Source organism: Consotaella aegiceratis, assembly GCF_036541425.1.
Taxonomy (GTDB): Bacteria; Pseudomonadota; Alphaproteobacteria; order Rhizobiales; family Rhizobiaceae; genus Consotaella; species Consotaella aegiceratis.
Map to the genome: position 1 here is coordinate 1 of NZ_JAZHFT010000008.1, position 111,275 is coordinate 111,275.

Sequence of the window (111,275 nt, forward strand, 5' to 3'; positions counted from 1 at the left end):
GCTCAGCCGGACATATCGCTCGTCAACATCCCAGAACCCCGGCTGCCCGCGCATCTATGCCTCCTGATCCCGTCGAGACCGATGGAATCATGAAACGCCCAGCCACGCGAGGTTTTTCGAGGTGTCCAACTTCCTGGCGCTCGACCCGGACGGCCACCGGCTGCGCGTCTATGCCGTTTCCAATGGCTGAGAGGCCGCACGCCTGGATCGCCGTGGCCTCGGCGGAGCACGTGCGCCGAGGCCGCCAGGACGGCTTCATGCAGGTCAACCACGGCAAGGCCGCGCCGTTGAAGCGCATCCGGCCGGGCGACACGGTGATCTACTATTCGTCAACGACCCGACTGGGCGAGGCCGACGGCCTGCAATCCTTCACGGCGATCGGGACGGTGCGCGACGGCGAACCCTATCAAGGCGTCATGGGCCCGGGGTTCACGCCCTGGCGCCGCGACGTCGACTGGCAGGACGCCCGCGAAGTGCCGATCCGGCCCCTGCTCGCGACGTTGCATTTCACCGCGGGGCGGACGAACTGGGGTTACCAGCTGCGCTTCGGCCTGTTCGAAATCGGCAAGGACGACGCCCGGATCATTCGGACCGCCATGACGGTAGCATGAGTGGCGTATGAACGGCAGCCGGCGGAGGGGAATTTCCTAATTCGCCGGCTTGCCGGGCGCGGCCTTCAGTACCGTGTCGAGCGCCGGCTCCAGTCCGTCTCGAAGCGCGTCGGGGCTGAAGGGGCCGGTCTGCTTCCACGCGATGGTGCCGTCGGGCGTGACCAGGAAGGTCTCCGGCACGCCGTAGACGCCCCAGTCGATGGTCGTGGCGCCCTTCTCGTCGACGCCGATCGCGCTGTAGGGATTGCCGAGATCCTGGAGGAAGCCGCGCGCGTTCTCGGGCTTGTCCTTGTAGTTGATGCCGACCAGCGTGAAACGGTCGTCGCGCGCCAGCTGCAGAAGGAGCGGATGCTCGATGCGGCAGGGCACGCACCAGGACGCGAAGACGTTGACCAGCACCGGCTTGCCTTCGGCGAGCAGGGCCGGAAGATCCAGCCCCTTCACCGGCCCGCCATCCGGCGAGACGATGCCGGTCAAGGCCGGCAGCACGGTTTCCGGCGCCGGCTTGCCGATCAGCACCGAGGGCACCTCGCGCGGGTCGCGCCCCGCTACCAGCTGGTAGAAGAACACGACGCACAGCGCCGCGAAGACGATCAGCGGCAGCGCCACCCAGATGCGGGAGCGGCGCGGCCGGGTCTCGTCCGTCTCGGGCGCCTCGTCGGTGGCAGCCTCGCTCACGCCGGCCGCCCCTGCTTGGTGTGACGATCCGAGCGGCGGCGGATGCCGCGCGCCTCCAGCGCCTTCAGTTCGGAACGCCGGGCGCGCGCGTCGAGCGCGATCCACAGGCCGAGCCCCAGAAGCGACAGGGCCGAGATGGCGTAGGCCGCGGTGATGAAGGCGAAATATTCGTTCTGCATGTCGATCACCCGGCTCGCGTCATGCGCCGCTGCGGGCCGACAGGCGCGACAGCGCCCTCACCCGCCGACGCAGGATTTCCGTGCGCATCGCCGTCAGATGCAGGGCGAAGAAGAGCAGCGTAAAGCCCACCGCGCAGACCAGCAGCGGCACCAGGAAGGCGGCCGGCATGGCCGGGCCGTCCAGCCGCATGACGCTGGCGGGCTGATGCAGCGTGTTCCACCAGTCGACGGAAAACTTGATGATGGGAATATTGACGAAGCCGACCAGCACGAGCACGGCGGCCGCCCGCGCCGAACGGCCGGGATCTTCCAACGCCCGGGTCAGCGCGATCAGCCCGAGATACATCAAGAACAGCAGGAAGACCGAGGTCAGCCGGGCATCCCACACCCACCAGGTGCCCCACATCGGCCGGCCCCAGATCGATCCGGTCAGCAGGCACAGGAAGGTGAAGACGGCGCCGATCGGCGCGGCCGCCTTGACCGAAACGTCGGCGAGCGGATGGCGCCAGACCAGCGTGCCGAGCGCCGAAATGCTCATGATCGTCCAGGTCATCATGGCGATCCACGCGAACGGCACGTGGATGAACATGATCTTGACCGTAGTGCCCTGCTGATAGTCGGCCGGCGCGGTCAGGCCGAGAGCGAGGCCGACCACCAGGACGAGCGCGGCCGTGCCGTAGATCCAGGGCTGGATCGCCCCGGACAGCTGCAGGAACCGCGTCGGATTGGCAAGCGCCGCGAAACGCGACTGAGAGGAGGAGGCAGCAATTTCGCTCATGCCGGCCACACTAGAATTGTTCTCAAGCGACGGCAAACCCCTCTCATGATTTGAGGGGCCGGGCCTTGTTCCATGTCAACGAGGCCGTGCCGTCAAGTGTCGCGGGTCTTTGCGACGATGAAGAGGCGGGGAAAGGCCAAAAGCACGCTGTCGTCGGCGCGCACGCCATAGGCCTCGGCGAGCCGGGCCTGATAGGCGGCCAGAAAATCGAGCGTCTCGTCGCCCGACAACGGCTCCAGGAAGGGCCGAAGCCCCGTCGCCTTGAGCCAGGAGACGATGGCCGCCGGCCCGTCCATGCGGTGCTGGTAGGTGGTCTGCCAGATGTCGACGCTCTCGGCGCGCGGGATCAAAAGATCGTAATAGGCGCCCGCCGAAAGCAGGCGCGTGCGGCTTGCCGCCGCCTGCGCCAGCTTGTCCGCCCACGGGCCGTCGGCGGCCGTCTCGCGCATCAGGGCGTGCGACGGTTCGTCCAGATTGTTCGGCATCTGCACCGCCAGCACGCCGCCCGGCGCGAGGCGCTCCATCAGGCGCGGAAACAAGGTTTCGTGATCGGGCAGCCATTGCAGGACGGCATTGGCGAACAGGAGATCGGGCGGCGTCTCCGGCTCGAAGCTCGCGACGTCGCCCTCGACGAAACGACAGGCAGGCAGCCGCTCGCGCGCCGCCTCCAGCATCGCCGGCGAGGTGTCGACGCCGGTAATCTCGGCGCCGGCAAACCGCTCGGCGATCAGCTCCGTCGAATTCCCCGGCCCGCAGCCGAGATCGACCGCCGTGCGGCAATCGGCCAGCGGCACGCGGGCGAGCAGTTCGCGCGCCGGGCGCGTCCGCTCGTCGGCAAAGCGGAGGTAGAGATCGGCGTTCCAGTCGGGCATGGGGGTTCTTCCTGGTAGATGATAATGCGTCGTTCGCGGAACCCCTCCGAATTGAAGACAAGCAATTCTTTCAAAATCGGTCACTAGACTTGCCGAAAAGATCGAAAGAGCCTTGCGGATGCGCACGCTCTTACACCTATAGCCCGTATGCCCACTGGACGAGTTCACGAATGCGAAGCTTGCCAAAAAAAAAAATTCTATCTAAAATTGTTTTACCTACATGAATCAAACTCATATACAACTCTAGATATAAGGTCGGCGTCGATGAAAAAGATCACGAGATTGGTCTCGTTGGCTATAGGCTCGGTTGTACTTGCTGACCCGCTTGCGGCGTGGGCGCAAGTGTCAGTTCCCTATCGAGGTGTAAATGGAACCGTCGCCTGTCAAGCAGACACGAACGCGGTCCGCCTAGATGCCGGGGAGCCCTTGGACGACAAAAACAGCTGGCCGACCGACTGCGTGAACTGCATCAGTCATGCGCTCATGGTCACAGACCCAAGCGTCGTTGGCGAAATGATCCAGGGCAAAGAGCCCGAACCTCCCGCAGATGCTGCTTGGTCACTTCGTCATCTCCTCACGCCTATTGGCGGATTTCGTGGTCCTGGTTCGGCAATTGCCGACATCCTCGGCAGCATGGTTGTCGATCAGAAAATTCACGGGGATACCGTTGAACGTCGTCCCGAGATTGAGAATCAGATTATCGACCCCTGGCTTGCCGCGGTAGGCGTTGATAAATTTCCTTCTCTTGTCGAGATTCTAAATTCTACCGGCGACCATGCGGATTCGGCATGGAACTCAGCACCGTTTAAGCTAATCGCAATCGGCTACCGACCAGATCTTGTACTTCGCGATTTTCTTCAGAATAATGTTCTTTCTGGTGGAGAGGGACGATTCATATTCCAAGCAATCAGCACAGAATTTACATTTCTTCCTTTCACAATAATACTTGAATATCATCTTCCTGCCTCGAACATCGACGGTGTAACGAAGTGGGCGACTAGCTACGAAGAGCTTCGCTTAATGAACTTCGGCGCAAACTACAATCAGGCGCTTGCCTCCATAACGCGCGACTTCACTGACCGCGACGTCGACCACGGGACTCCTAACAATGTCTCGATTGGCCAGATACGAACGAACGAGCTTCTCGCACCACCTAGCTCGGACCATCAGTGGGAACTTAGGGAGTTTCGCCTCTCCCATGACGGAACTCTGATTCCATCTACCGTCAAGATGACGCCACCGCTGGAGCTCAACGATCCGGCGCAGCAGGAAGAGCTAATCTCGTTCTTGAGAAGTGATGAATTCCGTCGCTCGTTTCCGAGCACTACAATCCCGTGGGTTTTGAATGGAAAGCCATTCCTAGCAGGCAGCGCGATTGTGCCAGGGGCCTTCGTTACTCCCGCTGGGCAGAAAGTGAACACGTGGCTCTCAGATGCCGATATAGAAGAAGAACTGCGCCACCGTTTCGCTGCTAGCACCTGCAATGGATGTCATGGGGGTGACTCGATTCGCACGATCGAGCCAGTAGAGGTGCTGAACCCTAATGGCTTCTATCAAGTTGGTTTCACCCATATTGATGCGCGCCCAGACCGGCCCTTTAATGTGTCGGGTGCAATGTTCTCAGAGTTTCTTTGTAAGGCGGACCTAGTCGCTCGCGTACAGGCAATGACGGTGTTCAAGTCGCCCACAAGCACCAAGGCACTCTTTGCAGCGCTTCCAGCGCGGCGTCTTTCAAGCGAAACGTTCGCCGAGGTCAAGAGCCAAACGTCACTTGCTGCCGAACAAGCGATGGCTCTTGCTGAATTGATGGCGGGTCGCCTGACCGACAGAAGCATCGCATTGCCCCAGACGTTCGGCGCCTCCCCAGAAACTAGTTCAACAGTTTCGCCGAGCATTGTAGACGACGGCATTACGGTGTTGCTGCGCAACATCAACCGTGCTCACTGACTCGCCACATACGCGGGCGGTTCAAACCATACACCGAGCGACCGCCCTCAATCCCCACTCGCCCTGAGCGCCGCCGCTGCAGCGATTGGGCCTAGCGCTCCGAAGAACAGCGTCAGGGCGACGAGGATCATGAAGGGGGGGAGGAAGGGGTCGGGGTCGTTGACCGCGCCGTAGGTCGCCGAGACGCCGAAGATCAGGACGGGGATCGCGAGCGGCAGCACCAGCACGGAAACGAGCAGGCCGCCGCGCGGCAGGGCGACGGCGACGGCGGCGCCGACCGCGCCGATCAGCGTGATCGCCGGCGTGCCGACGACGAGCGTCGCCATCACCGCACCGATAGCGGTGGGATCGAGCGCCAGGAACAGGCCGAGCAGCGGCGCGGCGACCACCAGCGGCAGGCCGCTCGCCACCCAGTGGGCGGCGCATTTCGCCAGAATCACCAGAGGCAGCGGCGTCGGGCCCATCAGCAGGAGGTCGAGCGTGCCGTCCTCGCGATCGGCCTGAAACAGCCGGTCGAGGGTGAGCAGCGCGGCGAGCAGCGCGCCGATCCACAGAATCGCCGGGCCGATACGCGCCAACAGGTTGAGATCGGGGCCGATGCCGAAGGGAATGGTGGCGACGACGGCGAGAAAGAAGATGACGCCGGTCATGGCGCCGGAGGAAAAGGCGAGCTTCAGGTCGCGGGCAAAGGTCGCGATCACCCCCAGCCCTCCGCCGCCGCGAGGTCCGCTTCCGAAAAGGCCTCGGAGAGGGGCTCGTCCTCGCGCTCCAGGTGAAGCGTCCGGGCGCCCTCCAGGCCAAGCGCATGGTGCGTGGCGGCGATCACCAGGCCGCCGGCCGCCCGATGCGCGGTGACGAGGTCGGCGAAGCGGGCCTGCGAGGCGACGTCGAGCGCCGAGGTCGGCTCGTCGAGGATCCACAAGGGCCGCTCGACCGCGATCAGCCGCGCCATCGCGGCCCGGCGCTGCTGGCCGGCTGACAGATAGGCGAACGGAATGTCGACCACATGGCCGAGATCGACCGCCGCCAGCGCCTCGTCCACCGGCCGCGTAACGCCGCCAAAGAAGCGCTGCCAGAAGGCGAGATTGGCCCCGACCGACATCGTCGCCTTCATGGCGTTGCGATGGCCCAGATAGTGGGCGATGTCGGCCACGCGCTCGGCCGGCTCGCCGTCGGCGGCGCGCGCGCCATCGACGAAGACGCGGCCGCCCATGGCGGGCAGCAGCCCGGCGATGGTGCGCAGGAGCGTGGATTTTCCGACGCCGTTCGGGCCGGTGATGACCAGCGCCTCGCCGGACCGAAGCACGAAATCCTGAGGGGGCACGATGGTCTCGCCGCCCCGGCCGGCCGACAGTCCGGCCGCGGTCACGGTGATCAAAAAGCCAATCTCCTCAGGCTGCGGTGGGGAAATTTGGGGTTCGCATCCGTGGCGTTTGCCAATCTTTATCCGGAACCTCAAGGGTGGGCTTTATAGCGATTACAAACTTACCTATAACCACCGCAACCACACCAGCGACCGGCGTGGGCACTCAGCGCCGATCTTGTGACGCCTGCCTTGATCCATGTCATCAGTGGGGACGGGGCGGTCGTCAGGGCGGACAGGCGGAAATGGTCGTACCCGCTTTCCTTGCGCGCCATCCGGTGCAGCAGGCGTTCGCCCTTCGGACTAAACCTGGTTCGGGAAGGAACGAAACCGCGTGGCACAGAAACTCGATACATTCAAAAGCCGCAAAACGCTGTCCGTGAATGGCAAGGACTACGTCTATTACGACCTGAAGGAAGCCGAAAAGAACGGGCTGGAAGGGGCCTCGCGCCTGCCCTTCTCGATGAAGGTGCTTCTGGAGAACCTGCTTCGCAACGAAGACGACCGCACCGTCAAGGCCGACGACATCCGCGCCGTGGCCGGATGGCTGAACGACAAGGGTTCGGCGGGCTACGAGATCGCCTACCGGCCGGCCCGCGTCCTGATGCAGGACTTCACCGGCGTGCCGGCGGTCGTCGATCTCGCGGCCATGCGCGATGCCACGAGCGCGCTCGGCGCCGATCCCAAGCGCGTCAATCCGCTGGTGCCGGTCGATCTCGTCATCGACCACTCGGTGATGGTCGACTATTTCGGCCAGAAGGACTCATTTTCCAAGAACGTCGACGCCGAATACGGCCGCAACGGCGAGCGCTACACCTTCCTGCGCTGGGGCCAGGAGGCCTTCGAAAACTTCCGGGTCGTGCCCCCCGGGACTGGCATCTGCCATCAGGTGAACCTGGAATATCTGGCCCAGACGGTGTGGACCAGGGACGAGGGCGGCGAGACGATCGCCTATCCCGACACGCTGGTGGGCACCGATTCGCACACCACCATGGTCAACGGCCTGTCGGTGCTCGGCTGGGGCGTCGGCGGCATCGAAGCCGAAGCCGCGATGCTCGGCCAGCCGATCTCCATGCTGATTCCCGAGGTGATCGGCTTCCGCCTGGACGGCAAGCTGCCCGAGGGCACGACGGCGACCGACCTGGTGCTCACCGTCACCCAGATGCTGCGCAAGAAGGGCGTCGTCGGCAAGTTCGTCGAGTTCTTCGGCCCCGGCCTCTCCAACCTCAGCCTCGAAGACCAGGCGACGATCGCCAACATGGCGCCGGAATATGGCGCGACCTGCGGCTTCTTCCCGATCGACAAGGACACCATCGCCTATCTGGAGGCGACCGGCCGCGACAAGGACCGCATCGCGCTGGTGGAGGCCTATGCTAAGGCGCAGGGCATGTTCCGCGAGGACGGCACGCCCGATCCGGTGTTCACCGACACGCTGGAACTCGACCTGGCGACCGTCGTCCCCTCGCTCGCCGGCCCGAAGCGGCCGCAGGACCGCGTGGCGCTGACCGATGCCGCCAGCGCCTTCAAGACCGCCATCGGCGAGATCGTCGGCCCCGCCAAGAAGGAAGCGGTGGACGCGGCCGTCGCGGCCAAGACGCGCGTTCCCGTCGAAGGAGCGGACCACGGCCTCGCCCATGGCGACGTAGTGATCGCCGCGATCACCTCGTGCACCAACACCTCTAACCCGAACGTGCTGGTGGCTGCCGGCCTGCTCGCCCGCAAGGCGCATGAGAAGGGTCTCAAGGTGAAGCCCTGGGTGAAGACCTCGCTGGCGCCCGGAAGCCAGGTGGTGACGGAGTATCTCGAGAAGGCGGGCCTGCAGCCCGATCTCGACGCGCTCGGCTTCAACCTCGTCGGCTACGGCTGCACCACCTGCATCGGCAATTCGGGGCCGTTGCCCGAGCCGATCTCGGAAGCCGTCAACGAGAACGATCTCGTCGTCTGCTCGGTGCTCTCGGGCAACCGCAACTTCGAGGGCCGCGTCAATCCGGACGTGCGGGCGAACTATCTCGCCTCCCCGCCCCTGGTCGTCGCGTACGCGCTCGCCGGCTCGATGTTCAAGGACATCACGACCGAGCCGCTCGGCCAGGACCAGGCCGGCAACGACGTCTATCTGAAGGACATCTGGCCGACGACCAAGGAGGTCGCCGACATCGTGCGTGCCACGGTCACCCGCGACATGTTCGAGAGCCGCTACGGCGACGTCTTCAAGGGCGACGAGAACTGGCAGCAGATCCAGGTCTCCGGCGGGCTCACCTACGACTGGGACGACCGCTCGACCTACGTGCAGAACCCGCCCTATTTCGAGGGCATGGGACAGGAGCCGGAGCCGATCACCGACATCAAGGGCGCGCGCATCCTGGGCCTGTTCCTCGACTCGATCACCACCGACCACATCTCGCCCGCCGGATCGATCAAGGCGGCGAGCCCGGCCGGCGAATATCTGGTCAGCCATCAGGTGCGGCCGGTGGACTTCAACTCCTACGGCTCGCGGCGCGGCAACCATCAGGTGATGATGCGCGGCACCTTCGCCAACATCCGCATCAAGAACCAGATGGTGCCGGGCATCGAGGGCGGCGTCACCGTGCACCAGCCGAGCGGCGTCGAGATGCCGATCTACGACGCGGCGATGAAGTACAAGGAAGAGGGCGTGCCGCTGGTGATCTTCGCCGGCAAGGAATACGGCACCGGCTCCTCGCGCGACTGGGCGGCCAAAGGCACCGTGCTCCTGGGCGTCAAGGCGGTGATCGCCGAATCCTTCGAGCGCATCCACCGCTCCAACCTCGTCGGCATGGGCGTCGTCCCCTTCCTCTTCGCCGAAAAGGGCACGACCTGGCAGAGCCTCGGGCTGAAGGGCGACGAGATCGTCACCATCGAGGGCCTGGCCGACATCCAGCCGCGCCAGACCCTGGACGCGAAGATCGAGAAGTCGGACGGCACGGTGCTCACCGTTCCGCTCTACTGCCGGATCGATACGCTGGACGAGCTCGAATACTACAAGAACGGCGGCATCCTGCACTACGTGCTGCGGCGTCTTGCCGCCTAAGGCTCATGCAATGCCGGTCTTTCGGCCGGCCTCGCAACGGCGCCGCGGGCAACCTGCTCGCGGCGCCGTCGCGCGATTGTCATCCGATGGCGGGGCCGTCTCACCCGCAATTGACTCGCTCGTAAGATCCGCCGTGCTATGGGTGCTGCCAGAATAATTCGTCTGGCAAAGCTGTTGAGCGAAGTGCCAGCCCGCCGTCCGGACATTAAGCCGGAGCGGAGGACCCACCGGAGGACTTCACGTGCGAGTCATCGCCGCCTTCCTGATGACGGCCACCGTGCTTTTGTCCCTTCCCCGCATCGCTGAGGCACAGGCTGGCTCGGACAGCAGCGAGATCACCGGCGTCGTCGAACTCTTCACCAGCCAGGGCTGCTCGTCCTGTCCGCCGGCCGAAGCCGTTCTCACCGAACTGGCCCGGCAACCGAACCTGGTGACGCTCGCCTATCACGTGGACTACTGGGATTATATCGGCTGGCGCGACACCTTCGGTTCGCCGCAGGCCACGGAGCGCCAGCGGGACTATGCCAAGGCGTTCGGCGGCGGCACGGTCTATACGCCGCAGGCCGTGGTCAACGGCCGCCGCCAGGTGGTCGGGTCGCGGCGGCATCAGATCGATGCGGCGCTGGCCGCGACAGGGCTCCAGTCCGATGCGATCGACGCCCAGATCCGGCTTCAGAGGATCGACGGCCACCTTCACATCCGTGCCGACGCCGACCCCTCGCTTCGGGGCCAGACCACGGTGCTGATCCTCGCCACCTACGACGAGCAGAAGCAGATCGCCGTCCGGCACGGCGAGAACGCCGGCCGCACGCTGATCAACACGCATCCCGTACGGGATTGGCAGGTGGTCGGCATGTGGGCGGGCAAGCCGCTGGAGGTGGATATTCCGATCGCCTCGCTGACCGACGAGCCGGAGGGCCGCACCGGCTGCGCTGCGCTTCTTCAAGTGGTGACCGACAAAGGCGCCCCGGGCGCCATCCTGGCTGCCGCCACATTGACGCTCGAATAGCGGCTAGACTGTCGGAAACCAGCGGTGCGCATAAACGTCGCGGCAGCCTTCCGTAAAGCTTTTGCGACAAACTTTCTTTCGTGCGACCATGCGCCCAGGATGGAAACATAAAGAAGGAAACGGACCGGTGGACGATTTCTGGCCAGAGCGCGAGCGCACCAGCGCGGTTGTCGAATTCCCGCTGGTGCGCGCTTCTCCTCCGGTGCCGCTGGTGTCGTTCGATCGACGCGAATTGTCCGAAATATTGCGGGTCTACGGCCAGATGGTCGCTGCCGGCGAATGGCGCGACTACGCCATCGACACGCTGAAGGACCGCGCGGTCTTCTCGATCTTCCGCCGGACCAGCGAGATGCCGCTCTATCGGATCGAGAAGAATCCGAAGCTCGCCCGCAAGCAGGGCGCCTTCTCGGTGATTGCGGCGAGCGGCCAGATCCTCAAGCGCGGCCATGATCTGAAAGCCGTGCTTGGCGTCTTCGACCGGCATCTGAAGGTGGTGGAGTCGAACTGAGCGAATTCGGACGCGCGGGTGGATGACGCCGTCTGGAATGGCTCCCGGCTCAAGGCCGGGAGGGCGGCGTGGAGTTTTCACTGCCGCACCAAGGCCTGTCCTTGTACGGTCTGCCAATGGCTTTGCGTCTTCCCTCAGCCCTTGAATAGCGTTCCGGGATAGACGCTCTCGTCCGGATCGGTCGTCGCGCCCGGCCCGAGCGCCAGCTGCATCAGCACCGTGTCGAGCCAACGCCCATGCTTGAACCCGGATGCCTTGAAGACGCCGATGTGCTCGAAACCGGCCCGCTCGTGCAGGCGGATGGACGGAAAGTGGTCGGAGCCCCCGATGACCGCGATCATCTGGCGAAACCCGTTCTCCCGACAGAGCTCGAGCAGACGGTCGAGCAGCAGCCCGCCGAGCCCGCGGCCCTGCGCCGCAGGCGCGAGATAGACGGAATCTTCGACCGACCAGCGATAGGCCGGCCGCGTGCGAAACGGCCCGGCATAGGCATAGCCCAGCACGCCCCCCTCGGCGTCGACGGCGACGATATAGGGATAACCGTCGGCGATGAGGCCCTCGAAGCGGCGCCGCATTTCCGCTTCGTCGGGCGGCGTCAGTTCGTAGGATGCCGTGCCATGGAGGACGGCCTCGCGGTAGATCGCAGTGATGGCGGGAATGTCGGCCGGCGAGGCGGGGCGAAGGGTGGCGGCGGTCATTGGGTTCGGTCTGACGAAAAGATGACGATCGATCCTGCTTGCCAAACCGCGAACCAAAAGAAAAGGGCGGCCCGAAGACCGCCCTGAAATGACCCCGTTCAATGTGAGCCCTAGTTCCGGTTGCCGAAGAGCTGCAGCAGGAACATGAACATGTTGATGAAGTCGAGGTAGAGCCTGAGCGCGCCCATGATGGCCTTGCGGCCCATCACAGCCGATCCGTCGCCCTCGTAATACATTTCCTTGATCTGCTGGGTGTCGTAGGCGGTGAGGCCGGCGAACACCAGAACGCCGATCACCGAGATGGCGAAGGCGATGGCGCCCGAGCCGATGAAGATGTTGATGATCGAGGCGATAATGATGCCGATCACGCCCATGAACAGGAACGAGCCCATGCCCGACAGATCTCGGCGCGTCGTATAGCCGTAGAGCGAAAGAGCGCCGAAGCCGGCAGCCGTGGCAAAGAACGTCTGGACGATGGAGTCGGGCGTAAAGATGATGAAGATCGTCGACAACGACAATCCAACCAGCGCGGCGTAGGCCCAGAACGTGGTGCGGGCTGCCGAAACGCTCATCTTGTGGACGCGGAACGACAGGAAGAAAACGACGGCCAACGGCGCCAGCATCAGAACCCACTGCAGCGGCGAACCGTAAACGGCGGCACCGACGGAGGTCAGATAGGTGTTCTTGATTTGAGCCACGGCCTGACTCGGGTCGCTCGTCGTCGCCACCGAGAATAGGCCATAGGCCGCCACACCGGTGATCGCCAGACCGGCGGCCATCAGGTTGTAGACCTTGAGCATGTAGGAACGGAGGCCCTGGTCGATCGAGGCATCCGCCCTGGCACCGGCAGCGGGCACGCTGCGCGCGCCGTAATTCCGATAGTCAGCCATCTTTGAACACTTCCCTTTCTGCGTGTCCCGTCGGGTGTCGGCCTGCCGAACGCAAGATGCGTCGAGCGGGGCCGAGGCGCCGCTGGCGGGACGCCCAGCTAGCCTGCCAGCAATATGCGGATTTCGGCGTTCCGTTACAAGTGCGTGGTCATGCCGCAAAGGGCTGAAAACCGGGCGATCTCGGTTAAATCTTCGTCATTAACCATGGTGGTCGTAGGCTGCCTCACGTTCGAGCGCGCCTTGTCAGGACGGCTTACAATTCGCGCAGCACGGGCGCGGCCTTCTGTCCGAGCACCCGCCATGTGCCGGCCAGACCGAAGCCGACGGTGAGCACCAGCGAAATCACCAGCGTCGTCAGCGCCACCGTCCAGTCAAAGCGATAGGGAAGCTGCATGATCTGCGCGACGACGAACCACGCCGACAGCGCGCCGGCGGCAATCGCGAAGACGGCGGTGGCGGCGCCCAGCAGCATATACTCCGTCGTATAGGCCCGGATCAGCGTCATGCGCGTGGCGCCGAGCGTCTTCAGGACCACGGCATCGTGGATGCGTCCCCGTGTTCCCGCAGCCAGGGCGCCGGACAGCACCAGTACCGATGCGACCAGAGCGACGGCTGCCGCCGCCCGGATGGCCAGCGCCAGCTGCGCGATCAGCCCGTTGACGGCATCGAGCGCGTCCTTCACCCGAACCGTGGTCACGGCTGGAAAGGCGTTGGTGATGCCGTTCAAGATCGCCTTTTCGTCGGTCGCCGAGCCGTCGGGCAGGCTGAGCGTCGCGAGCCATGCATGCGGCGCGCCGGCAAAGGTGTTGGGCGAGAACACCATGACGAAGTTGATCGACAGGCTTTCCCATTCCACCGCCCGGAAATTGGCAATCCGCGTCGTCACCTCGCGCCCGAGAACGTTGACGCTGACCGTGTCGCCGACCTTCAGACCGAGCGCCCTGCCCTCCTCGTCGGAAAACGAGACCAGCGGTTCGCCGGAATAGTCCTCCGGCCACCATTCGCCTGCCGTCAGCGTCGAATTTTCGGGGACCGTCGCGGAGTATGTGACGCCGCGATCGCCGCGCAACACCCAGGCCCCTTCGGGAGGCACCTCCATGGTGGCGACGTCTTCGCCGTTGAGCTTGGTGATGCGGCCGCGCAGCATCGGCACGGCGTCGAGATCGCCATCCGGGGCCAATTGGGCGACCTCGTTCTCGAAGGCGTCGACCTCGCTGCCCTGGATGTCGACGAAGAAGAAGTTGGGCGCGCGCGCGGCGATCGACGTGCCGATCTCGTGGCGCAGATCGTAATCGATGATGGCGATGGTCACCAAGAGCGTCAGCCCGAGGCCGAGCGACAGCACGATCGACGACGTCAGCGCGCCGGGGCGATGGATGTTGCCGATCGCCAGACGCAGCGGCGTCGAAGCGACGTGCGGCGCCCGACGCGCCAGCGCCTGGATGCCCCATGCGACCACTCGCAGGATCAGGAAGGCGGCAGCCGTCGCGGCGAGGAAGATCAAGGCGACCCGGCGGTCGCTGGCGATCGTCAAGGCCAGCGCGGCGACCACCAGCGCCAGGCCGAGCCCGGCAGCGAGGTAGCCCCAGCGCATACGATAGCCGCCTGAGGTGCCGGTCTCCCGAAACAGGGCCGTGGCGGCGACGTCGCGCGTGCGACCCAGCGGCAGCAGCGCGAAGGCGAGCGCCGTCAGCAGACCGAAGAGGGCCGCGAGTGCCAAAGCACCGGGATAGACGGTCGCCTCCGCCGCGACGGGAATGACGCTTTCGAGGAAACGCGCCGTGCCGAAGGGAGCCACCGCCGCAAGCACCAGGCCGATCGCGATGCCGATGGCTGCCAGAACCATAACCTGGAGGAGGTAGACGCCGACGACGAACGATCCGCCCGCGCCCAGGCTCTTGAAGGTCGCAATCACCATGCGCTTGGAATCGAGATAGGCGTTGACGGCGTTGGCGATGCCGACGCCCCCGACGATCAGAGCCGTCAGGCCGACCAGGGTCAGGAACTGCGAGAACCGCTCGATATTGCGCTGAAGCGACGGCGCGGCGCGCTCATAGCTGCGCACGCTCCAACCGGCCTCGGGAAATCGCTCGCCCGCGATCTCGGCGATGCGATCGGCATCGCCGCCCGCCCGCAGCCGGACCTTGTAGGCGTATTCCACCAGACTGCCGGGCTGGACGAGACCGCTGGCCTGCAATGCCTCGCTGGAGATCATCAGGCGCGGTGCGAAGTTGAAGCCGCCGGACAACACGTCGGGCTCGCGTTCCAGAACGCCGCGCAGTTCCAGCTCGATGCTGCCCAGCCGCACCACCGCACCCGGCTTCAGTCCCAGGCGCTCGTAGAGCTCCTCCGCCGCGACCGCGCCGAAGCGCCCATTCCGTTCGGCAAGATGATCGCCGAGCGGGCGATCGGAATCGAGATCGAGCGTCCCATAGAGGGGATAGGCGCCGTCCACCGCCTTCACCTCGGCGAGCGACTGGTCGCTGCCGTCGGCCAGCCGCACCATGGAGCGCAGCTCGACGACCTCCGTCACGTCGCCCAGCCCGTCGAGATAGGCGCGCTCCTCGGCGGATGCGGGACGCTGCTCCAGTTCGAAGCGCAGATCGCCGCCGAGTATCGCCCGGCCCTCGCGCTCGATGCCGTCGTTCATCATCGCCGAAACGGAGTTCACGGCGCCGATGGCGCCGACGCCCAGCGCAATGCAGGCCAGGAAGATGTAGAATCCCTTGAGGCCGCCGCGCATCTCGCGGATGGCGAAGCGCAACGCCAGACGCCAACGGTTCAAGCCCACCGGCCGGCCCACATGCGTGCCCGGCGCCGCCGCCGCTTCTCCGACCGCGCTCATGCAGACTGGTCCGCCAGTTCGCGGGCTGACGGCGGCGTCGGAACGGAGACGATCCGACCGGAGCGCACGGCCACTTCGCGACCGCAGCGCGACGCCAGCGAGGGATCATGGGTGACCAGAACGAGCGTCATATGGCGACGGCCCTGCTCGGCAAACAGAAGGTTGGCGACCTGCCGGCCGGTCTCCTGATCGAGATTGCCGGTGGGCTCGTCGGCGATGAGGATCGCCGGCTCCGGCGCGAGCGCTCTTGCGATCGCCACGCGCTGCTGCTCGCCGCCCGACAGCTCGCCCGGATAGTGATGGACGCGATCCTTCAGCCCGACGCTGGCCAGTTCCTGTTCGGCCCGCGCAAAGGCGTCGCCCGCGCCGGCCAGTTCGAGCGGCACGGCGACGTTTTCCAGCGCCGTCATGTTGGGGATGAGATGGAACGACTGGAAGACGATCCCCACATTGCGGCCGCGAAAGGCGGCCAATCGGTCCTCGCTCAACCCGGCAAGCGACTGGCCAGCGATCGACACCACGCCGCTGTCGGCCCGCTCCAACCCCGCGAGCACCATCAGCAACGTCGATTTGCCCGATCCGGAAGGGCCGACGATGCCGACGGATTCGCCGGCCGCCACGGTCAGGCCGATCCCCTTGAGCACGTGCACGGCGTTTCGTCCGCTGCCGAGGGTCAGATGAACGTCTTCGAGAACGATCGCCGGTTCCGACAAGGTCGAGCCTTCCTATATCGGTGAAACACGAGAGCCTTATCGGAAAGGCCGTCCGCTATATGGGTTTGCCATGCATCGCTTCCAACAGAGTCTGAGCCGCCTCGCTGTCTTGCTATTGCTGATCGCGGCGCCTTCCCTCGCTCATGCCGCCTCGTCCGACGGCGAGGCCGATACTGCCGTGCAGGTGGTAGCCTTCGGCGACAGCCTGTCGGCGGGCTATGGCGTCGGCCCGGGCGAGTCCTTTCCGGAGCAGCTCCAGGCCGCGCTCAGGCAGAACGGCTATGACGTGAACGTGATCAACGCCGGCGTATCGGGCGACACCACCAGCGGCGGCCTCGCCCGTCTCGACTGGTCGGTGCCCGAAAATACCGATCTCGTCATCCTCGAACTCGGAGCCAACGATGCGCTGCGCGGCGTCGCGCCGAAGATCGCAGAGACCAATCTCGACCAGATCCTGAATCGGCTCGGCGAGCGGCAGATTCCGGTGCTTTTGACCGGCATGATGGCGCCGCCCAACATGGGCGAGGACTATGCCAAATCGTTCGACGCCATCTTTCCGCGCCTCGCCGAAGACCACGACGTCGCCTTTTATCCGTTCTTCCTCGACGGCGTCGCGGCGGACCCGGCGCTCAATCAGGCCGACCACATGCACCCGAACCCCGCCGGCGTGAAGATCATCGTCGAGCGCATCCTGCCCGCGGTGACCAAGCAGCTCGACGAAATCATCGCCGCCGCCGCCGGGTGAGCGGCGCCCATTCCATCTCCGGCCAAACTTTCCTGTGTATTGTTCACCAGACGGATCGAGGCGTTTACCTTTTGCAGGCGTTCATCCTTGAACCAACGCTCGCCAGATGGAACTCTCGACGCTGCACGTGATTCGAAGCGGAAGGAGCCTCCAATGCCGCGACTTTTCACCGCTGTCGAAATACCGCGCGACGCCGCGCTTTCGCTCTCCTTCCTGCGCGGCGGCCTGCCCTCGGCCCGATGGATCGAGCCCGAAAACTACCACCTGACTCTTCGCTTCATCGGCGACATCGAGGCCAGGCTGGCCGACGAGGTGGTCGCGGCCCTCGATCGGGTCGAACGCCCGTCCTTCACCCTGGCCTTGCGGGGCGTGGAGGTGTTCGGTTCGAAGAAGCCGCATTCGCTCTATGCCGGCGTCGAGCCCTCACCTGCGCTCGATGCCCTGCAGGCCGATATCGACCGCACGCTGCGCCGCCTCGGTGTCGCGTCCGATCAGCGCAAGTTCACGCCGCACGTCACCATTGCGCGGCTCAAGCAGCCGAAGCCGGAAGAGCTCGCGCGCTATCTGGCCGGGCGCGGAAACTTCCGCACGGCGCCTTTCACGGTCACCCGGTTCGGGCTGTTCTCGTCGAAGGATTCGGTCGGCGGCGGCCCCTACATCCTGGAAGAGGCCTATCCTCTGACAGCGGCGCGAGCAGCCGAGACCTGGCCGGTTGACAGCGACGAAGTGCCATTCGCCAGCGCCGGATACGGCCGTTAGACGGCGACAGGAGTTGCGGGCGTCCGGGCTTGCCGAAGGTGGGCGCGGCAACCATCTTCTCGTCCGAGAGCACGAGGAGAACAGGCGATGGACAGCACGAAGCTGGGCGAAATTCTGGTGCCGGGCTCGCCGGAAGAGCAGGAACGGCAGGAAAGCCGCATCCGCTCGTCCTTCTTCGACACCGTCCGGCGTGCCCTGCGCTATATCCCGTTCATGGAGGACGTGGTCGCCGCCTATTATTGCGCGATCGATTCGGAAACGCCGACGGCGACCCGCGGCATCCTTCTCGCCGCCCTCGCCTATTTCGTCCTGCCGGTTGACATCGTTCCCGATTTCCTGTTCGGCCTCGGCTTCACCGATGACCTCGCGGTGCTATGGGCGGCCTTCAACGCCGTGCGACAGAACATCCGGCCGGAGCATTACGAGCGGGCTCGCGAGGCGCTCGGCGACCTTCGCCGGTCGGCTTGAAACCCCACCCAAGCTGGATTCGGTCTGGATATCGCCTCGGCATCGTCAAATTCTCGCCAAGTTGTTTCGTTCACTCCGCAAACGTGGGACGAGGGTGTTCGACGCCGTCCCGCCGGGCTTTGCATGCTATTGCGACCGATCCTGAAAGGGTGCACGAGCGTGCAGCCGAATTCGGTTTCCGTTAACCTTGGATCAATAGAGTTAATGGAAAATTCGCGAGGCTGCGCCGTCCAGCGGGCGACGACTGACAGCATCCAGACGAGCGAAAAGCAAACGAGCGGGGAGCCATGTCCTTGAAGAAAATCGTGACGGCAACGGCGGCTATACTCACTCTGTCGAGCGTCGCGACCGCAGCGCAGACGCCGACACGGATGAACCAGTTCAATTACTGGGGCAGCTATTCCTACGAGAACAACGGCGAGAAGATCTGCTACATCCTGTCGACGCCGACCAAGATGGAACCGGCGAGCGTCGACCACGGCGACATCTTCTTTCTGGTTTCGCAGAAGCCCGGACAGGGCATTTCCTATGAGCCGCAGGTGGTGATGGGCTATCCGTTGCGCGAAGGCTCCAAGGTGACCCTCGACGTGGACGGCAAGAAGTACTCCATGTTCACCAAGGGCGAGTCCGCCTGGATGGAGAACGCGGCGGAGGAACCGCAGCTCGTCACGGCGCTGAAGGCCGGCAGCACGCTGCAGGTGGACGCGACCTCCCAGCGCGGCACGAACACGCACTACACCTATTCGCTGTCCGGCGTGACGGCGGCGCTCGACTCGATCCAGAGCTGCAAATAATCACGAGCGGCCCGGCCGCGACGATCCGGCGCCGGGTATCCCGGCGCCGCGATTTTTTTGTGCGGTCCACCCTGTCGAATCCGGTCGTTCGCCCCGCGTCCCGCCGGGACGTGGGTGGTGCCCTCTTGCCTCTTGGGCTGGAAACGCTCATTTGAACGCGCAATAGCCGTTCAACGTTCATCCGCGCCTTGCAAGAGAATCCATGGCCGTATCCATCGATCTCGCCACGCCCGATACCCGTCCGCAGCCGCCGCATGCGGCTTTGCCAACGCGCGCGCCGGAGAAGCCGTCGCTGATCGGCCTGGATCGGATGGGACTGGCACAGGCGCTGCGCGACATCGGCGTGCCGGAAAAGCAGGTGCGCATGCGTGTCGCCCAGCTCTGGCACTGGCTCTATGTGCGCGGCGTCGCCGAGTTCGGCCAGATGGCGAACATCGCCAAGGACCTGCGCCAGAAGCTCGACGACCACTATTCGATCGCACGGCCCGAGATCGTCGAGGAAAAGATTTCGACCGACGGCACGCGCAAATGGCTGTTCCGCTTTCCCTCCCGCGGCGCCGGCCGGCCGGTCGAAATCGAGACGGTCTACATTCCCGAGGAAGGCCGGGGCACGCTTTGCGTCTCCAGCCAGGTCGGCTGTACGCTGACCTGCACCTTCTGCCACACCGGCACGCAGAAGCTGGTGCGCAACCTTTTGCCCGACGAGATCGTCGGCCAGGTGCTGATGGCGCGCGAGCGGATTGGCGACTTCCCCGATCAGGACACGCCCGCCGGCGCGATCGTGCCGAGCGAGGGCCGACTCGTCTCCAATGTCGTGATGATGGGCATGGGCGAACCGCTCTACAATTTCGACAACGTCAAGCAGGCCCTGGCCGTGGTGTCGGACGGCGAGGGCCTGTCCCTGTCGAAGCGCCGCATCACGCTGTCGACCTCGGGCGTGGTCCCGATGATCGGCCGCGCCGGTGACGAGATGGGCGTGATGCTCGCCATCTCGCTCCATGCCGTCAACGACGAACTGCGCAACGAACTGGTACCGATCAATCGGAAATACCCGCTCGAGCAGCTACTTTCGGCCTGCCGCGCCTATCCGGGCCTGTCGAACGCCAAGCGCATCACCTTCGAGTACGTCATGTTGAAGGGCATCAACGACTCCATGGCGGACGCCAAGGAGCTGGTGCGGCTGCTCAAGGGCATTCCGGCCAAGATCAATCTGATCCCGTTCAACCCGTGGCCGGGAAGCCCCTACGAGTGTTCCGACTGGGACCAGATCGAGCTGTTCGCCGACTATGTGAACCAGGCCGGCTACGCCTCGCCGATCCGCACGCCGCGCGGCCGCGACATCTTTGCCGCATGCGGCCAGCTGAAGTCGGAATCGGAGCGGCTGAAGAAGACCGAGCGCGTCGCACTCGAAGGCATCGCGATGCCCGCCGACTGGGGACATGAGCACGCCCGGTAAGTTCCTCGCGGAGATGCCGGCCGGCCTGATTCTCAAACGCATCGGGCTGGTGCTCGGCGGCTTTGTGCTGGCCTATTGGCTCGCGGCCGGGCTCTACGGCGTCGAGATGCTGGCCGATCGCTTGCTAAACGACGAGCGTCGGGTTGACGTGTTGAAGGGGCTGGCCTCCGCCTTCGGCTTCATCCCGATCGTCAGCTTTGGGCTGCCGTTCGTCCTGCCGCTCCTGGCGACCTGTATCGTGCTGGAGGCGACGTCTTATCGCTCCATGATCGGGCATGTGGCACTGGCGGTGATAGTCGGGTCGGACCTCATGCTCTGGTCCAACTTCTTTCTGTTCAACACCCTCCGCGGTCACGGCGGCCCCTTCCTGTGGGAGTCTGTCGCCGAAGCCGCTCCGATCGCTCTCGTCGCGGCGCCCGCCGGCTGGATCTACTGGCGCATTGCCGGGCGCCATGCCTGCGGCTTCGGTCTCAGAACCACATCCCACACATCAACGGCGTCGGAAAAACCCATGGTCGAGGATCGATGACGACCGTCCTGCGCTTCCTGTTCGTCGTTCTGCTCGGCTTCGTGGCCGCCTGTCTGGCGGCGGCCTTCGCGCTGCTCTGGCCGTTCTTCAACGCCGATGCGGCGGCCGGTGCCGGTCCGATCTTCTGGATCGAGGCAGGGGCCACGTTCTTCGCCCAAACCATGATGGTGGGCTCGACGGCTTTCATTCCCTGGGCGATCTTCATGGTCGCGACCGAGTTGCTGGGGGTGCGCTCGCTGCTCCTGCATGCCGCGGCCGGCGCACTGGGCGCCTTTGCCTTCGCGCGGCTGTCCTATGGCGACATGCCGGCCGCGAGCGTGACGATGGCCCTGGTGGTCGCCGGCCTCGTCTTTGCCATGGTCTACTGGCTTGTCGCCGGTCGGGCGGCCGGGCGTTGGCGCGCCGAACAGCCCGACACGGCGGATCGATCCGAACCCGCCTGACCCATTCGTTTCCGGAGGAACCCCCGATGCCCCGCCGCCCGACCGATGCCCGCTCCGCCGCCGAAGCCGCCTTCAAGGCCGCCACCACCAAGCGCGATCGCGCGCCGGAACGCGCGGCCATTCCAAGGGCCAAGGAGATGGTGTCGCTGAGAATCGACCAGGACGTGCTGGAGCACTTCCAGGCGGACGGTCCAGGCTGGCAGGATCGACTCAACGCGGCGCTGCGCGAGGCGGCGGGACTGGAACCGTGATCACCGTCCATCATCTGGAGAACTCACGCTCGCAACGTGTGCTCTGGCTCCTCGAAGAGCTGGAGACGGCGGCGCAGCGGATCGACCTGTCGAAGCGGCCCAATCTTCGCGATTTCCTGGCGCGCATCCATGCGCGTCCCGCCTATGGCCGGGCGCTGGAGCGGGGCGGCCCCTACGCCTACGCCTGAAGCGGCGGTGGTCAGGCCCTGGCGAGGAAGATGTTGATGGCGAAGGCCGAAAACACCGAGGCGAACAGCCAGTCGATGCCACGCATGATCTTCGGCCGGCGCTTCAGCGCCGACGCCAGCCGATCCGCCCCGAGGATCATCAGGCCGGTGACCGGCACCGCCAAAGTGATGAAGTAGATCCCCAGAAAGAACAGCTTGCCCTGCGCGTGCGGATCGCCGGCCGAGACGAATTGCGGCAGGAACGTCACGAAGAACAGGATGATCTTCGGGTTCAACAGGTTGATGCCGACGCCGGTCAGCCAGTTCGACAGCAGCGAATGCCTGCGGCTCGCCTCGGCGTGCAGGTTCAAGGCCGAGCCATGGCGGATCGCCTGCACGGCGAGCCAGACGAGATAGAGGCCGCCGGCCAGCTTCAGCACGAAAAACGCCTGCGGCGAGGCCGCAATCAGCGCCGACAGACCGAAGGCGGCGAGCGAGGTGTGGACGACGACCCCGCAGGCCGCGCCGAGCATGGCGGCAAAGCCCGCAGCCCGACCCTCGGACAGCGTACGGCCGAGGAACAAAGTCATGTCCGGCCCGGGCGTGATGGTCAGCACGAAGGCGGCGAGCGAAAACATGCCGAGCGTGGCGAGATCGGGAAGAAAGGTCACTGGAGCGGCCTACCTCGGCTGATGAGCGACAATGAAGCAAGGGTCTTAGGCCGCCGCGGGTCGTCATGCCACCCGTTTTTCACCGCCCCCGCGCCCACACGCGATAGGCCACCAGCACGGCGCCCGCCGCGATCAGCGCGACGCCCAGCCAGTTCGGCAGACTGAGGCGCTCGCCCAGGAAGACGACGCCGAAAATCGCGACCAGGACGACGCTCATCTTGTCGATCGGCTGGACACGGGCGGCGTCGCCGAGCTTCAGGGCACGGAAATAGCAGATCCAGGACGCTCCGGTCGCCAGGCCGGACAGGACGAGAAACAGCCCGCTCTTCGGCGCGATGTTGGAGAGGCTTTCCCAGCCGCCCGTGGCGCTGAGGATCAGCGCCAGTGCGCACAAAATGACCACGGTGCGAATGAAGGTGGCGAAGTCGGAGCCGACGCCGGCCACTCCCACCTTGGCGAAGATCGCCGTCAGCGCCGCGAAGACGGCCGACAGCAGGGCCCAGAACGGCCAACTGGCCAGAAGAGTTTTCATGTGACCTCGGGCCGCCTTCAGCCGACCGATCCCGCCGACGAATCCGGCACCGGACTATAGGCCGCTCCGTGGTCCCGCTGTCAAAGACCGAATCTGGCCAGTTTGCCGGATCGCGAGCCTTTAGTCGCCGCCGGTCTGGCCGAACCAGACGCCGATCAGCGCCGCTAGCGCGACGACGATGAGGAAGCCGTTGACGGCGAGCAGCAGGAAAGGCGGGATGCGCTGGGTATCCGGCGAGGGTGGCGGCGCACCGGGATAGAGCTGCCGGAAGACGGCGGCGCCGAAGCAGAAGGCGCTGAACAGCACCAGGATCGACCCGGTGGAGATGATCATCCAGTCCGGAACGACGCCTTCGAGCAGCTTCTTGGCGCCGATGCCGCTCGCCATGGCGGCGAGCCCGGTGCGGACCCAGGCGGCATAGGTCCGCTCCGCGGCAAACACCGTGCGATCCGCCGCGAGCTCCGTGCGCCGGTCGGGACCATCCGAGACGTCGGCCATGGAACCTCTCCCTGCTTGTCTCCATGGAAGGCCCCATGGCGCAATCCGTTCCGCCACGGCCGCATATTGTGCTCACCAGCCGTCGGCTCGGCTTTTCATTCTCCCGTTTCCTGGTGTAGGAGCGGAGGGAACCAATCTTGCCGAAAGACATCACACCATGGCTGCCAAGCGCGACGTCAAGAAGGTCGTCCTTGCCTATTCGGGCGGGCTCGACACCTCGATCATCCTGAAGTGGCTGCAGACCGAGTACGGAGCGGAGGTCGTCACCTTCACCGCCGATCTCGGCCAGGGCGAAGAGCTGGAACCGGCCCGGCGAAAGGCCGAGCAGCTCGGCATCAAGGAGATCTATATCGACGACGTGCGCGAGGAGTTCTGCCGCGACTTCGTGTTTCCGATGTTCCGGGCCAACGCGCTTTACGAGGGCCAGTACCTGCTTGGTACCTCGATCGCCCGGCCGCTGATCTCCAAGCGGCTGATCGAGATCGCCCACGAGACCGGCGCCGACGCCATCGCGCATGGCGCGACCGGCAAGGGCAACGACCAGGTGCGCTTCGAGCTGGCGGCTTATGCGCTCGATCCCGACATCAAGGTGATCGCGCCGTGGCGCGAATGGGACTTCAAGTCGCGCACCGCGCTGCTCGACTTCGCCGAGAAGAACCAGATCCAGGTCACCAAGGACAAGGTCGGCGAGGCTCCCTTCTCGGTCGACGCCAACCTTCTGCACTCGTCGTCCGAGGGCAAGGTGCTGGAAGACCCCGCCGAGGAGGCCCCTCCTTATGTCTATCAGCGCACGATCAGCCCCGAGGAGGCACCGGACAAGGCAACGGTCATCGAGATCGGCTTCAAGCAGGGCGACCCGATTTCGCTGAACGGCAAGGCGCTGAAGCCGCACGAACTGCTCGCCGCGCTCAACGATCTCGGCCGCGACAACGGCATCGGCCGCATCGACTTGGTGGAGAACCGCTTCGTCGGAATGAAGTCGCGCGGCGTCTACGAGACGCCCGGCGGCACGATCCTCATCCAGGCACACCGGGCAATCGAGTCGATCACGCTCGACCGCGGCATGGCGCATCTGAAGGACGAGCTGATGCCGCGCTACGCGGAGCTCATCTACAACGGCTTCTGGTTCGCGCCCGAGCGGCTGATGCTGCAGGCGGCGATCGACAAGAGCCAGGAGAACGTCGAAGGCACGGTGCGGCTCAAGCTCTACAAGGGCAACGTCATGGTCGTCGGGCGCGAAAGCCCCAAGTCGCTCTATTCAGAGGCGCTCGTCACCTTCGAGGACGACCACGGCGCCTACGACCAGAAGGACGCCGCCGGCTTCATCCGCCTCAATGCGCTGCGGCTGCGCACGCTCGCCAAGCGCGACAAACAGTAGGGTCGGCCGGCTCGACCGAGCCCCGCTTTCAAACCTGACCGAGGGGCTCGGCAGCTGGTTCCGCGCCGGCCGATGCCATGTTGAGGCGATATTCCTGTTCGACGGCGGAGAGCGACCTCGGACTTCCGGCCGGTTCTCCGTCGGAGCTGCCCGCGCGCATCTCGTTGAGGATCGTCAGGTCCGTCTGGACAGACCCTAAGCCATCGGGTGGGAGAGCTTGAGGCGCGGCGGAGGCTGCAGCGTCGCTTCTGGACGACGTTTGCTGGGTGGCCCCTCCAGCGGCGGTGATCTGCTGTTGAAGGCTGGCGACCAGCGCCTGCTGCTTGGCAACCTCCGCCGTATCGCCGCTCGCCTGCGCCGCCGCCAAAGCCGCCTGGGCCTGCGCGAGCTCGCCTTGAAGAGCTCCCGCACTCGTTTGAGAACTGGCTGCGCTGGTGGATATCAGGCTGGAGGATAGTCCAGTCGTGCTCGATCCGATGGTGCTGACCGACATCGTGGGTGTCTCTCTTGCGGACATGAAACGCCGTGGACGTCGGCTCAGAACGGTATTACGCCGGCGTCGATGGCTACCATCGAATGGTCATGGTTAACGAAAGCCTGCCTTCAGCCCAGTGAATTGTTGCAAAATGTAATCGCTTGACTGGGATGCGTGCTCGTCTTGGCACTGGCGCCTGCAGTCGCCACATTAGACCGAGCACTTACGTCGAGGCTCGCGATGATCCCCTTTTCCGTACTCGACCTTGCGCCGATCCCCGAAGGCGCGGATGCGGCGACCGCGCTTCGGAATACGCTCGACCTTGCGCGCCACACGGAAGCGTGGGGCTACAACCGCTTCTGGCTTGCCGAACATCACAACATGCCGGGCATCGCCAGCGCGGCGACTTCGGTCGTGATCGGTGCCGTGGCGGCCGCGACCCGAACGATCCGCGTCGGCGCCGGCGGCGTCATGCTGCCCAATCACGCACCCTTGGTGATCGCCGAGCAGTTCGGCACGCTGGCGACGCTCTATCCCGACCGGATCGACCTCGGGCTGGGGCGCGCGCCAGGCACCGACATGGCGACAGCCCGGGCGCTGCGCCGCAATCTCGAAGCCGCCGATTCGTTTCCGCAAGACGTCGTCGAGCTGATGACCTATTTCGACGATCCCCAGTCAGGGCAGCGGATCCATGCCGTGCCGGGCAGCGGCACGCACGTGCCCGTCTGGATCCTCGGCTCCAGCCTCTATGGCGCGCAACTCGCCGCCCACCTCGGATTGCCTTACGCCTTCGCCTCGCACTTCGCCCCGGCCGCGCTCGACCATGCGCTGGAAATCTATCGGGAGACCTTCCGGCCGTCCGCCTACGGCCAGCGCCCGACCTTCATGCTGGCGATGAATGTCTTTGCCGCCGACACCGACGGCGAGGGCAAGCGGCTGCAATCGTCGATGCAGCAGGCCTTCGCCTATCTGAGGCGCGGCGGGCCGGGTCCCCTGCCCCGGCCCGTGGACGATATTCAATCGGTGCTGTCGGCGGAGGAACTGGCTCGCGTCTCGGACGCGTTGTCGTGTTCGGCAGCCGGCTCGCCGGAGACGGTGCGCCGCGAGATCACCGCCCTGATCGACCGGTATCGGCCCGACGAAGTCATCATCACGGGGCAGATTCACGATCACCAGGCCCGGCTGAGGTCCTTCGAGATCGCGGCCGACATTTTGCGTTCATTCGGACTAGATAAGGAGGAGGCGGCAGAGTAGCCGCCCCTCACGGGAGAAACGTGCGTCATGCCATGGTCGCTCAGCATCGGAAGGCTGTTCGGATCGGAAATTCGTATCCACATCACCTTCCTGATCCTGCTGGTCTGGGTCGGGGTCTCGGCCTACGACGCCGGCGGCCGGTCTGCGGCGATCGAAAGCGTCGCCTTCATCATCGCCATCTTCGCCTGCGTCGTCGCGCACGAGTTCGGGCATGCGCTGGCGGCCAAGCGATACGGGATCGCGACGCCGGACATCACGCTCCTGCCGATCGGTGGCATGGCGCGCCTGGAAAGGATGCCCGAGCGGCCGCGGGAGGAAATCATCGTCGCGATCGCCGGGCCGCTGGTCAATGTCGTCATCGCCGCGGTGCTGATCCTGGCGCTCGGCGTGCGGTTCGATGCCGAGACGCTGGCTTCGCTCGATAATTCGGCGGCGGGCTTCCTCGGTCGCCTGGCCTCGCTCAACATCTTCCTGGTCCTGTTCAATCTCATCCCGGCGTTTCCGATGGATGGCGGTCGGATCCTGCGCGCCTTGCTGGCGCTCAAGTTCCCACGCGCAGAGGCGACGCGCTATGCCGCGCGGGCCGGCCAGGCCCTGGCTTTCGTCTTCGGTTTCTGGGGGCTGGCGAGCGGCAACGTGCTGCTCGTCTTCATCGCCGTCTTCGTCTACATGGCCGCGGCCAGCGAAAGCTATCAGGTCGGCGTCGAGGACGCCTCACGCTCCGTCTGCGTCCGGGACGTGATGATCACCCAGTTCGAGGCACTGGGGACCGGCGCGACGCTGGCGAGCGCCGCCGAGGCCTTGCTGCGCACCACCCAGCATGAATTTCCCGTGGTCGACGGTGCCGGCCAGCTGCGCGGCATGCTGACGCGCAAAGGGATGGTCAACGCCCTGGCGCGCACCGGCAAGGATACCCCGGTCATCGAGACGATGGAGACCGACATCCCGCTGGTCCGCGGCCATCTTGCGCTGTCGGAAGCGATGAAGACGATGCAGACGGCCGGCAAACCGGCCCTGGGCGTCGTCGACGCCAACGGCCTGTTCAAGGGCTATGTGACGCCCGAAAACCTCGGGGAATTCGTCATGCTGGCCCAGACGGGCGCCATTTCGACGGCTCCGGCCCGCACCGAGGCAGGCCCGTTTTGACCGATTGGCGAGACAGGGAAGCGACTGTCGCCCGAGGACCGTCAGTTGGCCTCCGCCTGCGGAATGGCCGCGTGGCTCTCGCCGGCCCACGGCTGCCGCAACACCGGATCGCTGGACAGATTGAGCCGCATGGTAGCGAGCGCCGAGAGCATCATCTTGCAGGTTTCCTCGTCGAGCCCCGTGGTGGTCTGCTCGTAGACGGCGGTGGCCAGGGGGCGGATGCGCTCGAACACGTCCACGGCCTTGTCCGTCAGGGTGACGATCTTGGCGCGGCGATCGGTCGGGTCGACTTCGCGATGGATGAGTTCGCGCGTCTCGAGCCGGTCCAGATAGGCCGACAGGGTCATCGGCTCGACGCCCATCCGCTCGGCGATCGCCGTCTGCCGCGAGTTCGGAGCACGCGCCACGTGAGCCAGCGCCCGCACCTCTCCCGGAGTCAGATCAAGTCCAGCTTCCATGATCGATTTTTCGAAAGCCTGTCGGAATAGCCGCGAAACGTCCGTCAGCAGAAAACCAAAGGCATTGTTATTGAGGATGAACTCGTTCATGTTTCCTCTTATCTTTGCTTGGGCACAACCGGCCTTTAGTATTAAGTACTACTGCAGATTGCGCCGGGAAAGCCCTTATAATTAACTCGGACAAAACATATCCCAGCCGCGATTTCATAAACCGACGTTAACGCGGTTTAGTATTTGGAAAGCCTAGGAACAAAATGAACATGAGCCTGATCCCGTCACTTTTGCGTGACGATCGCTTCGGCCTTCCCGTCTTCTCGGCGATCGAGGCGGAGGATTTCGAACCCGGGCTGCGCACGGCGATGGACCTCAATCTGGAGGAGATCGCCCGCATCTCGGAAAATCCGGAGCAGCCGACCTTCTCCAACACCGTCGCCGCCATGGAGCGGGCAGGCCGCGACCTGACGCGCGTCGCCCGGATCTTCTTCACGCTGGCGAGCGCCCACAGCAACGATGCCATCCGCGCCACCGAACGCGTGATCTCGCCGCTGTTGGCCCAGCACGGGTCAGCCATCACCCTCAATGCCGCCCTGTTCGCCCGGCTCGACCGGCTTCATCAAGACCGCGACCGCCTGGGTCTCAGCGACGAGGATCGCCGCCTGCTGGAGCGCACCCACACCCATTTCGTGCGTGGCGGCGCCCGCCTCGTGGGCGACGAGCGCCAGCGCCTGGCCGACATCAACGCCCGGCTTGCCGAACTCGGAACTCGCTTTTCGCAGAACGTGCTGGCCGACGAGCGCGACTTCGTGCTTCAGCTCGACGATGCCGATCTGGCCGGCCTGCCCGCCTTCGTCCGCTCGGCCATGGCGACCGCGGCGAGCGAGCGCGGTCTGGACGGCTACGCGCTGACCCTGTCGCGCTCGATCATCGTTCCCTTCCTCAGCTTCTCGTCGCGCCGCGATCTGCGCGAAAAGGCCTTCAAGGCGTGGGTGGCGCGAGGCGAAAACGAGGGCGCGTCGGACAACCGGCCGATCATGGCCGAGATCCTGGCGCTACGCGCCGAGAAGGCCCGGCTGCTCGGCTACCCGTCCTTTGCCGCCTACAAGCTCGACGACGAAATGGCCAAGACACCGCAAGCGGTGCGCGCGCTCCTGGAAGAGGTCTGGGTGAAGGCGAAGGAGCGCGCGGCAAGCGACGCCGCAGCCCTTTCCGCCCTGGCGGCGACGGCGGGGGACAACGCGCCGCTGGCGCCCTGGGACTGGCGCTATTACGCCGAAAAGCGCCGGGCGGCCGAATTCGCCATCGACGAAAGCGAGGTCAAGCCGTACTTTCAGTTGGAACGGATGATCGAGGCGGCCTTCGACGTCGCCGGCCGGCTGTTCGGTCTCTCCTTCGAGCTGCTGGACGGCGCCAGCGCCTGGCATCCCGACGTACGCGCTTGGCGGGTGAGCGGTGCCGACGGGCGCGAACGGGGCCTCTTCCTCGGCGATTATTTCGCCAGGCCCGAGAAGCGCTCGGGCGCCTGGATGAGCGCGCTGCGCGGCCAGTACAAGATGGACGGCGGCCAGACCCCGATCATCTACAATGTGATGAACTTCGCCAAACCGGGAGCGGACGAGCCGGCGCTGTTGTCGCTCGACGATGCCCGCACGCTGTTCCATGAATTCGGACACGCGTTGCACGGCCTCTTGTCCGACGTGACTTGGCCATCGCTCTCCGGGACCGCCGTGTCGCGCGATTTCGTCGAATTGCCGTCGCAGCTCTACGAGCATTGGCTGACGGTGCCCGCCGTCCTGACGCGTCATGCGCGCCACGCGGTCACCGGCGAACCGATCCCGGCCGCTCTCCTGGACCGGCTGATCGCCGCCCGCAATTTCGATGCCGGCTTCGACACCGTCGAATATACGGCGTCGGCGCTGGTCGATCTCGGTCTGCACGAGTCCGACGAGGCGCCGACCGATCCTCTGGCCCGGGAACTGGACCTGCTGACCGGGATCGGCATGCCGGCCGAGATCGCCATGCGCCATCGCTCGCCGCACTTCCTGCATATCTTCTCCGGCGACGGCTACTCCTCCGGCTACTATTCCTACCTCTGGTCGGAAGTGCTCGACGCAGACGCCTTCGAAGCCTTCTCGGAGGTCGAGGACCCGTTCCACGCGCAGACGGCCGCGAACCTGCTGCGCTACATCTATTCGGCCGGCAACTCGCGCGACGCGGCGGAGCTCTATACCGCCTTCCGCGGCCGCATGCCGTCGACGGCAGCGCTTTTGAAGAAGCGCGGCCTCGTCGCCTAACAATACGCGGCGCCGGCGACCCCATTTGGCCGGCGCCCGATCGCCCGCGCCGCCGACAGACCCGACCGCCAAGACGATGCGAGACCGAGGATGACCATCGAAAGACGTTTCGGGTCCATCGTCGTGCTGAACGGCGCGCCGCGGTCCGGCAAGACGAGCATCGCCCAGGCCATGCAGCGCCAATTGGACGAGATCTGGATCAATCTTGGCGTCGATCTTTTCGCGCAGGCCATTCCCGAACGGTGTCGGCCGGGGATCGGCCTGCGGCCCGGCGGCGAACGGCCGGACCTCGAGCCACTGGTCGCCACGCTCTATGCGGCCCTCTACGAATCCGTCGCCGCCCATTCCCGCCTGGGGTTGAACGTCGTCGTCGACGTCGGGCACCATAACGACTATGCCGCGCCACGGTCGATCCTGGCCGATTGCGCGCGGCGTCTTACGGGCCTGCCGGCGCTTTTCGTCGGCGTGCGCTGTGCCTTGGACACCATCCTGGAGCGGCGGTCGCGGAGCCAGCCCGGACGGGAGGGCCTTTATCTTTCGGCCGCCCCCGATGCGCCTGTGCCGTCACCGATCCTCGCGTGGCAAAGAGAAGTCCACGTCCCCGGCATCTATGATATGGAATTGGACACCGACAAGCGGACGCCGGAAGACTGCGCCCGCGCAATCGCCTGCAGGCTTATAACCCCGTCGGCCGGCCCATCGGCCTTCGAACGGCTGGCGGAAATGGGGATCTGAAGTCTAAATTGGCGAAAGCCAGTGCGATTTGCCGCATGGAAAACATCGTCGCGACCGCGCTTGATAAGGCTTCGAGACGTCCGCCCCTTGACCGCCGAACGAGCCGCGAACGATGACGCGCCTTCAGCCAATCGATGAGGACATCTGGCTCTGCGAAGGGCCGGTGGTCGCCTTCTACACGCTTCCCTATCCGACGCGCATGGTGGTCGTCCGCCTGGACGACGGTTCGCTCTGGATCTGGTCGCCGATCGCCCTCGACGACGAACTGAAGACCGAAATCGAGGGGCTCGGTTCGCCCGCTCACCTCGTTTCGCCGAACAAGCTGCATCATCTGGCCATGGGCGAATGGGCGGCGGCCTTTCCGGGCGTCCGTCTCTGGGCACTGCCGGCTCTGATGAAGAAGCGGCGCGATCTCCACTTCGAGACGCTCGGCGACGAGGCGCCGGAGGCGTGGCGCGGAGAGATCGACCAGGTCGTCTTTCGCGGCAGCCCGATGATGGAGGAGACGGTGTTCTTTCACCGCCGCTCCAGGACGGCCATTTTCGCCGACCTCATCGAAAACTTCTCGGACGAGTTCCTCGCCAGCCAGAAAGGCTGGCACGGCTGGCGAACCCGCCTCGCCCACCTCTGCAAGATCACCGAGCCGGACGGCATGGCGCCGCTCGAATGGCGTTTCAGCTGGCTCGACCGCGACTTGGGGCGGCAGGCTCTCGCGACGGTGATGAGCTGGGCCCCGGAAAAGGTGGTGATCGCTCATGGAACCTGGGCCGATCACGACGGCCAGGTCTTCATCGCCCGCGGCTTTCGCTGGTTGCGCCAGGTCGCGCTGTCGGAGGGCGTCGGCCCCTGCTGTTCGCGGCCGTTTTGAGCGGTACCAAAGACAGAGTTTTCGGCATCCCGGCGTGCGCATGGCCCGACAATCCGATGCGGCGCCTTGAGGCCGTGAAGGACCGTCGAGCCTTCCGAGCCCTGGATATCGGTCCGGCCGCACGCGCGATACGGCCAATCGAGCGCCGGCTTCGGGAAATCTTTACCTAGTCCGCAATACTGAAGGTTATGGCACGTTACGCAGGGAAGGAATCGGAATGACTGCGCCCGTCGAGACTCTGGTGATCGGCGCCGGGCCCGCTGGCTTGACGACAGCCTATTCCCTGGCCAAAGCCGGACGTAGCGTTTGCGTTCTGGAACAAGACGCCACCTACGTCGGTGGCATCAGCAGGACCGTCGAGCACAACGGCTTTCTTTTCGACATCGGTGGGCACCGCTTCTTTTCGAAGTCGAAGGAGATCGTCGACCTCTGGAACGAGATTCTGCCCGACGACTTCATCGAACGGCCGCGTTTGTCGCGCATCTACTATCGCGGCAAGTTCTTCGCCTACCCGCTGAAGGCCTTCGAGGCGTTCCGCAAGCTCGGCCCCCTGGAGAGCGCGGCCTGCGTCGCCTCCTACGTGCGGGCGCGTCTGACTCCGGTCGAGACTCCGCGAACCTTCCACGAGTGGGTGCGCAACCAGTTCGGCGAGCGGCTGTTTTCGATCTTCTTCAAAACATACACCGAAAAGGTGTGGGGCATGTCGTGCGACGAGATTTCGGCCGACTGGGCAGCCCAGCGGATCAAGGGGCTCGACTTGGCCTCGGCGCTGCTCGATGCCTGCCGGCGCTCGCTCGGCCGCTCATCGAGCCAGGGGCCGGCAGCCAAGACGCTGATCGAATCGTTCCGCTATCCCCGGCGCGGTCCCGGCATGATGTGGGAGGCCGCAGCCCGCAAGATCGAGTCACTCGGCGGCTCGCTGCTCATGGACCGCAAGGTCGAACGGCTGCGGTGGGACGAGGCGGCAAAGGTCTGGGCCGTCGAGGCCGTGCGCGGCAACGGAACGCGCGAGGTTTTCGCAGCTCGCCACGTGGTGTCGTCAGCCGCGGTCTGCGATCTGATGAATGCCCTCTCGCCAAGGCCTCTGAGCCTGTTTCATGCACGCTCCCTGCGCTATCGCGACTTCCTGACCGTCGTGCTGATCGGCGAATCTGACATCGAACTCCACGATAACTGGGTCTACATTCACGATCCCGACGTCAGGGTCGGACGCGTCCAGAACTTCCGCTCGTGGTCGCCGGAAATGGTGCCCGACACCACCTCGACCTGCCTGGGATTGGAATATTTCTGCTTCGAGGGCGACGGACTTTGGTCGGCATCCGACGCGGAGCTGGCGGAGCTCGCCAAGCGGGAGATCGGCAAGATCGGCCTAATGCGGCCGGAAGACGTGCGCGACGCCTGCGTGGTGCGCCAACCCAAGGCCTATCCCGTCTATGACGATGCCTATGCCGACAACGTGGCGGCGATCCGACGCGACATCGAAGCCAACTTTTCGACGCTGCATCTGGTGGGCCGCAACGGCATGCACAAGTACAACAACCAGGACCATGCCATGATGACCGGCCTACTTACGGCTCTCAACATCCAGGCTGGACGCACGGTCTATGATGTCTGGGAGGTCAACGAGGACGCCGAATACGGCGAAGCAGGCCTGTCGGGCGCGACCGAAGCGCTGAAGAGCGTGCGGGCGGTGCCACAGCGGGCGGCCTGACAATGTTGTCGGACGGCGCCGGCCACGTATCCGACCTACGGCTCTCAGCACTGGAGGGCCCGCAGGGATCGGCGCGAAACATTGCGGAGTTCCTGCGCTACGGCTTCAGCAGTGCCGCTGCCCTGGCTCTCGACTACGGACTTCTGATCGGGCTGACGGAATGGGCCCACCTGCCGGTCGGCGTCTCAGCCGCCATCGGTTTCAGCGCGGGTTTAGCGTTGGTCTATGCGATGAGCGTTGGCTTCGTCTTCAGCGCCCGGCGCCTCCGCAATCCCTGGATGGAATTCGTCGCCTTCGCCGCGATCGGCCTGGCCGGACTGGTTATCACCGAAGTCCTCCTCCTGGCGCTGACGGACTTTCTGGCCGTGCCCTACACGCTCGCCAAGATTCCGACGGCGGTGGTGGTTTTCCTATGCAACTTCGCAGCCCGCCGGGCCCTCCTGTTCTCGCCGCCTGCACGATGATGGCTGCCCCCCTCAGCCAGGTCCTCACAACGCCGGCGGCGGTCTTCCGCCGGCCTGCAGCATGGCGCTGGATTGTCTCGTGCGGCCTTCCCGCCCTCGGCCTGGTCGCACTGTGGCTGTTCTTCCGGCCCTACGTGGGCATCGTCCACGACGCGCGGATCTATATCGCCCATACGCTGGCGGATCATGCGCCCAAGGGGCTGGGCCGGGATCTCATGTTCGCCAAGGACGGGCAGTTCGGCTTTACTCTGTTTCCCGTCGTCATTGCGGCCGCGACCGACCTGTTCGGCGTCGCGCGCGGCGCCATGTTGATCGCGCTGGCCGGCCTGCTGCTCTGGTTTGCCGCCTTCGCCGCGCTCGCCTGCCAGCTGGTGCGGGGCCCGGCTCGCTGGGCTATGCTGCTCTTCGTCGTCGTGCTGCCACCGCAATATGGCGATTTCGGCATATTTTCCTATGGCGAGCCGTTTGCCACCTCGCGGCCATTCGCAGAAGCCGGTGTGCTGGCAGCGCTCGCCCTCCTTGCGTCGGGACACACGCGCTTAGCGCTCGCTCCGCTTTGCGTTGCCGCTCTGTGCCATCCGATCATGGCGCTGCCGGGCTTTCTGGTCTGGGGTTTCTGGGTCCTATTTGAGCTTCGTCATCGCCGCGCGGCAATGATTGCGCTGCTGGCAACAGGCTGGCTCGCCGTCGCCGTGGCTCTGGCGCTGGCAGCAGCGGACGCGCCTGTTCTGGGCCGGCTGTTCACGGCGATCGACCCGCAATGGCTGGCCGTACTCGATCTGCGCAGTAGCTATCTGTTCCTCGGACGGTGGCAGCCGGAAGATTGGGCTCTGCTGATCGCTCGGACCGCCACCGTGCTGCTGGCGGCCAGCCTGCCGGCCACACACCATCGCGGCCTCTATCTCGGCGCGGCGGCAGCCATGCTGGTAAGCTTTGCCGCGTCGTTCGTCTTCGGCGATCTCCTGTCGTCGCTGCTTGTCGTCCAGGCCCAGCTGTGGCGGGCCGAATGGCTCCTGTCGGTCATGGCGGCGACCGCCTTCGGCCTATGCGTCATCGAATTGTGGCGCCGCGGCAGTGCCTCCCGGCTGGCGCTTGCCGCGTTGATTCTGGCTTGGCTCGGCACCGATCATCTGATGCTGACGGCGGGCGCCGCCGGCACGGCTCTCGGCCTACTTGCCGTCGCCTTGCGCCATCGCGACTGGAGGCCCGGCCGTGCGTTGGTGCTTACATGCTGGGGGCTGACGGCGGCCTTTGCGCTGATCGACGGAGGCCTGAAGGTCTATGTTTTCGCGCAACTGATCGGGAGTCGTCCCGCCGACATGGGAAGCGGGCTTCCAACGACGATAAAGCTTTTGCACTGGCTGGCCGTGCCGCTGCTGACAACCGCGGTGATCTACGTGGCGATGCGCAAGCCCCGGTGGCTGAACCCCGCGGCGGCCCTCGCCGCGATTCTTCTCATCGCTGCCGTTCCGTCCGTCTGGGACAGCCGTCAACTGCGTCAGATCAGTGTCGACCAGGCCGCGCCGGAACCGACGCTGAGCCGCGTGCTGGCGGAACGCCGGGGCGAGATCCTCTGGATCGGAGAGAATTACGCGGCCTGGAGCTGGTCCGGCCGACCGAACTGGGTCAGCCGCCTGCAGGCGGCGAGCGCGGTGTTCTCGCGCCCCCTGGCGATGGCATGGAACGAGCGGGCCGAGCGACTGATCGCAGCGGGGCTGGTCAGCCAGAACTTCCGCGAGATGGCACCGAAGGAATATCATCGCGAGCGGCCGCCGTTGACCGCCACTATTCTGGACCAATTCTGCTCCGCCGACGATGCGCCGGTCTGGGTGATCGCGACCCTCGACGTGGTCGTGCGGGGCGGTCTCGCGCCCGGCCGCTATCGCACTTGGCGCGCCCCCGGCCCCGAATACGCATTGTCATGGGACGAGAACAAGCATACGGCCGCCTGGGAGCGGATCCAGGATTTTGCGTTGATTCCCTGCGGTGCCCCGGCGTCACCGCCCGCCAGCTGAGCCGATCGCTCGCCGATCTCCGCGATTCGCGCCCCTTGGCCGGTCCGTAAGACCTGCCATGCACCCGGGGGGACTTTCGCGATCCGCCAAGAACGGTTATTTGCAGGGCCAGACTGTGGCGTTTTTCCTCATTGACCGCGTAAGAGCCGCCACGCCCATCTCTTTTTTCGGTGACTTATGAAGCTTCGCAACATCGCGATCATCGCGCATGTCGATCATGGCAAAACGACCCTCGTGGACAAGCTGCTTGCCCAGTCGGGGTCGGTCCGCGACAACCAGCGTGTCGCCGAGCGCGCGATGGACTCCAACGATCTGGAGCGCGAGCGCGGCATCACCATCCTCGCCAAGGCGACCTCGGTGGTCTGGGGCGACACGCGCATCAACATCGTCGATACGCCCGGCCATGCCGATTTCGGCGGCGAGGTCGAGCGCATCCTCAACATGGTGGACGGCGCCATCATCCTGGTCGATGCCTCGGAAGGGCCGATGCCGCAGACCAAGTTCGTGCTCGGCAAGGCGCTGAAAGTGGGATTGAAGCCGATCGTTGCGATCAACAAGATCGACCGGCCGGACGAGCGCCATCAGGAAGTGCTGAACGAGATCTTCGATCTCTTCGTCTCCCTCGACGCCAACGAGGAGCAGCTCGACTTTCCCGTCGTCTACGGTTCGGGCCGCGACGGCTGGATGGCCGAGGAGCCGAGCGGCGTCGATCGGAGCCGCGGGCTGGCGCCGCTGTTCGACCTGATCCTTTCCCATGTGCCGGAGCCGCACACCGCCTCGAAGGACGAGCCGTTCAAGATGATCGGCACCATCCTGGAGGCCAATCCGTTTCTCGGGCGCATCATCACCGGCCGCATCCAGTCGGGGTCGATCCGCTCCAACCAGTCGGTCAAGGTGCTGTCGCGCGACGGCACGACGGTGGAGACCGGCCGGATCTCCAAGATCCTCGCCTTCCGCGGCCTGGAACGCCAGCCCGTCGATCAGGCGGAGACCGGCGACATCATCGCCATCGCCGGCCTGACCAAGGGCACGGTGGCCGACACTTTCTGCGATCCGTCCGTGACCGCGCCGCTGGAAGCGCAGCCGATCGATCCGCCGACCGTCACCATGACCTTCAAGGTGAACGATTCGCCGCTGGCCGGCACCGAAGGCGACAAGGTGACGAGCCGCGTCATCCGCGACCGTCTGCTGAAAGAGGCCGAGGGCAACGTCGCACTGAAGATCGAAGAGGCCGAGGACAAGGATTCCTTCCTGGTCTCCGGCCGGGGCGAGCTGCAACTCGCCGTGCTGATCGAGACCATGCGCCGCGAAGGGTTCGAGCTCGGCGTCTCGCGGCCCCGCGTCGTCATGAAGGAAGGCGAGAACGGCGGGACGCTGGAGCCGATCGAGGAGGTGGTGATCGACGTCGACGAGGAGCATTCCGGCGTCGTCGTCCAGAAGATGAGCGAGCGAAAGGCCGAGATGGTCGAGCTTCGCCCCTCGGGTGGCGGCCGCCAGCGCCTGGTCTTCTATGCGCCGACGCGCGGCCTCATCGGCTACCAGTCGGAACTGCTCACCGATACGCGGGGCACGGCGGTGATGAACCGGCTGTTCCACGACTACCAGCCCTTCAAGGGCGAACTGTCCGGCCGCACCAACGGCGTGCTCATCGCCAACGAGGCGGGTGAATCCGTCGCCTATGCCATGTTCAACCTGGAAGATCGCGGACCGATGCTGATCGATCCGGGCATCAAGGTCTATGCCGGCATGATCGTCGGCATCCACACCCGCGACAACGACCTCGAGGTCAATGTCCTGAAGGGCAAGAAGCTCACCAACATCCGCGCCGCCGGCAAGGACGAGGCCGTCAAGCTGACGCCGCCGATCCGCATGACGCTGGAGCGAGCGCTGGCCTGGATCGAGGACGACGAACTGGTCGAGGTGACGCCGAAGTCGATGCGCCTCAGGAAGCTCTATCTCGACCCGCACGAGCGCAAGCGCTTCGAAAAGAGCCGGCGGGCCGCCTAGCCGGCATCCGCTTCGGCGGACCGCTTCATCCGGCCGGCGATGAATTTTGCGATCGCCGGCCCCGTCAGCATGACGATGATGAACCGCGCCATCTGCAGCGCCATGACGAAGGACATGTCGACGTTGCTCGATGCGGCGATGATGGCGACGGAGTCGGCGCCGCCCGGGCTCGTTGCCAGATAGGCGGTCAGGGGATCGACGTCGGCGAAGACCACGAGTAGAACCGCGAAGCCTCCGCAGACCACGATCAACGTCGTGATCGCCAAAGCCACCTTCGGCAGCGCATGCGCCGCATGCCGGAGGATCGGCCGGGTGAAGCGCGAGCCGATGCTCCAGCCGACCAGAGCATAGCTGAGGACCAGGAGCCATGGCGGCAGTTCGATGGTGACGAGCCCGACGTTCTGAAGGATCGCACCGAGCGCGATCGGCAGAAGCAGGGGACCAGCCGGGATACGCAGAAGACGACCGGCCAGCACGCCGACCACGGCGATCGCCAGCGTTTCGGCAAAGGATAGCCAGGCGACCGGTGGAAACCAAGTGACCGGTGCAGGCTCGACGCCGGACGTATCCACCCACAACCGCGCCACTGCGGATGCTGCCACCGCGACGAAGACCACGCGCAGATACTGCATGAAGGCGACCAGCCGGAAGTCCTCGCCCTGGGCTTCCGACATCAGCACCATGGCGGTGGCCGCTCCCGGAGAGGCTCCCCAGATCGCCGTCGTGCCCGGCAGCACGCCGAGGCGCGCCAGCAGCCAGCCGAGAAGGTTGCTGGCGACGATCACCGAGCCGACGGCAGCGATGAACACCGGCCAGTCGTGCGCCATTTCAGTCATGATGGTCGTGGTCATCGAGCGCGCGATCATGCAGCCGACCACCGCCTGGGCCAGATAGTAGGGCTGTACCGGCACTCGAACGCTGACATTGGCCGCGACGAGAAGGACGGCGGCGATCATCGGGCCGAGCAATGGCGCGGCGGGCAGATCCAATGCTTCGAGCGCCGCCACCAAGGCGACCGAAAGCGCCAGCAGCACGATCCAGCGGAGCATGAGCCGGGCGCCGCGCGCCGGGGCGGATTCGTCCATGCCGTTCAGCACTGTCCGCCCGGTTGCGGACGCCGTTCGCCGCTTCGGTGAGGAAAGACGATTTCGATCGAGGACGGAGGCTTCGTGCGGCGACGTGGGGCGATCATGCGGCAGACGGGGTTTCGATACGGCGACCGGCTGCCGACCGCAGCGGGTCAAATGTTGGAAAGGCTCGGCAGTGCCGGCTGCACAGACGCGCGGCCAGCCATAGCCGTCTCGCGAAGGCGGCAGGGGAGACCACATCATATAGAGCAAGTCCCGCCGGCGCACCCCCGAACTTTTCCGATGGATCGGGCATTGTCCGGGCGGCGTCGAAAGTGCTCATTCACCATCATTTCGATAAAGCCGGCAAACCAAACGCCGGCTGCGATAGTATGTCGCTACGGCGGCAGATCGGGAGAGGCTTCCGCGGCCGTCAGTTCGCCCACCTCATGCCGCGCGATGCGCGGCGATCCGGGCCGCCCCATCGAACCAGCCTCTGGAACGCTGTCATGAAGCCAATCGCGATACTGGGCGCCGGCCTGGCCGGGCTGACCGCTGCCCTCGACCTTCATCGCCGGGGCCTGCCGGTCATCGTCTTCGAGGCGGCCAAAGCGGTGGGCGGCATGGCGTCCTCCTACAAGGATGCCGACGGTTATACCTACGACGTCGGCGCCCATTTCATCAGCAACAGGCTCGCCAAGGCGCTCGGCGCCAGCGACATCTGCCGCGCCGTCGGCCATTATGGCGAAGCCGTCCATCTGGACGGCAGGTCCTACGGCTATCCGTTCGGCCTGATGCGCTCGCCGCACTTCGTCGGCAGTGCGCTCGCCAGCCGGCTGCGTCGCCGCGAGGCGGCTACGGCCGACGACTGGTTCCGCCAGTCCTACGGCGACGCGCTGGCCGAGAAGGTCGCGATCCCGCTTGCCGAAGCCTGGTCAGGGGCGCCGGCGCACGAACTGTCGGCCGCCGTTGGCCAGAAGCTGTCGGCCGGCGTCGTCAAGACGCTCTACCTCAAGGCTGCGGCGCATGTGACCGGCCGGGCTGTCTGCAACGGCTATTCCCACGAGATGCCGGAGAGCGCCGGCATCTATCACGTCTATCCGGAAGGCGGCATCGCCAAGCTGCTCGACCCCACGATGCGGGAGATCAGGCATCTGATCCGGCTGGAATCGCCGGTCGAGAAGATCGTCGCCAAAGGCGGACGCGTCGTCGCGGTCCGCGTCAACGGCGAACAGATCGGCGTCTCGGCGGTGGTCAGCACCGCACCGGTCCACGTCCTGCCGAAAATCGTCGAGGGTACGACCGCGCTCGATCATCTGGCGCAGTTCCGCTACCGGCCGATGATCTTCGTCAATCTGCGCTTTGCCGGGCGTGAGCTGTTGCCCGACACCATGCTTTGGGTGCCGGACCGGTCGAAGCCGTTCTTCCGGCTGACCGAGGCGCCGATCTCGATGCCGTGGCTCGCGCCCGAAGGCAAGACGCTGATCACCTGCGATATCGGCGCCGAGTTCGGCGATCGATATTGGACGATGTCCGACGAGGCTCTGGCCGACGCGTGCCTGACCGGGATTGCCGAGATCTATCCGACGCTGCGTGACCGGTTCCTCGGCGCCGGCGGCATCGTGCGGACCACCACCGCCTATCCGGTCTATCTGATGCGTTACGAAAAGGAGCGTCAGGCCTTTGCCCGATCCACGGGCGTCGACGGTCTCTACAGCATCGGGCGCAACGGCGAATTCGCCCATATCCTGATGGAGGATATCTACTGGCGCACGCTGAAGCGGACGGCGGAGATCGCGGCCTATGTCAGCGACGATGCGGACACCGCCGGTCGGATGCGCCACGACATGCCGGCGGCGGCGGCCTGAAGGCCCGCCGCCCGGCGTCACCGATGCCCATCGGATCGAATTGCGGTTCGATGCTTCGTCCAGGTCCGCGTTGACTTCATCGGATGCGGCCACATAACCACGGGGCACTTGCAATCGTGCCGCCTTGGTGAAGGACGGAGCCCATGGGACTGCTTGCCGGCCTGCTCGGTCTTTCCAGCGATGTCGACATCGAGGCGGTGCGACGCGAACTGGAACCGATCCTCATTCCGTCTGAAGAGATCGAACTCGCCTTCGCCGTGGTGCGCGACCTGATGGTGTTCACCGACAAGCGGCTGATCCTCGTCGACAAGCAGGGCATGACCGGCCGCAAGCGCGAATACCATTCGGTCCCCTACCGCGCGATCACGATGTTCACCATCGAAACGGCGGGCCATTTCGACGTCGACTCCGAGCTCAAGATATGGGTGTCCGGGCAGGACCAGCCGCTGGTCCGCGAGCTGTCGCGCGGCTCCAACATCCCGGGGATTCAGAAGGCGCTGGCGGAGGGCGTCCTGGGCGGCCGTTAAGATTTCATAAACGACGACCTTGCCTCCAAGGGCAAATTGCGTCCTATCATGCTGCTGACCAACGGAAACCGGTGTCCGCGATCGGGCGCCTGCAGCAGGGATCGCTTTTCGATGTCGATGGTTAAGGCGATATGAAGACAATCGCCACCGACATTCGCCTCGCCGAGCCGGACGATGCCGCGGCCCTCGCCGAGGTGCATGAGGCGGCTTGGTTGAATGCCTATAGCGGCCTGATCCCAAACCGCTCCTTGCACGCCATGGTGCAGCGGCGGGGACCGGACTGGTGGCGCCGAGCGCTGCATCGTGGAGCGGCGATCCTGGTGTTTCAATTCGACGGCCGCGTCGCGGGCTACGCCACGCTCGGCCGCAATCGGGCCCCGGCCCTGCTTGTCGACGGCGAGATCTACGAACTCTATCTGCAGCCGGAGTTCCAGGGGCTGGGTTTCGGCGGCCGGCTGTTTCGCGCGGCCGGATCGGTTCTGACGCGCAAGGGCCTGAAGGGCCTCGCGGTCTGGTGCCTGGCCGACAACGAGCGGGCGATGCGGTTCTATGCCGCCATCGGCGGCCACGATATCGCGGAAGGCGAGGAATGCTTCGAGGGGACCGTGCTGCGCAAGGTCGGATTCATCTGGCCGGTCGACAGCCGGTTTTGACGACCGCCTGACGGGTCCAGGTAAGCACCCTTTGGCCGAGCCCAGGCTGCGCCAGATCGAGCGGTTCGGCACGATAGGGAAACCGGTCGGGATGACAGCGAGCCGGTTTTTCATGCGAAACGCAATCGCGGCACCCTCGTTTAGCGAGGCACCCCGATTGCGGTGGACGGTCGTCCGGTTCCGGCGATCAGAACGGCATGTTGAAGCGGGCCGGGTCGATGCCCAGCGCACGCAGGTCGGCGGCCCGCGGGCGACGCCGGACTTCCAGGTCGGCATTGACCCGCCCCGCTGCTGCAAAAAGTCTGCCGAATTCAACGATCCGCTTCATCGGGCGCATGACAATCTCCATCGATCGCGTCTGCCTGTTCGTTGTCCAAAACGTGCGCTTCCCGGACCTCGTGAGCAAGATGGTTCGCTGCAGGGCAGCCGACCGGACAGCGCATGGCCGCACCGTCGCCGTGGCGGTGGTTGCTGCGGCGAAATGTTGCATATCCCCGCTTCGTCCCCCTATAGCGTCGCCACACGCCAACGCGACATGAGAAAGGTCCATCACCATGCGCATCGATGCCATCGCTCGCGGCAAGAACCCACCCGACGACATCAACGTGATCATCGAGGTGCCGATCGGCGGTCAGCCGACCAAATACGAGATGGACAAGGAAGCGGGTGCGCTCGTCGTCGACCGGTTCATCTATACGCCGATGTCCTATCCCGGAAACTACGGCTTCGTTCCGCACACGCTGTCCGACGACGGCGACCCCGTCGACGTGCTGGTCTGCAACACGCGACCGCTGTTTCCGGGCTGCGTCATCAACTGCCGGCCGATCGGCGTGCTGGTGATGGAAGACAACAGCGGCCAGGACGAGAAGATCATCGCCGTCCCCTCTCCGCACCTGACGCCGCGCTTCTCCGAGGTCTACGAGCCGACCGACCTGCCGCCGATCCAGCTCCAGCAGGTCGAGCACTTCTTCGAGCACTACAAGGATCTGGAGCCCGGCAAATGGGTGAAGATCGGCGACTGGGGCGATGCCGCGACCGCGAAGCGATACATCCGTGACGCCATCGCCCGATGGGAAAAGAGCAAGGCCTGAACCGGGTTTTCTTGGCAGTTTTTTCTACTGACGGGCTTGGGCGCTGTGGCGTCCGAGCCACGGTCAGCAATCATCAACCCAAAACGAAATATCGCCCGATTCTCGGGCGCATCCTGCCTTTATTTTAACCAGTTTGCTGCATACATAGGCACCATCAACACCCTGCCATGGAGCCTTTGCGATGCTCAACACTCTGGTTAAGCGGTATCGCGCCTACCGCAGCCGTCGTCACACGATCGACGTCCTTCGTCGCCTGGAAGACTGGGAACTCGACGATATCGGCGTGCGTCGCGGCGATCTCGGCCGCGTCCTCTGAAGCTCGGCCTGCTCCACCGTTGCGAGACGGGGCGCGGCGCCGTCCAGCCCCTCGGGCCATCGAAGAGCGCAGGCGCCCCGGAACCGGCATTCATCGCCGGTCAATGAAACCTTCGACCAAGCGGGCGGCGGCGCGCAGCGCTCAGACCGCCATGCCGGACGAGGCCGGCCGAGATGGTCAATCCATCCGGCACGATGGTCGTATCAGCCGATCCGGGCGAGATGCCGGACGAGTTCCTCCGGATCGCCGTCGAGCCTGAGCAGCTTCAGTCGCGAGGTTTCGCCCGCCGTCACGCCGACGCTCGATTTCGGCAGGTGCAGGCTCTTGGCGACAAGCGCCTCCAGAGCGGTATTCGCTTTGCCCTTTTCGGGCACCGCCCTCACCCGCACATCAAGATATTCGCGCCCGTCGGCCTGAGCACGCACGCCCTCGATTCGATCGGCGGACGATTTCGGCGTCAGCCTCACGCGCAGCGTCACGCCATCCGTGCCGACGTCGTAGAAGCCCGGCACCGGGCCGGCCTAGAAGCCGCCGCGAGCTGCCGGCAGATAGACGTAGAGGAAGATGATCCGCCGCAGCAGGAAGATGCCCAAAAGCACGATCAGCGGCGAAAGGTCGAGCCCGCCCATGGCCGGCAGGAGCCTGCGGATCTGGCGGTAAAGCGGCTCGGTCATCCGGTAGAGGAAGGTTCCGACGGCGTCGACGAACTGATTTCCCGGATTGATGATGTTGAACGCGTAGAGCCATGACAGGACGGCCGACGCGATGACGATCCACCAATAGATGTCGAGAATGACGAAAGCGAGTTCGCAGATTGCCTGCATGGCGCGGTCTGAAGCCCTTTCCGGTTCCGTGCCCATGTAGCGAGCCGCTTGCCGATGCGCAAGGCAAAGCAGCCTGCGACCTGCGGCTATGCTGAACGGCGTTGGCACGGCGTAACGCAATCGCGCCTTGACAGGCATCGGGCGTCGCCGTAAATGCGGCGCGTCGGTGGACGGGGCTGTAGCTCAGCTGGGAGAGCGCATCGTTCGCAATGATGAGGTCAGGGGTTCGATCCCCCTCAGCTCCACCAACCTTGCTCCCACGATCCCGAAGAGTTCGCGCAGCGACAACGCGCTGACGGCGAATCGGCAGCCGCCCGCCAAAGCCGGATCAGCCCGCCTCGCCTTGGGTCGATTGACAAGGGCCGACAGGCTCGGCCAATGATCGGCGAAAACCTTCCCCTCGAGATTGGCGTGCGGTGCCCGTTTGGCGGCGCCGGCGCTTCATCGCAACGACAGAGCGGCTGAGAAGACACGATGGGCGTCTGGATCGATACCGACATGGGATTCGACGACATCGCCGCGATCCTCGTTCTCGGCCACTGCGGCATTCCGATCGACGGCATCTCACTGGTGTTCGGCAACGCCGAACTGCCCCAGGTTCGCCGCAACGCCGCCGGCGCGGCTCGGGCGTTCGGCTGGCTGTGGCCGATCCATGCGGGCCGCGCCCATTCCGTGCTGGGCGAGGTCGAGACGGCCGCCCGCATCCTCGGACCGACCGGCATTCCGACCGCGGGGCTCTCGCTTCCGTCCGCGCCCGAGGCCTTTGGGGGAGATGCCTTCACGGCGCTGTGCGCCTGGCTGGAGGAGCCCGCCGAGACGCATCGCATTCTCGCGCTCGGACCCCTCACCAATATCGCGGCGCTGGCCCTGGCCCGCCCGGACCTTGCGGCCAGGATCACCGATCTCACCTGGATGGGCGGCGGTGTTACCCTGGGCAACCATACGGCATCGGCGGAATTCAACGCATTCGCCGATCCGGAGGCGCTCGCCATCGTGCTCGCCCATGGACTGCCGCTTTCGATGGTCGACCTCGACCTCTGCCGCACGGTTCTGGCCTTTCCGGAAGACGTCGCTGCCATAGCCGCGGCCGGCGGAGCCAACGCCGCGCTGATCGCAGATCTTCTGGCCGGCTTCATCGACATCGCGATCCGGCGCGGTCGCGCCGGCATGGCGCTCTACGATCCGGTCGCCGCCTTTGCCTTCGCAAGGCCGGAGGCCGTCACCTTTCAGCCGGCTCGTATCGACGTCGAACTCGCCGGCTCGTTGACCCGTGGCCGCACGGTGGTGGATCCGCGCGCAAGCGCCGACTTCAATGCGCGCTATGCCACGGGAATCGACGTCGAGGCGGCGCGCCAAACGATCCTCGGTGCGCTGCGCAGCACAGCGGGACAATGACGATGGATATGACCGCAGAACCCGGCGACCTGAACGAGCCCGATCTGCGCGCCCAGGCGGTCGCCGCAGCGCGCGGGGATCGGCCGTTCGATCTGCTGATCGTCGGCGGCCGCGTCTTCTGCGCGGCGACGGCCGAGTTTCTGGAGGCCGATATCGGCCTCGTCGGACCGCTGATCGCCAGCGTCCATCCCGCCGGCACGCGCAGCGATGCGACGACCACCCTCGACGCGGACGGCGGTTTCGTATCGCCCGGCCTCATCGACACCCACATGCACATCGAAAGCTCGATGGTGACGCCGGCCGGCTATGCGCGCGCCGTGGTGCCGAGGGGGGTGACGACGATCGTCTGGGACCCTCACGAGTTCGGCAATGTCAGTGGCCTCCACGGCGTGCGTTGGGCGGTGGAGGCGTCGCGGGGTCTGCCGCTGCGCGTCGTTCCGCTCGCCCCGTCCTGCGTGCCCTCGGCGCCGGGGCTGGAGCGCGCGGGCGCCGATTTCGATGCAGAGACGGTCGCCGAGATGCTCCGATGGCCCGAGATCGGCGGCGTCGCCGAGGTGATGAACATGCGCGGCGTGATCGACCGGGATCCGCGCATGAGCGCCATCGTCCAGGCCGGGCTCGCCTCCGGCAAACCCGTCTGCGGCCACGCGCGGGGTCTTGCGGGTGGCGATCTTCAGGCCTTCATGGCGGCGGGCGTCAGCTCCGATCACGAACTGACCTCGGCCGACGACCTCATGGCCAAGCTGCGCGCGGGCCTGACGATCGAACTGCGCGGCTCGCACGACCACCTGCTGCCGGAATTCGTGCAGGCGCTGAACCGCCTGGGCCACCTGCCGCAGACGCTGACGCTGTGCACGGACGACGTCTTTCCCGACGATCTCATCTCCGGCGGCGGCCTGGACGACGTGGTGCGGCGGCTGGTGCGCTATGGCCTGAAGCCGGAATGGGCGCTCCAGGCGGCGACGCTCAACGCGGCGCGGCGCCTGAAGCGCAACGATCTCGGCGCGATCGCCGCCGGCTGCCGCGCCGATCTTGTGATTTTCGAAGACCTGGAGTGCTTTTCGGCCCGTGCGGTGATCGTGAGCGGGCGGCAGGCGGCTTCGGCGGGCCGGTTGACGGAGCCGGTCGCCGACCGGGATCCGACGCCGTTGCTCGATACGGTCAAGCTTCCGACGCTCGTCGCCGACGATTTCCGGGTCAGAGCGGACGGCGAGCGGGCGCGCGTCGCCCTGATCGACCAGCCGCGCTTTACGCGCTGGCGCGAGACCGAGACGGAGGTTCGCGACGGTTTCGTCGTGCCGCCCAAGGGCAGCACGCTAGTCGCGGTGGCCCACCGGCACGGCCTTGCCGATGTCCGCCCGCGCGTCGGCTTCCTCTCCGGCTGGGGCGAATGGCGCGGCGCCTTCGCCACCACGGTGGCGCACGACAGCCACAACCTCACAGTCTTCGGTGGCAATGCGTCGGACATGGCGGTCGCCGCCAACGCGGTGATCGCCGCCGGCGGCGGCATGGCGGTGGCGTCGGGCGGCCAGGTCAAGGCGTTGGTGGAGCTGCCCGTCGCCGGGCTCGTCTCTCTGGCGGACGCCGATAGCGTTGGCGCCGCCTTTGGCCGTCTACGCGCCGCGATGGATGCGATCGTCGACTGGCAGCCGCCCTATCTCGTCTTCAAGGCCTGTTTCGGCGCGACGCTTGCCTGCAATGCCGGCCCGCACCAGACCGACCAGGGCATCGCCGACGTGGCGACCGGCGTGCTTCTCGCCTCGCCGGTGCTGGACGTGCGATAATCAGGCGCCGGTGGCCAGTTCCTGTTCGACCAGGGTCGACCAGAAGAGCACGCCCGAACCGATGGCCTCGTCGTTGAAATCGTAGGCGGTATTGTGGTGCAGCGCGCCATCGACGGCCGGGCCGTTGCCCAGCCAGACATAACAGCCCGGCGCCTCGCCGGCGAAGAAAGCAAAATCGTCCCCGGCGGTCGACGGCGGAAACGCCTCGCGCACCTTGTCGCCGAACACGGCCCTTGCCGCGGCCATGGCGCGGCGGCTGGCGTCGATATCGTTGATCACCGGCGGAATGCGGCGCTGGAAACCGTAGTCGGCCGCGATGCCGTGCATCAAGGCCGAGCCGTGCGCCAGCCGGCCGATCTCTTCTTCGAGCTGATCGCGCACGACCGGCGAATAGGCCCGCGCCGTGCCGCCGATCTCGACCATGTCCGGAATGACGTTGAGCGCCTTCGGGTCGCCCGCCTGCACCGAGCAGGCGCTGACCACTGCGGGCTCCAGCGGATCGACCACGCGCCCGACGATGCTCTGCAGACCGGCCAGAAAGGTTGCGGCGGCGGTGATCGGGTCGCGGCCGAGATGCGGCTTGGCGCCGTGCGTGCCGGTGCCGCGCAGGGTGACGCGCCAGGTGTCGGACGAGGCGAGCTGCGGTCCGGCGACGACCGCCATCTCGTCCGGGTCGAGGCCGGGCATGTTGTGCAGCCCGTACACCGCGTCGCAGGGGAAGCGGGCAAACAGGCCCTCCTCCACCATGCGTCTTGCGCCGCCCCTGCCTTCTTCCGCCGGCTGGAAGATGAAATGCACGGTGCCGGTAAAGGCCTGCGTCGCGGCCAGATACCGCGCCGCGCCCAGCAGCATGACGGTATGGCCGTCATGGCCGCAGGCGTGCATCTTGCCCGGCGCGGTGGATCGGTACGGGCGGTCCGCCGTCTCCGGCATGGCGAGCGCGTCCATGTCGGCGCGCAGCCCGATGCGACGCGGGCCGTTGCCGACGGTCAGCGTACCGACGACGCCCGTGCCTCCGAGACCGCGATCCACGACGAGCCCCGCCTTTTCCAACTCCGCCGCGACGATCGCGCTGGTGCGCTCCTCCTCGAAGCCGAGTTCGGGATGAGCATGCAGGTCGCGCCGCAGCTCGGTCAGAAACGGCAGGTCGGCGGCGATCCGATCGGGGATCTTCATCGGGCGGCTCCTTGTCGAGGATGGGCGGCGGCTGGCATCTCGGCATCGGTGCCGCGTCGCTCTCGCCTCTTATTTCCCCGCATGATGTGGTCCGAAAACTCTGCAACTTTTCGGCATCATGCTCTAGAGAGAAGCCGATAAGATCAGCCTTCGGCGCGCTTGGCCAGGGCCAATGGGCGGGGAACACCAGGCCGATGCAGCCGCACGACTTCTGGCAGGCCATCGAGAGCGCCGATGAGGACGCACCGGCGGCGGTGTTCGCCGAGGCCTATCCGGCGCGTCTGCCCGACGGCCGCATCCTGCGCCTGCCGATCCGTCCGCGCGGCGAGGGCGAGACGGCGCTGGCCTCGCTGATCGTCAACCAGGCGAGTTTTTCGGTGCAGGAGACGCTGGCGGCGGAGTTGGCGAGGCAAGCCGAGGCCTATGCCCCCGACATCGTCGTCGGGCTACCCACCCTCGGCCTGACGCTGGCGGCCGCGGTGGCGCGGGCGCTCGGCCACCCCCGCTACGTGCCGCTCGGGACCTCGCGAAAATTTTGGTACGAGGATCGTCTGTCCTTCCCGCTCACCTCGATCACCACGCCAGACCGCACACGGCATCTCTATATCGATCCGCGCATGCTGCCGCTGATTGCGGGGCGGCGCGTGCTTCTCGTCGACGACGTGATCAGTTCCGGCACGTCGATGGCCGCCGGCATCGAACTCATGGGCCGCTGCGGCGTCCAGCCGGTGGCGCTCGGCGCGGCCATGCTGCAGTCGGATCGCTGGCGGCAGCGCCTCGCCGACCTCGATCCATGCTGGCCGGAACGGACGCTGGCGGTGTTTTCGACACCGCTGCTGAGACGCGCGCTGCAAGGCTGGGTGACGGAGTAGACGGTCGCGACCTCGCGACAGGGGCGAGGCGAACCGAAATGGCCCACGGTGGCCGCCCACGCTTCGGACGACACGGAACGGAACAGTGCCCGCGTCAGGCCTCGGCCGCCTCGACAATCCGGATGTCGCGTTCTGCGCCTCCGGCCAGGGCTGCCAGAGCTTCCTGATAGGCCGCGCTATCGTGCGCCGCCTTCGCCTGCTCCACGTCGTCGAACTCGATCACCACGGTGCGCTGAGCGAGCCCGGCTTCGTACACCTGCGCCGGCAGCCCACGCACGAGGATACGGCCACCGGCAGCAACGATCGCCGGGCCGCTCAGTCGGGCATATGCGGCCAGTGCGTCGGGGTTGCTGACCGAGCGATACGTCGCGATCCAATAGGCCTTGGCCATCGTCCTTGCCTCCACCGTTCAGTCTCGGGCCGTCTTCAGCGCCCGACCGAGCTTATCTTCGACCGAGGTGATCTTGGAGTCGAGCCGACTCGCCGCGCCTTGCCGATAATCCGCCTTCAGCGCGACCTCGACGCGGGCGCAGTCGGCCCGTAGCGCCTCGAAACACTGCGTCACGACGGCCATCACCGCGTCCCACTCGCCTTCGAGGATCGTGCCCATGGGCGTGAGCCGGTAGGCGACGCCGCTCGTGTCGATGATGTCCAGGATGCGCGCCACATAGCCGCTCAGGCTCTCGCCCTTGTCGACCGGGTACATCGAGAATTCCAGCAAAACCATCCGACCGTCTCCTTGTGCTGCATCACGGCGAGCACAGTAGGGCAATCGCAACGCCGCTCGAACCCGGCTATCGACAGGGATGCAACAGAATTATGAATTCTGTTTCAGATTCAGCCCGTCGTGCTCGTCCCGGCGGATCGCTGCGAATGTCCGCTATCACGCCACTTGTTCATAGTTGAGAGTTTGAGCAATATCGAGCAATGGCACATTCGACCTTGAGCATAAGACGCGCCACCACCGGCGATATTCCTCGGCTGCTCGATCTTTATCAGCACCTAATCCCCGGCGATGATCGTCCGGATGATGCTTCCGCCGCCGGGGCTTTCGAGCGCTTTGTTGCCTATGCGGGAAGTGCGATATTTCTCGGTGAAGTGGATGGCGCCCTTGTTACGTCCTGCGTCCTTGTCGTTGTCCCAAATCTCACCCGTTGCGCAAGGCCCTACGGGATTATTGAAAACGTTGTAACGCATTGCGGCCATCGACAAAGGGGCTACGGGCGACAGATACTTGATGCAGCATCGGATGCAGCCTGGTCAGCTGGATGCTACAAAGTCATGCTGCTAGCAGGATCGAAAGCGCCTGCGACATTGAACTTCTATCGTCAGGCAGGCTTTGAGCAGTCGAAAACCGGCTTCCAAAAACGGCGTATTCCAGTTCGTTCGGAAAACTAGAACCTGGCCAACTACTCCCCGTGCGGAACGCTAAACGCTCATTTTTTGGAACACGTTCACAGTATTCTGTTTGATCTCATCACGCCGCAATCTCAGGATCCGACTCGCCTACCCCTCCGCTAGCACGCAGCATTGTTCGGCGATCGGGGTGAGGACGGCCGCCGCACCCGGCTCGAAGGGCTGGGACAGGGTGCCGTTGGCGACCAGTTCGCCGGCGCCGGTCTCGCAGCGGTATTGATAGGCGCGGCCGAGATAGGTGCGCAGCCCCAGCGTGGCCGGAAGCCCGTCGCCTTCGGCGCGCACCGCCAGCCCCTCGGGCCGGCAGGCGAGGACGAAACTGTCGGGGATGGCGCCGAAGGCCTCCTGCGACAGCGAGAGCCGCGCGCCGCCCGGCGCCTCGGCGGTGACCGTCTCGCCCTGCCGCTCGACGGTCTTCAGGGGGATCAGGTTCTCGAAGCCGACGAAGCGGGCGACGAATTCGTTGACCGGCTTCTTGTAGAGCACCTCGGGCGCGTCGAGCTGCATGATGCGGCCGGCGTTCATGATCGCCACCCGGTCGGAGATCGAGAACGCCTCCTCCTGGTCGTGGGTGACGTAGAGCGCCGTGGTGGCGTTGGCCTGCTGCAGGCGCCGGATTTCCACGCGCATATCGACGCGCAGCTTGGCGTCGAGGTTCGACAGCGGCTCGTCGAACATCAACAGCGGCGGGTCGATCACCAGCGCGCGGGCGAGCGCCACGCGCTGCCGCTGACCACCCGACAGGGCCGCCGGATAGCGATCGGCGAAGGACGAAAGGCCGACGCGCTCCAGCATCGCGGCGGCGCGCTTGGCACGCTCGCTCGCGGCGATCTTCCTTTGCTTGAGGCCGAACGCGACGTTGTCGAGCACGGTCAGATGCGGAAACAGCGCGTAGTTCTGGAAGACGATGCCGATGTCGCGGGTGTGCGCCGGCCGCCGGGTCAGGTCGGCGTCGCCCAGGCGGATGGTGCCGCTGGTCGGCTGCAGGAAGCCGGCGACGAGGCGCAGGGTCGTCGTCTTGCCGCAGCCGCTGGCGCCCAGGAGCGAGACCAGTTCGCCGGCGGCGACGTTGAGCGACAGATCCTCCAGCACCTTGGTGCGGCCGTAATGGGCGCTGACGGAGTTAAGGGCGAGGGAAACGGTCATGATCGGCTACTTGGTCAGGAAGCTCAGGCCCAGCGTCGCTTCCACGACGCTCATCACCGCGACGGTCACCAGCATCAGAAGCACGGAGACGGCGGCGATCGTCGGGTCGAAGAACTGCTCCATGTGGGCGAGCATCTGGATCGGCAGGGTGGAAATGCCCGGCCCCGTCAGGAAGAGCGAGACCGACACGTCGTTGAGCGAAGTGATGAAGGCGAGGATGAAGGCGGCGATGGCGCCGGCGCGCACGTTCGGCAGCACGACGGTGAAGAACGCCTTGAGGCGCGGACAGCCGAGGCTGACGGCCGCCTCCTCGATGGAAAAGTCGAAGGCGGCCAGGCTGGCGCTCACCACCCGCACCGAATAGGGCAAGACGAGCAGCGCATGGCCGATCAGCAGGCTGGCGAAGATCGGAAAGCCGGCGCCGACCGTGACCGACTTCATCAAGGAAAAGCCGAAGACGATCTCGGGCACCAGCACCGGCAGGACGAAGACCGTCGACAGCCAGCCCGGCAGCTCGATGCGGTAGCGGTTGAGGGCGTAGGCGGCCGGAATGCCGACGAGCAGCGACAGGCTTGTGCCGAAGAAGGCGAGCGAAAAGCTCGTCACCATGGTGCGGCGGAAGGCGCTGATCTCGAAGATGTTGAAAAACCAGTGCAGCGTCAGGCCCTGCGGCGGAAACGCCAGGAAGGTCGTATCGCTGAGCGCGGCGCCGACGATGATCACCAGCGGCCCGACCAGGAAGAAGAAGACGGCCGCCGCAAAGACGATCAGAACAGGATGAAGTCGATGCTGCATCAGACCGCCGCCGGGTTCAGGCGCCGCGCCAGGCGGCTCATGATGAGCACGATGCCGATGGTCATCACCGTCATGATCACCGCGATGGTCGAGGCGCCGATCCAGTCGAACGTCACCATGGCGCGCTGATAGAGGAACGTGCCCATCATCATCTGCTGCTCGCCGCCGAGCAGCTGAGGCGTCGCATAGGAGGTGAACGAGCCGGTGAAGACGAGAACCGCGCCGACGATGATGCCCGGCATCGCAAGCGGGAAGACCACCTGGCGGAAGGTCGCCGCCGGCGAAGCGCCGAGCGACGTCGCCGCCTGGAGCAGCTCCTCGGGAATGCCCTCCAGCACGCCGACGCAGGTCAGGATCATCAGCGGCACGAAGAGATAGACCATGGCGACGACGATGGCGCCCTTGGAGTAAAGCATCGACAGCGGCTCGTCGATGACGCCCACCGTCAGCAGCGCCTCGTTGAGGATGCCGTTCTTGCCCAGGATGATGAGCCACGCGAAGGAGCGCACCACCACGCCCGTCAGAAGCGGAAAGACCGCGGCGATGATCAGGAAGCTCTTGGCCCGGCCCGGCGCGTGCGAGACCACATAGGCGGTGATGAAGCCGACGAACACCGAAATCGCCGTGGTCATCAGCGCGACCTCGGTGGTGCGATAGAGCACGGTGCGCCGGAAGCCGCTGCCGAAGAAGGCGGCGTAGGCGTCAAATACCCCGCCCGTGCCGCCCAATGTCGTTGCGAAGGTTGCCAGCACCGGCCCGATCAGAAACGCCACGACCGCGAGCGTGGCCGGCGCGGCCAGGCCCCAGCCGAGCCAGCGACTGGACATGAGAAAAGTCTCCTAGATCAAAGATCGCATCGACCGCCGGTATCGGCCGGCGGTCATGCCATCGCTATTCCTAACAGCAAAGAGCGGGATGCGGAGCGCCTACATCCCGAAGATCTCGTTCCAGCGGTCGATCCACTCCTGCTTGTTGGCGTTCAGCTTGGCGTAGTCGATCCGGTAGAGGTTGCTGATCATCTCGTCGCCGTAGGTCCACAGCGCCGCCTGCTCGGGCGTCAGCTTCACATTGGTGTTGACCGGGGCATCGACGCCCTGCTCGGCCTCCTTCTGCTGCACCTCGTCGGAGAGCAGGAAATTGATGAACTGGTGCGCGAGCTCGACGTTCTCGGCGCCCTTCGGGATGTTGACCGTGTTGAGGGTCGCGATGTCGCCGTCCTGCAGATCCGCCCAGGTCATGGTCGGTACCGCTTCCTGCAGCGAGGCGAGCGTGAAGTCCTGAGCCAGCGCCACCGTCGCCTCGCCGGTGGAGATCAGGTTCACCATCTCCGAGCCGGTGTTGTAGTTCTTCACGACATTGGGCTTCAGCGCCTCGATCGCCTCGAACGCGGCATCCTCGTCGTCATAGGCGCTCACGCCGGCATGATCGCCGGCCTTGAGAACGACCATCGGTCCGGCGGTGGTCGTGATGCCCGGCAGAGAGATCGAGTTGGCGAGATCGTCGCGCCACAGATCGTCCCAGCTGGTCAGCGGCTCGACTTTTTCGGAATCGTAGACGATGCCGACCCTGCCGATCGAATAGGCGGGACCATATTCGCCCTGCGGCGCCTGGGCGAGATCGTAGAGCTTCTCAACATTGGGGAGCTTCGACCGGTCGACCGGCTGCAGCAGCCCCTGCTCGATGGCGAGCTGCGAATAGCTGTCGGTCAGGAAGATGACGTCGACGCCGGAGCCGCCGCGGATCGCCAGCTTGTTGAGGCGGTCGGCGTTGTTGCCGGTTTCGAAGACGACGTCGCAGCCACACATCTCCTTGAACGGTTGGATGATGTTGGCGTCGAGCTTTTCGCCGTTGTAACCCCACCAGGAAATGGTCAAGGTCTCGGCCAGGACCGGCGTCGCGCCGAGCACTCCTGCCATCGCCGTCGCTGCGGCAATTCCCGTCATCCAAGCACGCGTCATACTCTGGCTTCCTGTGAATTGAGCGTCGGCACCCATCGCCGAGTGGAGGGAGGCTATTTTCTCGGCAGGTCATTTTCAAGCGCAAATCCCAGGCAGTTCACACCTGGGAAGTGTCGAATGAACCGTTTCATGCCGCGACAAACCGCCAGTCGCGTCTTTGGCCCAAAAGAGACCTTCGATCAAGCGATCGCCTGCAAACGTCCGAGAATGCGCACCCATGAGCGGATGCCATGATTGAAGCTCGACAGGTCGTATTTCTCGTTCGGGCTGTGCACGCGATTGTCGAAGCGGGCGAAGCCGACCATCACCGATTCCATGCCGAGGATGCGCTTGAAGTGACCGACGATGGGGATCGAGCCGCCGGTGCCGGCGAGCGCCGCCTGCCGCCCCCATTCCTCGGTGAGCGCGCCGAGCGCCGGCTGGATGAAGGGACCGGCCGGATCGATCGCCGTGGCCTTGCTGCCGCCGTAGGCGGTGAAGGTCGCCGTGCAGTCCGCCGGCAGGCGGGCGCGCACGAAATCGCGAAAGGCGGCGCGCACCGCTTCCGGGTCCTGCCCCGAAACCAGACGGAAAGAGACCTTGGCCTTGGCGCGGGCCGGCAGCACCGCCTTGAACCCCTCGCCCTCATAGCCGCCGGAGATACCGCAAATGTCGTAGGAGGGGCGCGCCCAGAGCTGTTCCATGACGCTGCGGCCCGCCTCTCCGGCCGGCACGCTCACGCCGACACGGCCGAGGAAGCCGGCTTCGTCGAAGGGAATCTGCCGCCACAGCTCGGCGATCTCGGGAGCCACTTCGGCAACGCCGTCGTAGAAGCCCGGCAGAGCGATCGAGCCGTCCGGCCGGCGGATTTCCGCCAGGATGCCGGTCAACAGGCCCACGGCATTGCGCACCGCATTGCCGAACATGCCGGAATGGAGGTCGCGGTCGGCCGCCGTGATCTCGACCTCGTCGAACATGTGACCACGCAGGAGCGTGGTGATCGCCGGCGTCCGATCGTCCCACATGTCGGTGTCGCAGACGAAGACGACGTCGCGGGCAAGTTCGTCGCGGTTGGCTTCGAGGAAGGGGACGAGGCTCGGGCTGCCCGATTCCTCCTCGCCTTCGAGCAGGACCGAGATCGAGGCCGGCAGGCTGCCGTGGACCGCCTTCCAGGCGCGGCACGCCTCGAGGAAGGTCATGAGCGCGCCCTTGTCGTCGGACGCGCCGCGGCCGGTGATGTGCTTGTCGGCGCCCGCATCCAGCAGCTGCGGCTCGAACGGCGGGTGGGTCCACAGCTCCAACGGGTCCACCGGCTGGACGTCGTAGTGGCCATAGAACAGCACCTTCGGCCCGGCCGGCGCGGCGCGGTCATGGGCCACCACCATGGGATGGCCGGGCGTCTCGCGGACTGCGCTGTCGAGACCGATCCCGGCGAGTTCGCCGGCCAGCCACTCCGCCGCCCGGCGGCAATCGGCGGCATAGGTCCTGTCGGTGGAAATGCTGGGGATGCGGATGAAGTCGAACAGCCGAGCGAGGCTTTGCTCGAGCCCACGATCGGCTTCAGCCAGAACTTTTTCGACCCGGGACTCCATCGGCATCGCTTCCCTCTCGTGCGGCAGGTGAGGCCGCAGAAAGGCAAAAGCGGTCCGCAGCCCGAACCGTCCTTAGCCGGTTCGATCGCGGCGGTCGATCACTCCTCCGGTTTTCCCGTGGAAATCCGCCTCAGATGGCGAAGCGCGCCTCGATCTCCGCGATGCTCCGCTCAGCCACCCGCTGCGGCTGAAACGGCGGCCGGTCGCCGGCGAACAGAACGCCGGTGGTGAAGCCGTCATCATCGGCCATCTGGCGCAAGGCGTCCTCCATTCGCGACGGCGGCGTCTCGACCCCGGCGATATGCACCATCTTCTTCCAGCCGCGCTGCTCGCGCCGATAGGTGACACAGGGGCTGAGCACGTGAATGAAGGAGAAGCCGGGATGACGCACGCCGGCGATGATGAGCTTGATCAGATCCTTCGGCTGACCGGCGAAGCCGCGCGCGATGAAGTTCGCGCCGGCAACGAGCGCCAGCCGCGCCGGCTCCACCGCCGACATGCCGGTGCCGTGCGGCGTCAGCTTGCTCTCGGTCCAGTCCGGCGCGGTCGTCGGCGAGGCCTGGCCCTTGGTCATGCCGTACACTTGATTGTCCATGATGATGTAAGTCATGTCGACGTTGCGCCGGCAGGCATGGGTGAAGTGGTTGCCGCCGATCGACAGGCCGTCGCCGTCGCCGCCGGCGGCGATCACCGTCAGATCCGGCCGAGCCAGCTTGATGCCCGTCGCCGTCGGCAGCGCCCGGCCGTGCACGCCGTGCAGCCCGTAGACGCTGGTATAAGCCGGCAGCCGCGACGAGCAGCCGATGCCCGACGCGATCACCGTGTTTTCCAGCTTGGCGCCCATCTGCGCCAGAGCGTTGGTGATGGCCATCAGAAGCGCGAAATGGCCGCACCCCGGACACCAGATCGGATCGACGTCCGAGCGAAAGTCGGCCGCGCAGAGGGTGGTTTCTCCGGCAGTCTCGGGGACGGAAGTCTCTTCCAAAAACATGGCTCACCCACGGTTCGAGAGGCGTTCTTCGATTTCGCCCGGCCGGATCGGCAGCGGCCCCGGCTTGGCGATGACCTCCGTCCTGGCCGGCAGGTCGTAATTGGCGCGGAGATATTTGTAGAACTGGCGCGAATGGCTCTGCTCGACGACGAGCAGATGCTCGACGCCGTCGAGCGCGGCCGCCATCTCCTGCGGCCGGGCGGGCAGAAGCAGCCGCAACGAGATGAGCCGCACCCTTTCGCCCTGCGCCCGCAGCCGCGTCATCGCCTCGCGCGCCGGGCCCGTCACCGAGCCCCAGGTGACGATGGCCTTCGGGCCGTCGCCTTCGATGTCGGCCCATTGCGGACCGTAGTCGAACTGGTCGAGCTTCTTCGCCCGCTTGTCGAGTTGGCGCATGTGCTCGGCCGCGGCGGCCGACGGCGTGCCCTTCTCCGTGTGCTCGAGACCGTCGGCGACGTGCGCCAAGCCGGGCGTCCCAGGGATGGCCATCGGCGAAACGCCGCTTTCGGTCACCGCATAACGCCGGTAGTCCGGTGTCCCCGCCGCCGCGACCAGACGCTCGGCCTTCAGGGCCAAGTCAGCCGGCCGGTCCGCCACGACGCGCGACTGGCCGAGACTCTGATCCGACAGCACGAGAGCGGCGGTCTGCAGCGCCTCGGCCAGATGGACGGCCCACTGCGTCGTCGACAGACAGTCGGCCACGGAGTTGGGCGCGACGACCAGGTGCGGCGCGTCGCCGTGCAGGCCATTGAGCGCGATCGCGAGATCGGTCTGTTCCGACTTGGTCGGGATACCCGTCGACGGTCCGCCGCGCATCACGTCGACCACCACCACGGGGATCTCGGAGGCGACCGCCAGACCCAGGGATTCCGCCATCAGGGAAAGCCCCGGACCGGATGTCGCCGTCATCGAGGGCGCACCGGCGAACGACGAGCCGATGATCATGTTGATCGAGGCCAACTCGTCCTCGGCCTGCACGAGCTGGCCGCCGGTCTGCTCCAGAACCGGGGCCATCCACTCCAGGATCTCGGTGGCCGGCGTGATCGGATAGGCCGCGACGAAGCTGACGCCGCCACGAATCGCGCCGAGGCCCGCCGCCTCGTTGCCGCTGATGTTCCAGCGCTCGCCGTTGGTCTGGCCTGGCCGAAGGGTTTTGCCGAGAGGTTCCACCGTCTCGACCAATTGCTGGCCGACGCGCACCGCCGCGCGTGCTGCTTCGACGGCCTCGTCGCCCTTGCGGCCCAGCATCGCCACGATGACGGTATCGATCTGGTCCGTTGCAAGGCCGGTCAAGGCCGCCGCCGCGCCGACGCCAACCATGTTGACGCGGCCGCCGGGGATGGCGTCCGCAGCCCCCTCCATCGGCAGCCGCACGATCCGCGCCCCGCTGGCAACGACGGTGTCGGGGGCATCACCGGCCTCCTCGTCGATGACGACCAGGCTCCGCGGGCCAAGCGGCAGTTCCGCCGCAAACCGTTTCACGCTGTCCCAATCGAAGGCGACCAGGAGATCGTAGCGATCGTCCAGCGACCCGACGGGGGCCGCCGAAATTCGCAGGATGGCGGCGGCCTCGCCGCCTCTGATCTGGGGGCCCATGGAGCGGGTCATCAACCCATAGAACCCTGCCTTGGCCGTCGCATCGAGGAAAATCTGGCCGGCGGTCATGGCACCGGCGCCGCCGCTGCCGGAAAAGACCACCGAAACGGAATTTTCGCTGTCGACGACGTCCATTCGCCTGCCTTTCTGTCGTGAAGTCTTATTTGCAGCAGGCGAAACCTGTTCCGTCAAGATGCGATAAAGCAAAGCGGACCAATCTAGCCATATTTTTAAAAGGTGCCGAGCGATTCTTGCGGGTCGAGCAGCCAAAGCAGCATTGAGGACCGCTCAAACGCCCATGCAGCCATCGCTTCAACGCCCTGAGAACAGGCCTGACGCACCTGCCTTCACTATGTTCCTAAGAAGAACTATCACCTATAAATATGATTTGATTTCTACACACTTATATGTCTATCTTAAATTTTATAAATACATATACCCATCATATCTATAATATAATTTTCTTGCAGGAAATAATTCCAAACCCTACTCCACCCACATAAGAATTTTTGTTAACTTGATTCGAATGAGCGGCCCATCCAACCCTGCATTTATTGCGAATCGTCTGAAGGCAGCGGAGGCGATCGGCGTCGCCTGCGGGATTCTCGTCGTGGCGATTTCGGGAGCGGTGCTGGTCGGCGGCTGGCTGGTCGGCAGCGTCAACTTGACGCGCCTCCATGCGGACTGGGCCGCGATGGCCCCTTCGACATCGCTTTGCTTCCTCTTCACCGGAGCGGCGATCCTGATCGGCACGCGGTCGCCTGGCACCCGAAATGACTGCTGGCTAATGGCTTTGTCAGCAGGCATCTGGACCGTGGTTCTCTGCGCCGTGATCCTTCCCCAGATCGGTGTGCAGATCATCGGACTGCTACTCGGTCGTCACGTCATCACCGATGCTCGGATGTCGCCGGCGACGGCGCTTTGTTTCCAGCTGGCAGCGATCTCCATCTTCTCGTTGTCGTTCCGATCGCGGATTTCCGGCCAGATCATGGTCGCCGCAGCATCAATTGGAGTCCTGCTTTCGACCATTGCCGTCGTCGGCTACGTCTTCAGTGTCCGCGCTCTCTATTCGGTCTGGATTTTCAAGGCGATGGCGCTTCACACCGCGCTGGTCTTCCTGGTGGCTTTTTCAGGGCTCTTATGCTTGCGCCCGGACGTCGGATGGCCGGCTGTCCTTCTGGGGCCTGGGCAAGGCAGTGACTCGGCGCGTCGCCTGCTTCCTCTGATGATCGTCGTGCCGATGGGGCTCTGTTTCGCGGCCTATCGGCTGGTCGACGCCGGGCTCGCCGAGGGGGGCTTCATGCTGAGCGTCGTCGGGGTATCGGTCGCAGTCCTGCTGGGGGCGAGCGTTCTCTACAACGCGACCCTCGTCAACGATCAGGCGGCACGCCTGGCCGTGACGCAGCATCAACTCCAGATCTCGCTCCGGGACCGGGAGTTGTTGCTTCGCGAGGTCAACCATCGCGTCAAGAACAACCTGGCGCAGATCCATTCGATGCTTCGCCTTCAGGGGCGGCGAGCCAATGACACGGTGACGCGAGAGGCACTGGCCGATGCGGCGCGACGCGTCATTGCGCTGGGCACCCTACACAAGATTCTGCTCGCCAATGACAGTCCGTCGAAACTGTCGGCCAAAGAGTATATCGAAAAACTGTGCGGTAGTATCGACGAGAGCTTGCCGATCAAGGAGCGCGGCATAGCCGTTCGCCTTGACCTCGAGGACGTCGGCATCGGGATGGATCAGGCGATCGCGCTGGGCATGATCCTCAACGAACTTCTCACCAATGCCGTCAAACACGCCTTTCCCGAGGGAAACGGCGAAATCCTGATCAAGGTCGGCGCGACAGAGGGCGGATGGCATCATCTCGCCGTCACCGACAACGGCAAGGGGTTCGACCCCTCCCTCGCGATGTCGGGCAGCAACGCCGGAATGAAGATCATCCGTTCGATGGTCGCGCAGATGAGGGGTCAGATGTCGGTCGAAAGCCGGCACGGTGCCCGGTTCGATATCCTGTTTCCAAGCGAAAGGAGCTAGCGGCGATGGCAGCGCGAGGTAATGTCATCATCGTCGAAGACGAGTTTCTCATCATGGAGGACATGTGTGAGCTGTGCGAGGAGATCGGCCTCAATGTCGTCGGGACGGCCGACGAGGCAGACCAGGCCGTCGACGTGATCATGGCGGCGAAACCGGATTTCGTCCTGTTGGATCTGCGCCTTCGCGGCGAAAAGGATGGGGTAGACGTGGCTCACGCCATCAAGCCGCATCTGCCGGCGACGACCGTGATCTTCGTGACGGGCTCCAACGAGCCGTCGGCCGTCGACCGAATTCGCAGCACCTATCCGTTTCAGATTCTCAGCAAGCCGCTCGACCACTCGCTGCTGAGCCGCGCGGTCACGGCTTCCGAACTCTGACCCAGGAAAAGACAAAGGCGGCGTTCGGCCGCCACAGCGATCATTCCGTGGAGTTGTCGAAATACTTCTCGAACTGGCTGCCCAGCCGTTCAAGGATTTTCAGAATCCGCGCGAGATGAAGACGCAGGGCCACTTCGGCCGCGTCCGCGTCGCGGCGCCGGAGGGCTTCGAAGATCGCGACATGGTCGTCGTAGGCGGCCAATTGCCCGAAGGACAGCGAGAGGAAGCGCACGCGATCCATCTGCGCTTTCTGCTCGTCGATCAGCCGCCACACGAAGCCGCAGTTCGAGCCGTCGGCGATCGTCTGGTGAAACACGTCGTCGAGGCTGTGAAAACGCTCGCGATCGTCCTTTTCGCGGGCGTCCTCCTGTTCGCGCAGATTTTCGGCCAGACGGTCGAATAGGGCGTCGTCTGCAACCTCGCAGGCGCGGCGCACTGTCGCAACCTCCAGCGCTTCGCGGACGAATCGAGCGTTGTGGACCTCGCGCATCGAGATCTTCACGACCTCCGTCGCGCGCTGCGGCTGGATGCGCAGATAGCCCGCCCTGGCCAGCCGGCCGAACGCCTCACGAACCGGCTGACGCGAGACTCCCAGGCGTTTTGCGACGTCGGCCTCGGAAATTTTCGTGCCCGGCTGGAGACGCAATTCGAGGATCGCCTGACGCAATTCCTCGAATACGGCATCGCCGATCGTGCCACGGGGAATAGCCGAAAATGCCGGTGAGATGAGATCGAGGGACATCGCCTATCCTTCTTGACCCTCTTTGCATACTAGGATATCAGTCTACTGACAAGTACAAAACATTTTACAGAGGCAACTATGGCGCTGCTGGACGAAAATCGACTGTTCCCGGTGGAGCCGCGAACGCGGGACCTCGCGAAAGCGCTGTATGCGACGGTGAAGGGCCTGCCGATCGTCAGCCCGCACGGCCATACCGATCCGCGCTGGTATGCGGAAAATGCGCCCTTTCCCGATCCCGCCCAGCTGTTCGTGACGCCTGATCACTACATCTTCCGCATGCTTTTCTCGCAGGGCTTACGCCTGGAAGACCTCGGCGTGCCCGGTGCTGCCGGGGTGGCGGTCGAGGCCGACGGACGCACGATCTGGCGGCGTTTTGCGGAGAACTATTATCTGTTCCGCGGCGCGCCGACGCGGCTGTGGCTGGACTATGCTTTCCAGAACCTTTTCGATCTCGACGTGCGCCTTTCCGCCGAGACGGCCGATCTCTACTATGACCGGATCGCCGAATACTTGGCCCGTGACGACTTCCGGCCGCGTGCCCTGTTCGAGCGCTTCAACATCGAGGTGATCGCCACCACCGAGAGCCCGCTCGACGATCTCAAATGGCATCGCGCGATCCGCGAGTCGGACTGGAACGGCCGTGTCCTCACCGCCTACCGGCCGGACGCCGTGACCGACCCAGACTTCGACGGATTCGCCGCCAATCTGGTCAAGTTCGGCGAGCTGACGGGTCAGGACACCGGCAGCTGGAGCGGCTATCTGGAAGCCCACCGCGTGCGCCGCGCCTTTTTCCGCGACTTCGGTGCCACGTCGACCGATCACGGCCATCCGAGCGCCGCGACGGCCAACCTTTCGGCGGCCGAAGCCGAGACGCTCTATGCCACGGTCTCCAAAGGCGGCGGCAGCATCGCCGAGCGCGAACTGTTCCGCGCCCAGATGCTGACCGAGATGGCGAAGATGAGCGCCGAGGACGGCATGGTGATGCAGATTCACCCGGGCTCGTTCCGCAACCATTCGCCGGCGATGTTCGCGCGCTTCGGCCGCGACAAGGGCTTCGACATCCCGCAGCCGACGAATTACGTCACCGCGCTGAAGCCGATGCTCGATGCGGTCGGGCTGGAGCCCAACCTTTCGATCATCCTGTTCACGCTCGACGAGACGGTCTACTCGCGCGAGCTGGCGCCTTTGGCGGGTGTCTATCCGAGCCTGAAGCTCGGGCCGGCGTGGTGGTTCTTCGATTCGGCGGAAGGCATGAAGCGTTTCCGCGAGACGGTGACGGAAACGGCCGGCTTCTACAACACGGTCGGCTTCAACGACGACACCCGCGCCTTCTGCTCGATTCCGGCCCGGCACGACGTGGCCCGTCGGGTGGACTGCGCCTTCCTTGCCGAACTCGTTCACACCGGTCGGCTCGAGGAGGACGAAGCATACGAATTGGCCGAGGACCTCACCTATCGGTTGGTGAAAAAGGCCTACAAGCTCTGAAACGCGGCTGAGCCGCATCCAATGGAGGGTATCATGGGAGTTTTGAAGACGCTCACCGCGACCGCAACGGTCGCAACGGCGTTGGTGGGGAGCATCGGTCTGGCCTCGGCCCAGGAGGTGGTCCTGCGCTCGGCCGACACGCATCCCGACGGCTATCCGACCGTCGAGGCCGTCAAGTACATGGGCGAAGTGCTCAAGGAAAAGACCGACGGCCGCATCGAGATCCAGGTGTTCGATTCGCACCAGCTCGGCGAAGAGAAGGAGACGATCGAGCAGACCAAGTTCGGCGTCATCGACCTGAACCGCGTCAGCTTCGCGCCGATGAACAACATCGTGCCGGCGACGAGCGTCGTCTGCCTGCCCTACGTGTTCTCCTCGGTGGACAGCTTCCGTCAGGTGATGGACGGGCCGGTCGGCGACGAGGTGCTCGCGGCCTTCGAGCCGAAGGGCTATATCGGCCTGGCCGTTTACGACTCCGGCGCGCGCTCCTTCTACAACTCCAAGCATGCGATCAACACGCTGGACGACATGAACGGCCTGAAGATCCGCGTTCAGCAGTCCGACCTGTTCCTCGACATGGTCAAGGCGCTCGGCGCGAACCCGACGCCGATGGCCTACGGCGAGGTCTATTCCGGCCTGCAGACCGGCCTGATCGACGGCGCCGAGAACAACTGGCCGAGCTACGAGTCCTCCCACCACTACGAGGTGGCCAAGTACTATTCCCTCGACATGCACGCCCAGTGCCCGGAAGTCCTGATGATGTCGAAGGTCAGCTACGACAAGCTGTCGCCGGAGGATCAGCAGGCGGTGCGTGACGCGGCGAAGGACTCGGTCAAAAAGATGCGCGAGCTCTGGGACGCGCAGGAAGAGCAGTCGCGCAAGATCGTCGAGGAGGCCGGGGCCGAAATCAACGAGGTCGACACGGCTCCCTTCCAAGACGCGATGGCTCCGATCTACGACAAATACGCCAGCACTCCGGAGCTGAAGGATCTGCTCGACAAGATCCGCGACGCCCAGAAGTAAGCGTCCAAACGCGGTGCAATGCGGCGGCCCCTTGATCGGGCCGCCGTTCTCTCAAGAGGGCTTCGCGATGCGAACCATTTCCAAGATATTGAGCGTCATCGCGACCGTAGGGCTGTGGGTCTCCGGCGCCGGGCTGGTCCTGATGACCGCATTCACCGCCTGGCAGGTCTGGGGACGGTACGTGCTCAACAATTCCCCCAGCTGGACCGAGCCGAGTTCCGTCGTGCTGATGGGCTGGTTCATCTTTCTCGGCGCCGCGATCGGCGTGCGCGAGGGCTACCATCTGGGCTTCGACATTCTTCTGGTGAGCCTGCCCGAAGGACCGCGCAAGATCCTGATGACCGTCAGCGACATTCTGGTGCTCTGTTTCGGCTTCGGCATGATGTGGTTCGGCTACGGGCTGGTCGCGGGCACATGGTCCGACCCGATGCCGGCGATCGGTATTCCCACCGGCCTGACCTATCTGCCGCCCGTGATCGGAGGTTTCTTGATCGCGGTGTTCTCACTGGAACGCATCGTCCTGCGCTTTTCGTCGGACGAGCAGTCCAATCCCAACGATCTTCAGCAAATCGACACGGTGGCCTGACATGGCTCTCTGGATCCTTTTCGGCAGCTTCGTCCTGATGCTGATCATCGGCACGCCGATCGCCTTCTGCCTCGGCATCGCCTCCTTTCTCACGGTTCTCTACCTCAACATCCCGCCGCTGATCGTCTTTCAGAGCATGAACGCGGGCGTCAGCGTGTTTGCGCTGATGGCGATCCCCTTCTTCATCTATGCCGGCGACCTCATGGTGCGCGGCCAGATCGCCGACCGGCTGGTCGGCCTCGCGGCCAGCCTGGTGGGTCACTTCCGCGGCGGTCTCGGACAGGTCAACATCGCGGCCTCGACGCTGTTCGGCGGTATCTCCGGCTCGGCGGTCGCGGATGCCTCGGCCATCGGCGGACTGATGATCCCACAGATGAAGGCGCGCGGCTACGATATCGAATACGCCGTCAACATCACGTCGCTGGCGGCCATCATCGCCCTGTTGATGCCGCCGTCGCACAACATGATCATCTATTCGATCTCCGGCGGCGGCCAGATCTCGATCGCCGATCTGTTCACCGCGGGCATCATCCCCGCCCTGCTTCTCGCCCTCGCCCTGGTCACCGTCGCCTGGTACGTCGCCAGGAAGCGGAACTATCCGACGATCCCCTTCGGCGGCTGGGCCAACATTCGGCGTTCCGCATTCAGTGCCATTCCCGGCATCCTTTTGATCGGCATCATCTTCGGCGGCGTTCGCTCGGGCATCTTCACCGCCACCGAGAGCTCGTGCATCGCTATCGTCTATGCCCTCCTGGTGACGATCTTCCTCTACCGCTCGATGGGATGGCGCGATTTCGTCGAAGCCACGCTCGGCGCGGTGCGCACCACCGCCATGGTGCTTCTGATCATCGGATCGGCCGCCGCCTTCGGCTGGCTGCTGGCCTATCTGCGGGTGCCGGCACAGCTCATCGCCTTTATGCAGTCGATGACCGACTCGCCGCTCCTGATCTTCCTGTTCCTGAACGTGCTCCTCCTCTTCCTCGGCACCTTCATGGACATGTCGCCGCTGATCATCATCACCACGCCGATCTTCCTGCCGGTGGTCACGGCCTACGGCATGGACCCGGTCCACTTCGGCGTGATCCTGGTCCTGAACCTCGGCATCGGCCTGTGCACGCCGCCGGTCGGCACCGTGCTGTTCGTCGGCTGCGCTGTCGGCAAGATCCCGATCCTGCAGGCGGTGCGCTCGATCTGGCCGTTCTATTTCGCGGCCTTCGCCGTGCTGATGCTGGTGACCTACGTCCCCGCCGTCTCTCTCTGGCTCCCCCACCTCTTCCATTCTCTTGGGAACTAGGATGGCTCGGCCGGCGCCTTCCACCGAACACGACGGGCGATCTCGGATCGCCCGTCGACGGCGCGGCGAGACACAAGCCCTTCGCCTGTGGCGTCGGGACCGAGGACGGACGATTGGGCGGCAATGCAGCCGTCCTTTGGCATGCCTATATCAAGATCGATCAGATCTTCGGCTGCGACCTGGACATGTATTCGCGTTGATTTCGGGACGCTGAAATGACCTTGCCTCCTCGATGAGGCGTGGCCGAAACCCCACGGTTTAGACAGGAACTGCAAAGTGACCAGCGACAATCTTCCCCGCTTCGTGCGCCTCAACGAGGCGGACAATGTGGTGATTGCGGTCGACGCCATCCCCGAAGGCGCAACGATCGAGGGGGTGACGGCCCGGGCCCGTATCTCGAAGGGCCACAAGATGGCGGTGCGCTCGCTCGCCGAGGGTGAGCATATCGTCAAGTTCGGCCAGATCATCGGCGCGGCGACCCAGGCGATCGCGGCCGGCGATCACGTGCATTCCCACAATTGCGGGATGGCTGCCTTCGACCACAGCGCCTTGGCGGCCAACGCCGCCGAGGCCTGGACGGCACCGGCTGCGACGGGGCGCACCTTCGACGGCTTTCACCGTTCGGACGGGCGCGTCGGCACCCGCAACTATGTCGGCATCCTGACCAGCGTCAACTGTTCGGCCAGCGTCGCGCGTTTCATCGCCGAGGCGGCCAACCGCTCGGCCATCATGGACGAGTTTCCCAACGTCGACGGCGTGGTCTCCTTCGTCCACGGCACCGGCTGCGGGATGTCGAACAAGGGCGACGGCCACGACGTTCTCGAACGGACCCAGTGGGGATATGCCAACAATCCCAATCTCGCGGGCGTGCTGCTGGTCGGCCTGGGCTGCGAGGTGTTTCAGATTCCGCGCCTCAAGGAGCACTACGGCATCGAGGAAGGCGATCGCTTCCGCACGATGACGATCCAGGAGACGGGCGGCACGCGGCGCACCATCGAGGCCGGGCTCGAAGCCGTGCGCGATCTCTTGGCCGTCGCCAACCGCGCCGAACGCCGGCCGGCGCCGCTGTCGCAGCTGACTGTCGGCCTGCAGTGCGGCGGCTCGGACGGCTATTCCGGCATCACCGCCAATCCGGCGCTCGGCATCGCCGCCGACATGCTGGTGGCCGAAGGCGGCACCGCGATCCTCTCGGAGACCCCGGAGATCTATGGCGCCGAGCACCTGTTGCTGCGCCGTGCGATCGATCCAAGTCTCGCCGACACGCTGCGCGCCCGCATCGACTGGTGGGAGGAGTACACCGCCAAGAACAACCAGGAGATGGACAACAACCCGTCGCCCGGCAACAAGGCGGGCGGCCTGACCACCATTCTGGAGAAGTCTCTCGGCGCCGTCGCCAAGTCGGGATCGAGCCCGCTCGCCGGCATCTATCAATATGCCGAGGCGATCGACCGGCACGGCCTCGTCTTCATGGATTCGCCCGGCTACGATCCGGTGTCGGCGACCGGCCAGGTCGCCAGCGGCGCCAACATGATCGCGTTCACGACGGGACGCGGATCGGCCTTCGGCTGCAAGCCGGCGCCGTCGCTGAAACTCGCGACCAACTCCGACCTCTACGCCCGCATGCAGGACGACATGGACATCAACTGCGGCGATATTCTCGACGGCGTATCGCTGGAGGAGAAGGGGTCGCAAATTTTGGATCTCATGATCGCCACGGCCTCGGGCCAGCGCACCAAGTCGGAACTGCTCGGCTATGGTGACTCCGAGTTCGTTCCGTGGCAGATCGGCGCGGTGATGTAGCAGGGAGCATGACGATGAGCAGCGCAAATCCGACCGATTGGCTCGAGGTTGAAGGCAAGGCGCGCCGGCGCATCCTGACCCACACCCCGGACATGATGGTGGTCGAGGTCGAATTCAGCGAGGGCGGTTGGGGCCCACAGCATTCCCACCCCCATGTCCAGGCGACCTATGTCCGCTCGGGACGCTTCGAGTTCGACGTCGAGGGTGAGAAGAAGCAGGTCGGCGCCGGCGACTCCCTGATCATGCCGCCCAACGCCAAGCACGGCTGCACGGTGCTCGAAGCCGGTACGTTGATCGACGTCTTCAGCCCGGCCCGCGAGGATTTTCTCGCCTGACATCGACGGGCGGGAACGAGACTGTCGTTTTGATGGCAGAATCACGATGAGAGCCGCCCTTGGGCGGCTCTCGGCATATCGGCGCTCTATTTCTTCATCTTGTCGTCGAGCCAATCGAAGGCGGCGTCCTGCATCTCGGCGACAAAGGTGTGGCCGAGCCCCGGCCATAGCCGCGTCTGGATCTTGTCTTCGGCTCCATACGTCTTCCACACGCCCTTCATCTTGCCGAAGGCGGCTTCGACGGATGCCGTGGGGAACAGGGGATCGTCCTCTCCGTCGAAGAACAGCATCGGCTTCGGCGCGGCCAGGCTCGCTACATCCGGGAAGTCGAGATAGCGCCCGAGCATCGGATGCGAGAGATAGAAGGCGGACTGGCCGCGCAGAGTGTTGTTTCCGGGAACCATCAGCCCCGGCATCGAAACCATCCAGCAGTCGACCACGGCCGCCTTGACGGCGTCGGAGAGTGCGGCGACCTGCCAGGCACGAAACGCACCCATCGAAAAGCCGACGACAGCGAGCCGATCGCTATCGACTTCCGGCTGCTCCGCGAGGAATTCGGCGACGCGCTTGTCTTCCAACGCGACCAGCCCGGCGAGCGAACTGCCTAGCCCGAACATGTTGCTGGCGAGCGCCTGCTGGGCCTCGTAGCCGTTGCCCTCCCGGTCTCCCCATCCCAGCGCATCGGTGGCGAAGACCACATAGCCGCGCTCCGCCAGGACGTCGCCGGGAAACCGGCCGGTGAAGAACTTGTCGGCCCACGCCTGAGCTGACTCGAGGCGGGCGTCGTCGTACCAGGGCTCGATGAACTTCTCTTTGCCGATGTCGAACTTGGACCCGTGGTCGTGCAGCATCAGCACCGCCGGAAACGGCCCCTCTCCCTTCGGCACGAGTTCGAGACCAAGGACCCGGCTTTCCGCCGTCACGTTGAACACGACGCGCCGCGCCACATAGGTGCCGCGGTCGATCTCGTCGATGACTTCGGGCTGATAGGGCGTCGCGTCCTCGGTCGGCAGGATGATCTCTTCGGCCTTGGCCAGTGCCTTGTCGTGCCATGCCTGAAGCTCGCCACCGGTTGCCTCATAGGACAACGGAAACGTCATCTTGGCCTTCAGCGCTTCGTAGAACGCCGGCAGATTGCCTTCGGTGATCGGTTTGGTTTCGTACCCTTGCGCGTTCGCCGCGTTTCCCAACAGCACGAGCGCCATTGCCATGGCTCCCGTCCACGCAACACGCCTGACCATGATGCTTCCTTCCTTGATCCTATGGCGACTTTTGGAAAACTAACATATTAGTACTATCGGGCTACGGTTGCATTTGATCACAAATGACGCAGGCGCCGCGGATCGACGCGAAAGAGGACTTGCCCGAGCAGGTCGACTGGGCAAAAAGCAACCACTGATCATGGTGCGCGGGGTATGCCTGCCATCTTGGGCGGCCCGTGACCGAAATGAAGCAACGACAGCACCTGCGCGGCCGGGCGTGTGAGCGAGCCGGCGCTCGGTATCCGCGAGGCGAACAGCTTTGAACGACGTCGACCCGACCGAATCCGGTCGCCCGGCACCCGAGCCGGGATCCAGTCCCACCGCGGACCGTTTCGCCACGTTCCGCAACAGCCGGTTTCTGCGCTACTGGCTCGGCCGTCTCTTTGCCGCGTTCGCGGTGCAGATCACGGCCGTCTCGGTCGGCTGGCAAATCTACGATCTGACCCGCGATCCGTTCGACCTGGGGCTGGTCGGCCTCTGCCAATTCCTCCCCTCGCTCCTTCTCGTGCTCGTCACCGGCGCTGTCGCGGACCGCTATCCGCGCCGCATCATCATGGGTATCGCCGTGCTCATCGAGGGATTGGGCGCGGTCGCCCTCCTCGTTCTGACCCTTCGCGGCCTCACCTCGCCGCTGCCCGTCTTCGCGATCCTCGTAGTCTTCGGCATTGCACGCGCCTTTTTCGGGCCGGCCTCCCAATCCCTGGTCGTCAATCTGGTCGGGACGGACCAACTTGCCAACGCGATCGCCTGGAACTCGTCGTCCTGGCAGATCGCCTCGATCGTCGGCCCGGTGACCGGTGGTCTGCTCTACGGCGTGTCGCCCGAGGCAGCTTACGGCACGGCCTTGGTGTTGTTCTTTGCGGCCGCCGCGCTGGTGATCAGCATTCCCGCGCCGGCGCAGCGACACACCGGCGAGGCCAAGAGCCTGGCCACCGTGGTCGCGGGCTTTCGCTATGTCTGGACGGAAAAGGTCGTGCTGGGCGCGATCTCGCTCGACCTCTTCGCCGTGCTTCTCGGCGGCGCGGTCGCACTTCTGCCGGTCTACGCCCGCGACATCCTGGATGTCGGTCCGTGGGGGCTCGGCCTGCTGCGCGCGGCCCCCGGCATCGGCGCGATCGGCATGGTGATCTGGCTCACCCGCCATCCGGTCAAGGACCACGCTGGCATCATCATGTTCGCCTTCGTCGCGCTGTTCGGAGCGTTCATCGTGGTCTTCGGCCTGTCGCGGTGGCCGTGGCTGTCGATCGCCGCGCTCGCCCTGATGGGCGCGTCCGACATGATCAGCGTCTATGTCCGCGAAACCTTGATGCAGCTCTGGACCCCCGACCACGTGCGCGGCCGCGTGAACGCCGTCAACATGGTCTTCATCGGCGCATCCAACGAGCTCGGCGAATTCCGTGCCGGGCTGATGGCCGCATGGCTGGGAGCGGTGCCGGCGGTCGTCCTCGGCGGCGCGGCGACGATCGGCGTCGCGGCCCTGTGGGCCAAGCTGTTTCCCGAACTGCGCAAGGCACGCCATCTCGCCGGGCGCGTCTGACGAGCCGGAGCAGCCCGGCGCTATTCCGCCTTGGCGGGCTCGCCGAAGATGCGCACCAGGAATTCGCCCAGCCACCGCTTGACAGGCGCGTCGTAGACGGCACGACCGTCGAAATGCTGGCGCCGCTTCTGGGCGCCCGGCAAGGCTAGGCGCTCGTGGCCGCGCGTCGTCCACCGATGCACCATGGCCAGCGTCAATTCGGCGTGGAACTGCACCCCGAAGGCTGCCCGGCCGTATTGGAACGCCTGATGGGGAAAGCGTTCGCCGGTGGCGAGCAGCGTGGCGTCCGATGGCAGCGAGAAACCCTCGCGATGCCACTGGTAGACCATCTCCGGCCAATGCGGCATCAGGCGCCGCCCCTCGGTCGTGGACTTGAGCGGATAATAGCCGATCTCCACGAGCCCCTCGGCGTGCGGGCCGACCTCTCCCCCGAGATGCTTGACCAGCATCTGGGCGCCCAGGCAGATGCCGAGAAACGGCCGATCCTCGACGAGGGGCACGTCGAGCCAGTCGATCTCGCCGCGGATATAGGCGTCCGGATCGTTGGCGCTGGGCGGGCCGCCGAAGACGATGGCGCCGCGATGATCGTCCAGCGTTTCCGGCAATCGGTCGCCGATCACCGGGCGACGAATGTCGAGGGCGACGCCGCATCTCTGCAGGATCTGGCCGACGCGGCCACAGGTCGACGTCTCCTGGTGCAGGACGATCAGAACGGGGCGCGGATCGGTCCGGCCTTCGAGGATGTAGTGCGTCCGGGCGGCGGACTCTTCGAGTGTTTCGATCGCGCTCTTGCTGATCGGATTGTCCATGAGCCTCAGCTGTCTTTGCTGTGTCTGGCGGCTCGCTGCTTCATCAACATCCTGTCGCGGGTCGAAACGCCCAAGAGGTCCGAGATGCGCCAGATCAGGTTGTCTTCGAGTTCGTGAACCTCCCCGTCGGCATAGGTCACTTCCCAAAGCAGCTCAACGAATCGGACTCGCGCGTCCTCGTCAAGATGGTTCATCAAGACGCTCGTGAACGAAAAGAGATCGACAGCCTCGGCATCGGCCTCCCGCCCCGCCGCGGCAACGAGGTCCGTCTCGCCCTCGTCCAGCCCGAACTCCTCGGCCAATGCGGCCCGCAACCGCGTGCGCTCCTGGGGGCTCACCGTGCCATCGGCGCTGCTCACATGATAGAGCAGCGCCGCAGCGGCCACGCGCGGATCGTCTCCGCCCGGACCGCTCGGCCGCGCATCGTCGCCGCTCAGTGTCCGCAGGAAATCCTTGAAGCGATCAGCGAACATCGCCATCAAAACAGCCGGAACCGGCCGTTCTGCTCGCCATCCTCCGCCGGCTCTCTCCTCCGTGATACACCCGGATCGTCAGGCATCGCCGACGCGGCTGCGACGTCAGCCTGAGCCGGCTTGTCGTCCGCCACGACAGTGTCGTCCCCGCCATTGCCGCCATTGACCTGGGGAGAAGCCGGAGCCTCGACGATCTCGGCATCCGCGTCGACCGCCGTTTCGTCCTCTTCGGCAACCAGGGCAGGCGCGGCCGGTTCGTGCTCCACCAGCGCCCCCGGCTCGCCGAGATCGTCGATCTCAACCGCCGCGTCTCCGCCCAGGCGCTGCACCGGCACCTTCCACTCGAAGGCATCGAGGCGCCCGGTGACCGGCGAAATCGGCGCCCATTCATCGGCCACGACGCCATCGGCCGTCCAGGCCGGATCGCGCGGCGCACGGACGGCGCGTGCCAGCCATTCGCGCATGCGACCTTCGTTGCCGCCATCGGCTTCCTCGATGTCGGCGAGCAGCAGGAACACGCTTTCTCGCGGCTCCATCCGCGCGGCCGCCATCGCCTCCTCCCGCGCCAGCGCGAAGTCCTGCGCATCGAGCGCCGCGTGAGCGACGGCCAGCGAGGCCTCCACGTGGTTGGGACGCAACGATTGCAGCGTCTTCGCCCGCTTCAACCGCTCCGAGGTGGAATCACCGAGGCGCGCGTGCACATAGGCATCGGCGATCTCAGGATGCGGATTGGCCGTCCAGGCGCGTTCCAGGATCTTGGCGCCACGCTTGAGGTCGCCGAGCCGGATCAGAGCGCGCGCGGCCGTCACCGCTGCCGGCGTGAGATCGGGCGCGAGCTTGTGGGCTTCGATCGCGGCGTTCTTGGCCGTCGTCGGGTCGGCATCGGCGACCGCCATCGCCTTGGCGGTCAACAGCACCGCGCGCAACCGCTTGGCCTCGTCGCTGCCGATCATCCGCGAATCCTGCTGGGCCTCCTGGATCGCCAGCGCGCCGTCCCAGTCGCCCTCGATCGACTTGGCCTCCAGCACGGCACCGCCGGCCCAAGGCACATGCGGGGCGATCCGGGCGGCGCGTTCGGCATAATGGCGAGCCGCCGCCTCGTCGCCGCGCCGCTCGGCCTCGAGGTAGAGCCCGCGCAGGGCCAGGAGGCGGGTTTCGGGCTCGCGTTCCATCGTCTCGAAGACCGCGTGGGCGCGCTGGTGATCGCCCTCGATCATCGCGGTCTGGGCATCCAGGAAGCGGACCAGGGGTTCGCGCCGATTGCCCAGCAGCTTTTCGCTGCGCTTGCTCATGCGGCGCGCCAGGGCGGCGTCGCCGGCGCCGGCCGCCAGGATGCCCGAGGACAATGCGGAATAGCCGCGATCGCGCCGCCTCCGCCGGAAGAAGCCGCTGACGGCGCCCGGCGTGCGCAGGAACGCCAGAACCAGCCAGACGACGACCAGAACGGCCGCGATGAGCAGGAGCTCAACGATGATGAAGACCAGGAAGCTCGTCTCCACATGCTGGCCCTGCCAGGTCAGCGCGACGTCGCCCGGATTGTCCGCGAGCCAGGCGAAGCCGAGGCCGGCAGCCAGGACGACGAGGAAGAAGGTCAGAATACGCAACATGTCAGATCCTCACCCTGCCGTCCGCGCCGAGCCCAGCGCCGTGTTCAGCGCCGATCCGGCCACTTCGTTGGCGGCCAGGCGCGAGCGCACCGCCGTCGCGAAATCCGCGCTCGCCGTCTGGCCGGCATGCGGCAGCGTTTCCCAGGTGCGCAGCCAGGCGCCCAGATCGCGCGCCGCCATCGCCTGGTCGAGCCGCGCCAGCACCGACACGTCGCCGCCAGCTTCCGCGGCCGGAGCGGGCTCTCCCTCAGGACGGACCGCGACCAGCCCCTTCAGCCCGGACAAGACCTGATCGCCGATGCCGACATCCGGCCCCGACGGGCGGATGGCCGCGGCGATCTTTTCCTGAACATCCGGCCACTGGGTCACCAAATCCTGCTCTGTCGGCACGCCCGCGGCGGCGAAATCGCGCAATTGCGCGACGGAATCGTCGCTGCCCGCCGCCGCGGCATAGGTCTCCAGCTCCGACATGAAGGGATCGCCCCGGTCGATCGCGGCTTTCAGGGCGGCCGCCGACAAGGCGATCCGCGCATTCGCGTTGCTCGCGTCCAGGGCGGCGACGCGCTGTTCCACCTTGGAGGCACTCTGGCTCGCCTGATCGGCGGCAGCCTGGGCGGCCTGCGCCGTCGTCTGGGCCTGTTGGGCGGCGCTACTGGCCGCATCGATCGAGGATTGAAGGTCGCTCACCTGCTGGCGCGTTGCTTCGGCCGTTTGGCGCACCTCGTCGATCGCCGTCTGCGTCTGCTGGTCGGCCTGCTGCAGGGCGGCGAGAGCATCGTCCTGGCCGCCTCCGCCGGCGTTCTGCTCCAGCGCGGCGATCCGCTGTTCGAAATCGCCCAGGCGGCCCGAGGCGGCTGCGGCGGCGTCGCCGCCGGCGGCCTGCGCCGAGCGTACCTGTTCGAGATCGGCGCGCAGATTTTCCACCTCATGGGAGACCTGCTCGACATCGGCAGGCCGTGCGAACTCGCCTTCCGAAAACTGCGGCTCCTCGACGCCGACGGATGGCAGAACGCCGGCATATTGCAGGAAGCCACCCAGGATCAGGGCGATGATCGCTCCCGCAAGCCCGGCCGCGAGCGCCGGGCCGAAACCCGACCCGGCCGGCTCGGCTGCCGGCGGGACCGGCGCAAAACCCGGATCGTCGTCCCTGGCCGGCTGGGGATGCGCAGCCGCCAGAATCAACGCCTCGTCTTCCTCGGAAATCGCGCCGTAGCCATGGTCGGAATCGGTCTTCAGGCCTTCGTCCTCGGCAAACTCGCGCGGCCCGGCGACGGCCTCCTCTTCCTCGGGAGCCGTGGGAGAGGCTACAACCTCCGCCGCTTCGTCCGCGCTCAACGGCTCGGCGGCCGGGCTGATCTCGGGACTCGCGGCGGCGAGGCTGTCACCTGCCACCCCGTCCTCGCTCTCGGGCCATGTCTTCGGCGCGTCCGTCTCTGCAGGCGCGGACGTCTCGGCCGGCGCAGGGGCGGGCTTGGCGACCACCGGTTCGTCGCCGACAGACGGCTCGGGAGTTTTCACGGCCTCGTCGTCCTTCGCCGCGCTGATCTCCGCAGCGGCGGGCGCCGTCTTCTCGGCCTCCAGATCGATCGTGGGGGCCTGGGTCTTCTTGGGCCGCGAGCGCCGCGGACGAGTGGTCATCGAGACAACTCCGTTCTTGTCTGCATGGGCCGGATCCTTTGACATTCGCCGATGTCCCCGGTCGCGCGTCCATCAATGGGGCGCTCCCGGTCCACCTGCAAGCCATAGGCCGTCGATTCCGGAAACTAGGTTATAGAAAACAATCGAAAAGCGAGAAAAGCCTCGGCACGCGCGAAACAAGCGCTTGAGCGTGCATTGGCTGCGGCAGCGCGTCGCGGATTCGCGCCGACAGGCAAAGCAGGCGCGGCGGCGGGCGGAACAGAGACGCGGCCTCGCCGGCGAGCCATGCATAGGCTTCGGCCTGACCAGCCGACAGAAGCAGCACGGCATCCGGCGGCCCGCCGCCCAGGGCCTGGGCGGTCTCCGCCGGATCGGGCCGGAGCGGCCTGGTGTCGTAGACTTCCCAGACATGCACCGGCGTGCCGCGCTCGGCCAGGCCGGTCTCCAGATCGGGGCGCCGTACCCGCCCGGCGGCATAAAGAAGCGGCCCGCCGACGGCCTGTGCGAGTTCGCGGGCCTGTTCGACCAGATCTGCCGCCCGGCCGCGGCCGGTCTCGATCGCGGCAAAGCCGGCTTCCCGCGCTCTGGCGGCCGTGGTCTCGCCGACGGCAAGAAGCGGCCTCGGGTCGGCAGGAAAGGCGGCGGCCAGCGGCGCGACGGCATTGGCGCTGGTGACGATGAAGCCCGCCACGTTCCGGACCGGCGGCGCGCTGCCGAGCGGCACGATCTCTTCCGTCGGCAGGATCAGCGGCTGATGGCCCCGCGCGGCGACCTCGCGCGCCGTCCGTTCGGCGTCTTCCCGGCATCGCAGGATCAGGACCCGCGTCATCGCCCGCTCCGCCCGCCCGTTTACCGTTTACCGGCCCCAGCTCGCGAAGAAGTCGTCGCCGGCCTCCGCCAGAACGGCGCTGGCGGCCCCTCGTCCGAGCAGCTCGGCATCCTCGATCACTCCGGTGCGCCGCGTTTCATGGACGCGGGTCCCATCGGGCGACAGGATCATGCCATGCAGCGTCATGACGGTGCCGGAGATGGTGGCATGCGCGGCGATCGGCGTGCGGCAGGATCCGTCGAGTTCGGCTAAAAAGGCGCGCTCGGCGGTGAGAGCGATCCGCGTCTCGGCGTGGTCGATCGCGCGCACCAGCTCCGAGATCGTCCGATCGTCGGCCCGACTTTCGACGCAGATCGCGCCCTGCCCCGGCGCCGGCGGAAAGCTTTCGATGGCCAGGACCTCGGTCGCCGCCTCTTCCATCGCCAGGCGTTTCAGCCCGGCCATGGCGAGCAGCGTCGCGTCGACCTCGCCGGCCTCCAGCTTCCTCAGACGGGTCTGTACGTTGCCCCGGAACGTCGCCACCTCCAGATCGGGCCGCAGGCGCTTCACCAGGGCCTGACGGCGCAACGAGGCGGTGCCGACAACCGCACCGGCCGGCAATTCGGCGATCGTCCCGGCGGTGCGCCCGATCAGGACATCGCGCACGTCTTCGCGCGGCAGGAAGGCCGACAGGACCAACCCCTCGGGAAGGATCGTCGGCATGTCCTTGGACGAATGGACGGCCAGATCGATCCGGCCGGAGGCCAGCCCCTCTTCGATCTCCTTCGTGAAGAGACCCTTGCCCCCCACCTCGGCAAGCGAGCGATCCTGAATGCGGTCGCCGGAGGTGGAAACCACCTCGATATGAAAGTCCGATTCGCCCAACCCATGCGCGGTCATCAGGCGCGAGCGAACCTCGTGCGCCTGAGCGAGAGCCAATTGGCTGCCTCTGGTGCCGATGACGATCGGTTTCGATTGCGTCATGAAGGAACCCTTTGCTACCCAACTGGACGACACGTGCCGCTTCCGGCATCGAGCCCCGGCTCTAAGGCGGATCGACGACGCGCGCAATGCAAAGAGGATGGTGCGCCCTTGGCTTCGCCCGCTTTTCCCGGCTCCGGCTCCGAACGCCGGCCGGTTCTCGGCATCGAGACGAGCTGCGACGAAACGGCTGCGGCCATCGTCGGGCGCGACGGGACCGGCGCGACGGCGATCCTTTCCAACGTCGTCCTCAGCCAGATCGAGGAGCATGCGGCCTTCGGCGGCGTCGTCCCCGAGATCGCGGCGCGCGCGCATGTGGAAGCGATCGACGGCATCGTCCGCGCAGCGCTGGACGAGGCGGGCCTCGGCTTCGAGGATCTCGGCGCGGTGGCCGCCACCCTCGGCCCCGGCCTGATCGGCGGGCTGATCGTCGGCGCCATGACCGGCAAGGCGCTCGCGGCGGCGCGCGGCCTGCCGTTCATCGGCGTCAACCATCTGGAGGGTCACGCGCTGACGCCTCGGCTCACCGACGGCGTCGCCTATCCCTATCTCGTGCTTCTGGTCTCCGGCGGGCACACGCAGATCCTGCTGGTTCGCGAACTCGGGCGCTACGAGCGCTGGGGCACGACCATCGACGACGCGCTGGGCGAGGCTTTCGACAAGGCGGCCAAGCTCCTCGGCCTGCCGCATCCGGGCGGCCCCAGCGTCGAGCGCGCCGCGACGGCGGGCGATCCCCGCCGCTTCGCTCTGCCGCGACCGCTGAAGGGCAATCCGCGCCTCGACTTCTCCTTTTCCGGCTTGAAGACGGCGCTACGCCAGGCCGCGATGGATATCGCGCCGCTGAGCGAAGCAGATGTTTCCGATCTCTGCGCCAGCTTCCAGGCCGCCGCCGCCGACAGCGTCGCCGACCGGGTGCGCCGGGCGCTCCACCGCTTTCGCGACGACATGCCGGACCTGGCCGACCCGGTTCTGGCGGTGGCCGGGGGCGTCGCCGCCAATCAGGCGATCCGCGCCGCTCTCGACGCCGCCTGCCATGAGCATGGCGTGCGGCTGGTCGCGCCGCCCCTGAGGCTCTGCGGCGACAACGCCGCAATGATCGCCCATGCCGGGCTCGAACGGCTGGAGGCCGGGATGACGGACGGCTTGGAGGCGCCGGTGCGGCCGCGCTGGCCGCTGGATGAGACGGCTGCGCCGAAGGTCGGTTTCGGCCGGCGGGGAGCCAAGGCATGAGCGCCCTTGCGGTGATCGGCGGCGGCGCCTGGGGCACCGCGCTCGCTGCGCTCTATGCGCGGGCCGGCGAAACCGTGTCTCTCTATGCGCGCGATGCCGGCACGGTCGCGGCGATCAACGACCGCCACGAGAACCCAGCCTATCTGCCGGGAGTGGCCCTGCCGCAGACGCTGAAGGCCACCGACGATCCTGTCGCGGCGCTGGCTGGCGTCGATCGCGCGCTGTTGGTGGTCCCGACGCAGACGCTCAGGGCGGCGGCGCGCGACCTCGCGCCGCTGGTGCCGGTCGGCTGCCCCCTCGTGCTCTGCGCCAAAGGCATCGAGCAGGGCACCGGGCGCTTCCCCGCCGACATCCTGCGCGAGGAAATTCCGCGGGCGCAGCCTGCCGTCTTGTCGGGCCCGAGCTTTGCCGTCGATGTCGCGGCGGGCCTGCCGACGGCCGTGACCGTTGCGGCCGACAAACTGGCCTTGGCCGACCGGCTGACCGTCGCGCTTTCGACCGAGACGCTGCGCTGCTATGCCTCCGACGATCTGGCGGGGGTCGAGGCCGGCGGCGCGCTGAAGAACGTGCTGGCGATCGCCGTCGGCGCCGTTGCCGGACGGCGCCTTGGCGCCTCGGCCGCCGCCGCGCTCACCACGCGTGGCTTCGTGGAGCTGCGCCGCCTCGGCGAAGCGCTGGGGGGCCGTGCCGAAACGCTGATGGGGCTCTCCGGCCTCGGCGACCTGGTGTTGACCTGCTCCAGCGCGCAATCGCGCAACTTCTCCTTCGGTTTCGCGCTGGGGCGCGGCAACGCCGTCGCCGGGCTCAAGCTCGCCGAGGGCGTCCATTCGGCCGAGATCGCCGCCCAATTAGCGGAAGAACGCGGCATCGACGCCCCGATCATCCATATCGTCGCCGCCCTCGTCGCAGGGCGCACCACGGTGGACGAGGCCATGCAGACACTGCTCGCCCGACCGCTGAAACGAGAATTCGAGTAGAAAGGACCTCCCCGTGCTCTTCGCCCTCCTCTGCAATGACAAGCCCGAGTCAGGCGCGCTGCGCGCCGCCAACCGCGAGGATCATCTCGCCCACCTCGCCAAGCTCGGGGACAGCGTCAAATTCGCCGGTCCCTTCCTGGGTGACGACGGCAAGCCGAACGGCAGCCTGGTGATGATCGAGGCCGAGGACGAAGCGGCGGCCCGGGCCATCGCCGATGCCGACCCCTACGCCAAGGCCGGCGTCTTTTCCTCGGTGACCATCCGACCATGGAAATGGACCGTGAAGAACCCGGACGCCGCGTAAAGGAGCTGGCGCGATGGCTTATTGGCTCTACAAGTCGGAACCCTCCAGCTGGTCCTGGGACAAGCAGAAGGCCAAAGGCGAGGCCGGCCAGGAGTGGGACGGCGTGCGCAACTACCAGGCGCGCAATTTCATGCGCGCCATGAAGGTGGGCGAGCGCGGCTTCTTCTATCACTCCAACGAAGGCAAGGCGGTGGTCGGCATCGTCGAGGTCACCGCGACGGCGCATCCCGATTCGAGCACCGACGATCCGAAGTGGGAGTGCGTCGACATCAAGGCCGTCTGCGCGGTGCCGAACCCGGTGACGCTCGACGCCATCAAGGCCGAGCCGAAGCTGAAGGACATGGTGCTCGTCAACAACTCGCGCCTGTCGGTGCAGCCGGTCGAGGACGAGGAGTTCCGAACCATCTGCGAAATGGGCGGGCTCGATCCGGCCAAGGTGATGAAATAAGGTTGGGGCTGGGGGCTGGGGGCTGGGGAACGATTCCTCGACCGTGAACATTTTAGGAACATCCCGACGATGGAGCTTCCCAATGGACACCGGCAACCCCAAGACCGCAGCGAATTCGAATACCGAGAAGGACCCCGATTCCTGGACCACCGGCGGCGAGCCGATGACCGGCGCTCAGGCCTCCTATCTGGAGACCCTGTGTGAGGAGACCGGACACGAATACGACGGCTCGCTGACCAAGGCCGAAGCCTCCAAGCTGATCGATGACCTCCAGCACGAGAGCAAGCGACTGCAGGACAAGCGATGATCGCCAAGATCAAGCAGCGACAAGCCGGCTCGATCGCGACCGATCTCGCGCGTTCATCCTCGCCAACACTCAAATATCCGTGCCGCCGCTGATCCCGGAGATCGCATTGCATCTGGCCGAGGAGGCACACGGCCTCTGGCTGAAGACCGAGGCCGAACTCGACGAGATGGGTGTGCCGCCGCCCTTCTGGGCTTTTGCCTGGGCCGGCGGCCAGGCGCTCGCCCGCTATCTGCTCGATCATGCGAACCGGGTGGAAGGGCGACGGGTGCTGGACTTCGCCTCCGGCTCGGGCCTCGTAGCGTTCGCCGCGACCAGAGCGGGCGCGGCCCGGGTGACCGCCGTCGACATCGATCCCTTCTGTCGCGAGGCGATCGCGATGAACGCCGCCTTGAACCGGGCGACGGTGGAAATTCTGGTCGCCGATATCGTGGGCCGTGCGGTCGAGGCCGACCTCCTCGTCGCCGGCGACGTGTTTTTCGACCGGGCGATGAGTGCCGCGCTCGTTCCCTGGTTCGACCGGCTTTCGCATGACGGGCTCGAAATTCTGGTGGGAGACCCCGGCCGCGCCTATTGTCCTGGCGATCGGTTGGAGCAGATGGCATGCTACAGCGTGCCGACGACGCGGGTATTGGAGGACGCCGACTTCAAGGAGAGCAGGATCTGGCGCTGGCGGCCCGAGCGTCGCTGAAGCCCTGTCCGGCTGTTCGGCCGCGTTCGCTATGCCCCTCTTCGCTTTTCCGACTGTCTTGATGGAGTACCGTTCGTGAAGCCCACCGAAGCCCCGTGGCCTGGCGACGCCGATCATGTCCGCCTGGAACGTGCCGAGACGCTGTCCGACGCGTGGTACACCTTGCGCAAATATACCTTCGCCCAGCGGCGCCGCGACGGCGACTGGCAGGTGACCAGCCGCGAGGCCTACGATCGCGGCAACGGCGTGGCGATCCTGCTGTTCGACCCGGAGACGCGCGTCGTCGCGCTGACGCGCCAGTTCCGGCTTCCCGCCTATGTCAACGGACAGCCCGACGGCATGATGATCGAAGCCGCGGCCGGCCTGCTCGACAACGGGCTGGCGCCGGCCGACGCGATCATCAAGGAGGTGAAGGAGGAAACCGGCTATCACGTCGAGCGCGTGACGCCCGTCTTCGACATCTTCATGAGCCCCGGTTCGGTGACCGAGCGGCTGTTCTTCTTTCTGGCCGAGATCGAGGCCGGTCGTCGCCGCTACGACGGCGGCGGCGCCATCGAAGAAGCGGAGGATATCGAACTGATCGAGGTCGGCTTCGACGAGGCGCTGACGATGATCGATCATGGCGAGATCCGCGACGCCAAGACGATCATCCTGCTTTACCACGCACGGGTGAAAGGCATCCTTTAGCGCGCGGCGCCCGCGGAACCCGTCCGTCGACGCGGTCGTTCGCAATCGGACGACCGAAACGGAGATCGAGATGGCGGGCTGGCAGAGCGGAATCGACCGGCAACACATGTGGCGCCTGGAGGACGGGGGTTTTCGTCTTCCCAGGGCGCTGGTTTGATGGCTGTCGGGGTTCGCGTCGTCTCCTACAACATCCACTCCGGCATCGGGACCGACCGGCGCCATGACGTGAAACGCATTGCCGACGTCATTTCGGACTGCCACGCCGATATCATCGGTCTGCAGGAGGTCGATGTCGGGCGAAAGCGCACCGGCTTTAGCGACCAGGCGCACGAGATCGGCGAGAGGCTCGGAATGACCGTGCATTTCCATCCGGCTCTGGAAGTGGACGATGAGCGCTACGGCGACGCGATTCTGACCAAAGCGCCGTCTCGTCTGGTCAAGGCCGGACCTCTTCCCGGCCTCCGGCACAAGCCGCGTCTGGAACCGCGCGGCGCGATCTGGGTGGAGGTCGCGACCGGAAGTGGACAACTCCAAGTGATCAACACCCATTTCGGCCTCGACCGGCGCGAGCGGCTGGCGCAGGTGGAGGCGCTGCTGGGAACGGGCTGGCTTGGGTCGCCGAGGTGCGTCGATCCGGTGCTGCTGATCGGCGATTTCAACGCCCTGCCGCGCTCTCTGGCCTATCGCCGCCTGGCCGAGTCCCTTGCAGACGCCCGCCTGACGCTTGGCCCGCGGCGCGGTCAGGCAACCTTTCCCAGCCGTTTCCCGTTGCTGCGCCTGGACCACGCCTTTTCACGCGGTCCGATCAACATTCGTGCGGTCGAGGTCGTGCGCACGCCGCTGGCACGCATCGCCTCCGACCATCTGCCGCTGGTCGTGGATCTGGACCTGGTCGACGCGCCGCCGACGCCCAGAACCGCCACGCCGTTGGTAGGAGAAGTCATTGGATAGCGTACCCTCCGTCGACCGCCCTGCCGCAGATCTCGAACCCCGCCGCGATCACCCTCGCAAACGGGCCGGCACGCGCGTCTGGCTCACCCGCATCGGCCTCGTGGCCGGTCTGGCCGTCGCCGCTTTCCTGCTGGCGCGCACGCTCGGCCAATACAGCCTGGACGAACTCACCCAGTCGGTCACATCCTTTCCGCTGTCGCATCTCGCCCTGGCCGGCCTGTTCGCGCTGGCGAGCTACGCAACGCTGACCGGCTTCGACTATCTGGCGATCCGCTATGTCGGCCACAAAATCCCCTACCCCAAGATCGCGCTCGCATCCTTCGTCGCGCTGTCTCTCGGGCATTCGATCGGCTTCGCCGGCGTCAGCAGCGGGGCCATTCGATACCGGTTCTATTCGCGCTGGGGCGTTTCGCTGGGCGACGCCGCGCGCATCGTGCTCTTCTCCGGCATGACGGTCGGCCTCGGGCTGGCGACGCTGGGCGGCATCGCGATCCTGCTCAAACCGGATCTGGCCTCCAAGATCATGGGGCTGTCGCAGACGCTGGCGATCGCTCTCGGCCTCGCCTGCCTCGGCGGCAGCGCGCTGTTTCTGCTGATTGCGGCGACGGTTCGCCGTCGCCTGACGCTCTGGCGCTGGTCGATCGAGATGCCGACCTTCAAGTTGGCCTGCGGCCAGATCGTGGTCGGCACGATCAACTTCACCTTTGCCGCGTCCTGTCTTCACCAGGCGCTGCTGGGCGTGGCGGACGTGCCCTATCTGTCGGCGATCACGGTCTACGTGCTGGCCAACACCGGCGTCGTCATCGCCCACGTTCCCGGCGGGCTCGGCGTCATCGAGGCGGTGGTGATGTTTCTCCTGCCGCAGGAGAAGGTGATCGGCGCTCTCCTGGTGTTCCGCTTCGTCTATTTCCTGGTGCCGCTGGCGATCGGCGCCGTGCTCTTCGCCGTCACCGAAGCGAAGTGGCGGCTCAAAGGGCCGCGCCGCGCAGAAGCCCGGGCCTGACGGATCATTTGGGCCACCACCACCCGGCCGATCCGAAGGGCGCAACGGGATCGAGGAACCGCGTGCCCGGCACCGAGCGCACCGGTCCGTCGTCGTCCATCGCCGCGAGCGGCCGGAGCTGGCGTTCTCCGATGGTCAGGCGATCGACCGCCTTCAGTAGCGAGCCTTCGGCGGCGATCGTTGCTCGCACGGTCTCGGCATCGCTGCCGAGATGCTCGGCCAACAGACGATTGCGAACATTCGCGATGGCCTGACGCGTCACGGCATTCTCGGCCTCGAAGCCGATGTCGCATTCGGTGTCGAGCCCAATCGAGCGGTTGCTGAGATTGGCCGAGCCGATGCGCAGGAAGACGTCGTCGACGACGATCAACTTGGAGTGCAGGAAGATTTCGTGCACGGCTTCGTCTCGCACCGTGGCCGCATGGCACACGCGCAGCCGGCCGAAGCCGTCCTTTCGCCGCAAGGCCCGGATCAGCCGGTCGCGGTTGTTGCCCAGCGCCACGCGCTCGATCCAGCCGTTGAGGGTCAGGCTGGTGACCACCAGCACCTCGGGTCCGTCCGGCTGACTCAGCACATGCGACAGCACCGGGCGCATGAGGCGGCTCGAGAAATACTGAGTCTCGATGTAGATGAAGCGTCGCGCGGCCAGCAGCGCGTCCGTGGTCAGGCGGCTCGAATGGTTCAGGCCCGGCGCGCCGCGCCATCGCGGCGCCGTCAGCGCGACGCCGGCCGCGGTATCGACGAAATCGGGGCGATGGCCGACGGGCCATCGCGGCGCCGAGACGTCCGGGGCCGGCAGCGTCTCGCCCATGGCGGAGCGCCAGCGCTGACGCGCCACCTCGGCGATCTCGCGCGCCAGCGGCCCCTCGATCATCATCTGGCAATCATGCACCGGATGGTATCCGGTGCCGTCTGGCTTCTGCCTGCGCGGATCGTCGGGCGCGTGCTCGGAGGTGTCCCAGCGCTCGACGGTCAGGTCGATCCCGCCGGTGAAGGCCAGAACGTCGTCGACCACCACGATCTTCTGGTGGTGGCAGGCATAGGCCGGATGATCGGTGGCCAGGTGCAGGTGGATGCGGGGATGCTTCTGCCATTCGGCGCCGAACAGCAGCGGCTTGGGGTCGCTCGGGGTGTGGAGGACGGCCACGCTCCACACCAGGATGCGCACCTCCAGTTCCGGACTGGCCTCGACCAATTGGCGCAGAAGATCGCCCAAGGTCTCGCCGTCGGCGCCATCCCGGTCGCGATGATGCAGGCAGACGCGGGCATCGAAGTCCCAGCCGATGATGGTGATCGAACGCTCCGCGCGGCGCAGGCATTCGTCCAGGCAGGTGAAATAGGCCTCGGCATCGATCAGGAGTTTGGCCTTGTCGGCCCGTGTCAGGTTGAGACAGTTGTGGCCGGGATCGAGGATGCTGATCGTCCGCCCATCATCCTGCTGCGGCTCCACGCCGACGGCCGGCTCCTGGGAATATTCGAGCTCGATCTTCACGCTTTTACGCTTTCACACTGATAGGTCCTGAACGACTGCCATCGTCCCCGTCGTCCGCGACGTTTCGGACGAGACAGCCGACACTTCGGTCACAGACTCGTTATGGATGCCTAAATAGGAAGATCGAGGCGGCGTTTCATCGCCTCTATCGCCAGCGCCGGGCATAGGTTTCCAACGAGGGTAAAAGGCGTGATCATCAAGGGCGGCGCGGCCCTCATGGACCCCGAACGCAGATTGGGCTAGGTACCGCAAGCGTCGCAGCGGTCTGCCGGACACGGCCCGCTGGAACGAACTTGGGACCCTCAGCGCACGACAGGGCCGTGGCCGATCTCGCACGAATGCAGCTCTCCGATCCGTCCCTTCGTCCCAAGCTCGCCTATGTCATAACCGAAGACTGGTTCTTCGCCTCGCATTTCCTGCCGATGGCGCGCGCCGCCATCGAACAGGGATTCGAGGTCGTGGTGATCACACGGGTGCGCGATCATGCCGACAGGATCGCCGAGACGGGCGGCCGCGTGATTTCCCTGGAGGCCGAGCGTCGCAAGCTCAATCCGCTCTCCTTGGGCCGGACCGCCTTGCGCCTGTCGCGCATCCTGAAGCGCGAGCGGCCCGACCTTGTCCATTGCATCGCCGCGCAAAGCATCGTCGTCGGGGGGGCGGCCGCGGCCCTGGCCGGCATCGACCGGCGGATCTATGCCCTGACCGGCCTCGGCCGCCTGGGGGCGCGGCGAGACGTCGTCGGCGCGACGGAACGCACCCTGCTGCGAACCGTCGTCCGCCAGGGGATCCAATCCAAGCGTACGCGCTATCTGTTCGAGAACCCAGACGATTCCCACCTGCTCGGCCTTCATCCGGCAGACCCGCGGGTGACGATCGTGGGCGGCGCCGGTGTCGATCCCGAGATTTTTGCGCCCTCGCCGCCCCCGGCAGGATCTCCGTTCAGGATCGCGATCGTCGCACGCATGCTGTGGTCGAAGGGGATCGATCTGGCGGTGGAGGCTGTCCGGCAGGCGCGCGGGCGCGGCGCCGATGTCACGCTATCGCTCTACGGCGCGCCCGATCCGTCCAATCGCCGGGCCATCCCCGTCGCCCAACTGGAAGAGTGGTCCGCTCTCGACGGCATCGTCTGGCACGGGACGGTGCGCGATGTTCGATCGGTCTGGCGCGAGCATCACGCCGCCAGCCTGCCCTCGCGCGGCGGCGAGGGGCTGCCGCGCTCCCTGCTGGAAGCGGCAGCCTGCGGACGCGCCATCCTGACCACCGACGTGCCGGGCTGCCGCAGCTTCGTGCGCGACGGGATCGAGGGGCGCGTCGTGCCCTGCGAGGCCGATGCGCTGGCCGAGGCGATGGTTCGTCTGGCCGGCGACCGTGAACTGGTGGAGCGGATGGGAAACGCCGCACGCGAACGCGTCCTGTCCGGCTTCACCGAGCGGCACGTAATGGAGACGGTCAAGTCGCTCTACGCCGATCTGCTCGCCCGCTGAGCCGGCACGGCATCAAAGGCTCACCCTTCGTCAGGCCGCCTGGAGCGCAGCCCGTGCGGCCCGCCGGGTGCAGGCCACGAAGTCGGTGACGAAGGGATTCATCGTCTCGATCGACCAGGCGACCACCAGCGACACCGCCTTGGGGAGCTCGGCGACCGGGCGGTAGACCACTCCGTCGACAGGCTCGTAGGTGACCCAGGCCGGTACCACACCCACGCCGAGCCCGGCGGCCGCCAGCGTGACGACGGTCAGGGTATGGCTGACCTGCTGGACGATGTTGGGCCGGAAGCCGGCACGCCGGCAGTGGTCGAGCATCACGTCCTGATAGCTGACGCCGATGATCGGCGAGAAGGTGATGAACCGCTCGTCGCGCAGGTCGGCGAGGGTCAGGTTCTCCTTGGCGGCCAGCGGCGAGGCTGCGGGCAGAACGGCTACAAATCCTTCGCGGTAGAGCTCCTCGCAAGCGATGCCGGCCAGCGAACGCGGCGGACGGACGAAAGCCACGTCGATCTTGCGCTCCTTGAGAAGCACCAGCTGTTCTTCCGTGGTGTGCAGTTGCATGTCGACCTGCACCGACGGATTGCGGCCGCAGAAATCGGCGAAGGCCGCGGGCAGGCAGGTATGGATCGCGACCGACACCGCACCGATGTCGAGCCGGCCGGCATTGTGGCCGCCAGCCGAGCGCGTTTCGCGGATCGTCTCCTCCAGCGCGGCGAGCGTTGCCTGCGCCTTCTCGCACATCACCTTGCCGGCCGGCGTGAGGCGCACGGTGCGCGTCGTGCGATCGAAGAGGCGGACGCCGAGCCGCTCCTCCAACTGGCGGATCTGCTGGCTGAGAGGCGCCTGGCTGACACCCAGGACCTCCGCCGCGCGTCCGAAATGAAGCTCCTCCGCCACACGCAGGAAGTAGCGCAGGTGCCGAATGTCCACGCCCTGCATCACGCACCATTGTTCTGAAAAACAGTACAATAAGCCGGATTTTTATATTGGACAACACTATTAGCCCGATGCTTCGCTACCGGCATGGCTGAGAGCACCCCGCCCCATTCGAAACGACCGATCGATCTGGCCTGGCCGCTTAGGGTTCTCGTCGCGCTGACCCTGATCGCGGTGGTGGCGGTCACACTGGTGCAGATCGTGCTTCGCTATGTCTTCGACGCGCCGCTGATCTGGAGCGAGGAGCTGGTCAAGCTGCTGATCGTCTGGATCACCTTCGTCGGTGCCGGTGCGGTCTGCTTCGACGGGCGGCACCTCAACGTCGACGTCTTCTTCAAGATGCTGCCGGTCCGGCTGCGCGTTGCCGTGCGCTGGCTCAATATTCTCCTGTCGCTCGGCTTCCTCGCGATCCTCGGCTGGACGTCGATCACGCTGGTCCGGATCGAGAGCATGCAGGAGCTGTCGTCCCTGCCGCTGACGCTCGGGCATGTCCGCGCTGCCGCCACGGCCGGCGCGATCCTGATGATCGCCGGCATCCTCGCGCGCATTTTCTACAGCCGCCCGCGCCGGCGCCGTGACGATCCGGCCTATGGCGCCGACGATCCGATGTGAGGCCGGAAAGACCGTATGCTGACCGTCGCGATCGTCCTTCTTCTTCTCATCCTGCTGTTCCTCGGCCTGCCGCTGGTCTTTTCGATCGGCATCTCCTCGATGCTGTATTTCTGGATCACGGGGATCAACCTGGCACTGCTGTCCCAGCGCATGACGGCGTCGGTCAATTCCTTCCTGATCCTGGCCATCCCCTTCTTCTTCCTGGCCGGCGAACTGATGAACGCCTGCAAGCTGACCGACCGGATCGTCGCTCTGGCCAAGGCCGTGGTCGGCCACATCCACGGCGGACTGGCACAGGTCAACATCTTTGCCAGCCTGATCTTCTCCGGCATGTCCGGCTCGCCCACCGCGGATACGACGGCGCTCGGTTCGGTGCTGATCCCGGCGATGAAGCGCGAGGGCTATCCGGCGCCGTTCTCGGCGGCCGTCACGGTCGCCTCCTCCATGGTCGGGCCGATGGTGCCGCCCTCGGTGGCGCTCGTCGTCTACGGCACGCTCGCCAACGTCTCGATCGGCCGCCTGCTGCTGGCGGGCATCCTGCCGGGATTCGTGATCATCGGCACGCAGATGCTGTTCACCTATTTCTATGCCCGGGCGCGCCACATGCCACGCTATGAGCGTGCCAGCCTGCGCGAGCTTGGCACGGCGATCAAGGGCGGCGGCGCGGCCATCCTGTTTCCGGTGATCATCGTCGGCGGCATTCTCTTCGGCGTCTTCTCGCCCACCGAGGCGGCCGCGGTCGCGGTGCTCTATGCGCTGTTGCTCGGCTTCTTCTACAAGAACGTCCACTTTTCCGACGTCTGGAGCGCGGTGGTGAACACCGCGCTCGGCACCGCGCGCATCCTGTCGATCATCGCGGTCGCCTCGGCCTTCTCGTGGATCATGGTGCGCGAGCAGGTGCCGGTGACGATCGCCGGCGCGATCTCGACGGTCTCGGACAATCCGACCGTCGCGCTGTTCGTCATCGTGGCGATGCTGCTCGCCGTCGGGCTGCTGATGGTGGCGTCCTCGGCCGAGATCGTGCTGACGCCGATCCTGGTGCCGGTCGTCCTCCAGTTCGGCATCGATCCCGTGCATTTCGGCGTGCTGATGGTGTTCAGCCTGATCATCGGCGGCGCGACGCCGCCGGTCGGCGTGCTGATGTTCATCGCCCAGGACATCGCCGAGATCAGCCATGGGCAGATGGTGCGCGCCATGCTGCCCTTCTACGTCCCGCTGTTCGCGGCCCTCGCCCTCCTCGTGCTGTTTCCCGAAATCAGCCTGATCCTTCCCAACGCCGTCTTCGGCCAATGAATACCGCAGCCATCATGACACGACACGAAAAACACCTGCTCGAAGAAATGAGTTTCGCGGAGTTCCGCGACCGCCTGCCGGAGAACCCGGTCATCCTGATCCCGCTTGGCTCTCAGGAAATCCAGGGACCGATGGTGCCGATGGGCGACTTCATGCTGACGCGCACGATCGCGGCCGAAGTCGCCAAGGCTACCGGCGCCATCGCGGCGCCCACGCTGCCCTTCGGCTACGCGGAATATTTTCGCTCGGTGCCGGGCGGCATCGCGCTATCGGCCGACGCCTTCCGTTCCACCTTGAGCGACATCCTCGACAATTTCCTCGACCACGGGCTCAGCCGCCTCGTCATCCTCAACGGCCACAGCGGCAACTATCCGCTGATCGACGCGGTGATCCGCACGGTTCGCCGCGAGCGCCAGCTGATGGTGCCCTGCATCAACCTCTGGCGCTCGATCCCCGACGAATTGTGGACGGAGATCCATGGCGAGTTCGGCAAAAAAGCCTTTTCGCACGGCGGCGATCCGGTGACCTCGGTCTACCTCCACTACTTCCCGCATCTGGTCGATCTCGAAAAGGCGAAGAAGGACGCGAGCTTCGGCACCATCGCCGGCCTGCCGACGGCGGGCCTCGGGGCTGTGCGGTTTCGCGGGCTCGACATCGGCATGGCCGTCAATGTCGACGACCATTGTTCCAACGGCATCGCCGGCGGCGATCCGACGCGCTCGTCGGCCGACAAGGGCGAGCGCATCGCCGCCCATCTCATCGATTTCTGCTCGGCCTTCGTCGAGCACTTCCGGTCGGTGGACCCGACCTCTCCTCACCCCCAGACACAGGGAACTGCGACATGAAGACGACTGCCATACTTCTCGCCGCACTGCTCTCGACCGTTGCGGTCGCCCATGCGGACGAAATCCGATACGCAACCTGGGCACAGCCGGGCGAGGCCCAATACGAAGGCGCTGTGGAATTCAAACGCGTCGTCGAGGAGAATTCCGACCACACCGTGACGATCTATCCGGGCGACCAGCTCGGCACGCCGGACGAGGTCTACTCGCAGATGGCGCTCGGTTCGACACAGATCCTGGCCTCCGGCGATCCGGGCATGAAGGAGATCGAATACCTCGCCCTGCCCTATCTCATGAGCGGCATCGAAAACTACAAGGCCGTGCTCGATACCGACTTCGGCAAGGAGTGGAACGAGCAGATGACCGAGAACCGGAGCGCCCGGATTCTCGGTTTCATGCCGCGCAGCCCGCGCCAGATCAGCGCCAATGTCGTCATCAACAGCATGGACGACCTCAAGGGCCTGAAGCTCCGGGCCCCCGAGCGCGACTACTATGTCGAGTCGCTGCGCGCGCTCGGCGCCAGCCCGACGCCGATGGCCTTCGCCGAGGTCTATACCGCGCTCCAGACCGGCATCGTCGACGGCCAGGAGAACCCCATCGAGACGATTTATGCCCAGAAGTTCTACGAAGTTCAGAAGGGCGTGGCGATGGTCGACTACATCAACAAGCCGGCCTATGTCGTGATCTCCGAGCCGTTCTGGCAGGGTCTGAGCGAGGAGGACCAAGCGCTCCTCGTCAAAGCGAACGACGCCTCCACCGCGAAGATCGAAGAGCTTCTGCCGCAGCAGACCGAGGACTACCTCAAGGAGATGGAGGAGGCCGGGGTGACGATCACCCATCCCGACAAGGAGCCTTTCATCGAGGCGACCCAATCGGTGCGCGACAAGCTCGGCACGGCGGCCTGGGGCGAGGACGTCTACCAGCAGATCGTCGAGATCGGCGCCAAGGACATGTGAGACGGTCGGGCAGGCTGCTGCCCGACTTCTTTACGCAATGCGGCGCCGCAGCCCGAACAGCGCGGCGCCGCCGACTGAAACGAGGTCAGCATGGATCAGGCTTCGAGCCTTCTCGCCCGGATCGACACGATCACCGAGGAGATCACCCCCGCACTGGTGGCGATCCGGCGGCGGATGCACGAGAACCCCGAACTGGGTTTCGAGGAATATGAAACCTCGGCGATGATCCAAGGCGAGTTGGACCGGATCGGGCTGTCCTGGAAGGGCGGCTTCGGCAAGACCGGGATCGCCGCCACGACGGGCGCCGGTTCCGGGCGCACCGTCGGGATGCGCAGCGACTTCGACGCCCTGCCCATCGAGGAAACCGGCAATCCGCCTTACAAGTCCCGCAATCCGGGCCGGATGCATGCCTGCGGGCACGACGCCCACACCGCCATCGCCATCGGTGTGGCGGAGGTGATGGCCCGCCTCTCCAACGAGCTGCCCGGGCGGGCCTTCATGATCTTCCAGCCGGCGGAGGAAGGCCTGGGCGGAGCCCGGGCGATGATCGACGACGGTTTGCTCGACTGGATGCGGCCCGACCTCATGCTGGGCTTCCACAACTGGCCGCTGATCCCGGCCGGAACCATCGGCTACCATCCCGGTACCGCCTTCGCCTCGACCGATCCGTTCGACATCGAGATCAGGGGCAAGTCGGGGCACGGCGCCCATCCCCATCTGGCGCGAGACCCGATCGTCGCGGCCGGCAGCCTGGTGGCGGCGCTGCAGACCATCGTCAGCCGCGAGATCGCACCGCTGTCGCCCGCCGTATTGACGGTCGGCGCGATCCATGGCGGTACGGCGCGCAATCAAATACCGGATGTGGTGCGCTGCGAGGGCACCACCCGCGCCCAGGACCCGGCGGTGCGCGACACGGTGCGCGCGGCGATTCAGCGCGTCTGCCGCGGCATCGCGGAAGTGCACGGGGTGGAAGTCCGGCCGATCTTTCATCAGGGCGTGCCGCCCGTCGTCAACGACTCGGAGATCCTTGAGCCGGTGTTGGCAGCCGTGGAAGCGCAGATCGGCCCCGAGAACGTGATGGTTCTGCCGCAAGGCTCGATGGGATCAGAGGACTACGCGGAATTCTCGACCCGGTTCCCGAGCGCGCATTTGCGGATCGGCTCGCGGCTCGAAGGCCACGAGACGATGCTCCACCGCAGCGACTTCGATCTCGACGAGCGCTGCATCCCGACCGGCGTGCGCGCCATGGCGGCGGCGATGATCCGCATGATGGCTCCCTCCTGATCGCGCCCGCCGGCGCGATCATCCTTGCCGATCGGCGGGATGAGGTCGCGAATTGTCGTATTGCCTTCTTCTATCGACCAAATTTGATTTTCATGCGCAAGCAAATCTGAAGACATCTCGCCTAAAGACCATCGATCGACGATGCTGCAGGATCGGCTTCTTGGACCCATGCGACCCAGACGACGGAGGTGATCGGTCCCGGAATAGTCGTTGGTGGCGGTTTCGGCTGCGATTTGCTCCCGATCTCGAACAGGCGTTTCAGAGAGATACGTTCGACAAGCGGAGACGCCGGCTCTTCTTCGTCAACGCCTGTATCGCCGGGCTTTGTCTCGCAGCGCTGCCTGCCGATTTCGTCGAACACAGCCGCCCGTGGCTCGCGGCGGCGATGCGGCTCGGTATCCTGCTGCCGATCCAGCTTCTCGGCCTTGCCGCCCTGCACAAAAGCCGGTCCAGCCGCGTCGAGTGCCTGGCCGTCGTCGTTCCCTTCGCCGCAGCCGTTCTGATCATCGGGCTGATCGGCCGCGCTACAGAGGCTGTCGATCCGGACGCGGCGGCTCGGTACTATGTCATAGCGGGTGCCATGGCGTTCACCTTCAATTTCGTGACGCCCGTCCAGATCCGTCACGCAGCCCTCGCGACGATGGCCGTCATCCTGACCTATGACGGCCTGGTCATCGCACCCTCGCGCCTGCATGGGGAGATGCTTCCCTTCGCGATCTTCGTCACCGCCATCTCGATCTTCTCTCTGACGACGCGATGGCGTCTGGAAAACGCGGAACGTCAAGAGTTCAAAAGCCGCGAAGCGCTGGTCGCCGCGAACCGACGATTGCAGACGCTGACCGAGAAACTGGCGGCGCAAGCCAACACCGATCCATTGACCGGCATCGCCAATCGGCGCCGCTTGCAGCAGCTTCTCGACGAGACCTGGGCCGAGGCCATCACACGCGGACACTGGATCGGCATCGCCCTCGCCGACATCGACCATTTCAAGACGCTGAACGACGCCTGCGGTCACGAAGACGGCGACCTCTGCCTCCAGCGCGTGGCGGATCGGCTGCAGGCCATCGTGACGCGAAAAGGCGGGCATCTGGCACGATATGGCGGCGAGGAATTCGTGGCGATCGTGCTGTTCGCCGATCCCGATGCCATCGTCACCTTGGGCGAGGAACTCCGGTCCGGAATCGAGGCGCTGCATATCCCCAATCCCGGATTGGCGGAGAATGCGCACATGACGATCTCGGTCGGCGCAAGCAGCATGATCCCGACCGAGACGACCAAGCCGACCATTCTGTTGCGGGCTGCCGACAGGGCGCTCTACGAAGCCAAGCATCGCGGCCGCAATACCGTGGTCGGGCTTGCGGCGGTGTCCCATGCCGAGGACCTCATGACGGCCGATCTGCGCCGGGCCTGACGGCGTAAAGGCGCCTCGCTGCCGATGCTTCTTCGGGTTGGCGCCTTGCAGACGACTTGACCCGCTGCCGCGTCAGCGAGATCAAAGAAGGGGGCTGCGTCGGGATCCCCGGCCGCTTGGCCCGATCTGACATCAAACCGACATCCACGGCTCCTAACAGGGGAGCGAACGGATAGACATAGAACGCTCTTGGCCAGCCTCAGCATCGACAATGTCAGCAAGCTCTTCGGGTCCAGCGCCGCCGTCGACGGCGTCGACCTTGAGGTGGAGTCGGGCAGTTTCACCGCGCTTCTCGGGCCATCCGGATGCGGCAAGACCACCCTCCTCCGGCTGGTCGCCGGCCTCGAACGCCCCTCCGGCGGGCGAATCGCCATCGGCGAGCGGACGGTGGCCGACAAGGGCGTTTTCGCCGAGCCCGAGGATCGCGGCCTCGGCATGGTGTTCCAGTCCTACGCGCTCTGGCCGCACATGACGGTGAGCGGCAACGTCGAATTCGGGCTCAAGCTGCGTCGCCTGTCGCGGCGCGACCGGCGCATGCGCGTCGCGGAGGCCCTGGAGACCGTGGGCCTCAGCGACTATGCCGAACGCCGCCCGGCCGAGCTGTCCGGCGGACAGCGCCAGCGCGTCGCGCTCGCCCGCTGCCTGGCGCTGAATCCGCCGCTGATCCTGCTCGACGAACCCCTGGCCAATCTGGACGCTCATTTGCGCGGCACCATGCAGCGCGAATTCCGTCGCATCCACCAGAAGACCGGCACGACCTTCCTCTACGTGACGCACGACCAGTCGGAAGCGATGGCGCTCGCCGACCGGATCGCCGTCATGGAAGGCGGCCGGCTGGAGCAGATCGCGGCCCCGCCCGATCTCTATCGCCGGCCGGCCACGCCCTCGGTGGCCCGCTTCATCGGCAGCGGTTTCCTGTTGCCGGTAGAGGTGACCGGAAGCGACGGCAACGGCCGGGTGCAGGCCACGATCGCCGGTACCCGGCTCATGCTTCCCGGCATCGCCGCAAAGGGGCCGGCGCTGGCCTGCCTTCGCGCGGAGGACGTCACCCTCCTGCCTCGCGCCCGCTCGGACGCCGAAATCCCGGGTTGGGTCGTCGACTGCACGTTCGCCGGCCATGACTACCTCATCGACGTGCAGGTCGAGCCATCGAAGACCGCGATCCGAGGCCGGTCCTGCGAGGCCATCGAACCGGGACATCCGGTGGCGGTCGCGGTCCATGGCGGCTGGGTCCTGCCCGCCGAGACCCCGGCATGAAGGCAACGGCGATTTCCGGCTTCGGCGAGAAGGGCCCGGCCGCATTCCTGGTCGAGGCCGGCGACGCGCGGCTGCTGCTCGATCTCGGGCGCGGCCCCGATCACGGCCGGCGACCCGATCTGGCATCCGTGGGCCAAGTGGACGCCGTGCTGATCAGCCACGGCCACGGCGATCATGTCGGCTCGCTCGACCGGCTGCCGACGATCGGCAACCCGCCCGTCTACGCCTCCGACGTGGTGCGGCGGCTGACGCGCGATCCGGCTCTGGCCTCGGCACGCAGCCTGCCGCTTTGCGGCACGATGGGCATCTGCGGGATCACCGTCCGCACGGGCCGCGACGGCCACGCGCCGGGCGGCGTCTGGCTTCATCTCGCCGCCGGCGAAAGCCTGTTTTACAGCGGCGACTTTTCCCTTGAATCGCAGCTCTTTCCGTTCGATCCACCGCCCACTGCCAATTTGGCCATTCTGGACGCCTCCTATGGCGCCAATGACGAGCCGCTCGATCCGGCGGTCGACCGACTGGCGGCGTTGGCCGAAGCCGGTCCGGTGCTCCTGCCCGCGCCGCCCGCTGGCCGGGGGCTCGAAATGGCGGTTCGCCTGCAGGAGCGAACGAACCTGCCCATTGCGCTTTGTCCGGCACATCTCGGCGTCGCTCGCACCATGCTCGATCCCGCCTCGGCCGGCTGCCTGACCGCGGACGGGACGCCTCGTCTGCGCGGCGTCATCGAAACGGCCGAGCGGCTGACCGAAGACAGCAGTCCTTGCGGCATCATGATCGCCGCGTCGGCCGACGGGACCGGAGGCGTTGCCGGCGCCCTGCTGCGCCGCTGGCAGAAGGACCGGGACGTGACCATCGTCTTCACCGGCCATCTGGCCCGGGGGACGCCTGCCGAAAGGCTCGTGGATGCGGGGCGCGCCGAATTCGTGCGGTGGAACGTGCACCCGCGATTGCGCGACTTGAGGGCGCTCGCCGGGCAGCTCGACGCGCGCGTCGTCATGCCCGCCTTTCTCGACCGCTCCGAACTGGGCGCGCTTGAGAAAATCCTCGACGACGTGCCTCTCGTTTCGTCGCCACACATCGGCGGGCCCGCCGAACCGTGATTGTCACCTGACCGTCATGCGGGCTTGCTAGAGCCGGGCATCGCGGCCAAGGAACGCCGCAGGCTTTTGGAAATCAGGGATCTTTCGATGAGACATTGGCTTGCCTCGCTCTGCACTGCCGCCGGCCTTGCCGCCGCGCTCCTTCCCCCAAGCGCCCTGGCGCAGGACGGCCAGACGGTGACCGTCTACACCTCGCAGCCGACTGAGCAGATGACCGCGGTTATCGAGGCCTTCAACAAGGATCATCCTGACATCAAGGTCGAGCTGTTCCGCTCCGGCACCACGGAGGTGATGAACAAGCTGCAGGCCGAGTTCGCGGCCGGCCACAGCGACGCCGACGTGGTGCTGATCGCCGACGCCGTCGCCATGACGCGGCTGAAGAACGACGACCGTCTGCTTGCCTATCCCGACGCGCCGACCGACAGCCTGCCCCAATCCGTGGTCGATCCCGACAAGACCTTCTTCGGCACCAAGCTGATCACCACCGGCATCGTCTACAACACCAATCTCGTCGACGAACCGCCGACATCCTGGAAGGATCTGACCGATCCGGACGTGGCCTCGCAACTGATCATGCCGAGCCCGCTTTATTCGGGCGCGGCGGTGATCCACGTCGGCACCATGGTGCAGCAGCCCGACTTCGGTTGGGACTATTATGAGACGCTGGCCGACAACGGCGCCATCGCCGGACAGGGCAACGGCTCGGTCATCGAGGCCGTGGCGCGCGGCGAAAAGGCCTACGGCATCATCATCGAGTACATGGCGCTCAACGCCAGGGCCGAAGGATCGCCGGTCGACTTCGTCTTCCCCGAAGAGGGCGTCTCCTCGATCACCCAACCGATCGCGATCCTCAAGGGCACGGATGCCGAAGAGGCCGCCAAGACCTTCGTCGACTGGCAGCTCTCCGAAGCCGCCCAGAAGCAGTCGGTCGAGCAGGGCTATTTCCCCATCTTCGCCGGAGTGCCCTCTCCCACCGGCTATCCGGATGTGTCGTCGCTCAAGATCCTCGATGCCGACTACGGCCGGATGCTCGAGGACGACGAAGCCAACAAGCGCACCTTTGCCGACCTGTTCGGCGGCTGATCCGTCGGCTATCAGGCGCCCATGCGCCTTTCGACACGACACGCCGGCGAGACCTGGCTTCTCGCCGGCATCGCACTCTACCTGCTTGCCTTCACCCTGTGGCCGCTGGGCCGGCTTCTGGCCGAAGCCATGGGCCCCGGCAAGAGCGGCGCGCCGCTCGGCTTCCTGTTCGAGCAATGGCAGGGCCGCTCGGTCTCCCGCGCGTTCTTCAACACGCTCGAATCCTCGCTTCTGGCGACGCTGGTCTCCACCGTGTTCGGCACACTCATGGCGCTGGTGGTGACGCTGACGGATGTACGATGGAAGTCGGCGATCGTCTTCGTGCTGATGCTGCCGCTGCTCATCCCGCCGCAGATCACGGCGCTCGCCTGGCTACAACTGGTCGGCCCCTCCAGCCCGCTGCTCGCGCCGCTGGGGCTGGCCAGCGAATACGGCCGGACTAACCCGCTCTATTCGCTCGGCGGCATCGTGCTCGTCATGGGTATCGAGCATTCGACCCTGGTCTTCCTGGCGGTGCGGGCCGGGCTCGTCGGCCTGCCGCGCGACCTGGTGGAGGCAGCCCGGATCAGCGGCGCCAAACCTCTGCGGAGCGTGGTTTTCGTCGTCCTGCCGCTCGCTCTGCCCGCCGTCCTGGCCGGCGCTTCGCTCGCCTTCGTCTCCTCCATCGGCAATTTCGGCGTGCCGGCGCTGTTGGGCATTCCAGGGCGCTACACGGTGCTGACCACCCTCATCTATCAGCGGCTTAACGGCTTCGGTCCGAGCGTTCTCGGCGAAGTTGGGGCGATCGCGGTGATCCTGCTGCTGCTGGCGGTCGTCGGTCTCGGCCTGCGCGCCGTCCTCGCCGCGCGCATGAACGCCGTCACCGAGCGCAGCGGAGCGACCTTGCAACCCTTCGCGCTGGACCGCTGGCGCCCGGCAACGGAGGGCGCGGTCTGGACGCTGCTCGGGCTGGCTGCCCTGCTTCCGCTGGCCGCGCTGTTCGCCGCCTCGGTGACGCCGGCGGTGGGCGTGCCGCTCGGCTTCGACACGGTGACCCTCGCCAATTTCCGCTTCGCGGTGCTCGAAAACGAGGCCACTCGGCGCGCCTTCGTCAACAGTTTCGTCCTGGCCGGCACGGCGGCGTGCGTCTGCGCGCTGCTCTCGGTGCCGCTCGCCTATCTGTCGGTGCTGCGGCGGCTACCGCTGGCGCGCACCCTGGAGCTCGTCGCCGACACGCCCTACGCCATCCCCGGCATCGTGCTGGCGCTGGGCATCATCATGGTGTTCCTGCCACCGCTGCCTCTGCTCAACGTCTCGATCTACGGCACGATCTGGATCATCCTCGTCGCCTATCTCGCCCGCTTCCTGACGCTGGCGCTGCGGCCGGTGGTCGCCGGGCTGGAGACGCTGGAGCCGGCGCTCGACGAAGCGGCGCGGGTGGTCGGCGCGCGGACTGGCCGTCGGCTCGTCTCGATCGTCCTGCCGCTGGCCGCCCCTCACGCGGCGGCCGGCGCCCTGCTGATCTTCATGACCGCCTTCAACGAACTGACGGTGTCGGCCCTGCTCTGGTCGACAGGCTCGGAAACGCTGGGCGTTGCCGTGTTCTTCCTGCAATACGAAGGCAACTCGCCGGCGGCGTCCGCCCTGGCGGTGGCCTCGGTCGCCGTTACCCTGGCGCTCGCGGGCCTCGTCAGCCTGTTCGGCCGCGGGCTGCCCGCCGGCGTGGTGCCCTGGGCGGCCTGATCGGCGCGGCTGGCGACAGTCGCTATTCCGGATCTTGCGCTGGGTTCCGGCGACGGGGCCTAGACCGATTGGCCGCCGATTCCGGACGAACACCGCGCACCCGCGCGCGGAACTGCTTGGGCGCAACGCCGACGCGCGCCTTGAACACCTCGTAGAATCGGCTCGTCCCGAATCCGCAGGCGTAGGCGACCTGGAGGATCGACCGGTCGGTGTCGGCCAGCAGGTGCATGGCCTGGGCCAGACGATAGCGGATCAGATATTCGTTCATCGACAGGCCGAGAACGGCACGGAATGCCCGATTGGCGGTGCTCGGATGCACCGCGGCAAGGTCGGCGAGCTTCGACGGACTGACGTCGTCGGCATGATGGCGATTGATCAGCTCGATGAGCGCCTGCACCCGGTCCAGCGGCACGCTGGCCGCCGGTCCGTCGCCGTCCCGTTGCAGGCTTTCGGCCGGCGGGAAGGATCGTGGGCTGTCATGGGCAAGGCGGCGAATGCGGAGTTTGACCTCGTCGGTGACGAGCCGGCGGCGCGCCTCGTCGCCCCCGCTCCACTGCTCGACCCATCGCGCCGCCGTCAGCAGGTCCGTCGGATCCTTCGTCGCGCCGGCGAGCATTCCGCCCTGCAGGACGAGTTGCTTGACTTCGCGGCGGATCGGCAGAGCGAGAAAATCGGCAAGAGGCAGATAGCTGCAGATGAGAGCGGAGTGGGGCGTAACCTCGATCGCGCGATGCGGAATCGCGGCCCAAAAAAGCACCAGATTGCCCGCCGCCACGCGTTCCGTGCGCCCGTTGATCAGATAGGTCATCTCGCCGGACTGGAGGAGATTGACCTCGATATGATCGTGCCAGTGCGCGGCCTCCATGCGATCCGCGACGTGCTGTTCCAGCTGGAACCGGGTGTCCAGCGGCCGAAAGACGTCGCCCCGGCGCTCGCGGCTCACGTGCGTCACGACTTCTCCTGTCGGCTATGTGCGACTATAGATGCTTCGATTCCGGAATAAATGCATCTCGGCCCGGAAGAAATCCGCATTTGAAGAGCTGTAAGGGGAATCCGATGCGGACGCAAGGCGCGGTCCGCGGCCGTTTCATATCCGGAGACACCGATGACCAAGATTTGCCTCGTGGGCGCAGGCAGCACCGTGTTTGCGCAGAACATCCTGGGAGACGTCCTGTCCAATCCCGGCTTCTCCGACTGCGTCATCAGCCTGTTCGACATCGATGGCGAGCGGCTAAAGACCTCCGAGATCGTGGCGAAGCGGATCTGCGCCGAGCTCGGGCGCGACGGAGTGAAGATCGAGGCGACGCTGGATCGGCGCGAGGCGCTGACGCGCGCCGACTTCGTCATCCTGATGATGCAGGTGGGCGGCTACCGGCCAGCGACCGTCACCGACTTCGAGGTGCCCAAGCGCTACGGTCTGCGCCAGACGATCGCCGATACGCTGGGGATCGGCGGCATCTTCCGCGGCCTGCGCACGATTCCGGTGCTGGACGAGATCTGCCGTGACATGCAGGAGGTCTGTCCGTCGGCCTTGCTCATGAACTACGTCAACCCGATGGCGATCAACTGCTGGGCGATCAAGGAACTGGCACCGGACCTGCGCACTGTCGGCCTGTGCCACAGCGTCCAGCACACCTCGGAACATCTCGCCGAATGCCTGGGCGAGTCGATCGCCGACATCGACTACGTTTCGGCCGGCATCAACCACGTCGCCTTCTTCCTGAAGTTTCAAAAGCGCCATGCGGACGGCTCGCGCGAAGATCTCTATCCGCGCCTCAAGGCGCTGGCTGAGCAAGGACGGGTTCCCAACGACGATCGGGTGCGGTTCGACGCGCTGAAGCGGCTCGGCTATTTCGTGACGGAATCGAGCGAGCACTTCTCCGAATACACCTCGTGGTACATCAAGGGCGGTCGCGCCGACCTGATCGACGGCTACAACATCCCGCTCGATGAATATATCCGGCGCTGCGAAAACCAGATCGCCGACTGGAACGAACTGCGCTCCGACCTGGAAGGCGGCAAACCCATCGACGTCTGCCGGAGCAACGAATATGCCGCCGGCATCATCCATGCGGCGACCACCGGCCAATCGGCACTGGTCTACGGCAACGTGCCCAACCACGGGCTGATCGACAATCTGCCGGCCGAGTGCATCGTCGAGGTGCCGTGCCATGTCGACCGCAACGGGGTCCAGCCCATTCACGTCGGCCGGATTCCATCGCAGCTTGCCGGGGTGATCGGGCCGAACGTGTCGGTACAGCAGATGACCGTCGAGGCGGCGCTCACCGGCAAGCGCGAGGCCATCTACCAGGCCGCTCTGCTCGACCCGCACACGGCGGCCGAGCTGTCGCCCGATCAGATCTGGCACCTCGTCGACGATTTGATCGCCGAGCATGGGGACCTTCTGCCGACCTATCGCTGACGGCACTCCACGCACACGATAGCCCACTGGAGGGCCGGGATCCGTTTCATGCGGACCCGGCCCTTTTTGCTTGGCACCCCAGGAGGTTGTCGACCACCGAACATTCATCCAGCCGGCCGCGTGACGGCCCGATTCGCTCAAGGAACGCCGCTCTCATATTCCAAAAAATCAATTTCGATCATCAATATGATTGACATCGATCGTATGCCGTGAAAACCTGCATAAAGTCGACATGCCGATGAATTAGTCAGCAGAGGAGGTTGCGTGTGGAGCAGGTGGCGGAAGTGAAGGGCGAGCGGCTCGACGCCATCCGGAGCTACCTCTACGCCCACGGCTTCTCGACCATTCAGGCGATCGCCGACGCGGTCGGCGCTTCGGTCGCCACCATCCGGCGCGATCTGCAGAAGCTGGAGCGCGACGGCGCGATCGACCGCGTGCACGGCGGCGCACGGATCGCCGAAGGCTCGTCGGTCGAAGTGGCGTTTCAGGAGCGCGCCAAGCGCAACCTCGCCGCCAAGCGGGCGATCGCCGCCAAGGCCTACGAACAGCTCTCGCCGCGCACCTCGGTCTTTCTGGATGCCGGAACCACGGTGCTGCAACTCGCCCGGCTGCTGCGCATCGAGCCGCTGCCGCTGCGCATCTTCACCAACGGGCTGGCCGTGGCGCAGGAGTTCCTCAACGTGCCGCAGCTCGAGGTCACGCTGCTCGGCGGACAATTGCGCAGCGAGAACGCCTCGCTGGTCGGTCCGCAGGCCGAGGACATGTTGCGCTCGCTCTGGTTCGACCAGCTCTTTCTCGGCGCCAGCGCCATCGGCATGGACGGCGCGATCTACAGCGTGGACAGTGCCGAAGCCAGCCTCAACCGGTCGATGCTGTCGCGCTCGGCGCAACGCTTCGTGCTCGCCGACGCCTCCAAGTTCGGCGCCATGGCCACCTACCGCGTCGCCCCGCTCGCCGAGGCCCACGCAATCACCGACAGCAAGCTCTCCAGCGCCTGGCGCGACCGCTTGCAGGACCTGTCGGTCGCCGCGACGATCGCGGACGCCGGAGGCCCGGCATGAGCGATCGTCTGATCCTCGGCATCGACGGCGGCGGCACCAAGGTCCATCTCGCCTTGGCTGACGGTTCGGGCCGCCTGGTTCGGCAGGCGGTGGGCGGCGGGGTCAACCCGATCGACAATCCGCATCGGTGGCGGCAGACACTGGTCGCCGAACTTCGCGCCTTCGCCGGAGAGCCGCGCCTGGCGGCCGTGGCGGCGGCGCTGCCGGCCTATGGGGAGGTCGACGAGGCCTCCCGACAGCAGCGCGAGGCGGTTGCCGAAGTGTTCGATCCGCTTCCGCAGGTGGTGATGAACGATGTGGACGCCGCCCATGTCGGCGCCTTCGCGGGCGAAGCGGGCATCCTGATCCTGTCGGGCACCGGTTCGATGGCCTGGGCGCGAGATGACCAGGGACGCTCCTGGCGCGTTGGAGGCTGGGGCGACGTGATCGGCGACGAAGGCAGCAGCCACTGGATCGGCCTGCGCGTTCTGGCGCGGGTGAGCCAGAGCCTGGACGGACGGGCCGGAGAAACAGCTCTCGTGGAGGCCGTGTTCCAGCACCTCGCGCTCGATCGCGCCCGGCCGATGGACGCGCTCGAAGGCTGGGTCACGCGGCAGACCAATCTGCGGGCCGGGGTGGCTTCCCTGGCCCGGATCGCTAGTGGCCTGGCGGAGGCCGGCGACGCCGGCGCGCTCGGTATCATCGACGAGGCGGCCGACGAGCTGGCACGCCACGTCACCGCGATTGCGGCACAGTCCGGTCTTTCTCCAACGTGGAGCTACGCAGGCGGAACCTTCCGCAGCCAGGCGCTGCTGCGCGCCGTCGCCGACAGGCTCGGCCGCGCGCCGGTCGAACCGCGGCTTCCCCCGATTGGCGGCACCCTGCTGGTGGCCGCCCGACACCTCGACTGGCCGGTGCCCCCGGCATGGATCGAGCGCCTTGCCGCGTCGATCGCGGCGTCGCCGGCAATGGCAGAAGCACCCCAACAGGACAACTAGGAGAACAGGCATATGCGCGTCTACGTCTTAACTGCTGCCGCTCTCACGGCACTGATAGCGGCCAACCCCGCCTTCAGCCAGGACTCCAAGCCGCTCGCGGGATCGTCGATCACCGTGCTGATGCCGTCACCCCAGGCGTCGAACATCGCCAGCGACTTCGAGAAGGAAACCGGCATCCACGTGAACCTCCAGACGCTGTCCTGGGACGACATCCGGCCGAAGCTGGTGACGGCGCTGCTGGCCGGCTCGGCGCCGGCCGACGTCACCGAGTTCGACTGGTCCTGGACCGGCCAGTTCGCCGCCGCCGACTGGTACATGCCGCTCAACGACGAGATCGACGCCGAAGCGGTCGACGACATCGCGACCGCGAAGATCTTCACGGTCGGCGGCAACCTGCTGGCGGTTCCCTACACCAACGACTTCCGCGTCATGCTGGTCAACAAGAAGCATTTCGAGGATGCCGGCATCACCGAGATGCCGAAGACGCTCGACGAACTCATGCAGGATGCCAAGACCATCAAGGAGAAGGGCATCGTCGAATATCCGGTCGGTTTGCCCTTGTCGCCCACCGAAGGCGCTTCGACCACCTGGTACCTGCTGACCAAGGCCTTCGGCGGCGAGCTGTTCGACGACGACTTCAATCCGCTGTTCACGGAGAAAGATTCCGCCGGCTACAAGGCGCTCGCCTTTGAACTCGAACTTCTGCACGAAGGGCTCGTCGATCCCGCGGCCACCAACCTGCGCGACAGCCAGTACAACGAGAGCATCTTTCCCAATGGCGAGACCAGCATCATGATCTCGGGCGAGCCGGGGCGGCTCGGCCGGATGAACGATCCCGAGCAGTCGCCGAAGGTGGCAGGCGACATCGAGGCCATCCTGGTTCCGACCGAGAGCGGCACGACGCGCAGCTTCGGCCTTCCGGAAGGACTCGGCATTCCCAAGGTGTCTGAGAACAAGGAGGCGGCCGTCGCCTTCATCAAGTGGTTCACCAGCAAGGACTTCCAGATCGAGAACTACGGCAACGGCGTTCTGCCGACGCGCACCTCGGCGCTGTCGGAGCTCAATTCCGGCGGCGACCTGATGAGCGGCGATGTTCTGGTGGAGGAATCGAAAGTCGTCGAGCCGCTGTTCCCGCAGGGCACGCCGACCTGGTATCCGCAGTTCTCCAGCGCGGTGAACGCGGCCATCAACAGCGCTGCCAAGGACCAGATCACCGTCGATGAGGCCATGCAGAGCATCGCCGAGGCGACCGAGCAGGCCAAGGCGCAATGACGGCCATCGCCTCGACCGGCGTCTATTCCCGACGAGGCATCGCCAAGAGCGATGCCTTGCTGGGCCTGCTCCTGGTGGCGCCGATCATCATCACGATGGTGGCGCTGGTCTTTCTGCCGTTGGTCCAGAGCATGTGGGACAGCGTGCATCGGGTCAATCCGATGCTGCCGGGCAAGCCGTTCGTGGGGCTGCAGAACTACAGCCGCATGCTGTCCGACTCCCAGCTCAATACGTCGTGGGTCAACACCTTCATCTATGTCCTGCTCGCCGTGGCGGCCGAGACCGTTTTCGGCGTGCTGGCGGCCGCCCTGATCAACCAGGTCAAGGCCGGGCGTCAGTGGCTCCTGGCCGCCGTCGTCCTGCCCTGGGCCCTGCCGGGCGTGGTCAACGCGGTCATCTGGCTGTGGATCTTCCAGCCGGGCGCGGGACTTCTCAACGGCATCCTGGTGTCGCTCGGCCTGCCGTTCGACAATCACGTCTGGTTCAACGACCGCACCAGCGCGATCATCGCGGTCACCGTCGTCCACGTCTGGCGCATGATGCCGCTCACCGTGGTGATTGCCCTAGCGGCGATGCAGGGCATCCCGGCCCATCTCTACGAGGCAGCGCGCATCGACGGCGCGAGCCGGTTCCAGATGTTCGCGTCGATCACCCTGCCGCTGATCCGCAGCGCGCTCGCCGTGTCGATGACCAATGCCACGGTCCAAGCCTTCAACCTGTTCGACGAAGCCTGGGTGCTGGTCGGCTCCAGCCTCGATACGCGGCCGGTTCTCGTCGACGTCTATCTGGAGACGTTCCTGAACCTGCAGTTCTCCTACGGCATGGCGCTGTCGCTGGTCGTCACCTTCGTGTCGCTGCTGATTTCCCTGATCTACGTGCTCCGCGTTCACCGCAACACCCGGTACGACTGATGAAAACGAGTCTTGGCTACCGCATGATGGTCTGGGGCGGGGTCGGCATCTTGCTGCTCTGGTCGCTCGGCCCGGTCTACTGGACCGTCGCCAGCGCCTTCACCCCCAACGCCGACTTCGCGGTCCGCCCGATCCATTTCTTCCCGCAGCATTTCACGCTGGACCACTTCTCCAGGCTGCTCGGTATCAACATCGAGCGGATCGGCGGTGTCGAGGTCTGGGCACAGTTCCGCGCCGCCTTCGTCAACAGCGTGATCGCCGCCGGCGTGGCGACGGTCCTGTGCGTGGTGATGTCGGCCTTCGGCGGCTACGCCTTCACGCGGCTGAACTTCCCGGGCCGCCAGCTTCTGTTCGTCGCCGTCGTCGGCACCATCGCCATTCCCGGCTATGCGGTGCTGATCCCGCTCTATCGGCTGATGATCGAGCTTCATATGGTCGACACCTATGTCGGCGTCGCGCTGATCTATGTCTCGGCCTTCCTGCCGCTGTCGCTCTGGCTGATGCGCAGCGTCTTCGAGGCCTTGCCGATCGCGCTCGAGGAGGCCGCGCAACTCGACGGCGCCGGCCGCCTCTACATCTTCTTCCACATCGTCCTGCCGCTCGTCGGGCCCGGCCTCACGGCGGCGGCGATCCTCACCTTCCTCGGCGCCTGGGGTCAGTACATGGTGCCGCTGATCTTCTCACCGACGGCGACCAAGCCCCTGACGGTGCTGATCCCCGAATTCGCGACCAAGAATTTCATCGACTACGGGCTGATCACGGCCAGCGGCACGATCGCCATCGTGGTTCCGGCGCTGGTCGTCATCTTCCTCAATCGCTACCTCGTCAGCGGCTTGCTGGCCGGCTCGGTGAAATAGAATTGAAAGAACGGAGACTATGATGAGTCCGACCGAGCAAACGATCTTCGAACAGTTCGACTATTGGCGGGCCGCGATCCGGCCGACGACGCCGGCCCAACCGAGCGGAACGGCAGTCTTCGTCGGCTGCGGCACGTCCTACAACCTCGCTCTGTCCCTGGCCGCGCAGTCCAATAGGCTCGGCCGGTCGGCCATCGCGGTTCCGGGGGGCGAATGGGCGACGCGGGCGGACGCCTATTGCGTCGACTGGCGCAAGGCGCACGTCTATGCCCTGTCGCGCAGCGGCGAGACGACGGAGACGGTGGCGGCGGCCAAGGCCAGCCGGAATGCCGGCGGCTTCGTCACGGCGATCACCGTCGAACCGGAGAGCACCCTGGCGAAGTCCTGCGACGAGGCGATTGTGGCCGCGACGCACCCCCAGGAAGGGATCGTCATGACGACGTCCGCCAGCCTCATGCTGCTGCTGGGGCTGCAGGCGATGGGTGTCGGCCTGTCGGCCTCGCTTCCCGATGCCGCGCGGACGCTTCTTGAAGCGCTCGACGCCCGGCATGCTCCCTCCCTCGCCGGCCGCTCGCACTTCGTCTTCCTGGGCGGAGGCGCGCTTTACGGCGTCGCGCTGGAAGGCGCCCTGAAGCTGATGGAGATGAGCCAGTCCTTCACCCAAGGCTTCCATCCGCAGGAATACCGGCACGGCCCGGTCAGCCTCATCGACGGGAAGAGCACGGTGATCCTGCTCTACAGCGATCAGGTCGAGGCGGAAGCGATGCTGGCCGGCGAGTTGCAGGAGAAGGGTGCCCTGGTCGTCGGCTTTGGCGGTCCCGGCGACATCCGCTTCGACGTGTCGGTCGCCCTCCCCGAAAAGGGGCTGGCCTGCCTTCCGGCGCTCCAGCTTCTCGGCGAGCGCCGCGCCCAGGCCTGCGGCCTCGACACCGTCAGCCCGCGCCACCTGACCAAGGTTGTCACCCTGGTCTGAAGGCCAGCGCCCTTCGGGCGTGAGCTCGAAGAGCAAGCGATGGCGCCCGTTGCAGACGGCGCCCGGCGTGAACGAGTGAGCAGGAGAGCGCGATGGGCACGGTCACCATCAACCACGTCAAGAAGGACTTCGGCAAAGCCGAGATCCTGCACGGCATCGACATCGACATCGACGACGGCGAGTTCGTCATCCTCGTCGGGCCGTCCGGCTGCGGCAAGTCCACTCTGCTGCGGATGATCGCGGGACTGGAGGAGATATCCTCGGGCGAGATCAATGTCGCCGGGCGCGTCGTCAACGACCTGGCGCCGAAGGAACGCGACATCGCCATGGTGTTCCAGTCCTATGCGCTCTATCCGCACATGACGGTCGCCGAGAACATGGGCTTCTCGCTCAAGCTGGCCCGGGCCAGCAAGCCGGAGATCGCCGAGCGCGTGGCCCAGGCGGCGCAGATCCTGGGGCTGGCCGCGCTGCTCGACCGCTATCCGCGCCAGCTTTCCGGCGGTCAGCGCCAGCGCGTCGCCATGGGCCGGGCGATCGTGCGCAACCCGCAGGTCTTCCTGTTCGACGAGCCGCTGTCCAATCTCGACGCCAAGCTGCGCGTGGCCATGCGCACCGAGATCAAGGCCATGCATCAGCGGCTGAAGACGACGACGATCTACGTCACGCACGACCAGATCGAGGCGATGACCATGGCCGACCGGATCGTCGTCATGCATGACGGCTTCATCGAGCAGATCGGCACGCCGCTCGAACTCTACGACACGCCGGCCAACACCTTTGTGGCCGGCTTCATCGGATCGCCGTCGATGAACATGATCGCCGGCCGGATCGCGGGTGGCGCCTTTGTAGCCGACGACGGCACGCGGGTTCCGCTCGATGGAGCGGCCGCTGGAACCGAAGAAGGGCAGGCCGTCGTGCTCGGCCTGCGCCCGGAGCATTTCCGCCTGGACGAGGCGGGGCTGCCGGCCGAGATCGTCACGGTCGAGCCGACCGGCGCGGAAACCCACCTGTCGTTGCGCCTGGCGGGCCATGACGTGGTCGCGGCCCTGCGCGAGCGCGTTGTCGAGAAGGCGGGTGCCACCGTGTGTCTGTCGCCAGACCCCGGCAAGATCCATCTCTTCGATGCGACGACGAAACGGCGCCTCGCCGCCTGAGTTCCGCCAGTGGCTAGGCCGACTGGCGCATGACGAGTTGGCCGACCAAGGTGGTCCGCACGGTCGGCTCGCCGGGCGACTGGTCGGTGCCGTCGCGCAGGCTGGCGAACAGGATATCGGTGCTGCGAATGGCGATCGCGTCGATGTCCTGCGCCACGGTGGTCAGCGGCGGGCAGGTGTAGCGGCTCAGCGGATGATCGTCATGGCCCGCGACGCGCAGATCGCAGTCCTCGTCGCGCCCGACCTTGAGGCCGCGGCTGAAGGCCGCCGACATCACCCCGAAGGCGATGCGGTCGTTGGCGCAAAGGATGGTGCGCGTCGGCAGCGACCTGGCGTCGAGGATACGCTGCATTTCGATGAATCCGATCTCCTCGAACTCCCACGAGGTATCTTGCGCCTGCCCGACGACGATCGGCTCGAGCCCCCGCTGCTCCATGATCGCGATATAGGCCTCGCGGCGCTCCGAGGCGTTGCGGTTGACCGGCGGCATTTCGAAATAGGTCGGGTGCTCGCCGGTTCGGCAAAGATACTCGACCAGCAGCGCGATGCTCTGGCGATTGTCCGTGCCCACGAACGGCCCCTGGCCGTCGATCCGGGAATCGAAGAACACCAGGGGGATGTCGTCCTGCAGCGAGGCGAGCATCTTGATGTCCGTCTCCGCCCCGAGCGGCGCGACCAGCGCACCCGCGACCTTCAGCGACAGCAGCGTGTCGACCGCCCGCGCCTCCAGCGTCGGCGAGCCGTGCGAGGAGATCACGATCGGCCAGAACCCGGTGTCGAGGCAGCGCAGTTCGACCTTGCGCACCAGCGCGGCGTAGAACGGATCGGTGATGTGCGGCACGATGACGCCGATGTGGCGGGTCTGCTTTCGATTGAGGTTCCGCGCGAACAGGTTGGGCCGGTATTCCGACCCCTCGAGCGCGGCTTCGATCTTGCGGCGGGTGGCGGCCCGAACACTCTCGGGATCGTCGAAATATTTCGACAAGGTCGGTCGCGACACGCCACAGGCCAGCGCAAGCTCGTCCATCGTCCGAAAGCGTTTCGAGCTCAACTCTTCCTCCTCGTCGTGCCTCAGCCGAAAACCGCCGATTGTTCCAAACGGGCCGCCAGCACCGGTCCGCCGCCAGCCGGATCGCCGCCTGCCCGCTTCCGGCGCGAGACATTAGCCGGCTCTTCGGTATCCATCAAAATTTTACGCGCGTCAAATTTTAAGTTGACGCTCAACAAGTCCGTGGTTATGAGTTTGGTCGACCGTAGGCCATGGGCGCGCCGCGTTTGCGATCACTGGAATGGCCGGTCGATAGGGATGGAGCTCGCTCAGCACGCGGCGCTGAGCCATTGAGGAGGCATTTCATGCTCAAAAAGACCGTAACGGGCCTGTTGGCCGGCATCGCGCTCATCGCCACTGCGGCCGGTGCATCGGCCGATGGCATCGGCGCGTCGCTGCTGACGCAGCAGCACCCGTTCTATATCGAGCTGGCGGACGCCATG

The 111,275-nt window shown here is 65.8% G+C and carries 113 protein-coding genes, 1 tRNA gene and 1 pseudogene (1 of these 115 running past the window's edge); 72 read left to right on the forward strand and 43 right to left on the reverse strand.

Annotated features, from left to right (window positions below; all coding sequences use genetic code 11):
- Window positions 1–182: 182 nt before the first annotated feature.
- The gene (locus SMD10_RS07615) at window positions 183–611 is read left to right on the forward strand and encodes an EVE domain-containing protein (RefSeq protein ID WP_331685079.1); all 429 of its coding nucleotides are present in this window, start codon (window positions 183–185) and stop codon (window positions 609–611) included.
- A 36-nt stretch (window positions 612–647) separates the two neighbouring features.
- Here SMD10_RS07615 and SMD10_RS07620 read toward each other — a convergent pair whose 3' ends face one another.
- From SMD10_RS07620 to tam, 4 genes are all read right to left on the reverse strand, one after another.
- Window positions 648–1,289, reverse strand: a complete 642-nt coding sequence (locus SMD10_RS07620) for a DsbE family thiol:disulfide interchange protein (protein ID WP_331685080.1) — start codon at window positions 1,287–1,289, stop codon at window positions 648–650.
- Window positions 1,286–1,468 carry a heme exporter protein CcmD gene (gene ccmD / locus SMD10_RS07625; RefSeq protein ID WP_331685081.1) on the reverse strand — a complete coding sequence of 61 codons (183 nt, stop codon included), beginning with the start codon at window positions 1,466–1,468 and terminating at the stop codon, window positions 1,286–1,288. The genes SMD10_RS07620 and ccmD overlap by 4 nt, the downstream gene beginning before the upstream one ends.
- A 19-nt stretch (window positions 1,469–1,487) precedes the next feature.
- Window positions 1,488–2,246, reverse strand: coding sequence for a heme ABC transporter permease (locus tag SMD10_RS07630; protein ID WP_331685083.1), 759 nt, complete (start codon window positions 2,244–2,246; stop codon window positions 1,488–1,490).
- A gap of 92 nt (window positions 2,247–2,338) precedes the next feature.
- Window positions 2,339–3,118, reverse strand: coding sequence for a trans-aconitate 2-methyltransferase (gene tam, locus SMD10_RS07635; RefSeq protein ID WP_331685084.1), 780 nt, complete (start codon window positions 3,116–3,118; stop codon window positions 2,339–2,341).
- A 264-nt stretch (window positions 3,119–3,382) separates the two neighbouring features.
- On the opposite strand from tam, the gene SMD10_RS07640 reads away from it, so the two are divergent.
- A complete protein-coding gene (locus tag SMD10_RS07640; RefSeq protein WP_331685085.1) occupies window positions 3,383–5,065 on the forward strand; it encodes a hypothetical protein in 1,683 nt (560 codons plus the stop codon).
- Window positions 5,066–5,112: 47 nt separating this feature from the next.
- Here the strand turns inward: SMD10_RS07640 and ccmB are convergent, their stop codons facing one another.
- Both ccmB and ccmA read right to left on the reverse strand, forming a co-directional pair.
- Window positions 5,113–5,766 carry a heme exporter protein CcmB gene (gene ccmB / locus SMD10_RS07645; RefSeq protein WP_331685086.1) on the reverse strand — a complete coding sequence of 218 codons (654 nt, stop codon included), beginning with the start codon at window positions 5,764–5,766 and terminating at the stop codon, window positions 5,113–5,115.
- On the reverse strand, window positions 5,763–6,434 hold the full coding sequence (gene ccmA, locus SMD10_RS07650; protein ID WP_331685214.1) for a heme ABC exporter ATP-binding protein CcmA: 672 nt from the start codon (window positions 6,432–6,434) through the stop codon (window positions 5,763–5,765). Before ccmA ends, ccmB begins: the two co-directional genes overlap by 4 nt.
- 328 nt (window positions 6,435–6,762) lie before the next feature.
- Between ccmA and acnA the strand changes: the two genes are divergently transcribed.
- The 3 genes from acnA (at window position 6,763) to SMD10_RS07665 (ending at window position 10,991) form a co-directional block, all read left to right on the forward strand.
- Window positions 6,763–9,474: an aconitate hydratase AcnA gene (acnA, locus tag SMD10_RS07655; protein ID WP_331685087.1), complete on the forward strand. Its 2,712-nt coding sequence runs from the start codon at window positions 6,763–6,765 to the stop codon at window positions 9,472–9,474.
- A gap of 241 nt (window positions 9,475–9,715) precedes the next feature.
- Window positions 9,716–10,483, forward strand: coding sequence for a DUF1223 domain-containing protein (locus SMD10_RS07660; protein WP_331685088.1), 768 nt, complete (start codon window positions 9,716–9,718; stop codon window positions 10,481–10,483).
- 127 nt (window positions 10,484–10,610) lie between these two features.
- Window positions 10,611–10,991, forward strand: coding sequence for a DUF2794 domain-containing protein (locus SMD10_RS07665; protein ID WP_432757206.1), 381 nt, complete (start codon window positions 10,611–10,613; stop codon window positions 10,989–10,991).
- Window positions 10,992–11,125: 134 nt separating this feature from the next.
- Here the strand turns inward: SMD10_RS07665 and SMD10_RS07670 are convergent, their stop codons facing one another.
- The 4 genes from SMD10_RS07670 to SMD10_RS07685 all read right to left on the reverse strand — a co-directional run bounded on the left by SMD10_RS07670 (window position 11,126) and on the right by SMD10_RS07685 (window position 16,137).
- On the reverse strand, window positions 11,126–11,689 hold the full coding sequence (locus SMD10_RS07670; protein WP_331685089.1) for a GNAT family N-acetyltransferase: 564 nt from the start codon (window positions 11,687–11,689) through the stop codon (window positions 11,126–11,128).
- Between the two features lie 110 nt (window positions 11,690–11,799).
- Entirely contained in the window at window positions 11,800–12,579 is a 780-nt protein-coding gene (locus SMD10_RS07675) for a Bax inhibitor-1/YccA family protein (RefSeq protein ID WP_331685090.1), read from the reverse strand.
- A 253-nt stretch (window positions 12,580–12,832) separates the two neighbouring features.
- On the reverse strand, window positions 12,833–15,424 hold the full coding sequence (locus SMD10_RS07680; protein ID WP_432757207.1) for an ABC transporter permease: 2,592 nt from the start codon (window positions 15,422–15,424) through the stop codon (window positions 12,833–12,835).
- On the reverse strand, window positions 15,421–16,137 hold the full coding sequence (locus SMD10_RS07685) for an ABC transporter ATP-binding protein (protein WP_331685091.1): 717 nt from the start codon (window positions 16,135–16,137) through the stop codon (window positions 15,421–15,423). Before SMD10_RS07685 ends, SMD10_RS07680 begins: the two co-directional genes overlap by 4 nt.
- Before the next feature lie 70 nt (window positions 16,138–16,207).
- On the opposite strand from SMD10_RS07685, the gene SMD10_RS07690 reads away from it, so the two are divergent.
- The 9 genes and pseudogenes from SMD10_RS07690 to SMD10_RS07730 form a co-directional block, all read left to right on the forward strand.
- A complete protein-coding gene (locus tag SMD10_RS07690) occupies window positions 16,208–16,882 on the forward strand; it encodes an arylesterase (protein WP_331685092.1) in 675 nt (224 codons plus the stop codon).
- Window positions 16,883–17,035: 153 nt separating this feature from the next.
- Window positions 17,036–17,641 carry an RNA 2',3'-cyclic phosphodiesterase gene (gene thpR / locus SMD10_RS07695; protein ID WP_331685093.1) on the forward strand — a complete coding sequence of 202 codons (606 nt, stop codon included), beginning with the start codon at window positions 17,036–17,038 and terminating at the stop codon, window positions 17,639–17,641.
- An 87-nt stretch (window positions 17,642–17,728) separates the two neighbouring features.
- A complete protein-coding gene (locus SMD10_RS07700) occupies window positions 17,729–18,109 on the forward strand; it encodes a YkvA family protein (RefSeq protein ID WP_331685094.1) in 381 nt (126 codons plus the stop codon).
- Between the two features lie 287 nt (window positions 18,110–18,396).
- Window positions 18,397–18,903: an invasion associated locus B family protein gene (locus SMD10_RS07705; RefSeq protein ID WP_331685095.1), complete on the forward strand. Its 507-nt coding sequence runs from the start codon at window positions 18,397–18,399 to the stop codon at window positions 18,901–18,903.
- A gap of 202 nt (window positions 18,904–19,105) precedes the next feature.
- Window positions 19,106–20,359, forward strand: a complete 1,254-nt coding sequence (gene rlmN, locus SMD10_RS07710; RefSeq protein ID WP_331685096.1) for a dual-specificity RNA methyltransferase RlmN — start codon at window positions 19,106–19,108, stop codon at window positions 20,357–20,359.
- Window positions 20,343–20,888: a hypothetical protein gene (locus SMD10_RS07715; protein ID WP_331685097.1), complete on the forward strand. Its 546-nt coding sequence runs from the start codon at window positions 20,343–20,345 to the stop codon at window positions 20,886–20,888. The genes rlmN and SMD10_RS07715 overlap by 17 nt, the downstream gene beginning before the upstream one ends.
- Window positions 20,885–21,331 carry a hypothetical protein gene (locus tag SMD10_RS07720; protein ID WP_331685098.1) on the forward strand — a complete coding sequence of 149 codons (447 nt, stop codon included), beginning with the start codon at window positions 20,885–20,887 and terminating at the stop codon, window positions 21,329–21,331. Before SMD10_RS07715 ends, SMD10_RS07720 begins: the two co-directional genes overlap by 4 nt.
- 26 nt (window positions 21,332–21,357) lie before the next feature.
- Window positions 21,358–21,582 (forward strand): BrnA antitoxin family protein, encoded by a 225-nt coding sequence (locus tag SMD10_RS07725; protein ID WP_331685099.1) that lies wholly within the window; start codon window positions 21,358–21,360, stop codon window positions 21,580–21,582.
- Window positions 21,579–21,648: pseudogene (locus tag SMD10_RS07730) on the forward strand (glutathione S-transferase); the annotation flags it as partial. The gene SMD10_RS07725 and the pseudogene SMD10_RS07730, both read left to right, overlap by 4 nt.
- Window positions 21,649–21,781: 133 nt before the next feature.
- On the opposite strand, the gene SMD10_RS07740 reads toward SMD10_RS07730, so the two are convergent.
- The 3 genes from SMD10_RS07740 to SMD10_RS07750 form a co-directional block, all read right to left on the reverse strand.
- The gene (locus tag SMD10_RS07740) at window positions 21,782–22,420 is read right to left on the reverse strand and encodes a LysE family translocator (protein WP_331685100.1); all 639 of its coding nucleotides are present in this window, start codon (window positions 22,418–22,420) and stop codon (window positions 21,782–21,784) included.
- Between the two features lie 79 nt (window positions 22,421–22,499).
- A complete protein-coding gene (locus SMD10_RS07745) occupies window positions 22,500–22,952 on the reverse strand; it encodes an EamA family transporter (protein ID WP_331685101.1) in 453 nt (150 codons plus the stop codon).
- 120 nt (window positions 22,953–23,072) lie between these two features.
- Complete coding sequence (locus SMD10_RS07750; protein WP_331685102.1) at window positions 23,073–23,450, reverse strand: YidH family protein; 378 nt, start codon at window positions 23,448–23,450, stop codon at window positions 23,073–23,075.
- Between the two features lie 157 nt (window positions 23,451–23,607).
- Here SMD10_RS07750 and SMD10_RS07755 point away from each other — a divergent pair, with 157 nt between their 5' ends.
- A complete protein-coding gene (locus tag SMD10_RS07755) occupies window positions 23,608–24,828 on the forward strand; it encodes an argininosuccinate synthase (RefSeq protein ID WP_331685103.1) in 1,221 nt (406 codons plus the stop codon).
- Between the two features lie 28 nt (window positions 24,829–24,856).
- On the opposite strand, the gene SMD10_RS07760 is transcribed toward SMD10_RS07755, so the two are convergent.
- Window positions 24,857–25,321, reverse strand: a complete 465-nt coding sequence (locus SMD10_RS07760; protein ID WP_331685104.1) for a hypothetical protein — start codon at window positions 25,319–25,321, stop codon at window positions 24,857–24,859.
- A 222-nt stretch (window positions 25,322–25,543) separates the two neighbouring features.
- On the opposite strand from SMD10_RS07760, the gene SMD10_RS07765 reads away from it, so the two are divergent.
- Together SMD10_RS07765 and SMD10_RS07770 are read left to right on the forward strand one after the other, a co-directional pair.
- The gene (locus SMD10_RS07765) at window positions 25,544–26,557 is read left to right on the forward strand and encodes an LLM class flavin-dependent oxidoreductase (RefSeq protein ID WP_331685105.1); all 1,014 of its coding nucleotides are present in this window, start codon (window positions 25,544–25,546) and stop codon (window positions 26,555–26,557) included.
- Window positions 26,558–26,584: 27 nt separating this feature from the next.
- Complete coding sequence (locus SMD10_RS07770; RefSeq protein WP_331685106.1) at window positions 26,585–27,703, forward strand: site-2 protease family protein; 1,119 nt, start codon at window positions 26,585–26,587, stop codon at window positions 27,701–27,703.
- 41 nt (window positions 27,704–27,744) lie between these two features.
- Here the strand turns inward: SMD10_RS07770 and SMD10_RS07775 are convergent, their stop codons facing one another.
- Window positions 27,745–28,251 (reverse strand): MarR family winged helix-turn-helix transcriptional regulator, encoded by a 507-nt coding sequence (locus SMD10_RS07775; protein WP_331685107.1) that lies wholly within the window; start codon window positions 28,249–28,251, stop codon window positions 27,745–27,747.
- 164 nt (window positions 28,252–28,415) lie between these two features.
- Here SMD10_RS07775 and SMD10_RS07780 point away from each other — a divergent pair, with 164 nt between their 5' ends.
- The 7 genes from SMD10_RS07780 to typA all read left to right on the forward strand — a co-directional run bounded on the left by SMD10_RS07780 (window position 28,416) and on the right by typA (window position 38,252).
- Window positions 28,416–30,452, forward strand: a complete 2,037-nt coding sequence (locus SMD10_RS07780; protein ID WP_331685108.1) for a M3 family metallopeptidase — start codon at window positions 28,416–28,418, stop codon at window positions 30,450–30,452.
- Between the two features lie 90 nt (window positions 30,453–30,542).
- Complete coding sequence (locus SMD10_RS07785; protein ID WP_331685109.1) at window positions 30,543–31,187, forward strand: chloramphenicol phosphotransferase CPT family protein; 645 nt, start codon at window positions 30,543–30,545, stop codon at window positions 31,185–31,187.
- A gap of 112 nt (window positions 31,188–31,299) precedes the next feature.
- Window positions 31,300–32,055, forward strand: coding sequence for a DUF4336 domain-containing protein (locus SMD10_RS07790; RefSeq protein WP_331685110.1), 756 nt, complete (start codon window positions 31,300–31,302; stop codon window positions 32,053–32,055).
- Window positions 32,056–32,272: 217 nt separating this feature from the next.
- A complete protein-coding gene (locus tag SMD10_RS07795) occupies window positions 32,273–33,766 on the forward strand; it encodes an NAD(P)/FAD-dependent oxidoreductase (RefSeq protein WP_331685111.1) in 1,494 nt (497 codons plus the stop codon).
- 2 nt (window positions 33,767–33,768) lie between these two features.
- Entirely contained in the window at window positions 33,769–34,230 is a 462-nt protein-coding gene (locus SMD10_RS07800) for a GtrA family protein (protein ID WP_331685112.1), read from the forward strand.
- A complete protein-coding gene (locus tag SMD10_RS07805; RefSeq protein WP_331685113.1) occupies window positions 34,227–36,245 on the forward strand; it encodes a hypothetical protein in 2,019 nt (672 codons plus the stop codon). The genes SMD10_RS07800 and SMD10_RS07805 overlap by 4 nt, the downstream gene beginning before the upstream one ends.
- A gap of 177 nt (window positions 36,246–36,422) precedes the next feature.
- On the forward strand, window positions 36,423–38,252 hold the full coding sequence (typA, locus tag SMD10_RS07810; protein ID WP_331685114.1) for a translational GTPase TypA: 1,830 nt from the start codon (window positions 36,423–36,425) through the stop codon (window positions 38,250–38,252).
- On the opposite strand, the gene SMD10_RS07815 is transcribed toward typA, so the two are convergent.
- The gene (locus SMD10_RS07815; protein ID WP_331685115.1) at window positions 38,249–39,337 is read right to left on the reverse strand and encodes an AbrB family transcriptional regulator; all 1,089 of its coding nucleotides are present in this window, start codon (window positions 39,335–39,337) and stop codon (window positions 38,249–38,251) included. The two genes, typA and SMD10_RS07815, sit on opposite strands and share 4 nt — an antisense overlap.
- 491 nt (window positions 39,338–39,828) lie before the next feature.
- On the opposite strand from SMD10_RS07815, the gene SMD10_RS07820 reads away from it, so the two are divergent.
- The 3 genes from SMD10_RS07820 (at window position 39,829) to SMD10_RS07830 (ending at window position 42,367) form a co-directional block, all read left to right on the forward strand.
- Entirely contained in the window at window positions 39,829–41,187 is a 1,359-nt protein-coding gene (locus SMD10_RS07820) for a protoporphyrinogen/coproporphyrinogen oxidase (RefSeq protein WP_331685116.1), read from the forward strand.
- A 143-nt stretch (window positions 41,188–41,330) separates the two neighbouring features.
- On the forward strand, window positions 41,331–41,714 hold the full coding sequence (locus tag SMD10_RS07825; RefSeq protein WP_331685117.1) for a PH domain-containing protein: 384 nt from the start codon (window positions 41,331–41,333) through the stop codon (window positions 41,712–41,714).
- A 131-nt stretch (window positions 41,715–41,845) separates the two neighbouring features.
- Window positions 41,846–42,367, forward strand: a complete 522-nt coding sequence (locus SMD10_RS07830) for a GNAT family N-acetyltransferase (protein ID WP_331685118.1) — start codon at window positions 41,846–41,848, stop codon at window positions 42,365–42,367.
- 187 nt (window positions 42,368–42,554) lie between these two features.
- On the opposite strand, the gene SMD10_RS07835 is transcribed toward SMD10_RS07830, so the two are convergent.
- Window positions 42,555–42,704, reverse strand: a complete 150-nt coding sequence (locus SMD10_RS07835) for a hypothetical protein (RefSeq protein ID WP_331685119.1) — start codon at window positions 42,702–42,704, stop codon at window positions 42,555–42,557.
- 217 nt (window positions 42,705–42,921) lie between these two features.
- On the opposite strand from SMD10_RS07835, the gene ppa reads away from it, so the two are divergent.
- Window positions 42,922–43,458, forward strand: a complete 537-nt coding sequence (gene ppa, locus SMD10_RS07840) for an inorganic diphosphatase (protein WP_331685120.1) — start codon at window positions 42,922–42,924, stop codon at window positions 43,456–43,458.
- Window positions 43,459–43,639: 181 nt separating this feature from the next.
- A complete protein-coding gene (locus tag SMD10_RS07845; RefSeq protein WP_331685121.1) occupies window positions 43,640–43,774 on the forward strand; it encodes a YjiS-like domain-containing protein in 135 nt (44 codons plus the stop codon).
- A gap of 203 nt (window positions 43,775–43,977) precedes the next feature.
- On the opposite strand, the gene SMD10_RS07850 is transcribed toward SMD10_RS07845, so the two are convergent.
- Together SMD10_RS07850 and SMD10_RS07855 are read right to left on the reverse strand one after the other, a co-directional pair.
- Window positions 43,978–44,286, reverse strand: a complete 309-nt coding sequence (locus SMD10_RS07850; RefSeq protein WP_331685122.1) for a DUF167 family protein — start codon at window positions 44,284–44,286, stop codon at window positions 43,978–43,980.
- Between the two features lie 9 nt (window positions 44,287–44,295).
- On the reverse strand, window positions 44,296–44,598 hold the full coding sequence (locus SMD10_RS07855; RefSeq protein ID WP_331685123.1) for a YggT family protein: 303 nt from the start codon (window positions 44,596–44,598) through the stop codon (window positions 44,296–44,298).
- Window positions 44,599–44,770: 172 nt separating this feature from the next.
- On the opposite strand from SMD10_RS07855, the gene SMD10_RS07860 reads away from it, so the two are divergent.
- The 3 genes from SMD10_RS07860 (at window position 44,771) to SMD10_RS07870 (ending at window position 47,777) form a co-directional block, all read left to right on the forward strand.
- Window positions 44,771–44,846: transfer RNA gene (locus SMD10_RS07860), tRNA-Ala, on the forward strand.
- Window positions 44,847–45,072: 226 nt separating this feature from the next.
- Window positions 45,073–45,993: a nucleoside hydrolase gene (locus SMD10_RS07865; protein WP_331685124.1), complete on the forward strand. Its 921-nt coding sequence runs from the start codon at window positions 45,073–45,075 to the stop codon at window positions 45,991–45,993.
- A 2-nt stretch (window positions 45,994–45,995) separates the two neighbouring features.
- Window positions 45,996–47,777, forward strand: coding sequence for an adenine deaminase (locus SMD10_RS07870; protein ID WP_331685125.1), 1,782 nt, complete (start codon window positions 45,996–45,998; stop codon window positions 47,775–47,777).
- On the opposite strand, the gene SMD10_RS07875 is transcribed toward SMD10_RS07870, so the two are convergent.
- Window positions 47,778–48,953 (reverse strand): amidohydrolase, encoded by a 1,176-nt coding sequence (locus SMD10_RS07875; RefSeq protein ID WP_331685126.1) that lies wholly within the window; start codon window positions 48,951–48,953, stop codon window positions 47,778–47,780.
- A 194-nt stretch (window positions 48,954–49,147) separates the two neighbouring features.
- On the opposite strand from SMD10_RS07875, the gene SMD10_RS07880 reads away from it, so the two are divergent.
- On the forward strand, window positions 49,148–49,825 hold the full coding sequence (locus SMD10_RS07880; protein ID WP_331685127.1) for a phosphoribosyltransferase: 678 nt from the start codon (window positions 49,148–49,150) through the stop codon (window positions 49,823–49,825).
- Between the two features lie 94 nt (window positions 49,826–49,919).
- Here the strand turns inward: SMD10_RS07880 and SMD10_RS07885 are convergent, their stop codons facing one another.
- Both SMD10_RS07885 and SMD10_RS07890 read right to left on the reverse strand, forming a co-directional pair.
- Window positions 49,920–50,216, reverse strand: coding sequence for a DUF1330 domain-containing protein (locus SMD10_RS07885; protein ID WP_331685128.1), 297 nt, complete (start codon window positions 50,214–50,216; stop codon window positions 49,920–49,922).
- Window positions 50,217–50,234: 18 nt separating this feature from the next.
- The gene (locus SMD10_RS07890) at window positions 50,235–50,552 is read right to left on the reverse strand and encodes an MTH1187 family thiamine-binding protein (RefSeq protein WP_331685129.1); all 318 of its coding nucleotides are present in this window, start codon (window positions 50,550–50,552) and stop codon (window positions 50,235–50,237) included.
- Between the two features lie 200 nt (window positions 50,553–50,752).
- On the opposite strand from SMD10_RS07890, the gene SMD10_RS07895 reads away from it, so the two are divergent.
- Entirely contained in the window at window positions 50,753–51,223 is a 471-nt protein-coding gene (locus SMD10_RS07895; RefSeq protein ID WP_331685130.1) for a GNAT family N-acetyltransferase, read from the forward strand.
- A 108-nt stretch (window positions 51,224–51,331) separates the two neighbouring features.
- Here the strand turns inward: SMD10_RS07895 and SMD10_RS07900 are convergent, their stop codons facing one another.
- The 7 genes from SMD10_RS07900 to SMD10_RS07930 all read right to left on the reverse strand — a co-directional run bounded on the left by SMD10_RS07900 (window position 51,332) and on the right by SMD10_RS07930 (window position 59,433).
- Window positions 51,332–52,387: an ABC transporter ATP-binding protein gene (locus tag SMD10_RS07900; RefSeq protein ID WP_331685131.1), complete on the reverse strand. Its 1,056-nt coding sequence runs from the start codon at window positions 52,385–52,387 to the stop codon at window positions 51,332–51,334.
- Window positions 52,388–52,393: 6 nt separating this feature from the next.
- Window positions 52,394–53,185 (reverse strand): ABC transporter permease, encoded by a 792-nt coding sequence (locus SMD10_RS07905; protein WP_331685217.1) that lies wholly within the window; start codon window positions 53,183–53,185, stop codon window positions 52,394–52,396.
- Window positions 53,182–54,009, reverse strand: coding sequence for an ABC transporter permease (locus SMD10_RS07910; RefSeq protein ID WP_331685132.1), 828 nt, complete (start codon window positions 54,007–54,009; stop codon window positions 53,182–53,184). Before SMD10_RS07910 ends, SMD10_RS07905 begins: the two co-directional genes overlap by 4 nt.
- A gap of 99 nt (window positions 54,010–54,108) precedes the next feature.
- The gene (locus SMD10_RS07915; protein WP_432757209.1) at window positions 54,109–55,098 is read right to left on the reverse strand and encodes an ABC transporter substrate-binding protein; all 990 of its coding nucleotides are present in this window, start codon (window positions 55,096–55,098) and stop codon (window positions 54,109–54,111) included.
- A 221-nt stretch (window positions 55,099–55,319) separates the two neighbouring features.
- The gene (locus SMD10_RS07920; protein ID WP_331685133.1) at window positions 55,320–56,711 is read right to left on the reverse strand and encodes a M20/M25/M40 family metallo-hydrolase; all 1,392 of its coding nucleotides are present in this window, start codon (window positions 56,709–56,711) and stop codon (window positions 55,320–55,322) included.
- A gap of 130 nt (window positions 56,712–56,841) precedes the next feature.
- The gene (locus tag SMD10_RS07925) at window positions 56,842–57,696 is read right to left on the reverse strand and encodes a 2-oxoacid:ferredoxin oxidoreductase subunit beta (protein ID WP_331685134.1); all 855 of its coding nucleotides are present in this window, start codon (window positions 57,694–57,696) and stop codon (window positions 56,842–56,844) included.
- 9 nt (window positions 57,697–57,705) lie between these two features.
- Entirely contained in the window at window positions 57,706–59,433 is a 1,728-nt protein-coding gene (locus tag SMD10_RS07930) for a 2-oxoacid:acceptor oxidoreductase subunit alpha (RefSeq protein ID WP_331685135.1), read from the reverse strand.
- A gap of 391 nt (window positions 59,434–59,824) precedes the next feature.
- On the opposite strand from SMD10_RS07930, the gene SMD10_RS07935 reads away from it, so the two are divergent.
- Both SMD10_RS07935 and SMD10_RS07940 read left to right on the forward strand, forming a co-directional pair.
- Window positions 59,825–61,333 carry a sensor histidine kinase gene (locus SMD10_RS07935; protein ID WP_331685136.1) on the forward strand — a complete coding sequence of 503 codons (1,509 nt, stop codon included), beginning with the start codon at window positions 59,825–59,827 and terminating at the stop codon, window positions 61,331–61,333.
- Between the two features lie 5 nt (window positions 61,334–61,338).
- Window positions 61,339–61,710 (forward strand): response regulator, encoded by a 372-nt coding sequence (locus tag SMD10_RS07940; protein WP_331685137.1) that lies wholly within the window; start codon window positions 61,339–61,341, stop codon window positions 61,708–61,710.
- 40 nt (window positions 61,711–61,750) lie between these two features.
- Here SMD10_RS07940 and SMD10_RS07945 read toward each other — a convergent pair whose 3' ends face one another.
- Window positions 61,751–62,452 carry a GntR family transcriptional regulator gene (locus tag SMD10_RS07945; RefSeq protein WP_331685138.1) on the reverse strand — a complete coding sequence of 234 codons (702 nt, stop codon included), beginning with the start codon at window positions 62,450–62,452 and terminating at the stop codon, window positions 61,751–61,753.
- A 78-nt stretch (window positions 62,453–62,530) separates the two neighbouring features.
- Here SMD10_RS07945 and uxaC point away from each other — a divergent pair, with 78 nt between their 5' ends.
- From uxaC to SMD10_RS07975, 6 genes are all read left to right on the forward strand, one after another.
- Window positions 62,531–63,937 carry a glucuronate isomerase gene (gene uxaC, locus SMD10_RS07950; RefSeq protein ID WP_331685139.1) on the forward strand — a complete coding sequence of 469 codons (1,407 nt, stop codon included), beginning with the start codon at window positions 62,531–62,533 and terminating at the stop codon, window positions 63,935–63,937.
- Between the two features lie 33 nt (window positions 63,938–63,970).
- Window positions 63,971–64,960, forward strand: coding sequence for a TRAP transporter substrate-binding protein (locus SMD10_RS07955; RefSeq protein WP_331685140.1), 990 nt, complete (start codon window positions 63,971–63,973; stop codon window positions 64,958–64,960).
- Between the two features lie 67 nt (window positions 64,961–65,027).
- Window positions 65,028–65,546, forward strand: coding sequence for a TRAP transporter small permease (locus SMD10_RS07960; RefSeq protein WP_331685141.1), 519 nt, complete (start codon window positions 65,028–65,030; stop codon window positions 65,544–65,546).
- A 1-nt stretch (window position 65,547) separates the two neighbouring features.
- Complete coding sequence (locus tag SMD10_RS07965; RefSeq protein WP_331685142.1) at window positions 65,548–66,840, forward strand: TRAP transporter large permease; 1,293 nt, start codon at window positions 65,548–65,550, stop codon at window positions 66,838–66,840.
- Window positions 66,841–67,116: 276 nt separating this feature from the next.
- Window positions 67,117–68,640 carry a UxaA family hydrolase gene (locus SMD10_RS07970; RefSeq protein ID WP_331685143.1) on the forward strand — a complete coding sequence of 508 codons (1,524 nt, stop codon included), beginning with the start codon at window positions 67,117–67,119 and terminating at the stop codon, window positions 68,638–68,640.
- Between the two features lie 14 nt (window positions 68,641–68,654).
- Window positions 68,655–68,975 carry a cupin domain-containing protein gene (locus SMD10_RS07975; RefSeq protein ID WP_331685144.1) on the forward strand — a complete coding sequence of 107 codons (321 nt, stop codon included), beginning with the start codon at window positions 68,655–68,657 and terminating at the stop codon, window positions 68,973–68,975.
- An 86-nt stretch (window positions 68,976–69,061) separates the two neighbouring features.
- On the opposite strand, the gene SMD10_RS07980 is transcribed toward SMD10_RS07975, so the two are convergent.
- Window positions 69,062–70,216: a dienelactone hydrolase family protein gene (locus SMD10_RS07980; protein WP_331685145.1), complete on the reverse strand. Its 1,155-nt coding sequence runs from the start codon at window positions 70,214–70,216 to the stop codon at window positions 69,062–69,064.
- Between the two features lie 280 nt (window positions 70,217–70,496).
- On the opposite strand from SMD10_RS07980, the gene SMD10_RS07985 reads away from it, so the two are divergent.
- Window positions 70,497–71,774, forward strand: a complete 1,278-nt coding sequence (locus tag SMD10_RS07985) for an MFS transporter (protein WP_331685146.1) — start codon at window positions 70,497–70,499, stop codon at window positions 71,772–71,774.
- Window positions 71,775–71,794: 20 nt separating this feature from the next.
- Here the strand turns inward: SMD10_RS07985 and SMD10_RS07990 are convergent, their stop codons facing one another.
- The 6 genes from SMD10_RS07990 to hemC form a co-directional block, all read right to left on the reverse strand.
- Window positions 71,795–72,583: a glutamine amidotransferase gene (locus SMD10_RS07990; protein ID WP_331685147.1), complete on the reverse strand. Its 789-nt coding sequence runs from the start codon at window positions 72,581–72,583 to the stop codon at window positions 71,795–71,797.
- A 5-nt stretch (window positions 72,584–72,588) separates the two neighbouring features.
- The gene (locus tag SMD10_RS07995; protein WP_331685148.1) at window positions 72,589–73,062 is read right to left on the reverse strand and encodes a tellurite resistance TerB family protein; all 474 of its coding nucleotides are present in this window, start codon (window positions 73,060–73,062) and stop codon (window positions 72,589–72,591) included.
- Window positions 73,062–74,663, reverse strand: a complete 1,602-nt coding sequence (locus SMD10_RS08000) for a heme biosynthesis protein HemY (protein ID WP_331685149.1) — start codon at window positions 74,661–74,663, stop codon at window positions 73,062–73,064. The genes SMD10_RS07995 and SMD10_RS08000 overlap by 1 nt, the downstream gene beginning before the upstream one ends.
- A gap of 9 nt (window positions 74,664–74,672) precedes the next feature.
- Window positions 74,673–76,301, reverse strand: coding sequence for a COG4223 family protein (locus tag SMD10_RS08005; RefSeq protein ID WP_331685150.1), 1,629 nt, complete (start codon window positions 76,299–76,301; stop codon window positions 74,673–74,675).
- 130 nt (window positions 76,302–76,431) lie between these two features.
- Window positions 76,432–77,130: a uroporphyrinogen-III synthase gene (locus tag SMD10_RS08010; RefSeq protein WP_331685151.1), complete on the reverse strand. Its 699-nt coding sequence runs from the start codon at window positions 77,128–77,130 to the stop codon at window positions 76,432–76,434.
- A 27-nt stretch (window positions 77,131–77,157) separates the two neighbouring features.
- Complete coding sequence (gene hemC / locus SMD10_RS08015) at window positions 77,158–78,093, reverse strand: hydroxymethylbilane synthase (RefSeq protein ID WP_331685152.1); 936 nt, start codon at window positions 78,091–78,093, stop codon at window positions 77,158–77,160.
- Between the two features lie 108 nt (window positions 78,094–78,201).
- On the opposite strand from hemC, the gene tsaD reads away from it, so the two are divergent.
- The 9 genes from tsaD (at window position 78,202) to SMD10_RS08060 (ending at window position 84,685) form a co-directional block, all read left to right on the forward strand.
- On the forward strand, window positions 78,202–79,320 hold the full coding sequence (gene tsaD / locus SMD10_RS08020) for a tRNA (adenosine(37)-N6)-threonylcarbamoyltransferase complex transferase subunit TsaD (protein ID WP_331685153.1): 1,119 nt from the start codon (window positions 78,202–78,204) through the stop codon (window positions 79,318–79,320).
- Entirely contained in the window at window positions 79,317–80,297 is a 981-nt protein-coding gene (locus tag SMD10_RS08025; RefSeq protein ID WP_331685154.1) for an NAD(P)H-dependent glycerol-3-phosphate dehydrogenase, read from the forward strand. The genes tsaD and SMD10_RS08025 overlap by 4 nt, the downstream gene beginning before the upstream one ends.
- A gap of 13 nt (window positions 80,298–80,310) precedes the next feature.
- The gene (locus tag SMD10_RS08030; RefSeq protein WP_331685155.1) at window positions 80,311–80,601 is read left to right on the forward strand and encodes a YciI-like protein; all 291 of its coding nucleotides are present in this window, start codon (window positions 80,311–80,313) and stop codon (window positions 80,599–80,601) included.
- 13 nt (window positions 80,602–80,614) lie between these two features.
- Complete coding sequence (locus SMD10_RS08035) at window positions 80,615–81,049, forward strand: EVE domain-containing protein (protein WP_331685156.1); 435 nt, start codon at window positions 80,615–80,617, stop codon at window positions 81,047–81,049.
- An 82-nt stretch (window positions 81,050–81,131) separates the two neighbouring features.
- On the forward strand, window positions 81,132–81,356 hold the full coding sequence (locus SMD10_RS08040; RefSeq protein ID WP_331685157.1) for a DUF3072 domain-containing protein: 225 nt from the start codon (window positions 81,132–81,134) through the stop codon (window positions 81,354–81,356).
- A gap of 79 nt (window positions 81,357–81,435) precedes the next feature.
- Entirely contained in the window at window positions 81,436–82,044 is a 609-nt protein-coding gene (locus SMD10_RS08045; RefSeq protein WP_331685158.1) for a class I SAM-dependent methyltransferase, read from the forward strand.
- A gap of 75 nt (window positions 82,045–82,119) precedes the next feature.
- Window positions 82,120–82,731 (forward strand): NUDIX domain-containing protein, encoded by a 612-nt coding sequence (locus SMD10_RS08050; protein WP_331685159.1) that lies wholly within the window; start codon window positions 82,120–82,122, stop codon window positions 82,729–82,731.
- 156 nt (window positions 82,732–82,887) lie between these two features.
- Window positions 82,888–83,682 carry an endonuclease/exonuclease/phosphatase family protein gene (locus SMD10_RS08055; protein ID WP_331685160.1) on the forward strand — a complete coding sequence of 265 codons (795 nt, stop codon included), beginning with the start codon at window positions 82,888–82,890 and terminating at the stop codon, window positions 83,680–83,682.
- Between the two features lie 91 nt (window positions 83,683–83,773).
- Window positions 83,774–84,685 (forward strand): lysylphosphatidylglycerol synthase domain-containing protein, encoded by a 912-nt coding sequence (locus SMD10_RS08060; RefSeq protein WP_432757210.1) that lies wholly within the window; start codon window positions 83,774–83,776, stop codon window positions 84,683–84,685.
- Window positions 84,686–84,689: 4 nt separating this feature from the next.
- Here SMD10_RS08060 and SMD10_RS08065 read toward each other — a convergent pair whose 3' ends face one another.
- Entirely contained in the window at window positions 84,690–86,177 is a 1,488-nt protein-coding gene (locus tag SMD10_RS08065; RefSeq protein ID WP_331685162.1) for a phospholipase D-like domain-containing protein, read from the reverse strand.
- Window positions 86,178–86,515: 338 nt separating this feature from the next.
- Here SMD10_RS08065 and SMD10_RS08070 point away from each other — a divergent pair, with 338 nt between their 5' ends.
- Complete coding sequence (locus SMD10_RS08070) at window positions 86,516–87,661, forward strand: glycosyltransferase family 4 protein (RefSeq protein WP_331685219.1); 1,146 nt, start codon at window positions 86,516–86,518, stop codon at window positions 87,659–87,661.
- A 30-nt stretch (window positions 87,662–87,691) separates the two neighbouring features.
- Here the strand turns inward: SMD10_RS08070 and SMD10_RS08075 are convergent, their stop codons facing one another.
- On the reverse strand, window positions 87,692–88,600 hold the full coding sequence (locus SMD10_RS08075) for a LysR substrate-binding domain-containing protein (RefSeq protein ID WP_331685163.1): 909 nt from the start codon (window positions 88,598–88,600) through the stop codon (window positions 87,692–87,694).
- Window positions 88,601–88,684: 84 nt separating this feature from the next.
- On the opposite strand from SMD10_RS08075, the gene SMD10_RS08080 reads away from it, so the two are divergent.
- From SMD10_RS08080 to SMD10_RS08100, 5 genes are all read left to right on the forward strand, one after another.
- Complete coding sequence (locus SMD10_RS08080) at window positions 88,685–89,209, forward strand: TRAP transporter small permease (RefSeq protein ID WP_331685164.1); 525 nt, start codon at window positions 88,685–88,687, stop codon at window positions 89,207–89,209.
- A gap of 15 nt (window positions 89,210–89,224) precedes the next feature.
- Window positions 89,225–90,502 (forward strand): TRAP transporter large permease, encoded by a 1,278-nt coding sequence (locus SMD10_RS08085; protein WP_331685165.1) that lies wholly within the window; start codon window positions 89,225–89,227, stop codon window positions 90,500–90,502.
- 14 nt (window positions 90,503–90,516) lie between these two features.
- Complete coding sequence (locus SMD10_RS08090) at window positions 90,517–91,347, forward strand: creatininase family protein (RefSeq protein ID WP_331685166.1); 831 nt, start codon at window positions 90,517–90,519, stop codon at window positions 91,345–91,347.
- Complete coding sequence (locus SMD10_RS08095) at window positions 91,344–92,300, forward strand: TRAP transporter substrate-binding protein (protein WP_331685167.1); 957 nt, start codon at window positions 91,344–91,346, stop codon at window positions 92,298–92,300. Before SMD10_RS08090 ends, SMD10_RS08095 begins: the two co-directional genes overlap by 4 nt.
- A gap of 90 nt (window positions 92,301–92,390) precedes the next feature.
- On the forward strand, window positions 92,391–93,584 hold the full coding sequence (locus tag SMD10_RS08100; protein WP_331685168.1) for a M20 metallopeptidase family protein: 1,194 nt from the start codon (window positions 92,391–92,393) through the stop codon (window positions 93,582–93,584).
- A 121-nt stretch (window positions 93,585–93,705) separates the two neighbouring features.
- Here SMD10_RS08100 and SMD10_RS08105 read toward each other — a convergent pair whose 3' ends face one another.
- Window positions 93,706–94,209, reverse strand: a complete 504-nt coding sequence (locus SMD10_RS08105; RefSeq protein ID WP_331685169.1) for a hypothetical protein — start codon at window positions 94,207–94,209, stop codon at window positions 93,706–93,708.
- Between SMD10_RS08105 and SMD10_RS08110 the strand changes: the two genes are divergently transcribed.
- The 5 genes from SMD10_RS08110 (at window position 94,165) to SMD10_RS08130 (ending at window position 100,157) form a co-directional block, all read left to right on the forward strand.
- On the forward strand, window positions 94,165–94,995 hold the full coding sequence (locus SMD10_RS08110) for a GGDEF domain-containing protein (protein WP_331685170.1): 831 nt from the start codon (window positions 94,165–94,167) through the stop codon (window positions 94,993–94,995). The two genes, SMD10_RS08105 and SMD10_RS08110, sit on opposite strands and share 45 nt — an antisense overlap.
- Before the next feature lie 189 nt (window positions 94,996–95,184).
- Window positions 95,185–96,252, forward strand: coding sequence for an ABC transporter ATP-binding protein (locus SMD10_RS08115; protein ID WP_331685171.1), 1,068 nt, complete (start codon window positions 95,185–95,187; stop codon window positions 96,250–96,252).
- Complete coding sequence (locus SMD10_RS08120) at window positions 96,249–97,352, forward strand: MBL fold metallo-hydrolase (protein ID WP_331685172.1); 1,104 nt, start codon at window positions 96,249–96,251, stop codon at window positions 97,350–97,352. The genes SMD10_RS08115 and SMD10_RS08120 overlap by 4 nt, the downstream gene beginning before the upstream one ends.
- Before the next feature lie 87 nt (window positions 97,353–97,439).
- Window positions 97,440–98,435 carry an ABC transporter substrate-binding protein gene (locus SMD10_RS08125; RefSeq protein WP_331685173.1) on the forward strand — a complete coding sequence of 332 codons (996 nt, stop codon included), beginning with the start codon at window positions 97,440–97,442 and terminating at the stop codon, window positions 98,433–98,435.
- Window positions 98,436–98,456: 21 nt separating this feature from the next.
- On the forward strand, window positions 98,457–100,157 hold the full coding sequence (locus SMD10_RS08130) for an ABC transporter permease (protein WP_331685174.1): 1,701 nt from the start codon (window positions 98,457–98,459) through the stop codon (window positions 100,155–100,157).
- Between the two features lie 22 nt (window positions 100,158–100,179).
- Here the strand turns inward: SMD10_RS08130 and SMD10_RS08135 are convergent, their stop codons facing one another.
- Entirely contained in the window at window positions 100,180–101,100 is a 921-nt protein-coding gene (locus SMD10_RS08135) for a helix-turn-helix domain-containing protein (protein ID WP_331685220.1), read from the reverse strand.
- Between the two features lie 162 nt (window positions 101,101–101,262).
- On the opposite strand from SMD10_RS08135, the gene SMD10_RS08140 reads away from it, so the two are divergent.
- From SMD10_RS08140 to SMD10_RS08175, 8 genes are all read left to right on the forward strand, one after another.
- Window positions 101,263–102,579: an alpha-glucosidase/alpha-galactosidase gene (locus SMD10_RS08140; protein ID WP_331685175.1), complete on the forward strand. Its 1,317-nt coding sequence runs from the start codon at window positions 101,263–101,265 to the stop codon at window positions 102,577–102,579.
- 266 nt (window positions 102,580–102,845) lie between these two features.
- Window positions 102,846–103,640, forward strand: a complete 795-nt coding sequence (locus SMD10_RS08145; protein WP_331685176.1) for a DeoR/GlpR family DNA-binding transcription regulator — start codon at window positions 102,846–102,848, stop codon at window positions 103,638–103,640.
- Window positions 103,637–104,617 carry an N-acetylglucosamine kinase gene (locus SMD10_RS08150; RefSeq protein WP_331685177.1) on the forward strand — a complete coding sequence of 327 codons (981 nt, stop codon included), beginning with the start codon at window positions 103,637–103,639 and terminating at the stop codon, window positions 104,615–104,617. The genes SMD10_RS08145 and SMD10_RS08150 overlap by 4 nt, the downstream gene beginning before the upstream one ends.
- Window positions 104,618–104,629: 12 nt before the next feature.
- On the forward strand, window positions 104,630–105,889 hold the full coding sequence (locus SMD10_RS08155; RefSeq protein WP_331685178.1) for an ABC transporter substrate-binding protein: 1,260 nt from the start codon (window positions 104,630–104,632) through the stop codon (window positions 105,887–105,889).
- Window positions 105,886–106,800 carry a carbohydrate ABC transporter permease gene (locus SMD10_RS08160; protein ID WP_331685179.1) on the forward strand — a complete coding sequence of 305 codons (915 nt, stop codon included), beginning with the start codon at window positions 105,886–105,888 and terminating at the stop codon, window positions 106,798–106,800. The genes SMD10_RS08155 and SMD10_RS08160 overlap by 4 nt, the downstream gene beginning before the upstream one ends.
- Before the next feature lie 23 nt (window positions 106,801–106,823).
- Entirely contained in the window at window positions 106,824–107,657 is an 834-nt protein-coding gene (locus SMD10_RS08165) for a carbohydrate ABC transporter permease (protein WP_331685221.1), read from the forward strand.
- 22 nt (window positions 107,658–107,679) lie between these two features.
- Entirely contained in the window at window positions 107,680–108,630 is a 951-nt protein-coding gene (locus tag SMD10_RS08170) for an SIS domain-containing protein (RefSeq protein ID WP_331685180.1), read from the forward strand.
- Window positions 108,631–108,722: 92 nt separating this feature from the next.
- The gene (locus SMD10_RS08175; RefSeq protein ID WP_331685181.1) at window positions 108,723–109,784 is read left to right on the forward strand and encodes an ABC transporter ATP-binding protein; all 1,062 of its coding nucleotides are present in this window, start codon (window positions 108,723–108,725) and stop codon (window positions 109,782–109,784) included.
- A gap of 13 nt (window positions 109,785–109,797) precedes the next feature.
- On the opposite strand, the gene SMD10_RS08180 is transcribed toward SMD10_RS08175, so the two are convergent.
- Both SMD10_RS08180 and SMD10_RS08185 read right to left on the reverse strand, forming a co-directional pair.
- Window positions 109,798–110,835, reverse strand: a complete 1,038-nt coding sequence (locus tag SMD10_RS08180) for a LacI family DNA-binding transcriptional regulator (RefSeq protein ID WP_331685182.1) — start codon at window positions 110,833–110,835, stop codon at window positions 109,798–109,800.
- 20 nt (window positions 110,836–110,855) lie between these two features.
- Window positions 110,856–111,008: a hypothetical protein gene (locus SMD10_RS08185; protein ID WP_331685183.1), complete on the reverse strand. Its 153-nt coding sequence runs from the start codon at window positions 111,006–111,008 to the stop codon at window positions 110,856–110,858.
- A 129-nt stretch (window positions 111,009–111,137) separates the two neighbouring features.
- Between SMD10_RS08185 and SMD10_RS08190 the strand changes: the two genes are divergently transcribed.
- A protein-coding gene (locus SMD10_RS08190; RefSeq protein ID WP_331685184.1) for a substrate-binding domain-containing protein crosses the window boundary here: on the forward strand, window positions 111,138–111,275 show its beginning. 759 nt of this gene lie beyond the right edge of the window; the window shows 138 of its 897 coding nt (coding positions 1–138); it begins with the start codon at window positions 111,138–111,140; its stop codon lies off the right edge, out of view.

Excerpts from the sequence above, each read along its gene's own strand:
- SMD10_RS07615 (WP_331685079.1), top strand. The coding sequence starts at position 183 with ATGGCTGAGAGGCCGCACGCCTGGATCGCCGTGGCCTCGGCGGAGCAC.
- ccmD (WP_331685081.1), bottom strand. The coding sequence starts at position 1,468 with ATGCAGAACGAATATTTCGCCTTCATCACCGCGGCCTACGCCATCTCG.
- SMD10_RS07630 (WP_331685083.1), bottom strand. The coding sequence starts at position 2,246 with ATGAGCGAAATTGCTGCCTCCTCCTCTCAGTCGCGTTTCGCGGCGCTT.
- tam (WP_331685084.1), bottom strand. The coding sequence starts at position 3,118 with ATGCCCGACTGGAACGCCGATCTCTACCTCCGCTTTGCCGACGAGCGG.
- SMD10_RS07640 (WP_331685085.1), top strand. The coding sequence starts at position 3,383 with ATGAAAAAGATCACGAGATTGGTCTCGTTGGCTATAGGCTCGGTTGTA.
- SMD10_RS07670 (WP_331685089.1), bottom strand. The coding sequence starts at position 11,689 with ATGACCGCCGCCACCCTTCGCCCCGCCTCGCCGGCCGACATTCCCGCC.
- SMD10_RS07675 (WP_331685090.1), bottom strand. The coding sequence starts at position 12,579 with ATGGCTGACTATCGGAATTACGGCGCGCGCAGCGTGCCCGCTGCCGGT.
- SMD10_RS07680 (WP_432757207.1), bottom strand. The coding sequence starts at position 15,424 with ATGAGCGCGGTCGGAGAAGCGGCGGCGGCGCCGGGCACGCATGTGGGC.
- SMD10_RS07690 (WP_331685092.1), top strand. The coding sequence starts at position 16,208 with ATGCATCGCTTCCAACAGAGTCTGAGCCGCCTCGCTGTCTTGCTATTG.
- thpR (WP_331685093.1), top strand. The coding sequence starts at position 17,036 with ATGCCGCGACTTTTCACCGCTGTCGAAATACCGCGCGACGCCGCGCTT.
- SMD10_RS07700 (WP_331685094.1), top strand. The coding sequence starts at position 17,729 with ATGGACAGCACGAAGCTGGGCGAAATTCTGGTGCCGGGCTCGCCGGAA.
- SMD10_RS07705 (WP_331685095.1), top strand. The coding sequence starts at position 18,397 with ATGTCCTTGAAGAAAATCGTGACGGCAACGGCGGCTATACTCACTCTG.
- rlmN (WP_331685096.1), top strand. The coding sequence starts at position 19,106 with ATGGCCGTATCCATCGATCTCGCCACGCCCGATACCCGTCCGCAGCCG.
- SMD10_RS07715 (WP_331685097.1), top strand. The coding sequence starts at position 20,343 with ATGAGCACGCCCGGTAAGTTCCTCGCGGAGATGCCGGCCGGCCTGATT.
- SMD10_RS07720 (WP_331685098.1), top strand. The coding sequence starts at position 20,885 with ATGACGACCGTCCTGCGCTTCCTGTTCGTCGTTCTGCTCGGCTTCGTG.
- SMD10_RS07725 (WP_331685099.1), top strand. The coding sequence starts at position 21,358 with ATGCCCCGCCGCCCGACCGATGCCCGCTCCGCCGCCGAAGCCGCCTTC.
- SMD10_RS07745 (WP_331685101.1), bottom strand. The coding sequence starts at position 22,952 with ATGAAAACTCTTCTGGCCAGTTGGCCGTTCTGGGCCCTGCTGTCGGCC.
- SMD10_RS07750 (WP_331685102.1), bottom strand. The coding sequence starts at position 23,450 with ATGGCCGACGTCTCGGATGGTCCCGACCGGCGCACGGAGCTCGCGGCG.
- SMD10_RS07755 (WP_331685103.1), top strand. The coding sequence starts at position 23,608 with ATGGCTGCCAAGCGCGACGTCAAGAAGGTCGTCCTTGCCTATTCGGGC.
- SMD10_RS07760 (WP_331685104.1), bottom strand. The coding sequence starts at position 25,321 with ATGTCGGTCAGCACCATCGGATCGAGCACGACTGGACTATCCTCCAGC.
- SMD10_RS07765 (WP_331685105.1), top strand. The coding sequence starts at position 25,544 with ATGATCCCCTTTTCCGTACTCGACCTTGCGCCGATCCCCGAAGGCGCG.
- SMD10_RS07770 (WP_331685106.1), top strand. The coding sequence starts at position 26,585 with ATGCCATGGTCGCTCAGCATCGGAAGGCTGTTCGGATCGGAAATTCGT.
- SMD10_RS07775 (WP_331685107.1), bottom strand. The coding sequence starts at position 28,251 with ATGAACGAGTTCATCCTCAATAACAATGCCTTTGGTTTTCTGCTGACG.
- SMD10_RS07780 (WP_331685108.1), top strand. The coding sequence starts at position 28,416 with ATGAACATGAGCCTGATCCCGTCACTTTTGCGTGACGATCGCTTCGGC.
- SMD10_RS07785 (WP_331685109.1), top strand. The coding sequence starts at position 30,543 with ATGACCATCGAAAGACGTTTCGGGTCCATCGTCGTGCTGAACGGCGCG.
- SMD10_RS07790 (WP_331685110.1), top strand. The coding sequence starts at position 31,300 with ATGACGCGCCTTCAGCCAATCGATGAGGACATCTGGCTCTGCGAAGGG.
- SMD10_RS07795 (WP_331685111.1), top strand. The coding sequence starts at position 32,273 with ATGACTGCGCCCGTCGAGACTCTGGTGATCGGCGCCGGGCCCGCTGGC.
- SMD10_RS07800 (WP_331685112.1), top strand. The coding sequence starts at position 33,769 with ATGTTGTCGGACGGCGCCGGCCACGTATCCGACCTACGGCTCTCAGCA.
- SMD10_RS07805 (WP_331685113.1), top strand. The coding sequence starts at position 34,227 with ATGATGGCTGCCCCCCTCAGCCAGGTCCTCACAACGCCGGCGGCGGTC.
- typA (WP_331685114.1), top strand. The coding sequence starts at position 36,423 with ATGAAGCTTCGCAACATCGCGATCATCGCGCATGTCGATCATGGCAAA.
- SMD10_RS07815 (WP_331685115.1), bottom strand. The coding sequence starts at position 39,337 with ATGGACGAATCCGCCCCGGCGCGCGGCGCCCGGCTCATGCTCCGCTGG.
- SMD10_RS07820 (WP_331685116.1), top strand. The coding sequence starts at position 39,829 with ATGAAGCCAATCGCGATACTGGGCGCCGGCCTGGCCGGGCTGACCGCT.
- SMD10_RS07825 (WP_331685117.1), top strand. The coding sequence starts at position 41,331 with ATGGGACTGCTTGCCGGCCTGCTCGGTCTTTCCAGCGATGTCGACATC.
- SMD10_RS07830 (WP_331685118.1), top strand. The coding sequence starts at position 41,846 with ATGAAGACAATCGCCACCGACATTCGCCTCGCCGAGCCGGACGATGCC.
- SMD10_RS07835 (WP_331685119.1), bottom strand. The coding sequence starts at position 42,704 with ATGCGCCCGATGAAGCGGATCGTTGAATTCGGCAGACTTTTTGCAGCA.
- ppa (WP_331685120.1), top strand. The coding sequence starts at position 42,922 with ATGCGCATCGATGCCATCGCTCGCGGCAAGAACCCACCCGACGACATC.
- SMD10_RS07845 (WP_331685121.1), top strand. The coding sequence starts at position 43,640 with ATGCTCAACACTCTGGTTAAGCGGTATCGCGCCTACCGCAGCCGTCGT.
- SMD10_RS07855 (WP_331685123.1), bottom strand. The coding sequence starts at position 44,598 with ATGCAGGCAATCTGCGAACTCGCTTTCGTCATTCTCGACATCTATTGG.
- SMD10_RS07865 (WP_331685124.1), top strand. The coding sequence starts at position 45,073 with ATGGGCGTCTGGATCGATACCGACATGGGATTCGACGACATCGCCGCG.
- SMD10_RS07870 (WP_331685125.1), top strand. The coding sequence starts at position 45,996 with ATGGATATGACCGCAGAACCCGGCGACCTGAACGAGCCCGATCTGCGC.
- SMD10_RS07875 (WP_331685126.1), bottom strand. The coding sequence starts at position 48,953 with ATGAAGATCCCCGATCGGATCGCCGCCGACCTGCCGTTTCTGACCGAG.
- SMD10_RS07880 (WP_331685127.1), top strand. The coding sequence starts at position 49,148 with ATGCAGCCGCACGACTTCTGGCAGGCCATCGAGAGCGCCGATGAGGAC.
- SMD10_RS07885 (WP_331685128.1), bottom strand. The coding sequence starts at position 50,216 with ATGGCCAAGGCCTATTGGATCGCGACGTATCGCTCGGTCAGCAACCCC.
- SMD10_RS07890 (WP_331685129.1), bottom strand. The coding sequence starts at position 50,552 with ATGGTTTTGCTGGAATTCTCGATGTACCCGGTCGACAAGGGCGAGAGC.
- SMD10_RS07895 (WP_331685130.1), top strand. The coding sequence starts at position 50,753 with ATGGCACATTCGACCTTGAGCATAAGACGCGCCACCACCGGCGATATT.
- SMD10_RS07900 (WP_331685131.1), bottom strand. The coding sequence starts at position 52,387 with ATGACCGTTTCCCTCGCCCTTAACTCCGTCAGCGCCCATTACGGCCGC.
- SMD10_RS07910 (WP_331685132.1), bottom strand. The coding sequence starts at position 54,009 with ATGTCCAGTCGCTGGCTCGGCTGGGGCCTGGCCGCGCCGGCCACGCTC.
- SMD10_RS07915 (WP_432757209.1), bottom strand. The coding sequence starts at position 55,098 with ATGGCAGGAGTGCTCGGCGCGACGCCGGTCCTGGCCGAGACCTTGACC.
- SMD10_RS07920 (WP_331685133.1), bottom strand. The coding sequence starts at position 56,711 with ATGGAGTCCCGGGTCGAAAAAGTTCTGGCTGAAGCCGATCGTGGGCTC.
- SMD10_RS07930 (WP_331685135.1), bottom strand. The coding sequence starts at position 59,433 with ATGGACGTCGTCGACAGCGAAAATTCCGTTTCGGTGGTCTTTTCCGGC.
- SMD10_RS07935 (WP_331685136.1), top strand. The coding sequence starts at position 59,825 with ATGAGCGGCCCATCCAACCCTGCATTTATTGCGAATCGTCTGAAGGCA.
- SMD10_RS07940 (WP_331685137.1), top strand. The coding sequence starts at position 61,339 with ATGGCAGCGCGAGGTAATGTCATCATCGTCGAAGACGAGTTTCTCATC.
- SMD10_RS07945 (WP_331685138.1), bottom strand. The coding sequence starts at position 62,452 with ATGTCCCTCGATCTCATCTCACCGGCATTTTCGGCTATTCCCCGTGGC.
- uxaC (WP_331685139.1), top strand. The coding sequence starts at position 62,531 with ATGGCGCTGCTGGACGAAAATCGACTGTTCCCGGTGGAGCCGCGAACG.
- SMD10_RS07955 (WP_331685140.1), top strand. The coding sequence starts at position 63,971 with ATGGGAGTTTTGAAGACGCTCACCGCGACCGCAACGGTCGCAACGGCG.
- SMD10_RS07960 (WP_331685141.1), top strand. The coding sequence starts at position 65,028 with ATGCGAACCATTTCCAAGATATTGAGCGTCATCGCGACCGTAGGGCTG.
- SMD10_RS07965 (WP_331685142.1), top strand. The coding sequence starts at position 65,548 with ATGGCTCTCTGGATCCTTTTCGGCAGCTTCGTCCTGATGCTGATCATC.
- SMD10_RS07975 (WP_331685144.1), top strand. The coding sequence starts at position 68,655 with ATGAGCAGCGCAAATCCGACCGATTGGCTCGAGGTTGAAGGCAAGGCG.
- SMD10_RS07980 (WP_331685145.1), bottom strand. The coding sequence starts at position 70,216 with ATGGTCAGGCGTGTTGCGTGGACGGGAGCCATGGCAATGGCGCTCGTG.
- SMD10_RS07990 (WP_331685147.1), bottom strand. The coding sequence starts at position 72,583 with ATGGACAATCCGATCAGCAAGAGCGCGATCGAAACACTCGAAGAGTCC.
- SMD10_RS07995 (WP_331685148.1), bottom strand. The coding sequence starts at position 73,062 with ATGGCGATGTTCGCTGATCGCTTCAAGGATTTCCTGCGGACACTGAGC.
- SMD10_RS08000 (WP_331685149.1), bottom strand. The coding sequence starts at position 74,663 with ATGTTGCGTATTCTGACCTTCTTCCTCGTCGTCCTGGCTGCCGGCCTC.
- SMD10_RS08005 (WP_331685150.1), bottom strand. The coding sequence starts at position 76,301 with ATGACCACTCGTCCGCGGCGCTCGCGGCCCAAGAAGACCCAGGCCCCC.
- SMD10_RS08010 (WP_331685151.1), bottom strand. The coding sequence starts at position 77,130 with ATGACGCGGGTCCTGATCCTGCGATGCCGGGAAGACGCCGAACGGACG.
- hemC (WP_331685152.1), bottom strand. The coding sequence starts at position 78,093 with ATGACGCAATCGAAACCGATCGTCATCGGCACCAGAGGCAGCCAATTG.
- SMD10_RS08025 (WP_331685154.1), top strand. The coding sequence starts at position 79,317 with ATGAGCGCCCTTGCGGTGATCGGCGGCGGCGCCTGGGGCACCGCGCTC.
- SMD10_RS08035 (WP_331685156.1), top strand. The coding sequence starts at position 80,615 with ATGGCTTATTGGCTCTACAAGTCGGAACCCTCCAGCTGGTCCTGGGAC.
- SMD10_RS08040 (WP_331685157.1), top strand. The coding sequence starts at position 81,132 with ATGGACACCGGCAACCCCAAGACCGCAGCGAATTCGAATACCGAGAAG.
- SMD10_RS08055 (WP_331685160.1), top strand. The coding sequence starts at position 82,888 with ATGGCTGTCGGGGTTCGCGTCGTCTCCTACAACATCCACTCCGGCATC.
- SMD10_RS08070 (WP_331685219.1), top strand. The coding sequence starts at position 86,516 with ATGCAGCTCTCCGATCCGTCCCTTCGTCCCAAGCTCGCCTATGTCATA.
- SMD10_RS08075 (WP_331685163.1), bottom strand. The coding sequence starts at position 88,600 with ATGCAGGGCGTGGACATTCGGCACCTGCGCTACTTCCTGCGTGTGGCG.
- SMD10_RS08080 (WP_331685164.1), top strand. The coding sequence starts at position 88,685 with ATGGCTGAGAGCACCCCGCCCCATTCGAAACGACCGATCGATCTGGCC.
- SMD10_RS08085 (WP_331685165.1), top strand. The coding sequence starts at position 89,225 with ATGCTGACCGTCGCGATCGTCCTTCTTCTTCTCATCCTGCTGTTCCTC.
- SMD10_RS08090 (WP_331685166.1), top strand. The coding sequence starts at position 90,517 with ATGACACGACACGAAAAACACCTGCTCGAAGAAATGAGTTTCGCGGAG.
- SMD10_RS08095 (WP_331685167.1), top strand. The coding sequence starts at position 91,344 with ATGAAGACGACTGCCATACTTCTCGCCGCACTGCTCTCGACCGTTGCG.
- SMD10_RS08100 (WP_331685168.1), top strand. The coding sequence starts at position 92,391 with ATGGATCAGGCTTCGAGCCTTCTCGCCCGGATCGACACGATCACCGAG.
- SMD10_RS08110 (WP_331685170.1), top strand. The coding sequence starts at position 94,165 with ATGGCGTTCACCTTCAATTTCGTGACGCCCGTCCAGATCCGTCACGCA.
- SMD10_RS08120 (WP_331685172.1), top strand. The coding sequence starts at position 96,249 with ATGAAGGCAACGGCGATTTCCGGCTTCGGCGAGAAGGGCCCGGCCGCA.
- SMD10_RS08125 (WP_331685173.1), top strand. The coding sequence starts at position 97,440 with ATGAGACATTGGCTTGCCTCGCTCTGCACTGCCGCCGGCCTTGCCGCC.
- SMD10_RS08130 (WP_331685174.1), top strand. The coding sequence starts at position 98,457 with ATGCGCCTTTCGACACGACACGCCGGCGAGACCTGGCTTCTCGCCGGC.
- SMD10_RS08140 (WP_331685175.1), top strand. The coding sequence starts at position 101,263 with ATGACCAAGATTTGCCTCGTGGGCGCAGGCAGCACCGTGTTTGCGCAG.
- SMD10_RS08150 (WP_331685177.1), top strand. The coding sequence starts at position 103,637 with ATGAGCGATCGTCTGATCCTCGGCATCGACGGCGGCGGCACCAAGGTC.
- SMD10_RS08155 (WP_331685178.1), top strand. The coding sequence starts at position 104,630 with ATGCGCGTCTACGTCTTAACTGCTGCCGCTCTCACGGCACTGATAGCG.
- SMD10_RS08160 (WP_331685179.1), top strand. The coding sequence starts at position 105,886 with ATGACGGCCATCGCCTCGACCGGCGTCTATTCCCGACGAGGCATCGCC.
- SMD10_RS08165 (WP_331685221.1), top strand. The coding sequence starts at position 106,824 with ATGATGGTCTGGGGCGGGGTCGGCATCTTGCTGCTCTGGTCGCTCGGC.
- SMD10_RS08170 (WP_331685180.1), top strand. The coding sequence starts at position 107,680 with ATGAGTCCGACCGAGCAAACGATCTTCGAACAGTTCGACTATTGGCGG.
- SMD10_RS08175 (WP_331685181.1), top strand. The coding sequence starts at position 108,723 with ATGGGCACGGTCACCATCAACCACGTCAAGAAGGACTTCGGCAAAGCC.